The following is a 112,165-nucleotide window of genomic DNA, read 5'->3' as shown; positions in this document are numbered from 1 at the left end:
CAACCCCAGGCCCTTCGTCTGGACGAAGACCGCTGACGAGATCTTCGAACGCCTCACCGGATATCTGAACCGAATCAAAGACTCAGGACACTAGATCACCGGTGGCGCAGAGGACGGTGGGCGCGTATGTACGTTTTCACCGCCCCGTACCGATGCCCGCACCATTGCTGTGTCCGCCGGACCGCGGGTACGGGAAATCCCTGCACCGGTTGATCGGCTTGAGCAAGACTGCGTGGATGAGCTCCGGAGCCTCCCAGACGCCGCAGGTACGGGCCCTTCGCCATGTCGCGGCACTGGCCTCGGGCCCTCCGGTGGACCCGGCGTTGCGGGTGACGCTCAACTTCCACCCGGACCGTCTGCTGCGTGGCACGCCGATCCTGGACGCCCTGGCCATGGACGGCGTCTACCGCTCGCAGTTCGTCACCGGGACGAGCAACGGCGGACTGACCGCGTATCCCGGCGGTGACCGGTGGCGCTGGGAGAGCCGCATCTTCGACGGAGCGTACGACGAAGCGCCTGCTCATGAGCGGCCCGTCTACGGGGCGTTGAACTTCCGTCGTAGGGCGGTCGGCGGCGCGCCGCGGTTCGGCTCCGCCCATTTCCGGCTGACTGCCGAGACGCTGGCGCGGACCACGTTCTGCTACCCGGACAGCTTCCTCGAACCCTCGGACTTCGGTGTCGCGTCTCGGATGCGGCTCATCGAGCTCGCCCTGGCCGACTCGCAGGACGACCTCGATGACTACATCGAGGCACAGGTGCACGGGCCGGTCCGCCTGGACCGCGATGTGGAGGCACTGGCCCTGGACCCCCGCTATCAGGGCACGGCCGTCGAGGACACGGCCCTGCGCCTGCCCTGCCCGGTGGAATGGCACCCCGGGTTCGGGCTCACGGTCGAGGAGCTCCGTCTGCACCCCGGCTACCGCGGCCAGGAGTACGTCGACCTGGGCACGCAGATCGCTGTCGACGGCCGGCTCGATCCCCGCGTCCTCGGGGAAGCCGCACGTACCGGTCGCTTCGACCCTCAGGGGATCAAGAGAGTCTGGCACTATGTCGCTCGTTTCGGGGCACAGCAGTCCGCGGAGAGCGCGTTGGGCTGATGCCCTACGGTCCCGGTCTCTCAGTCGAGCGCGTGCGAGCGCTGATCGCGGCCGGGCGCATCGAAGTCCAGTCCGTTCTCGTCCAGGGCGGCGGGCGGGCCGGACGGTCAGGTGGCCTGTGGGCCGCCCGGGGTCACCAGGCCCGACTCGTAGGCCACGATCACGAGTTGGGCGCGGTCGCGGGCTGCGAGTTTGCCCATGATGCGGCTGACGTGGGTCTTGGCGGTGAGGGGGCTGAGGGCGAGGGTTTCGGCGATCTCGGTGTTGGTGAGGCCGCGGGCGACGAGGGTGAGGACCTGGCGTTCGCGGTCGGAGAGGCAGCCGGGGCCGGGGCCGCCGCGTGGTGGGGCCGCGGGGGCGGACAGGACGCGGGCGATGAGGCGGGCGGTGGGGCCCGGCGAGAGGAGGGCGTCGCCCGCGGCGACGGTTCTGATCGCGTCGAGCAGGTCGGCCGGGCGGATGTCCTTGACGAGGAAGCCGGAGGCGCCCGCGCGGAGGGCGTCCAGGATGTGGTCGTCGGTGTCGTACGTGGTGAGGACGAGGACCTTGACGCCCGCAAGGTCGTCGTCGGCGGCGATGAGGCGGGTGGCCTCGATGCCGTCGAGTTCGGGCATGCGGATGTCCATGACGACGACGTCGGCGCGGCAGGAGCTGGCCAGTTCGACGGCTTCGAGGCCCGTGCCGGCCTGGGCGACGACCTCCATGTCGCGGGCGGACTCGACGAGCATCGCGAAGGAGGCGCGGACGAGGGTCTGGTCGTCGGCGAGCAGCACACGGATCGGGCCGGTGCCGGTCATGCCAGGGCCCCCTCTCCGTCTGCGCCGAGCGGCAGCACGGCCACCACCTCGAACCCTCCTCCGTCGCGCGGGCCCGCGGACAGTGTGCCCCCGACGCTGCGGGCACGTTCGCGCATCCCAACGATCCCGTAGCCCGAACTGCCCTCGGCCGAGCGGCTGTTTCCGCCGTTGGTGACCGTGACCCGGAGTTCGCGGTCGCGGTCCGCCTCGACCAGAACGCGTATCGGGGCGTCGGTGCCCGCGTGCCGTACCGCGTTCGTCAGGGACTCCTGCACGATGCGGTACGCGGCCGCCGCCGACGCCGGCGGAATGCGTGTGCCGCCGGTCCGCATCGTGAGGTCCGCCTTCGCCGTGCGGACGAGATCGGGCAGCGCCGCCAGGCCAGGCAGCGGGCCGTCCGGGGTGCCGTCCGCGCGGAGAACCGCCAATGTGGTGCGCAGTTCGGCCCGCGCCTCCCGGCAGGTCTCCGAGATCTCGTCCAGTGCGGCGGCGACGGCCTCTCGGTCGAGGCGGTCCGGGTCGACGGTCAGGACGTGTGCGGCGACCGAGGTCCGCACCCCGATCAGGGTGATGCTGTGGGCGAGGAGGTCGTGCAGGTCCCGTGCGATCCGCAGCCGTTCCTCGGCGACGCGGCGGGCGGCCTCCTCCTCGCGTGTGTGCTCCGCGCGTTCGGCGCGGGCCACCACGGAGGCGATGTAGCGGCGGTAGATACGGACGTCGACACCGAAGACGATCACGGCGAGGATCCAGCCGGAGGTGCGCAGCGCCTCCAGGCCCTCGTGGGAGCTGACGCCGAACATGACGGTCAGGGTGGTGCCGATAACACCGGTGCCGATGAGGAATGTGTGCAGGGGCCGGGCGGTCGCGGCCACGGTGTAGAGGGCGAGCATCGCTCCCGGCACAGGTGCGGCGTGCGTGTAGTCGGCCGCGTGGTATGGCGCGACGCACAGCAGCACGGCGAACAGGACGGCGATCGGGTGGCGGCGGCGCCAGGCGAGGGCCGCATTGCTGCCGGCCAGCAGGGCCCAGCCGAGTGCGTCGGGGGTCCGTCCGTCGTGGACGACCAGCGCGAGAACGAGGGCGAGGACAGCGGTGGCCGCGGCGATGAGCGCGTCGTTGCGCCGCCGGTGCGGGACGGTCATGGCGTCGCGGCTGACGGCGGTGAGCACGCGCTCGCCCAGGCGGGGGCGCGCCCCTCCCTCGTTCTCAGGCTGTTTCACGCGTTCATCCTCCGGTACGGGGCCGGCCCCCGGTCGCGGTCCCTGCGCTGAGGCGTCCCGGCCACCACACCCGGCGGCCGAGCAGCAGGCTCGCGCTCGTCACCAGGTAGGTCCGTACGAGGAAGGTGTCCAACAGCACCCCCACCGCGACGACGATGCCCATCTCGACCATCATCACCAGCGGCAGGTTCATGAGGACCGAGAAGGTGGCCGCGAGCACGATACCCGCGGAGGCGATGACGCCGCCGGTCGTGCGCAGCGCCGTCAGCGCGGCGGCGGCCGGTTCGGCTCCGGTAAGGGCCTCCTCACGCATCCGGTGCATCAGGAAGATGCCGTAGTCGACGCCGAGTGCGACGAGGAAGACGAAGGAGAGCAGCGGCAGTCCGGGGTCGACGCCCGCGAAGCCGAAGAGCGGCTCGAAGACCAGCCCGCCGAGGCCCATGGCGGCGCCCCACACGGCGACGACGGCGACGATGAGGATCAGCGGGGCGACGAGGCTGCGCAGCAGGGCGACGAGGACGAGCAGGACCGCTGCGAGCACCAGGGGGATGACGACCATGCGGTCGCGGGCGTTGGTCTCCTCCAGGTCGAGCTGCTGGGCGCTCGCTCCGCCGACGTACGCGCCGTCGAGGCCCGCGCGCAGCGCCTTGATGGTGGCGGTCTCGCCCGCGGTCTCGGGCGCGTCCTCGGCGAAGACCGCGAGTTCGGTCCAGCCTCCCCCAGAGCCCTCCGGGCCTGGGGGGACCCCCATTCGCTGCGCTCCAGTGCGGCCGCGTTCGGCCGCTGCCACGCCGTCGGTGGCGCGGGCCTCGGCGAGGACCCGGTCGGCGGTGGCGGCCGGGGCGATGACGCTGATCGGCTGGGCGCTGCGGTCGGGGTAGGCGGCGGCCAGGGTCTGCATCGCGGAGACGGACTCGGGGCGTTCGGTGAAGCTGTCCTCGTTCTTAAGGGTGCCGGGCAGGTTGAACGCGCCGAGCGCGAGCGCGCCGAGCAGCACGGTGCCCGAGGCCAGGACCGCCACCGGGCGGCGGCCGGCGGAGCTGCCCATCGCGGCGAAGAGGCTGCGGCGCTGGACGGCCTCGCTGCCGTGGCGGGGGATCAGCGGCCAGAAGACCCGGCGGCCGAGGAGGACGAGGACGGCAGGCAGCAGCGTCAGCATGGCGGCCAGCGCGCACACCACGCCCACCGCGCCGACGGGGCCGAGGCCGCGTGCGCTGTTGAGGTCGGCGGCGAGCAGGCACAGCAGTCCCGCGGCGACGGTCCCCGACGAGGCGAGTACGGCGGGCCCGCAGCCGCGCAGGGCCGCGCGCATCGCGTCGTACGGCTGCGGGACGCGGCGCAGTTCCTCGCGGTAGCGCGCGACGAGCAGCAGGGCGTAGTCGGTGCCCGCGCCGAAGACGAGGACGGTCATGATGGCCGCGCCCTGGCTGGTGATGGTGATGTCGAGACCCTGGGCGAGGCCGTAGATCACGGCCCTGGTGGTGAGTGCGGCGACGCCGACGACGAGCAGGGGGACGAGCCACAGGAACGGGCTGCGGTAGGTGAGGATCAGCAGGATGGCGACGACGAGGACGGTCGCGATCATCAGGGTGCCGTCGATGGTCTCGAAGACGTCCTCCATGTCGGTCTGGAGGGCGCTGGGTCCGCCGACCTCGACCGTGAGTCCCGCGCTGCCGTCGCTGCTGCCGTCGCTGGAGACGGCTTCACGTACGTCCTCGACGAAGGCTGCCCGCGCCTTCTCGTCGTTTCCGGGTTCGGTCGAGGACACCGGGAACATGAGGGTGGTGCCGTCCTTCGACGGGATACCCCGGGGCTCGGCGGTGAGGTCGTGGGCCGCGGCGATCCGGGCGGCATGGCCGGCGGCCGTCGTCCGGTCGGCGTCGGTCAGTCCGCTGTCGCGGTGGTGGACGATGACGAGTTCGGTGGCCTCGCCACCCGGCAGCTCCTGCTGGACCTTGGCGACCTGGGTGGAGTCGGCGCCCGCGGGCAGGTAGTCCACGATGTTGTCGCGCTGTACGTCGCCGAGCTTGCCCGCGAAGGGCGCGGCGACGGCGAGGACCGCGATCCACAGGGCGAGCACCGCCCAGGGCAGGGCGGCGCGGCCCGGGCGCCGCGGCTTTCCCGGGCCGGGCGGGGCGGCCGGTGCGGCGTCGTACGAGGTGGTCGGGGCCCCCATCTCGGGCCTCCCTCCGGGTGGGTGTCTGGACCGATCCAGACTCCCGTCGGGGCAGGGCCGATACATCGGGCCGCAGGGCGAGTTCGGGGGTACTCCCGGGGGCGGTGGGCGGGGGTCGTTACTCCCCGGGGAGTAGGGGGAAGTCACCCCACCCCGCGCCTTCCCGGCTGTGTCGATGTTGCGGCTCCGCCGCGTGGGGGCTCCGCTCCCAGACCCCGTTTGCCGGGCGCTGCCCGCTGCACCCCCGGTCCTCACACGCACACCCGGACGGGCTGAAAATGGGGCGTCGAGCCCTACGGGCGCCCGGCGCAGCCGGCGCTGCGGCGGACGCGGCTCGGGGCGCCCCCCACCGGGGCCCGGGGGCTCCGCCCGTTACGGCGAGGGCGCGCTCGCCCCGTCACGGCGACGGCGTGCGGGCCGTCTCGAGGAGGCGGGCCGTGTCGTCCGCGCAGAGTTGGAGGGCGTTGCCGACGGTCGTCAGGACGTCGCGCTCGGCCAGGCTGTACGGCCCGTCCGCGAGGGCGATCCGGGCGCCCTGGAGCAGGATCGATTCGCGGCCGGCCGTGGCGAGATGCGGGGCGAGGGGCTCGAGGGCCTCGTGGAGTTCGATGGCGAGGGCGGCGCCGCACGGGCCCGTGTCGGTGACGAAGCGGCCGGTGTCGGCGGCGAGGGCCTCGATCATCGTGGTCAGCTGGTCCTCGGTGCAGTCGACGATCCCCGCGGCGCGGACCGTGGCGACCGCGGTCTCCCTGACCGTGCGCGACGAGGTGCCGCCGGCCGCGAGGACGGCGAGGGCAACGGTGTGGACGGCGTCGCGGAGCATCGCGGAGAAGCGGGCGGTCGTCGGGTGGTCGAGGACTTCCGTGCCGAAGTGGGCGTGGCAGGCGGCGCATTCGAGCACCGGGCCGGCGAAGCCGCGCGGGAGGACGGGGATGCCGAGGACGGTGAAGCGGCGGCGGCCGGTGCGGCGGCGGTAGTTGCGGTCTCCTCCGCATGCGGAGCAGAAGAACTCGCCGTCGCCGATGGTGGTCCAGGACGTGCGCATGCCGAAGACACGAATGAGACGAATGCCGTTGATGCTTAGTTTTCGGCCACGTTGTCCTCGGGCTGGCAGCACGTCGCACCTCCGTCATGCTCCGGCAACATTGCCGCATTGACGTGATGTTAGCCACATCGACGAGGTGGCGTCAGCACCCGGGCGTCAGATCGCCGGGACATGGCCGAACCCCGCCCCCATGGCTGGGGCGGGGTTCGGGAAGAGGTGACGGCGGGCGGTACTAGCGGGCCGCGCGGTTGACGGCCGAGACGACCGCCTTCAGCGACGCACGCGTGGTGTTCGCGTCGATGCCGATGCCCCACAGGACCTTTCCGTCGATGGCGCATTCGATGTAGGAGGCGGCCTGCGCGGAGGCACCCTCGCTCATCGTGTGCTCCTGGTAGTCCAGCAGGCGGGCGTCCACGTCGATCGCGGCCAGGGCGTCGAAGAACGCGGAGATCGGGCCGTTGCCGGAGCCGGTCAGGACGGTGTCGGCGCCGTCGACGACCGCCTCGACGGACAGGGTGTCGGTGCCGTCCTTGTCGGTGGTCGCCTGGCCGGTGCGCAGCTGGATCCGGCCCCACGGGTTGTCCGGGTTGGGCAGGTACTCGTCCTGGAAGACCGACCAGATCTCCTTCGGCGTGACCTCGCCGCCCTCGGCGTCGGTCTTGGCCTGAATGATGCGGGAGAACTCGATCTGCATGCGGCGCGGCAGGTCCAGCTTGTGGTCGTTCTTCAGGACGTACGCGATACCGCCCTTGCCGGACTGCGAGTTGACGCGGATGACGGCCTCGTAGGAGCGGCCGACGTCCTTCGGGTCGATCGGCAGGTACGGGACCGCCCACTCGATGTCGTCCACGGTCCTGCCCTGGGCGGCCGCGTCGGCCTCCATGGCGTCGAAGCCCTTCTTGATGGCGTCCTGGTGGGAGCCGGAGAAGGCGGTGTAGACGAGGTCGCCCGCGTAGGGGTGGCGCGGGTGGATCTCCATCTGGTTGCAGTACTCGCTCGTGCGACGGATCTCGTCGATCTGCGAGAAGTCGATCTGCGGGTCGACGCCCTGCGAGAACAGGTTCATGCCCAGGGTGACCAGGTCGACGTTGCCGGTCCGCTCGCCCTGCCCGAACAGGCAGCCCTCGATGCGGTCCGCGCCGGCCATGATGGCCAGCTCGGCGGCGGCGACCGCCGTGCCGCGGTCGTTGTGCGGGTGGACGGACAGGCACACGTACTCGCGGCGGGTCAGGTTCCGCGACATCCACTCGAAGCGGTCCGCGTGCGTGGAGGGCGTCGAACGCTCCACGGTGGCGGGCAGGTTCAGGATGATCTCGCGGCCGGGGCCGGGCTGCCACACGTCGCAGACGGCCTCGCAGACCTCCAGGGCGAAGTCCAGCTCGGTGTCGGTGAAGATCTCCGGGCTGTACTGGTAGCCGAAGACCGTCTCGTCGCCCAGCAGCTTCTCCGCGTACTCCATCACCAGGCGGGTGCCGTCGACGGCGATCTGCTTGATGTCGTCCTTGGAGCCGCGGAAGACGACCCGGCGGAAGACGGGGGCTGTCGCGTTGTAGAGGTGGACGGTGGCGCGCTTCGCGCCGACCAGGGACTCCACGGTGCGCTCGATCAGGTCCTCGCGGGCCTGGGTCAGGACGGAGATGGTCACGTCATCGGGGACTGCGCCCTCTTCGATGATCGACCGTACGAAGGCGAAGTCCGTCTCTCCGGAGGCCGGGAAGCCGACCTCGATCTCCTTGTAGCCCATGCGGACCAGCAGGTCGAACATCTCGCGCTTGCGGGCCGGTGACATGGGGTCGATCAGGGCCTGGTTGCCGTCGCGCAGGTCCGTGGACAGCCAGCGCGGCGCCTTGGTGATCCGCTGCTCGGGCCAGGTGCGGTCCGGGATCCGCACGGCCTCGTACTGGCCGTACTTGTGGGCCGGCATGCCGGAGGGCTTCTGGGTGTGCGTCGTGTTGGTGATCGGGGTGGGACGGCCGATCCACTGCGACTGGGACATTGCGTAGGGCTCCTCGGGGTCCTGCACGGGGGACGGCCGACTGTCGAAGCAGCACCAGACTCCGCGGGGAGGGGGTCGGCCTACGACTACAGGCCCTCGCCGCGGCAGCTAAGGAGAAGCAGCCCGAAACGCATGATGCGGACGAGCCTAGCTGAGCTTGGGCGTGAGCACCGGTCCTGTTTCAGTATGCGGGACGACCGATCAATAACGGGAAAGTAACGGCCAAATGTGACCTATCACCCTATTTCACTAATCATGGTCGCAGCTAGTGACACTGCCATGACCCAGTGCCACATTGCCAGACATGGATTCCCACACGCCACCGGTCCCGTCCCCCGTCTTCTGCGGCATCGTGCCCCCGCACCTCCTGGACAGGCTCGCCCGCTCCGCCGATCCGGCGATCTCCGCGGCCGCCCGCCGCACCCTGGTCGCGGACGCCGCACAGCGCACCAGCCGCCGTCTGACCACCGTCATCGGCGCCCCCGCCCCGGCCGAGGCCGCCGTGGACGGACCACAGCGGACCCTGTACGACGCCGAGCACGGAACGACGCTCCCCGGTACGAAGGTGCGCTCCGAGGGCGAGGAGCCGGGCCAGGACGCGACCGTCAACCGCGCGTACGCCGGCCTCGGCGCGACCTTCGAGCTGCTGCTCTCCTCGTACGGGCGGAACTCGATCGACGGCGAGGGCCTGCCGCTGATCGCGACCGTCCACTACGACGAGAACTACGGGAACGCCTTCTGGAACGGCGAGCAGATGGTGTTCGGCGACGGTGACGGCGAGATCTTCCTCGACTTCACCGTTCCGGTGGACGTCATCGCGCACGAGCTGGCCCACGGCCTCACGCAGTACACGGCGAACCTGACGTACTTCGGCCAGCCGGGCGCGCTCAACGAGTCCGTCTCGGACGTCTTCGGCTCGCTGGTCAAGCAGTACACCCTCGACCAGACTGCCGACCAGGCCGACTGGCTGATCGGCGCCGGGCTGCTCGCCCCGCGGGTGACGGGCGTGGCGCTGCGGTCGATGAAGGAGCCGGGCTCGGCGTACGACGACGACGTGCTCGGCAAGGACCCGCAGCCCGCGACGATGGACGACTACGTCCGTACGGGGCGGGACAACGGAGGCGTGCACATCAACTCCGGCATCCCCAACCACGCCTTCTACCAGCTGGCCACCCAGCTCGGCGGCAAGGCGTGGGAGCGGGCGGGGCAGATCTGGTACGACGTGATGGTCTCGGGGGCCCTGGAGGTCGACGCGTCCTTCACCGACTTCGCCAGGGCCACGGTCGCGGCGGCGGCCGCGCGGTACGGGGAGGGCGAGGAGCACGAGGCGGTACTCAAGGCCTGGTCGCAGGTCGGCGTACCGGCCAACTGACGCACCGGCGGAGGCGGATCCCCACGAGACGCGCTAGACAGGACCCATGCGTATTCAAGTGCGACGCACGGGCGGTTTCGCCGGGATCGAGCGGGTCGCCGAGGTGGACACCTCGGGGCGGCCCGACGCCGACGAGTGGCATGCCCTGGCCGAGGAAGCCGTACGCGACGGCCGGGGCACGCCACCGGTGGGGGTCCCCGACGGATTCCAGTACCAGCTCACCGTGGACGGGAAGACGGTCTACTGCGCGGATCCGAGGCTCACGGAGCCGCAGAGCAAGCTGATCTCACGGGTGCTGAAGGAAGGCGCCTGAGCCCGTTCCGCCGGTTCGCGTACCCGGCCTGGAACGGGTCCGACCTGATGCTCGACCACCGCCGTCCGGTGCGGCCCGGTCCCCGAGCGGACGGCCGGCGACCTCAGAAGCCCAGCTTGCGCAGCTGCTTCGGGTCCCGCTGCCAGTCCTTCGCCACCTTCACATGCAGGTCCAGGAAGACCGGCGTGCCCAGGAGCGCCTCGATGTGCTTGCGGGACTTGATGCCGACCTCCTTGAGGCGGCTGCCCTTCGGGCCGATGATGATGCCCTTCTGGCTGGGGCGCTCGATGTAGACGTTCGCGTGGATGTCCAGGAGCGGCTTGTCGGCGGGGCGGTCCTCGCGCGGCAGCATCTCCTCGACGACCACCGCGATCGAGTGCGGCAGTTCGTCCCGTACGCCCTCGAGCGCGGCCTCGCGGATCAGCTCCGCGACCATGACCTGCTCGGGCTCGTCGGTGAGGTCGCCTTCCGGGTAGAGCGGAGGGCTCTCCGGCATGAGCGGGACCAGCAGGTCGCCCAGCAGTGCGACCTGCTTGTCGCCGACGGCCGAGACGGGGACGATCTCCGCCCACTCGATGCCGAGCTCCTGGCCGAGCCGGTCGATGGCGATCAGCTGCTCCGCGAGCGTCTTGGAGTCGACCAGGTCGGTCTTGGTGACGATGGCGACCTTGGGGGTCTTCTTGATCCCGGCCAGTTCCTTGGCGATGAAACGATCCCCCGGGCCGACCTTCTCGTTGGCCGGCAGACAGAAGCCGATCACGTCGACCTCGGCCCAGGTGGTCCGTACGACATCGTTGAGCCGCTCGCCGAGCAGCGTGCGCGGCTTGTGCAGGCCGGGCGTGTCCACGAGCACGAGCTGCGCGTTCAGGTCGGGGCGGTGCACGATGCCGCGGACGGTGTGCCGGGTGGTCTGCGGCTTCTTGGAGGTGATCGCCACCTTCTGGCCGACCAGAGCGTTCGTGAGGGTGGACTTGCCCGCGTTGGGGCGGCCGACGAAACAGGCGAAGCCGGCGCGGTGCGGGGCCTCGGATCCAGGGGTGTGAACGCTCATGCGGGCCATTCTCCCCGATCCGCGGGGCCCTCACGTACCGCGCGCCCCTGCCGGGCCCGCGTACTCACGTGCCTGACCCCTCCCGGGCCCCGCGCGCTCACGTGTCGCGCGCCCTCCGGAGGCGTGTCCGCAGCCACAGCCCCGCGCCCGATGCCGCCGCCAGCAGCACGGCCGCGACCAGCCAGGGCAGGGCGAAGAAAGACACCGCCGCGGACTCGCGGACGTCCCGCGCGCTCGCGGTCAGCGTGACCTCGCCCCAGTCGAGCTGCGGCGCTCCCGCCCAGGTCTCGGTCAGCCGGATCTTCTGGCGCGGCAGCAGTTCGCTGGGGATCTTCGTCAGGTCGCGGGCCAGGAGTGTACGGCCGAAGAGGCCCTCGGCGCGGAGGGCGACCCTGGGGTTGAGGGTGACGTTGCCGCGATTGTGGAGCGTGTACGAGATGACCGCGCTGCTGTCGCCGGCGCCCGGGACCAGCGGCCGGTGCGGGGTGTACCGGACGTCCTCGACCGACAGCGCGGCCATCGTCGGGCCGTTCACCCGCAGATGGATCCGGGCGCCGACGGCCCGCTGGATGCCGACCGCGACCGCGTCCCCGGACCCCGCGGCGACGCGCTCGTCGAGGGCGACGACGGCACCGGGATGGTCACCGGGCTCGGCGGTCTCGGGCACGGTCAGGGCGTACGGGACGGTGACCGCGGAGCGCGCGGGGACGGTGACCCGGTCGCGTTCGGGTTTCGCCCAGGCGCCGACGCCGCGCTGGGGCTCGCTCCGGGTGCGTACGGCGAAGCCGCCGTCGCGCTCGGTGTTGTACGCGTCGGCGGCGTACAGCCGGAAGGTCAGCGGGGCCGCGGTCTTGTTGGTCACCGTGACCCGGTCGGTGAGCGTGGTGCCGGGAGCGGCGGCGAGGTAGAAGTACGGGCGGTGGTCGGGCCCGGAGGCGGCCGGTTCGACGGACCACTCGCCGTTGTCGGCGGCGTGGGCGCCCGGGGCGCCGTACAGGAGGGCGGTCAGGGCCAGGAGGAGTGCGGACAGCTTTCGCACGGGTGCGGAACCCCCGGGGTCGGGGCGGGCCGACCGGGTGCGCGCCCGGCCCGCCTGGTGGTCACGTGAGCGTCAGGGTGAGCACGGCGGAGTACGCGCCGGGGGCCGTGAACGCCGGGACGTCCAGCGACACCGTCGCGCCCGCGGTGAACTCGCCACCGGTGAACGCTCCATTGGGGGTGGACGCCAGGGTCGCGCCGGCGCTGCCGACGACGCCCGCGGAGCCAGCCGCGCAGGTGCTGGGGCTGCCCGCCTTGGTGGTGCAGGACGGGGTCCAGGAGAGCTTGCCCGCGTCGATCTTTCCGCCGGGTCCGGTGAAGTCGGTGACCCTGCCGGTCAGGGACCAGCCCGCGGGGCCGCCGCGGAAGTCCTTGACCGTCACCGCGTTCAGGTCTCCGGTGGCGGCGCCGCCCTGGCCGAAGTCGACGGACGTCAGCTGGACGGAGTCCCCGGCCTGGGTCATCGACAGGGTGCCCGCCTTGACCGAGGAGTTGAGCTGCTGGCCGAGCGGGGGCACGTCACCGACAAGGGAGTACGCGGCCGGGCCGGCGCCCTTCGCCGGATCCCAGCTGTCGCCCTCGAACGCGACGATGCCGACGGTCGCCGGATCGTTGATCTTCGGAAGGAAGGTGAAGGTGCCCGTGGCGGTCGCCTTGGAGGTGATCTTGTCGGCGGTCGGCGCGGTGCCATTCCAGCCGGCCACGGTGACATCGGCGTTCGGGGTGAACTCGGCGCCGGTGACGGTCACCCGCTCGCCGGGCTTCCCGGAGGCCGCGCTGAGCGTGATGGTGCGCTCGTTGACCGGGCCGCCGTCGTCCGTCGCGATGATCGTCCGGGAGACGGGGGCAGGCGGATTCGTCACCGTGCAGGGGGTGTCCAGCTCCATGATGTAGCTGGTGTGGATGTTGTAGTCGCCCGGCGAGAGGGTGATCGAGCCGGGTGCGGTGACCGTGAAGGTCCCGGTCATGGAGAACGGCGGGAACTCGCCCTTGCCCGGCACCGGCGGGTTCTTCTTGGGGCCGGTGACGGTGACGCTGCCGCTCTGGGCGCCGCCGAGGGCGACCTTGCCGCTGGGCGTCATGATGTCGGCGGGGAGCGCGAGGTCGACGGGGTTGCTGGCGGCGGGTTTCTTCACCGTGTAGGTGACGGTGACCGTGTCGCCGACCTTGGGTGCCGCGTTGTCGACGGTGATCTCGGCGGTCGTGGTGCCGTCGATCGGCGGGATGCCGGCGATGGGTGGCGGCACACAGTGCGTGGGGAAGTCCACCGCCACGGACGCCGTCGCCCGGGCGACGGCCGGCGCTGCCGACACCCCCGCCCCGGTGACCGCGAGCGCGGTCACCCCCAGAGCTGCCGCCCAGCGGCGTCTTCGGCCGGCAGATCTTCGGTTCGGTGGACCTGAGATGGCCATGGTCGCCCCTCCTGAGGGTGTGGGTGCAGCGGCTCCTGCGGTATTCCTGCACCTACGGGGGGCCATTGACGACCGGCGGGCGGAAGAAGTCAATGGAATCGAAATGTCCTGACTGATGGACCATCAGATACTGTCAACTTCGCCGCATCTGCGGGACGATCGGTACTCACCGGATGACAAAAGGCCGGTGGTGCGCTGCCGCCGATTGGTGCGGCGGCAGCGGCCGTTGTGCGTCCGGCCGGATCGGCCGGCGTCCGGGAGGATCGGTCGACGTCCAGCCGGATCAGTCGGCGTACGGGAGGGCGCGGACCGTCCGTGAGCGGGGTGCGCGCGCCGCACGGAGGCTGGACGGCCGAGGACGGTGCGGGACTGCGGCTCGCGCCCCGCACCCGGCCGACCGGCGCATCTGACGGTCCGTCGGATGAACTTCTGTTCATTGATACGCAGCGGAGCAGCGATTGCAAGGGAAAGTCCCCTGATTCTTCAGGGACTTGAGAGCAGTTGGCCACTGTCCGCTCAGTAAGCGGAAGCGGTCATGCGCGTCCCGGCCGACGGGCCCGGCCGACGGGCCCGGCCGGAACCGCGAACGTCACGGGGTCCCGGGCTCAGCTGCCGGCCGGGACCGTGAGCCGTACCGTTCCGTCCGGGCCCGCCAGCAGTACGGGGGTCTCGGGGCCGCCCAGGTCGCGCACCGCCGCGCGGTCCTCGTCCGCCGCGGTCTCGGCCTCGGTCACCACGGCCGCGGCCTCCAGGGACTTCGCACCGCTCGCCACCGCCATCGCGACCGCGGTCTGCAGCGCGCTGAGCTTCAGCGACTCCAGCACCACGGTCCCCGCGACGTACGTGCGCCCGGTCTCGTCCCGTACGGCCGCGCCCTCCGGCACGCCGTTGCGGGCGCGTGCGCTGCGGGCCAGCGTGATGATCTTGCGGTCCTCGGGGCCAAGCTCGGTGCTCTCAGTCATGCGCCGAGCATAAGCCGGGAATCCCGGTCAGCTCTGGGCGCCCTTGACGAACTTGTCGCCCGTCCGCTTGGCCAGGTCGGCGAAGTCCTTGTGGCCCGCGGCGTCGGCCGGGACGTAGGCCACCCGGGTCGCACCCGTGCCCTGCTGGGCGACGAAAACGTCGGACTCGAACTTCATGCTGACCGACGGGATCTCGATGTTCATCCGGAGGGCGGAGGACGACTCTCCGATCTGCGGATCCGTGAGCTTCTCGACCTTGATCTCGAGCTTCTCACCTTCCTGTTCGATGGTGAACGAGGTGCAGGTCTCCGCGGCGCTACCGATGGACTTCACCCAGTCCGCGGCACCAGCACCGGAGTAGGTGAGGACCTGCTGGCTGAGCAGCGTGCTGTCGCTCTCGAGCGAGAAGTCCGCGTTCGTGCCCATCGTGGCGCCGGGGACCTCGTCCGCCATGAGGTCGGCGATCGGCTGGCACTCGGGCTTGTCCGCCTTCGGGGCGTCCGTCGCGGGCGCCGTCGGCTTGTCGGTCTTCCACCCGGACGGCAGGTCCTTGACCTCCACGGTCGCGGCCTTCATCTGCGCGGCGGTCAGCGGCACGGCGCTCGCGGCGTCGTCCTTCTTCGTCGTGTCCTGCGCCGCCTTGTCCTGTCCGGCGGGCTTCTTCGCGGACGAGTCGTCCGACGAGCCGCCGCACGCCGTCGTGAGGAAGAGTGCCGAGACGGCAAGAGCGGCGGTGGCGCCGTGGCGCATGTAGGAACGCATGGGTCGTTCTCCCCTGGATCGTGGTGCTGTGCGTCCCGAGGAGGCCCCCCCTCCTCGATGATCGAGGCCGAGGATATACACCCCCGTCGGCGGGTACGCGGGCAGGTGTGCCCCCGCGACCTGCGATGCCCACGGTCCCGGCCGGGGACCTAAGGACGGTCCAGGCGGAGCCGCTCCGCCTTGGGGTGGCCCGCGACCACGAGGTCGTAGGAGTCCTCGATGAGTTCGCGGACCATACGGGCCGGGAGCTCGCCCACCGTCACCGTGTTCCAGTGGCGCTTGTTGAGGTGGTAGCCGGGGACGATCGCCGGATACTCGGCACGCAACCGGACCGCCTCGTCCGGGTCGCACTTGAGCCCCACCGTCAGCGGGGTGGCGTCCAGGTCGGTGATGGCGAACATCTTCCCGGCGACCTTGAAGACCGAGTGCTCGGGGCCGAAGGGGAAGTCCTCCACCGCCGCGTTCTGCTCCAGGCAGACGGCCTTCAGCTGCTGAGGGGTCATCCGGCTGCTCACGCGGGCTCCACCAGCACCGTGACGATCTTGTTCCGGCGGCCGGCCGGCGACTCGGCGGTCAGCCGCAGGGAGCGGCCGTCCGGCAGCTCCACCACCGCGCTCGCGCCCGCGATCGGGACGCGCCCGAGGGACTTGGCGAGGAGGCCGCCGACGGTCTCGACGTCCTCGTCGTCGAACTCGTCGAGGCCGAACAGCTCACCGAGGTCCCCGACGTCGAGCCGCGCGGTGACCCGGTAGCGCGCGTCGCCCAGCTCCTGCACGGGCGGCAGCTCCCGGTCGTACTCATCGGTGATCTCGCCGACGATCTCCTCGAGGATGTCCTCGATCGTCACGATCCCGGCCGTGCCGCCGTACTCGTCGATGACGACCGCGACATGGTTGCGCTCCTGCTGCATCTCGCGCAGCAGGTCCCCCGCGTTCTTGGTGTCCGGCACGAACGCCGCGGGCCGCATCGCCGTGGAGACCAGCTCGGCCTCCGCGTCCCGGTTGATGTGCGTCTTGCGGACGAGGTCCTTCAGATACACGATCCCGACGATGTCGTCCTCGTTCTCCCCGGTCACCGGGATCCGGGAGAAGCCGGAGCGCAGGGCGAGGGTGAGCGCCTGGCGGATGGTCTTGTAGCGCTCGATGCAGACCAGGTCCGTACGCGGCACCATGACCTCCCGCACGAGCGTGTCGCCGAGCTCGAAGACGGAATGCACCATACGGCGCTCCTCGTCCTCGATCAGCGACTCCTGCTCGGCGAGGTCGACCATCGCGCGCAGCTCGGCCTCGCTCGCGAACGGGCCCTTGCGGAAGCCCTTGCCGGGCGTCAGCGCGTTGCCGATGAGGATCAGCAGCTGCGGGACCGGGCCCATGACACGGGCCAGCGGGAGCAGGACGTAGGCCGCGGCCGTCGCCGTGTTCAGCGGGTGCTGGCGGCCGATGGTGCGCGGCGAGACCCCGACGGCGACGAAGGAGACGAGGACCATCACGCCGATGGCGACGGCCAGCGCCTCCCAGGTCTCGGAGAACTCCTGCAGACAGGCGTAGGTGACGAGGACCCCCGCCGCCATCTCGCAGGCGACCCGGACGAGCAGGGCCACATTGAGATAGCGGGTGGGATCGGACGCGACCTGGACGAGTCGATCGGCGCCGCGCCGCCCGGAACGCAGGGCCTCGGCGGCGCGGAAGCTGGAGACGCGGGCGATGCCCGCCTCGGCGCACGCCGCCAGCCAGGCGACGACGACGAGCAGGACCGCCCCGATGACCAGCTGGGCGCTCATGAAACGGTCGGCGCCGGGGACGGCCCGGTCAGGCCCTTCTCCGAGCGCCAGCCGTCGACGATCGCCGCCTGCAGCCCGAACATCTCCGCCCGCTCGTTCGGCTCCTCGTGGTCGTAGCCGAGGAGGTGCAGCACTCCGTGGACGGTGAGGAGCTGGAGCTCCTCGTCCATGGAGTGCTGGGTCGGCGCCTCCTCGCCCTGCTGACGGGCGACCTCGGGACAGAGCACGATGTCACCGAGGAGCCCCTGCGGGGGCTCCTCGTCGTCCTTGACCGGCGGGCGCAGCTCGTCCATCGGGAAGGACATGACGTCGGTCGGGCCTGGCAGGTCCATCCACTGGATGTGGAGCTGCTCCATGGCTTCGGCGTCCACGACGATCACCGAGAGCTCGGAGAGCGGGTGGATACGCATCCGCGCGAGCGCGTAGCGGGCGATGTCGAGGATCGCCTGCTCGTCGACCTCGGTTCCTGACTCGTTGTTGACGTCGATCGACATGGTGCTGACCGGTTCACTTCCCGTTGGTGCCGTTACGGCTGTCGTACTGCTCGTACGCGTCGACGATACGGCCGACGAGCTTGTGCCGGACGACATCCTGCGACGTCAGCATGGAGAAGTGCACATCCGGGACGCCGTCCAGGATCTCCCTGACCTGGCGCAGACCGCTCTTGGTGCTGCCGGGCAGGTCGACCTGGGTGATGTCACCGGTGACGACGATCTTCGAGTCGAAGCCGAGACGCGTCAGGAACATCTTCATCTGTTCCGGATTCGTGTTCTGCGCCTCGTCGAGGATGATGAACGCGTCGTTGAGCGTGCGGCCTCGCATGTACGCCAGCGGCGCGACCTCGATCGTGCCCGCGGCCATCAGGCGCGGGATGGAGTCGGGGTCGATCATGTCGTGCAGCGCGTCGTAGAGCGGCCGCAGATACGGGTCGATCTTCTCGTAGAGCGTGCCGGGCAGGAAGCCGAGCCGCTCGCCCGCCTCGACGGCCGGCCGGGTCAGGATGATCCGGTTGACCTGCTTGGACTGGAGCGCCTGGACCGCCTTGGCCATCGCCAGATAGGTCTTGCCCGTACCGGCGGGGCCGATGCCGAAGACGACCGTGTGCTTGTCGATCGCGTCGACGTAGCGCTTCTGGTTGAGGGTCTTCGGCCGGATGGTGCGGCCGCGGCTGGAGAGGATGTTCTGCGTGAGGACTTCGGCCGGGGTCTCGTCCGGTCCGTTGCCGTTCTCGCTCGCCCTGAGCATGGCGATCGAGCGTTCCACCGCGTCCTCCGTCATCGGCTGTCCGGTGCGGAGCACCAGCATCATCTCGTCGAAGAGGCGCTGGATCAGTGCGACTTCCGCCGCATCACCGACCGCGCTGACCTCGTTGCCCCGGACATGGATGTCGGCCGCCGGGAAGGCCTTCTCGATCACGCGCAGCAGGGAGTCACCCGAACCGAGAACGGTCACCATCGGATGCTTGGCGGGCACGGTGAACTGGGCTCGCGCCTGCCCCGGCGCTGGGGTCTGGGCTGTAGGTGTCTGAGTCATGGGCCGGCTCTGTGGCCTGCACATACCTCCCGTTGCAGGGTTCTCGCTGCTCGACAACCTCTGGGTACCAAGCGTACGACCCCGCGCTGACAGTCCCGAAACCTTTTTTCCAACCGTCCGCGCCCGCCCGCCCGCGAGCGGGGGGAACGGGGCTCCCCAGGGCCGGCCGGGGCGCGGGCGGAGTCAAGCGGAGCGGCGGAATCCGATCGTCGGGACCGCGCGCTGCAGCGGCCAGGGGCGGCACGACGCGGGCAGCAGCTCGCCGAGGAACCTGTACCGGGCGAGCGCCTGCGGGTCCTGGTCGGCGCACCCCTGCACCCGCTGCCACCAGGCCGCCACCTCCGACCAGCCGGGCGCGGACAGTGACCCGCCGAACTCCTGCACCGACAGTGCGGCCGTCAGCCCGGCGAAGGCGAGCCGGTCGGCGAGCGGCCAGCCGGCGAGCGTGCCCGTGACGAAACCGGCCATGAAGACGTCGCCCGCGCCGGTCGGGTCCAGTGCCTCGACCTCGATCGCGGGCACCTCCGCGGTCTCGCCGGTGCCCCCGTCCACGGCGTACGCGCCCTCCGCACCGAGCGTGACGACGGCGACCGGCACCCTCTCGGCCAGGGCGCGGGCGGCGGCGCGCGGGCAGTCGGTGCGGGTATAGCGCATCGCCTCCTCCGCATTGGGCAGGAACGCCTCGCACAGCTCCAGGCCGGGGAGGGCGGCGAGGTCCCAGCGGCCGGTCTCGTCCCAGCCGACGTCGGCGAAGATCCGGGCGCCGCGGGAGGCCGCGTCGGCGATCCAGCGCTCGCGGCGGCCGGGTACGAGGGAGGCGACGGCGGCCCGTGCGCGGGGCGGACCGGCGGGGACGGTGTTGCCGGGGTCCTCGGGGGGCGGGGCCTCGTGCCCGTGCGAGACCATCGTCCGCTCGCCCTCGTAGGCCATGGAGACCGTGACCGGGGAGTGCCAGCCGGGGATGGTGCGGGACAGCGAGAGGTCGATGCCCTCGCCCTGTTCGAGCGCGTCCCGGCAGTAGTCGCCGTAGTGGTCGTCTCCGAAGGCCGCGGCGAGGGAGGTGTGCAGGCCGAGGCGGGCGAGCGCGGTGGCCATGTTGGCGACGCCGCCGGGGCTGGACCCCATGCCGCGGGCCCAGGACTCGGTACCGCGGACGGGGGCGCTGTCGAGGCCGGTGAAGATGATGTCGAGGAAGACCGTGCCGGTGAGGAACACGTCGCACGCGGGGTCGTCGTCGCCGCGCACGTGGCCCAGCGGGTCGACGCGCTCGCCCGGCACGAGGGCACCGGGGGCCGGCAGGTGGGCACCGGGGACCAACGGGTGGGCACCGGGGGTGCGTTGCGGGTGTCCGTCGGGCGTGATCACGGTGGCTCCCGGAATGCGTGCAGAGCTGTGTGCGGAGCGGTACGGATCTGGTCAGTGTGCCTGATTCCCGGCCCTCGTCACGGGTTGCGGCGCAGGGAAATCGCAACCGCCTACCCCCGGGATTCCGGAGCAAACCGAATGTGTCCTGGCTCACACCATTCCAGCTTCTCGGGAACCGGGCGCACTTGATACAAATTGGCGCGCGTTCCCGTGCAACACCGGGCGCTCCCCCCTTTCTCGCCCTCTTCGTTCCCGGGAACGCCCATGCCTTCGCGCCTGCGCGCCGCGTGGCCCCTGGTCGCCGTCTTCACCGCCGGCTACCTCGCCTCCTACCTCCTGCCGACCGTCGTCGGCCGGCTCTCCGCCGGACTCGGTCTCACCTCCGCCGAAGCGGGCGTCGTGGGCTCCGTCCTCCTGTTCCATTCCGCTGTCGCCGGTTTCGTCCTGGCGTCGCGGGTCGAGCGGTACGGGCCGCGACGGCTGTCCAGGCTCGGTCTGTTGCTGGCACTCGGCGGGTACGGCTCCGCCGCGTTGACCTCGTACGTGCCGCTGGTGGTCGCGGGGGCGGCGGTCGGCGGGCTCGGCTCGGGCACGGCGACGGCGGTCGCGGCGGCCGGGATCGCGGCACAGCGCGATCCGCACCGGGCCTCCTCGCTGGGGCTGCTGGCGGTGTCGGCGACCGCGGGTGCGCTGTATCTGACGATCCCGCGGCTGGGTGGCGGGCATGTGCTGCCGTTCGCGGCGCTGGCCGTGGCCGCGGTGGCGGTGTGGCCCGCGACCGGGCGGCTGGAGGCGGCCGGGGACTCCGGCGCGGTCCGGGGCCCGGCCCGGGTCGTCCCGGTCCCGGTCAGGTCGCGTGTGCCGCTGCCCAGGCTGCGTTCGGGCGTTGTGCTGGCGGGCGCGATGTTCTGCTGGTCGATGGCGCAGAACGCGCTGTGGGGCGTCAGCGGGCGGATAGGCACCACCCAGGCGGGGCTGAGCGAGGTCACCGTCGGCGCGGTCTTCGCGGTGGGCCTGGGCGCGGGTCTCGCCGGCGTCATCGGCGCGGGCGCGCTGGGTCCGCGGCTCGGCCGGGCGGTGCCCATCGGAGCCGGCACGGCGCTGATCGGCGCCTGCATCGTGGTCAGTTCGTCGGCGCGGGGCTTCCTGGGCTTCGCGGTCGGCGAGGTGGCGTGGAACGTCTTCTACCCGGTGGTCCTGTCGTATCTGATCGGTCTCGCCGCCTCCCTGGACCCGCGCGGGCGGTGGGCGGTGCTGGTGGGCGCCGCGTCGTCGCTGGGGGTGGCGTGCGGACCGGTGACGGGGAGTGTCCTCTCGGTCCACGCGGGGTACGCGGGGATGGGCCTCGTGCTGTGCGCGCTGCTGCTGGCCGTGGCGGCGCCGATGACCGCGGTGGCCCTGCACACGTCGGGCCGGCCGCTGGTGCCCGTCGTGGTGCGCCGCCGCGGCGCCGTCCCGGCCGCGGCGGTCGCGTCGGTCGCGGAGATCCCGGTGCCGGTTTCCGGGCCGGCACCGGACCGTAGGTCGAAGGCGCTCGCGTCCTGACGCGCGGTTGCGAGCTGCGCGGGCCGGTGGGTGTCAGTCGGCGTCGAAGTCGTACGACTCGACCTCCGCGAGGTACCGCGCGCGGCGCTGCTCGTCGTGGTCGAGGAACGCCGCGCGGAAGGAGTTGCGGGCCAGTTCGCGCAGCTGGTCCTGGCTGAGGGACAGGGCCTCGCGGACCGCGTGGAACGTGTCGCCGACGTAGCCGCCGAAGTACGCGGGATCGTCGGAGTTGACCGTCACGAGCAGCCCGGCGTCCATCATCGCGCGCAGCGGGTGGTCCTCCAGGGTGTCCACGGCGCGGAGGCGGACGTTCGACAGCGGGCACACGGTGAGCGGGATCCGGTCGCGGACGAGGCGCGCGACGAGCTCGGGGTCCTCGACGGCGCGCAGGCCGTGGTCGATGCGCTCGACGCCGAGGACGTCCAGGGCCTCCACGATGTACGCGGGCGGGCCCTCCTCGCCGGCGTGGGCGACCTTGCGCAGGCCCAGGGACTCGGCCGCGGCGTACACCTCGCGGAACTTGGCGGGCGGGTGGCCCACCTCGGCCGAGTCGAGGCCGATTCCGCTGATGTGGTGGAGGTACGGCTTCGCGGCGTCGAGGGTGGACATCGCGGACTCGGCCGACTCGTCCCGCAGGAAGCACATGATCAGCTGCGTGGAGACGCCGTGCCGCTCCTCGCTGCGGTCCAGCGTGTGCGCGAGCCCCTCGATCACGCCGCCGATGGGGACGCCCCTGGCCGTGTGCGCCTGGGGGTCGAAGAAGATCTCGGCGTGCCGTACGCCCTGGGCGGCGGCCCTGGCGAGGTAGGCGTCGGCGAGTTCGGCGAAGTCCTCCGGGGTGCGCAGGACCGCCATCAGGCCGTAGTAGAGGTCGAGGAAGGACTGCAGATCGCTGAAGAGGTACGCCTCGCGGAGGTCCTCGGCGCCCGCGTAGGGCAGGTCGACGCCGTTGCGCTCGGCGAGGGTGAAGGCGAGTTCGGGTTCGAGGGTGCCCTCGATGTGGAGGTGCAGTTCGGCCTTGGGGAGGGTCAGCAGAGACATGGGTGCTCGCTCAGGGTTCGCGTTTGGGTACGGGGACCCGGACGAGGTCCCGGGCCACGGAGAGTTCGCCGTCGAAGCCCGCGGCCCGGGCCTGGCGCTCGAACTCCTCGGGTTCGCTGTAGCGCTGGGAGAAGTGCGTCAGGACGAGGTGCCGTACGCCCGCGTCGCGCGCCACCCGTGCCGCCTGGCCCGCGGTGAGGTGACCGTGGTCGGTGGCCAGCCGGTGGTCGTCGTCGAGGAAGGTCGACTCGATGACGAGCAGGTCGCAGCCCTCGGCCAGTTGGTACGCCCCGTCGCAGAGGCGTGTGTCCATGACGAAGGCGAAGCGCTGTCCGCGGCGGACTTCGCTGACGGCTTCGAGGCTGACGCCGCCGAGTTGCCCTTCGCGCTGGATGCGGCCCACGTCGGGGCCCTTGATGCCGTACGCGGCGAGCCGTTCGGGCAGCATGCGGCGGCCGTCGGGTTCGGTGAGCCGGTAGCCGAAGGACTCGACGGGGTGGGAGAGGCGGCGGGCCTCGAGGGTGTAGGCGGGGGTGGTGGCGAGTACGCCGTCGGCGGTGACCGGGGCCTCGGTCAACGCGACCGATTCGCGGTAGGCGGTGGCGTACCGGAGACGGTGGAAGAAGCGCTGTCCGCTCTTCGGGTAGTGCGCGGTGACCGGGTGCGGGACCTGGTCGAGGTTGATGCGCTGGATCACCCCGGCGAGACCGAGGGAGTGGTCGCCGTGGAAGTGGGTGACACAGATCCGGTTGATGTCGTGGGCGGCCACGCCCGCCCGCAGCATCTGCCGCTGGGTGCCCTCACCCGGGTCGAAGAGGATGCCTTCGCCGTCCCAGCGGAGCAGGTAGCCGTTGTGGTTGCGGTGCCGGGTGGGGACCTGGCTGGCGGTGCCGAGCACGACCAGTTCTCGTACGGACATGCGTGACTACCCGGGCGGCCAGTTGAAGCCGCGGCCGCCGAGGACGTGGAGGTGCGCGTGGAAGACGGTCTGGCCCGCGCCCGGACCGGTGTTGAAGACGACGCGGAAGCCGGTGCCGTCCACCTTGTCCTCGGCGGCGACCTCGGCCGCCTCGCGCAGTATGTCGGCGACGACCGTGGGCTCGGCCGCGGCGAGCGTGCCGGCGTCCGGGTAGTGCGCCTTCGGGATGACGAGCACATGGGTCGGTGCCTGCGGGTTGATGTCGCGGAAGGCGACGGTCGTCTCGGTCTCGCGGACGATGGTGGCCGGCACCTCCCCCGCGGCGATCTTGCAGAACAGGCAGTCGGCTTGCGGTTCTCCCGCCATGGTCCGGGCCCCTTCACGACTCATGACTCCGACGATCAATATATGCGCATGCTATCGCCGCGGGACGGGGCGGACCCGCACGGTCACTTGCCGGGCGTGCGGGTTTCCGTGACCGTCACCGTGACGGTGACCGTGGGGCGGGGCGTGCCGTTGCCGGGAGCGGGGGCAGGGGCGGGACCGGTGGTGGCTGTGGCGGTGCAGTCACCGAGGACATGCGCGCGGTAGACCGTGCGCGTGCCGGCCTTCGCGGTGAGGTCGCCGCGTACGCAGCGGCCGCCGAGCTCATGGGTGACGGTGCCGGTGATGGTGATCTTCCGGCCGTCGCCGGTCTCCCCCTGGCAGTCGACGGTGGCGGCGCTCCGGGGCGAAGGGGAGTTCGCGGCCGCGGAGTTGAGCGTGCTCGCGCAGCTGAGCCGGCGCACGTCGACGCCGGCGCGCTCCAGCTCCCGGGTGCCGGTGGCGTCGGTCGTGTAGGACACCGCCATGGTGCTCAGCCCGCCGGAGCCGGGCTCGCACGCCACGGCTCCGAGGGCCGTCGCGCCGGCGAGTCCGATCGCTGCCAGTACACGTGTGTACGCGCCCATACGCGGCAGCGTGCCACCGCGGCCGCGGTAGACCGCTTGCGGCCACAACGCGCCGCGTACGGTGGGGGCATGAGACGCGAGCGCACGCCCCGGCGGCTGGCGGTGGGCCAGGAGGTCCGGCTCTGGTCGGTCGGGCATCCGCACCCGGAATGCCGCGAGATCCTGACCGTGCGCCGCGCCGGCGCCCCGCACGCCCCAGCTGCGGTTCGTGTTCCGTGGCGGGGCGGGCCGTTTCGTGTCCGACGCGTACGGGCACTCCGGCCTGCTCGGCGACAGCCACGACCACACCCTCGACCTGCACGAGCCGGGTGTCGTGCGCCGGTTCCTCGACGAGGCCGCGGCGCGCGGGCTTCTGCCGACCGCGCACGGTGTCGAGGAGACCGACGGGTGGCCCCTGTTCGACGCGCTGGTGGGGTGGACCGCGGCCGTGTCAGGACCAGCGGCCGGTACGGCCCAGTAGCAGCGCGGCTGCCGCCGTACCGGCGGTGGAGGTGCGCAGGACGCTCGGGCCGAGGCGGTACGGCTTCGCACCCGCCTCCGCGAACGCGGCCAACTCCTCGGGGGACACGCCCCCTTCGGGTCCGACCACGAGCACGATGTCGCCGGTCGCGGGGAGCTCGGCGGTCGCCAGGGGCTCGGCGCCCTCCTCGTGGAGGACGGCCGCGAAGTCGGCTTCGGCGAGGAGCTGCCCGACCTGCTTGGTCGTCGCGGCGTCCGCGACCTCCGGGAAGCGCAGCCGGCGGGACTGCTTGCCCGCCTCCCGGGCGGTGGCGCGCCACTTGGCGAGGGACTTGGCGCCGCGGTCGCCCTTCCACTGGGTGATGCAGCGGGCGGCGGCCCAGGGCACGATCGCGTCGACGCCGGTCTCGGTCATGGTCTCGACGGCGAGTTCGCCGCGGTCGCCCTTGGGGAGTGCCTGGACGACGGTGATTCGGGGCGCGGGTGCGGGTTCCTCGCGCAGTTCGGTGACCGTGACCTCGAGGCGGTCCTTGCCCTCGACGGCGGTGACGGTGCCGTAGCCGCCGGTGCCGTGGCCGTCGGTCAGGACGATCTCCTCGCCGACGCGGAGGCGGCGTACGGAGACGGCGTGCCGGCCCTCGGGACCGTCGAGGACGACGGTCCCGGCGTGCACGTGGTCGACGAGGAAGACGGGGGCGGTCATGAGGCGTCCCGCAGGGCGAGGGCGGCGCTCGCGGCGTGCATCTCGGCGGCGAGGACCTCGACGAGGCGCCCGGCGGGCAGTTCGCGGGCCAGGCGGTGGCCCTGTCCGGCCCAGAGGGCCATGCCCTGCGGGTCGCCCGCCTTCGCTGCGGCCTTGCGCAGGCCGGAGGTGAGGTGGTGGACCTCGGGGTAGGCGGCGGGGGCGTACGGTCCGTGCTCGCTCATGAAGCGGTTGACGAGCCCGCGGGCGGGACGGCCCGAGAAGGCGCGGGTCAGCTCCGTCCTGGTGAACAGCGGATCGGTCATCGCCTGCTTGTGCAGCGCGTTCGCACCCGACTCGGGGCAGACGAGGAAGGCGGTGCCGAGCTGGGCGGCGTCGGCTCCCGCGGTGAGGGCGGCGGCGATCTGGCTGCCGCGCATGAGCCCGCCGGCGGCGATCACCGGGAGCTGCACGGACTCCCGGATCAGCGTGATCAGGGTGAGGAGCCCGATGCCGCTGCCGTCGGTTCCGGTGTCGTCACGGTGCGTGCCCTGGTGGCCGCCGGCCTCGATGCCCTGGACGCAGACGGCGTCGGCGCCCGCGTTCCGGGCGGCCTGGGCCTCGTCGGGCGTGGTGACGGTGACGACGGTGAGCGTGCCGGCGCGCTTGAGGGCGGCGATCGCGTCCCGGGCGGGGCAGCCGAAGGTGAACGAGACCACGGGTACGGGGTCGTCGCGCAGGATGGCCAGCTTGGCCTCGTAGCCGTCGTCCCGTCCGGCCTCGGGGTCGCCGAGCGGGGTGTCGTACCAGCGCGCCTCACCGGCGAGCTGATGCCGGTAGACGTCGACGGTGGCCGGGTCGGCGTAGTGCGGCTGCGGCATGAAGAGGTTGACCCCGAAGGGGCGCCCGGTGAGCCCGCGCAGCTGCTTGATCTCCTGGTACATCCCGTCCGCGGTCTTGTACCCCGCGGCGAGGAAGCCGAGCCCGCCGGCCTCGCTCACGGCGGCGGCGAGCTGCGGGCAGGAGGCGCCGCCAGCCATGGGGGCCTGCACGATCGGGTGACGACAGAGATCGGTCAGCGCGGAGGGCATGCCCGCATCGTGCCACGTCCCGCGTGCTCGGCCGAATCCCGGGGCCTGCGCGCCCCATGGTGCCCGGGCTCCACCGGGGCCGGCCCCACCCGCGTGAGCGCCCAAAGGTCCCTCGGGGCGAGCCCCCACCCATCGGCACCGGGCACCGGGTGTTGTGCCCACCCGTTCCGTGGGAGTTCGTCCTGGGGGACCCCCACGCGGAACCCATGCCCACAACGGTGGGGGTTACGGGAGGGCGGCACGGCCCGCGGCACGCATGCCCACAACGGCCGGGGCTACGGGAGGGCGGCACGCCCCACGGAACACGGGCGGGCAGACCGCGCGGAGGCAGTCGCGGCGCGAAGCGCGCGGGCGGCGTGGGGGCTGTCAGGCCTCCGCAGGGGGCCGAGGTTTGTCCCCACGCGGCGGAGCCGCAGACCGGCGCAGTCGGGAAGGGGCGGGGTGGGGGAAGAAATCCCCCGCCCGCCACGCCCCCGCAGGGGGAGCCCAGGTGAGGGGGTGTCCCCCTCACCTGCCGTTGAACGCGTCCTTGAGGCGGGAGAACAGACCCTGCTGCCCCGGCTGGAACTGCCCCATCGCCCGCTCCTCGCCCCGCAGCTTCGCCAGCTCCCGCAGCAGCCGCTCCTGCTCCGGGTCCAGCTTCGACGGCGTCTGCACCTCGACGTGGACGATGAGGTCACCACGGCCCCCGCCCCGCAGGTGCGTGATGCCGCGCCCGTGCAGCGGGATCGACTGCCCGGACTGGGTCCCGGGACGGATGTCGACCTCCTCCATGCCGTCCAGCGTCTCCAGCGGCACCTTCGTGCCGAGCGCGCCCGCGGTCATCGGAATGGTCACCGTGCAGTGCAGATCGTCGCCGCGCCGCTGGAACACCGCATGCGGCAGCTCGTGGATCTCGACGTACAGGTCGCCCGCAGGGCCGCCACCGGGCCCGACCTCGCCCTCGCCGGCGAGCTGGATACGGGTGCCGTTGTCGACGCCCGCGGGGATCTTCACGGTCAGCGTGCGGCGCGAACGCACCCGCCCGTCGCCCGCGCACTCCGGGCACGGCGTCGGGACGACGGTGCCGAAGCCCTGGCACTGGGGGCAGGGACGGGACGTCATGACCTGGCCGAGGAAGGACCGGGTCACCTGGGAGACCTCACCGCGGCCGCGGCACATGTCACACGTCTGCGCCGACGTCCCCGGCGCCGCGCCCTCGCCCGAGCAGGTCGTGCACACGACGGCCGTGTCGACCTGGATGTCCTTCGTCGTACCGAAGGCCGCCTCGTTGAGATCGATCTCCAGCCGGATCATCGCGTCCTGCCCGCGCCGCGTCCGCGACCTGGGCCCGCGCTGGGACGCCGTACCGAAGAAGGCGTCCATGATGTCCGAGAAGTTGCCGAAGCCGCCCGCACCGAAGCCTCCGGCGCCCGCACCCGCGCCGCCGGACGCGGAGAGCGGGTCGCCGCCGAGGTCGTAGACCTGCTTCTTCTGCGGGTCGGACAGCACCTCGTACGCGGCGTTGATCTCCTTGAAGCGCTCCTGCGTCTTCGGGTCCGGATTCACGTCCGGGTGAAGCTCCCGCGCCAGCCGCCGGAAAGCCTTCTTGATCTCGTCCTGCGATGCGTCGCGGCGCACGCCGAGTACGGCGTAATAGTCCGTGGCCACTACGACTCCGCCAGGATCTGTCCGACGTAACGTGCCACTGCGCGTACCGCTCCCATCGTTCCGGGGTAGTCCATGCGGGTCGGTCCGACCACGCCGAGTTTGGCGACTGCCTCGTCGCCCGAACCGTAGCCGACCGCGACGACGGACGTGGCGTTGAGGCCCTCATGGGCGTTCTCGTGCCCGATCCGTACGGTCATGCCGGAGTCCTTGGCCTCGCCGAGCAGCTTCAGCAGCACGACCTGCTCCTCCAGCGCCTCCAGCACGGGCCGGATCGTCAGGGGGAAGTCGTGGCCGAAGCGCGTCAGATTGGCGGTGCCGCCGATCATCAGCCGCTCCTCGGTCTCCTCGACGAGGGTCTCCAGGAGGGTGGCGAGCACGGCGGAGACGGTGCCCTGGTCGTCGAGTTCGAACGACTCGGGAAGGTCCTGCACCAGCTGCGGCACGTCGGCGAAGCGCCGGCCCACCACCCGGCTGTTCAGCCGGGCCCGCAGATCCGCCAGCGAGGTCTCGCCGAACGGCGCCGGGCAGTCCACGTGCCGCTGCTCGACCCGTCCCGTGTCCGTGATCAGCACGAGCATCAGGCGGGCCGGGGCGAGTGCCAGCAGCTCCACGTGACGCACGGTCGAGCGCGTGAGGGACGGGTACTGGACGACCGCGACCTGCCGGGTCAGCTGCGCGAGCAGCCGTACCGTACGGGCCACGACGTCGTCGAGGTCGACGGCTCCGTCGAGGAAGTTCTGGATCGCGCGCCGCTCGGGCGACGACAGGGGCTTGACGCCCGCCAGCTTGTCGACGAAGAGCCGGTAGCCCTTGTCCGTCGGGATCCGGCCCGCGCTGGTGTGGGGCTGGGCGATGTATCCCTCCTCCTCCAGCACGGCCATGTCGTTGCGCACGGTGGCCGGCGAGACGCCGAGCTTGTGCCGCTCCGTGAGGGCCTTGGAGCCGACCGGCTCCTCCGTGCCGACGTAGTCCTGGACGATGGCACGAAGGACCTCGAGCCTGCGTTCGCTGAGCATCGCGCGCACCTCCAGCGTGGATCATCGGCGGGTTCGTCGGTCTTGTCTGGTCGCTTGGCACTCGCTGTGTCGGAGTGCCAGCCTTCCCCGGGCCAGTGTACGGCCGGTGGGTACGCCCCGAGCAAGGGCGGCCAGGCAGTCTGTCGAGGGGACGCCGCTGGTCGCCCGGGATAGCGTCGCCGTATGGACGTCAGTTGGGAAGACTTCGGCTGGGAACGGCTCGCCGCCGGTGTCGGCCGCCGCCGCCTGCCGATCTGGGACGCGACGGCCGGAGTTGTGGTCGGGGACGACGCGGTCCTCCTGTTCGACACCGGCGCGACGCTCCGCGAGGGCGCCGAACTCCGCGCCCAGATCGAGACCCTCCTCGGCGGCCGTCGTGTGACCCATATCGCGCTCAGCCACCCGCACTTCGATCATGTCCTCGGCACGGCGGCGTTCTCGGCCGTGCGCGTGTACGGCGCGGTCGGCGTCGACGACCTGCTCGTCCGGGACCGGGACGTGCTCCGCGACGACGCCATCCGCCACGGGGTGGCGCCGGACGACGCGGCGCAGGCCACGGACGTGCTGGTCGCCCCGCAGCACGTCGTCTCCGGCGAGTGGACGCTCGACCTCGGCGGCCGGCAGGTCCTCCTCGCGAACGTCGGCCCCGGCCACTCGGGCCACGACCTCGCGCTGCTCGTGCCCGCCACGGCCACGGAACCGGAGATCGTCTTCTGCGGCGACCTGGTGGAGGAGTCCGGCGACCCCCAGGCGGGCCCCGACGCGATCCCCTCCCGCTGGCCCGCGGCCCTGGACCGGCTCCTCTCGCTGGGCGGGGAGGACGCGGTGTACGTGCCGGGCCACGGGGCGGTGGTGGACGCCGCATTCGTGCGCGCCCAACGGGACGAGCTGGCCCGGCGGTTCGCGGTGTCGTAGCGTCTGCCCAATGCGCAGCTACAGCCCCGATCTCACCCCGCCCTGGAAGAGGCGGCAGCCCGTTCCCGAGGTGCCGGCCGAGCCGGACCTGGTCGTCGAGGAGGTCACGACCGGCTTCTGCGGGGCGGTGATCCGCTGCGAGGCGGGGACGGTGACCCTGGAGGACCGCTTCGGCAAGCACCGGGTGTTCCCGCTGGAGCCGCGCGGCTTCCTGCTGGAGGGCAGGGTCGTCACACTGGTCCGGCCGTCCTCGGGCGCCCCTGTGCGTCCCACCCGCACGGCCTCCGGCTCGGTCGCCGTCCCCGGTGCGCGGGCCCGGGTCGCCCGCGCGGGCCGCATCTATGTGGAGGGCCGGCACGACGCGGAGCTGGTCGAGAAGGTGTGGGGCGACGACCTGCGCATCGAGGGCGTGGTCGTCGAGTACCTGGAGGGCATCGACGACCTCCCCGCGATCGTCGCGGACTTCTCCCCTTCGGCGGACGCCCGCCTGGGCGTCCTGGTGGACCACCTGGTCCCGGGCTCCAAGGAGTCCCGCATCGCCGCGTCCGTCACGGACCCGAACGTCCTGGTGGTCGGCCACCCGTACATCGACGTGTGGGAGGCCGTGAAGCCCTCGTCACTGGGAATCGCGGCCTGGCCGTCCGTCCCGCACGGCCAGGACTGGAAGACGGGCGTCTGCCACGCCCTGGGCTGGCCGCCCAACACGGGCGCGGCCTGGCAGCACATCCTGTCGCGCGTGACGACCTACAAGGACCTCGAGCCGGCCCTGCTGGGCAGGGTGGAAGAGCTGATCGACTTCGTCACGCAGTAACCCGTTGGGGGCAGTCGTTCCGCGCGGGGTCCCCCAGGACGAAGTCCTAGGGGGAGGAACGGGTGGGCACCACCCCCGGTACCGGATGCCGTACCTGTGGACCGGGGCCCACAGGCCCGGTCCAGCGGCGTGGACGGTCAGTCCACCAGGTCCCGGACCACCGCGTCGGCCAGAAGCCGCCCGCGCAGGGTGAGGACGGCGCGCCCGTCCTCGTACGGCCCGGGCTCCAGCAGCCCGTCCGCCAGCGCCCGCCTGGACGCCTCCAGGCCGGCCTCGCGCAGGAGCGACAACGGGCACCCCTCCCGCAGCCGCAGCTCCAGCAGCACCCGCTCCACGCGCCGGTCCTCGTCCGCCAGGACCTCCCGGCCGGCCCCGGGCGAGCGCCCCTCCCCCAGCGCCCCCGCATACGCGCCGGGGTGCTTCACGTTCCACCACCGCACCCCGCCCACATGGCTGTGGGCGCCCGGCCCGGCACCCCACCAGTCGGCGCCGCGCCAGTACAGCTCGTTGTGCAGACAGCGCCCCGCCTCGGTCGTGGCCCAGTTCGACACCTCGTACCACTCGAAGCCCGCCCCGGCCAGCACCTCGTCGGCGATCAGATACCGGTCCGCGTGCACGTCGTCGTCCGTCATCGGCACCTCGCCGCGGCGGATCCGCCGCGCCAGCTGCGTGCCCTCCTCCACGATCAGCGCATACGCGCTGACATGGTCGGGGCCCGCCCCGATCGCCGCGTCCAGGGACGCCCGCCAGTCGTCGTCGCTCTCTCCCGGCGTGCCGTAGATGAGGTCGAGGTTCACGTGCTCGAAGCCCGCCGCCCGCGCCTCCGCGACGCACGCCTCGGGCCGCCCCGGCGTGTGCGTACGGTCGAGGACCTTCAGTACGTGTTGCCGTGCGCTCTGCATCCCGAAGGACACCCGGTTGAAGCCCCCGGCCCGCAGCTCCGCCAGATACGCGGGGTCCACGGACTCCGGGTTCGCCTCCGTCGTGACCTCCGCGTCGTCCGCGAGGCCGAACTCCTCGCGCACCGCCCCGAGCATCCGTACGAGATCGGCGGCGGCGAGCAGCGTCGGCGTACCGCCGCCGACGAAGACCGTCCGCACGGGGCGCGGGTCGTCGCCGAGGACCTTGCGGGCGAGCCGGATCTCCTCGATCAGCGTGTCCGCGTAGTTGTCGCGAGACGCAAGCACGCCGCCGCTGCCGCGCAGCTCGGTCGCCGTGTAGGTGTTGAAGTCGCAGTAGCCGCAGCGCGTGGCGCAGTACGGAACGTGCAGGTAGAACCCGAGGGGCCGGTCGCCGGCACCCGTGAGGGCGTGCGCGGGCAGTGCCCCGTCCAGGGGCATGGGCTCACCATCAGGCAGTACGGAAGGCATACGCCCCATTGTCCGCCACGTGCGGAGTTCTCCGGACAGCCCGCGTTCGGCGGACGGCCCGAAGCGTTCGGCGGCAGGCGGCATTCGGTGGCCGGCGCCGGCCGAGGTCAGCGGGCCTGCAGCACCAGGAGCGCCAGATCGTCGCCCGGCGGGGCCTCCGCGAAGGTGTGCACGGCCTGCCTTATCCGGTCGGCGACACCCTGCGCCGTGAGCCCGACGCAGCCCGCAAGGGCCCGCGCCAGCCCGTCGCCGTCGTCGAACATCCGCTGCCCGGAGCGCCGCTCGGTGACCCCGTCGGTCACGCAGAGCAGCGTGTCGCCCGGCTCCAGGTCGAAGGTCTGGCTCTCGTACGCGGCGTCGTCGACGACGCCGAGGAGCAGCTGGGACGCGGCGGCCGGGCGGACCGTGCCGTCGGGCCGCAGCAGCAGGGGGAGCGGGTGGCCTGCGCAGGCGAGGGTGCAGCGGACGCCGGTGCCGTCGGGGAGCGGGGTGAGCTCCCCGTACAGGAGGGAGAGGAAGCGCGACTGCGGCCCCTCGTACGTGCCGTCGAGCGTCGTCGGATCGGGGCCCGCGACCATGAGCGCCGCCGCTTCGGCAGCCTCCATGGCGTCGTCGAGGAGCAGGCCGTTGAGGCGGTCGAGGACCTCCCCGACCTGGTAGCCCTCGCGGGCGAGCAGGCGCAGCCAGGGGCGGGCGAGGCCGGTGACGACGGCGGCCTCGGGGCCGCTGCCCTGGACGTCGCCGAGCATGAAGCACCAGCGGCCGCCGCTGCCCGCCGGGAAGATGTCGTAGAAGTCGCCGCCGGCGAGGCCCTCGTCGCTGGGCTCGTACACGAGGGAGCTGTCGACCCCGGGGATCTGCGCGACCTGGGCGGGCAGCAGGCCGCGCTGGAGCACCCGGCTGATGGTGGCCTGCCGGGTGTAGGCGCGGGCGGCGCCGATCGCGAGACCGACGCGGCGCGCGAAGTCCTCGATCAGCGCGGTCGCCTCGCCGAGTACCCCCGCGCCGGTGTCCGGCGTGCCTTCGCGGCCCAGCAGCATGGTGCCGACGGGCCGCGCGCCGGCGGTCAGGCGGAACGCGACGGCGCTCCGCTCCCCGGCCGCGGGGTCCCCGGCCGCAGCGGCTTCGGCCGCGGGGTTCCCGGCCGCTGGGTTCTCGGGCCAGGCGACGGGAACGGGCACGGCCGCACCGCGTGCGTCCTCCGTCAACCGCGGCGGGTCCTTGGCCAGCACCGCACGCAGGCTCTCGATCGCGGACTCGTCCGCGTGCCAGACCTTGGCCAGCCTGGGCACCGGCCCTGTCTCGCCGTCCAGCCACACCGCGCACCAGTCGGCGAGCCGCGGCACCAGCAGCTGCCCGGCCAGCGCCGCGACCATGTCCTCGTCGAGCTGCCCGGCGAGCAGGTCGGACGCCTCGGCGAGGAACGACAGCGCCCCGCGGCCCGTCCAGTCCCGGTCGTCCCGTGCGGCCCTGCGCGGCGCCGGTGCGAGGATCTCGGCGGCGCGCAGCCCGCGCTGGGCCGTCCCCGCCGCACCGCACCCGTCGAGCGCCAGCCGTGCCCACACCGCCTTGAGCCCCGGCCGGTAGGTGATCCCCCAGGACGCGGCGAGCGCGGCGACCAGCTGCAGCCCGCGCCCGTACTCCGGTTCGTCGGACACCGCCCCGGGATCCGGCGCGTCACTCCGTACGGCCCGCGCGGGATGGTGGTCGGACACCTCGACGACCAGCGACGCCGGATCGTCGTCGCTCGCCCCGTCCAGTCGTACGAGGACCTCCACGGTGGTTCCCGCGTGCACGACGGCGTTGGTCACGAGTTCGCTCACGACGAGCACGGCGTCGTCGGCCAGCCGGTCCGCTCCGCGCGTCGCCACCATCCCCAGGCGGGTCCAGTCGGCGAGTGCCACCCGCACGAACCGCCGCGCGGCGGACGCGGCCAGCGGATTGCCGGGCAGGCTGGTGCGCGCCGCGGCCCGTGCGTCGCCGCGCTGCGAGATGAGGTGCACCGACCGGTGAGTGGTCTCCTGCTGCATCGGAACGGACCCCACGCTGCGGCTCCTGTCCGGCTCTGGCGTCGCCCCACGGCGACTGACGACACGGACAGAGTGACAGACCGAGCCCGCCCGTAAGCGGCGAGTCATCGAACTCGGGGGACCCGAACACACCCGGACAGCGGCATTCCGCCACGAAAGGGGCGCACGGCGTGCCGGTGAGCGCGCAGGGAGCCGCGCCCCGGACGGGGCCGGCGCAGAGGCCACGCGCCGAACGGGGTCGACGCAGGGAGCCGCGCCCCGGAAAGAGGTCGGCGCAGAGGGCCATGCCCCCTGCGCCGACACGCCGTGCGCGGTGCTACGCCTCCCGCGCGCCCTCGTACATCGACTCGATCAGGTCCTTGTACTCGCGCTCGACGACCGGCCGCTTCAGCTTCAGGCTGGGCGTCAGTTCGCCGTGCTCGATGTCCAGGTCACGCGGCAGCAGGCGGAACTTCTTGATGGTCTGCCAGCGCTGCAGGCCCTCGTTGAGACGCTTCACGTAGCCCTCGATGAGCCGCTCCGTCTGCGGGGCGGCGACGACCTCGGCGTAGGACTTGCCGTCGAGACCGTTCTCCTTGGCCCAGCCGAGGATGGACGGCTCGTCGAGGGCGATGAGGGCGGTGCAGAAGTTCCGGTCCGCGCCGTGGACCAGGATGTTGGAGACGAACGGGCAGACCGCCTTGAACTGGCCCTCGACCTCGGCCGGGGCGATGTACTTGCCGCCGGAGGTCTTGATGAGGTCCTTCTTGCGGTCGGTGATCTTCAGATAGCCGTCGGCCGACAGCTCGCCGATGTCACCGGTGTGGAACCAGCCGTCGGACTCCAGGACTTCGGCGGTCTTCTCCGGCAGCCCGTGGTAGCCCTGCATGATGCCCGGGCCGCGCAGCAGGATCTCGCCGTCGTCAGCGATGCGCACCTCGCAGCCGGGCACCGGCTTGCCGACGGTGCCGGTGCGGTAGGCCTCGCCCGGGTTGACGAAGGACGCGGCGCTGGACTCGGTGAGGCCGTAGCCCTCCAGGATGTGGATCCCGGCGCCGGCGAAGAAGAAGCCGATCTCGGGCGAGAGCGCCGCGGAGCCGGAGACGGCGGCGCGCAGCCGGCCGCCGAAGGCCTCGCGGAGCTTGGAGTAGACGAGCGCGTCGGCGACCTTGTGCTTGGCGGTGAGGCCGAAGGAGGCCGACGCCGTGCCGGTGCGGCGGAAGTTGTCCTGCGACTCCTTGGCGTACTCGCGCGCGACCCCGGCCGCCCACTGGAAGATCTTGTACTTGGCGGCGCCGCCGGCCCGGGCCTTGGCGGCCACGCCGTTGTAGACCTTCTCGAAGATGCGCGGCACGGCCGCCATGTAGGTCGGCTGGACGACCGGCAGATTCTCGATGATCTTGTCAACGCGGCCGTCGACGGCGGTGACGTGCCCGACCTCGATCTGGCCGGAGGTCAGCACCTTGCCGAAGACGTGCGCGAGCGGCAGCCACAGGTACTGGACGTCGTCCTTGGTGACGAGGCCGGTCGAGGCGATGGCCTTGGCCATGTACGACCAGTTGTCGTGCGGCAGCCGGACGCCCTTGGGGCGGCCCGTGGTGCCCGAGGTGTAGATGAGCGTGGCGAGTTGCTCGGAGGTGATCGCCTCGACGCGTTCCTTGACCGCGCTCGGGTGCTTGGCGAGGTACTCGGCGCCGCGCGCCTCCAGGTCGGCGAGGGAGACCACCCAGCCCTCGGGGTCGCCCTCGGCCGGCTCGGCGGCGGGGTCGATCACGACGACGTGCTGGAGGTTCGGCAGCTCCGCGCGCTTCTCGCGGGCCTTGGCCAGCTGGGCCGCGTCCTCCGCGACGAGCACACGGCTCTCGGAGTCGGCGAGGATGTACGCCGACTCCTCGGCGTTGGTCTGGGGGTAGACGGTCGTCGTGGCCGCACCCGCGCAGAGGATGCCGAGGTCGGCGAGGATCCATTCCACCCGGGTGGAGGAGGCGAGCGCCACGCGCTCCTCGGACCGCACCCCCAGATCGATCAGCCCGGCCGCGATGGCGTACACCCGCTCGGCGGCCTCGCCCCAGCTCAGCGACTTCCAGTCGTCGGGGCCCTGACCGGCGGCGGACGGGACCGGGTAGCGGTACGCCTCCGCATCCGGAGTCGCCGCCACACGCTGGACGAAGAGGGTCGCCACGGAGGGCGGTCGGTTCTCGAGCTGGGTCTGTGTGTCGGTCACGACATCCTCCGGGCCTGCTGCGGCGTTGCTGCACGACTGGCTTTGACTGCACGACTGACTTTGAACTGCACGGCTGACTCTTGCTGCTCGACCGGTCACGGTTGTTTAACTCATGAGTAACCCTCGAGCGAGATCAGGGTAGAGCGCCGCGCAGCGCCGCGTAAGAGGCTGTGGGCTGCCGCTTGATAACGAACGGGCCCCCGCGCCGCAGCGCAGGGGCCCGTGGGCCGGATCAGGCAAATGGGGCACTTGGTGCTTCTGAGCCACCCGGCCGCCACCGCTTCGCCACTTCTGCGAAGCTTCTCCGCCGCCCCGCGTCCTTCTTTCGCCCTACTACTTCTTCGCCTTGCCGCCTGCGGAGTCGTCGCTGGAGAGCACCGCGATGAAGGCCTCCTGCGGAACCTCCACAGAACCGACCATCTTCATCCGCTTCTTGCCCTCCTTCTGCTTCTCGAGCAGCTTCCGCTTACGGGAGATGTCACCGCCGTAGCACTTGGCGAGCACGTCCTTGCGGATGGCGCGGATCGTCTCGCGGGCGATGACCCGGGAGCCGATGGCGGCCTGGATGGGCACCTCGAAGGCCTGGCGCGGGATGAGCTCCCTGAGCTTGGCGACGAGCCGTACGCCGTACGCGTACGCCGCGTCCTTGTGGGTGATCGCGGAGAACGCGTCGACCTTGTCGCCGTGCAGCAGGATGTCGACCTTCACCAGCTGGGCGCCCTGCTCGCCGGTGGGCTCGTAGTCGAGCGACGCGTAACCGCGGGTCTTGGACTTCAGCTGGTCGAAGAAGTCGAAGACGATCTCGGCGAGGGGGAGGGTGTAGCGGATCTCGACCCGGTCCTCGGACAGGTAGTCCATGCCGAGCAGCACGCCACGACGGTTCTGGCAGAGCTCCATGATCGAGCCGATGAACTCGCTCGGCGCGAGGATCGTGGCCCGCACGACCGGCTCGAAGACCTCGCTGATCTTGCCTTCGGGGAACTCGCTCGGGTTGGTGACGGTGTGCTCGCTGCCGTCCTCCATGACGACTCGGTAGACCACGTTGGGCGCGGTCGCGATCAGGTCGAGGCCGAACTCGCGCTCGAGCCGCTCACGGATCACATCGAGGTGGAGCAGGCCGAGGAAGCCGACGCGGAAACCGAAGCCGAGGGCCGCGGAGGTCTCCGGCTCGTAGACGAGCGCGGCGTCGTTGAGCTGCAGCTTGTCGAGGGCGTCGCGCAGCTCGGGGTAGTCCGAGCCGTCCAGCGGGTAGAGGCCGGAGAACACCATCGGCTTGGGGTCCTTGTAGCCGCCGAGTGCCTTGGTGGCGCCCTTGTGCAGGGTCGTGATGGTGTCACCGACCTTGGACTGGCGGACGTCCTTCACACCGGTGATGAGGTAGCCGACCTCGCCGACGCCGAGGCCGTCGGCCGGGAGCATCTCCGGCGAGTTGGTGCCGATCTCCAGCAGCTCGTGCGTGGCGCCCGTGGACATCATCCTGATGCGCTCGCGCTTGTTGAGCTGGCCGTCGATGACTCGTACGTACGTGACGACGCCACGGTAGGAGTCGTAGACGGAGTCGAAGATCATCGCGCGGGCCGGGGCGTCCTTGACACCGACCGGGGCGGGGACGTCCTTGACCACTCGGTCGAGCAGGACGTCGACGCCGATGCCGGTCTTGGCCGAGACCTTCAGCACGTCCGAGGGGTCGCAGCCGATGAGGTTCGCGAGCTCCTCGGAGAACTTCTCGGGCTGCGCGGCCGGCAGGTCGATCTTGTTGAGGACCGGGACGATGGTGAGGTCGTTCTCCATCGCGAGGTAGAGATTGGCGAGGGTCTGCGCCTCGATGCCCTGGGCCGCGTCCACCAGCAGGATCGTGCCCTCGCAGGCGGCGAGGGAGCGGGACACCTCGTACGTGAAGTCGACGTGTCCCGGAGTGTCGATCATGTTGAGGATGTGGGTCTTGCCCTGGCCCTCGCCCGTGGTGGGCGCCCAGGGCAGACGTACGGCCTGGGACTTGATCGTGATGCCGCGCTCACGCTCGATGTCCATACGGTCGAGGTACTGGGCGCGCATCTGCCGCTGCTCGACCACACCGGTCAGCTGGAGCATCCGGTCGGCAAGCGTGGACTTGCCGTGGTCGATGTGCGCGATGATGCAGAAGTTGCGGATCAGAGCCGGGTCGGTACGGCTCGGCTCGGGCACATGGGTAGGGGTCGCGGGCACGCAGGGTCCTGATTCTTGAGCGCCGGGCGCTCGTGTCTCGGGTCGATGTCGGACGATGTCGGATCGATACGCAGTCTCCATCGTCCCATGGCCGCGGCCCAGTGCTCGGTTTGGGCCGGTCCGACGGCGGCTGGTAGCCTGGGCAGCTGTGTCTCGTACGCCCTCTCGGCCGCGAGACACACCTCTGAAGATCATCGAACCTGAAAAGGCTCTTTCGTGGCGAACATCAAGTCCCAGATCAAGCGGAACAAGACGAACGAGAAGGCGCGCCTGCGCAACAAGGCCGTCAAGTCGTCGCTCAAGACCGCGATCCGCAAGGCCCGTGAGGCTGCCGCCGCGGGTGACGTCGAGAAGGCCACTGTGGCCGCTCGCGAGGCCTCCCGCAAGCTCGACAAGGCTGTCTCGAAGGGTGTCATCCACAAGAACGCCGCCGCCAACAAGAAGTCGGCGCTGGCTGCCAAGGTTGCCTCCCTCCAGGGCTGAGCTCCTGTTGTAAGCCCGGGGGGCGACCCCCGGACCCCCGGCAGAAACCCCACGGGGTGACACGCCGGACGACTTGATCGCCGGAAAGGACCAGGCGGGCCCTCTCATCCGCCCCCGACCGGCACCCCCGGACTCGCACGCGGCCTGCGTTCGCCACGCGGGTGCGAGTCCAACGTCTTACGTCGAAGGCCCCGGCCTCGTCCTTCCCCAGGACGAGCCCGGGGCCTTCGCCGTCGCGGGGGCCGGTCGGGGGCCGGGTGAGGGCGCGCGGTTGCGCGGGTGCGCGGCCGCGGGCCTCAGGCGGGGAAGCGTAAAGCGGGTGCGGGTACCTTCAGCCCGGGCGGCCGCGGCGCAAGGCCCCCGTGTGGGACCGGGCCTGCGTCGCGACGCGGTGCGGGTACCTCGGCACGGGTGGCCGCGGCGCGAAGCTGCCGCGTCGGGTAGGGGTATCGCCACCCCGATGGTCTGCGAGCGCGGGCTCGGGGGTGCGCAGGCCGGACCGGACCGGCCGAAACCGAGGCCCGGGACCTGGGCCGGGGACTGGGGCGTGGCCGAGCCTGGGGCGGGACCTCGGCCGGGGACTGGGGCGTGGCCGAGGCCGGGACCTGGGCCGGGGCGGGACCTCGGCCGGGGACTGGGACCGTGGCCGGAGCCGGGGGCGGGACCTCGGCCGGGGACTGGGACCGTGGCCGGAGCCGGGGGCGGGACCTCGGCCGGGGACTGGGACCGTGGCCGGAGCCGGGGGCGCAGCCCCCGTCACGTTCAGCGCCGCAGCCGCGCAGCCCTCGCCACCGTCACCACCGCTTTCTCCAGGGCGTACTCCGCATCATCCCCGCCCCCCTTGACCCCCGCGTCCGCCTCGGCCACCGCCCGCAGCGCCATCGCCACCCCGTCCGGCGTCCAGCCACGCATCTGCTGCCGCACCCGGTCGATCTTCCACGGCGGCATCCCCAGCTCGCGCGCGAGGTCGGCCGGCCGGCCGCCCCGCGCCGACGAGAGCTTGCCGATCGCCCGCACGCCCTGCGCCAGCGCGCTGGTGATCAGCACCGGGGCGACCCCGGTCGACAGGGACCACCGCAGCGCCTCCAGCGCCTCCGCGGCACGCCCCTCCACCGCCCGGTCGGCGACCGTGAAGCTCGACGCCTCGGCCCGCCCCGTGTAGTACCGCCCGACGACGGCCTCGTCGATCGTCCCCTCGACGTCCGCGACGAGCTGCGACACCGCGCTCGCCAGCTCCCGCAGATCGCTGCCGATGGAGTCCACCAGCGCCTGGCACGCCTCGGGCGTCGCGGACCGGCCCAGCGCGCGGAACTCGGACCGCACGAACGTCAGCCGCTCCGCCGGCTTCGTCGTCTTCGGGCACGCCACCTCACGCGCGCCGGCCTTGCGCGCCGCGTCCAGCAGGCCCTTGCCCTTCGCCCCGCCCGCGTGCAGCAGGACCAGGGTGATCTCCTCGACCGGCGCACCGAGATACGCCTTGACGTCCTTGATCGTGTCGGCGGACAGATCCTGCGCGTTCCGCACGACGACGACCTTGCGCTCCGCGAAGAGCGAGGGGCTCGTCAGCTCGGCGAGCGTGCCGGGCTGGAGCTGCTCCGGGGCGAGGTCGCGTACGTCCGTGTCGGGGTCGGCGGCCCTGGCGGCCGCGACCACCTGCCGCACGGCACGGTCCAGCAGCAGGTCCTCCTGGCCCACGGCGAGCGTGACGGGGGCGAGGGGATCGTCGTTCGTGTTCTTCCTGGTGGCCATCGCGGTCCAGCATCGCACGGGGCGCTGACACTCCGCGGTGCGCCGTACGGACCCCGGCAGCGCGGCTCCCTACGGCACCTCGCGCCAGCCGTCCCAGCCCGCGACGAACTCGTCCAGTTCGCCCGCGTCGAGGCGGCCCTCCGGGTCCTCGACGACGACCAGCCACTGGGCGTCCTCGGCGTCGTCCTCACCGGCCAGCGCGTCCCGGAACAGCTGGGGCTCCTCGGCCACGCCGAAACGCTCCCCCACGGCCTCCGCAGCCTCCTCCGCGGCGTCGCGATCGGGCAGCACCAGCACATGTCTCACTTCGTCCACCGTCATATTGTGCCGGTCATCGCACGCCCGGCCGACGCACCTCCGGGACCCGGTCCAGCACGAGGCCGAAGTGGTCCCGGTACGCGGCCAGCACCTCCGCGTCGTCCCCGAGCTGCCGCTCCTCCCGCTTCCCGTCCACCGTCGTCACCAGCTTCCTGCCGCTCAGTGTGATCCGGCCTTCCTCGGTGAGCCGGGAGCAGACGAGGGACTGGGTGAAGTGGGAGGCGGGCGAGGTCCGGTGGTACCAGGCACCCGCCTCGAAGTCCGCCAGCGCCCGCGGACGCCGGTCCATCCGGAACTGCGGCTTGCCGTCCCGCAGAACGTCGAGATCCCCGTCGGGCGCCTCGACGATCCGGAACGTCCCCGCCGGGTCGCTCTGCTCTCCCCGCTCCTCCAGCAGGAGGGGGTGGTGGCTGTGGTCGCCGAACCCCACATCGGCCAGCCAGGGGCCCGTTCCGTCCCCGGTCTCCACGCGCAGGGTGAGGTGGTCGTACGGGATGCCGAGCCGTCCGTCCTTCCCGAACACCCGGCCCTGGAGCAGGGTGACGCCGAAGCCCAGCCCACGCAGCAATGCCGCGAAGGCACCGTTGAGTTCGTAGCAGAAGCCGCCGCGGCGCGCTTCCACGACCTTGTCGAGGAGCGGCTTGTCCTCCAGAACCAGGTTCTCGCCCAGATGGATCGAGAGATTCTCGAACGGTACGGCGAGCAGGTGCCGCAGTTGGAGGTCGCGCAGCGCCTCGGCGTCCGCCCGCTCGGGGCGGGTGGCTCCGATGCGGCGGAGGTAGGCGTCGACGGTCTCCGGCGGCGGCAACTGCGGTGCGGCGTCCATGCATGCAGTCTCGCCGGACGTGCACCGATGCGCCATGCGCCACTGGTCCTAGGCCGTTCGGCGGATGGCCCTCCCCCCGCCGCCCGACGCACGCCCGCGCCGTTACATGGATGTCCGTTGCTTGAGTGTCCACAAAGATCGCTCCTCTGGTGATGACGGCGGGCCGGCAAGGGGACAAGCAGGTCGGCCTCCACTCCTGTGCGGTGGTCAGTCGCCGGAGGGGGCCGCACCCCGCGCGACGGCACGCAGTGCCTCGCCCGCTCCCGTCACCGCGATCGCCCCGTCCCGGTCCGTGCGAAGCACGGCCGCCCCCTGGGCCCGCAGCGCGCCGACGGTACGGGGCGACGGATGACCGTACGGGTTGTCACGGCCGCAGGAGATCAGAGCCAGCCGCGGCCGGGTGGCCGCCAGCAGGCCGGGGTGCTGAAAGGCCGAGCCGTGGTGGGCGACCTTGAGGACGTCCACCGGCGGCAATGCCGGGTAGGCCCGTATCAGTCCCTGCTGGGCAGGCGGTTCGACATCTCCCAGGAGGAGCAGCGAGGGACCGTCCACGGCCCGGACGAACAGCACGACGCTCGCGTCGTTCGGCCCTTCCGGCGGTGGCCCCGGCCCTGCCGTCGGCCACAGCACCCGCCAGTCCAGCCGCCCCACTCGGCGCCGCTCCCCCGGCGCCGCGCGGACGACCGGGACCCCGGCCGCCGCTGCCGTGCGGCGTACGAACGCCGCCTGGTCGTAAGGCTCTTCGAGCGTCGTCGTCTGTACCGCGCCCACAGCCCGGCCACGCAGCGCACCGGACAGTCCGGCCACGTGGTCGGCGTGAAAGTGCGTGAGCAGCAGGAGCGGGATGCGCGTGACGCCCAGCTCGCGCAGGCAACGGTCGGTGAGCAGCGGGTCAGGACCGGCGTCCACGACCACGGCTGTGCCCTCCCCTGCCGCGAGCACCATGGCATCGCCCTGCCCCACGTCGCACATCGCGAACGTCCAACCCGGCGGCGGCCATCCGACGACGACCCGGGTGAGCGGCGCGGGACGCACCACCGCCAGCAGAAACAGCAGGACACAGACGGCGGCCGGCCAGGGGCGGCGGGCCAGCGCCCGCGCGGCCAGGACCGCCGGCACGCTGACCGCGGCGAGCAGCAAGCCGCCGCGCCAGCCACCCGGCCAGTCCACCTGGGCGCCGGGCAGCGCCGCGCCGGCCCGGGCGACCCCGGCGATCCACTCGGCAGGCCAGCCCGCACACCGCGCCACCACCTCGGCGACCGGCATCGCCACCGGAGCCAGGGCGAGCGCAGCGAAGCCCAGGACCGTGGTGGGCGCGACCGCGAGCTCGGCGAACAGGTTGCAGGGGATCGCCACGAGACTGACCCGCGCCGCGAACACGGCCACCACTGGGGCGCACAACACCTGCGCCGAAGCGGCCGCGGCCAGCGCCTCCGCCGGCCGCCCCGGCATCCCGCGCCGGCGCAGTGCCTCGCTCCATCGCGGTGCGACGGTCAGCAGGGCGGTCGTGGCCAGCACGGACAGCAGAAAGCCATAGGTGCGGGCCAGCCCCGGGTCGTACAGCACGAGCAGCAGCACGGCCCCGGCCAGCGCCGGAAGCAGCGATCTGCGGCGGCCCGTCCCGACAGCGAGCAGGGTGATCAGCCCGCAGGCCGCTGCCCTCAGCACACTCGGGTCGGGTCTGCACAGCACCACGAAAGCGATCGTGAGCGCCCCGCCGAGCAGCGCCGTCGCCCGGAGCGAGATACCCAACCGGGGCGCCAGCCCGCCGCGTTCCGCCCGCAGGGCCGTGCCGGGAGGGCCGATGAGCAGAAACAGCACAACCGTGAGGTTGCTGCCCGAGACAGCCAGCAGATGAGTGAGGTCCGTCGCCTGGAAGGCGGCGTACAGCTCGGGCCCGATCCCGGAGGTGTCGCCGACGACCAGCCCCGGGAGCAGTGCGCGGGCATCCGGTTCGAGTCCGTCGGTCGCGCGACGGAGCCCGGCGCGCAGCTTCCCCGCCCTCCGCTGCATCGCCGACGGTGGTCCGACGACACGGGGCGGTCCGGCGCCCTGCACTCTGAGGACGGCGGCGAACCTGCCGTCCCCCTCCAGCGGTGGCTCCGACCGCGCGGTCAGGCGCAGCCGGGTCGAGGGCAACAGCCGTGACCATTCCCCGGCCGACGCACCCGGCCTCGCGATCACGAGGACCGGTGCCCGGGTGGCGACGGCGGACCCGTCGGGCCCGGTCACCCTCGTGACCTGCGCGTCCAGCGCGACCGCTGCTCCCGTCATGTGATCGCCCCGGACGCGCGGCCGGATCGTGCGCGGATCGCCCGTGACCGTCAACTCCCCGGTGATGCGGCTGTACTGGCGCGCTGCCTCCGGCACAGGGCCCCGGTACAGATCGGCTCCGCGCAGCCCGCCCGCCGCCGTCCCCGCGGCGGCGCACAGGAGCACGGCGGCCGCCGCGACGCGGTTGCCGGAGCCAGGCCGAGACCGCCCTCGAACAGCGCGCACCACCAGGGGCGCAAGGAGCAGCCCGGACGTGGCGAGGCACAGCACCACCACCGCCGCAGGCCAGGGTGGTCGAGCAGTCAGGGCGAAGGCGGCCGCGCCCCATGCCGCCAGTGCGGGCAGGACCAGACGGAGGTCGACCGGGCCCTCCTGCCTGGGGTCGGACGCGCCGAGGCGATGCCCGGCCGCGGTGTGAACCTCCGGGCGCGTCATGGCCGTACCAAGGGCTGGAGGTCCGCGAACCGGCGGTCGCCGATCCCGTTGACCTCGCGGAGCTCGTCCACGGAACGGAAACCGCCGTGCTCGGTGCGGTAGTCGACGATGTGCTGGGCGAGCACCGGGCCGACGCCCGGGAGGGTGTCGAGCTGCTCGACCGTCGCGGAGTTCAGGCTCACCGGCCCCGCGGCCGGTCCGGCCGGAGCACCGCCCGCTTGGCCGGCAGCGGGGACGCCGAGCGCCGGCGGGGCGCCGACCACCACCTGCTCGCCGTCCATGAGCACCCGTGCCCGGTTGAGCCCGGTGATGTCCGTCCCGGCCTTGACGCCGCCCGCCGCGCGCAGGGCGTCGGCGACCCGCGAACCGGCGGGCAGCCGGAGCACTCCTGGCCTCCGCACCTTGCCGCTCACATCGACGACGATCCGCGCCCCGGGGCCGGCCGTGGGCGGCTGTCCGGGCGAGGGCTCCGGCTCCGGCCCGACGGGCGCAGCCGGGGCAGGACGGTCCTCCCGGACCAGCTCCGGGGCACGCACCGGCTCCGGTCGGCCTGCCCAGAAGTGCTGCACGGCGAACCCCACGGCCACCACGAGGACGACCGCCAGCGCGGCCAGTGTCCTCGGCTCCAGCCCGCATCTGAGCTGGATCCACAGCGGCAGTCGCTCCCGCAGCGCGAGCCGTCCGCGCTCGCGCGCCGACAGCTCGGGCGCGGACGGAACCGGCTCCTCCCGCTCGGGCGCGGACGGAACCGGCTCCTCCCGCTCGGGCGCGGACGAGCCCGTCCCCTCCCGCTCGGACACGAGCGGGAGGGGACCCGACCGCGGCCCCATCGTCGTCGCACCAGGGCGTCCAGGCGCTCCCGGCGGCCCTCCGACAGGCGCGTCCACCAGCCCCGTGCCATCGGCGGGGGCGGCCACAGCGCCCGGCGTCCGAAACAGTGCGTCCGCACGTCGGCGCAGGGCCACAGCCGATCCCGACTGCGACGATCGCGAGCGACGCGGCGACCGCGGCGGCGGCAGGTCCGACGACGGCAGGTCCGACGACGGCAACGGCGACAGGTTCGACGGCGGGGTCGCTGACGGGGCCGACGAGGCGGATGCCGGGCGTCGTCGTCGCCCTGACCGCAGCAGCCGTCTGCTGCCACGGACACGGCCGTCCGAGGCCGGGGCACGGCCCGGGCCACTCGTCGCGGAGCGTGATCGGTAGGTCATGCCCCACGACGTTAGGCACATCCGCCCAGGCCCGCCGAGCAGCGTCAATTCCTGTGGATGGCCGACCCGTTGTGGACAACTCCGTCACCCACCGGAGCGAATCAGCGAGGTGAGACCACAGCCCCGAGGAGCCCAGGGCCCGTGTGGGCCCCGATCACGGCGCCGACCTCGCTTACGTGCAGTTCCGCGAGGTTGGGCACCCGTTCGCGGAGCCGCTCCGCCAGGGTGGACGCGCGCTCCGGCGCGGCGAGGTGGTGCACCGCGATGTCGACCCGGCCCGCTCCCGCGCATTCGGTGACGATCTCCTCGAGGCGGGCGATCGCCTTCGACGCCGTACGGACCTTCTCGAGCAGCTCGATCCGTCCACCGTCGAGCTGAAGCAGAGGCTTCACGGCGAGCGCCGAGCCGAGCAGCGCCTGGGCCGCGCCGATGCGGCCGCCGCGGCGCAGATAGTCGAGGGTGTCGACGTAGAAGTATGCGGACGTGCGTGCGGCCCGCTTCTCGGCGGCGGCCACCGCCTCGTCCAGCGTGCCGCCTGCGTCCGCCGCCTCCGCCGCGGCGAGCGCGCAGAAGCCGAGGGCCATCGCGACCATGCCGGTGTCCACGACCCGCACCGGCACGGGCGCCTCACGCGCAGCCAGCACAGCCGCGTCGTAGGTGCCGGAGAACTCGGAGGACAGATGCAGTGAAACGATTTCTGTCGCGCCGGCCTCGGCCGCCGCCCGGTAAGCCGCGGCGAACGTCTCGGTGCTCGGACGCGACGTGGTGACGGGACGCCGTTTCTGCAGCGCGAGCGCGAGCGAGCGGGCCGAGATCTCGGTGCCCTCCTCGAGGGCCTGATCGCCCAGCACGACGGTCAGCGGTACCGCCGTGATGCCATGGCGCTCCATTGCCTGTGGCGGCAAGTAGGCCGTGGAATCGGTGACGATCGCGACATGGCGGGACATGAGCGGGAGGTTACCCGCAGGGGGCGCCGCACGGCAGCCCGACCCCACGCTCCCGATCGGTTCCGCTCCGCGGATGCCTCCGCCTCGAGCAGGTCGGAACCGGCCTCCGAGCCCGGCTCACAGCCGTCCACTTACCCTCAGCTTGGCTCGGACACGCATTCCGTTTCTGCAACTCGCCGACGTATCTGCCGACTTTGCGCGGCGCGTAGCGGCCTCGCCGCCCGTGCCGTTGGGCTCCCCCGCCTCCCGGCGTCGTCGTGCTCCCCCGCGCCCCGCCGTCCCGCGGGTTCGTCAGTTCGTCGTCTCCGGGCGCGCCGTCTTCTGCCACGAGTACGTCGACGGCTGACGCGGATCGCGCGCCGTGATCGCCTGCGGACCCGGTGCGTCGGCCTCGGGCTCCGCCGCCCGCGCCTGCGCCGCGTCCGATGCCGGTGCCGGTGCCGTACCAGAAGCCGGTTCCGAGACCGGGTACACCGGCTCGGCCCCCGACGCGGGTCCCGCACCCGAGGCAGCGCCCCAGGCCTCCTCCGCCGCCCAGTCCGGTTCGGTCCGCGACCAGTGCCGCAGCGCGCCCGCCTCCACGTCGATCTGCGCGCTCAGCGCCGTCAGGTCGTCCTCTGCGAACGCCCGCGCCCGGTCCCTGGCCGCCCACCGCAGCGACTCCGCGGAGTGCGTGATCCGCTCCACCCGCTCGCGCAGCTCCGGCAGCCGCTCGACGACCCGGCTCCGGTCGGGTTCACGCTCCAGCCGCCTCAGCTCGTCGTCCAGGTCGCGCCCGTGCACGCTGAGCCGCTGGAAGAGGCCCACCGATTCCTTCAGCGACGCGTCCTCGGCCACACCCACGGTCAGCGCGTCCTGCGTGGCCTTCATCGACGTCCGCAGATGCAGCCGCAGCTGTGCCAGCTCACCGGCCACGCCGGCCTGCCCGAGGCTCTTCGCCCGCAGTGTCGTGTCCTCGACGGTGCGCCGGGCCTGGGTGATCGTCCGGTCCACACCGCGCTTGGCCGCACCGATCACCTTGACGCTCGCATACACCCCGAGCGCCACGAAGGCGACGAAGAGCAGCGCCAGGACGAGGATTACTTCCATGGGGGCGCCCTCCGGACTCGTGGGCCAGCAGCCCGTGCGGTGTCTTCCTCCACCGTAAACGCAATGGGCAGGCCGAGGGTTCCAGAGGAACCCCCAACCTGCCCGTAGGGGGTAACCCCCATGAGGCCGTTAAGCGGGGACGATGTTCACCAGCTTCGGCGCCCGCACGATCACCTTCCGGATCCCCGCGCCGCCCAGCGCGGCGGCGACCGACACGTCACCCAGTGCCAGCGCCTCCAGCTCCGCGTCCGTGATCGACGGGGAGACCTCCAGGCGCGCCTTGACCTTGCCCTTGATCTGCACGACGCACGTCACGGTCTCGTCCACGACGTACGCCGGGTCGGCGACCGGGAAGTCCTGGTGCACCACGGAGTCGGTGTGCCCCAGCCGGCGCCACAGCTCCTCGGCGATGTGCGGCGCCAGCGGTGCCACCAGCAGGACCAGCCGCTCCGCGACCGACCGGGCGACCGGGCCGCCCGTCTTCGTCAGGTGGTTGTTCAGCTCGGTGATCTTGGCGATGGCGGTGTTGAAGCGCATCGCCTCCATGTCCTGGCCGACACCGTCGATGGCCTTGTGCAGCGCGCGCAGCGTCGCCTCGTCCGGCTCGTCGTCCACGACGGTGACCTCGCCGGTCGTCTCGTCGACGACGTTCCGCCACAGGCGCTGCAGCAGCCGGTACTGGCCGACGACCGCGCGGGTGTCCCACGGCCGGGAGACGTCCAGGGGGCCCATGGCCATCTCGTACAACCGCAGCGTGTCGGCGCCGTACTCCGCGGCGATCTCGTCGGGAGTGACGGCGTTCTTCAGGGACTTGCCCATCTTGCCCAGCTCGCGCTTGACCGGCTCGCCGTCGAAGTAGAACTTGCCGTCCTGCTCCTCGGCCTCCGCGGCCGGCACCGGGAAGCCGCGGCCGTCCCGGTAGACGTAGGCCTGGATCATGCCCTGGTTGTACAGCTTGTGGAACGGCTCGGCGGACGAGACGTGCCCCAGGTCGAACAGCACCTTGGACCAGAAGCGGGCGTACAGCAGGTGCAGTACGGCGTGCTCGGCGCCGCCCACGTACAGGTCGACGCCGCCGTGCGGCCGGCCGTCGCGCGGGCCCATCCAGTACTGCTCGATCCCGGGGTCGACCAGCTTCGACTCGTTGTGCGGGTCCAGGTAGCGCAGCTCGTACCAGCACGAACCGGCCCAGTTCGGCATGGTGTTGGTCTCGCGGCGGTACGTCTTCACACCGTCACCCAGGTCCAGCTCGACGTTGACCCAGTCCTCGTTGCGGGACAGCGGGGTCTCGGGCTGGGTGTCGGCATCGTCGGGGTCGAACGTCCGCGGCGAGTAGTCGTCGACCTCCGGCAGCTCCAGCGGCAGCATCGACTCGGGCAGCGCGTGGGCGACACCGTCCTCGTCGTAGACGATCGGGAAGGGCTCGCCCCAGTAGCGCTGCCGGCTGAACAGCCAGTCACGCAGGCGGAAGTTGATGGTTCCCTCGCCGATGCCGCGCCCGGTCAGCCACTCGGTGATCTTCGCCTTGGCCTCGGTGACCCCCAGGCCGTCCAGCGAGATCTCGTCGTTCGAGGAGTTGATAGCCGGTCCCTGACCGGTGTAGGCCTCGCCCTCCCAGCCCTCCGGCGGCTGCACCGTACGGATGATGGGCAGGCCGAAGGCCTCGGCGAACTCCCAGTCGCGCTCGTCCTGGCCGGGGACGGCCATGATGGCCCCGGTGCCGTAGCCCATCAGGACGTAGTCGGCGACGAAGACCGGGATCCGGGCGCCGGTGACGGGGTTCAGCGCGTACGCGCCGGTGAAGACGCCCGTCTTGTCCTTGTGCTCGGTCTGCCGCTCGACATCGCTCTTGGTCTGCGCCTGCTTGCGGTACTCGGCGACGGCCTCGGCCGGGGTCGCGGCACCGCCCGTCCAGGCGTCCCTGACGTCCTGCGGGATCCCCTGGGGCCATTCGGCGGGCAGGATCGAGTCGATCAGGCCGTGCTCGGGCGCCAGAACCATGTAGGTGGCGCCGAACAGCGTGTCGGGGCGGGTGGTGAAGACCGTGATCCGCTCGTCGTCGTGGCCCTCGACCGTGAAGTTGACGCGCGCGCCCTCGCTGCGGCCGATCCAGTTGCGCTGCTGCAGCTTGATCGCCTCGGGCCAGTCCAGCGCGTCCAGGTCGTCCAGCAGCCGGTCGGCGTAGGCGGTGATGCGCATGTTCCACTGGCGCAGATTGGCCTTGAAGACGGGGAAGTTGCCACGCTCGGAGCGGCCGTCGGCGGTGACTTCCTCGTTCGCCAGGACGGTGCCCAGCCCGGGGCACCAGTTGACGGGAGCGTCGGAGGCGTAGGCCAGGCGGTACTCACCCAGCACATCGGCGCGCTCGACGGCGCTCAGCTCACTCCAGGGGCGCCCGGAGGGCGTCGCGCGCTCCCCGCTCTCGAACTGCGGCACCAGGTCGGCGATCGGACGGGCCTTCTTCGCCTCGTCGTCGTACCAGGAGTTGAAGATCTGCAGGAAGATCCACTGGGTCCACTTGTAGTAGTCCGGGTCGATCGTGGCGAACGACCGGCGCTTGTCGTGGCCCAGACCCAGCCGGCGCAGCTGGACCTTCATGTTCTCGATGTTGGCCTCGGTGGAGACCCGCGGGTGCGTGCCGGTCTGGACGGCGTACTGCTCGGCGGGCAGGCCGAAGGCGTCGAAGCCCAGGGTGTGCAGGACGTTGTGGCCGGTCATCCGCTGGTACCGGGCGTAGACATCGGTCGCGATGTAGCCCAGCGGGTGTCCGACGTGCAGGCCCGCGCCCGAGGGGTACGGGAACATGTCCATGATGAACTTCTTGGGGCGGGCGACGACGGCCGGGTCACCGGCCAGGTCACCGCTCGGGTTGGGCGCCTCGTACGTGCCGTCGGCGTCCCAGAAGTCCTGCCAGCGTGCCTCGATATCGGCGGCCATGGCCGCCGTGTAGCGGTGCGGTGCGGCCACCTCGGCAGAGGGGGCCCCACCCGAGCCGAAGGCTGCGGGGGAGGAATTCGTCTCGCTCATGATCCCTAAAGCTCCATCGATCGTCTCTGCCAGCGTTTCCGGAACGGGCTGTGCCCACAAACAAAAGGACCCCTCGCACAGGAGGGGACGCCGCGCCGATTCCGACCGGACGATTCACCGGTCGGGACTGATCAGCGCGGCCCGCTAAGCAGAAGGCGTACGGCACGCATGGCGTCAGGGTACCGCAGGGCCGGTACGGGCCGCATCGAGCGTCCATGCGCCGGAGACGAACGCAATACGGCCACGACGTGAACGCGATCCGACTCCGAGCGAACACGATCGGGCCCGTTCCCCCCTCCGGGTTACTCGGCGTATCGACCCTATCCGGGGCAACCCCGGAGTCAGTCGCCGGTCACCCTCACCACTAAACGAGCAAACCTCGTACTGCCCGGTATGGCTCGACCTAGCATGCGAACCACGGGACCGCTTTCCCGCACCATTCGGAGTCGCCCCCATGAACCCTCATCGCAAGATCCGTTCGTCGCCCGGTCCGAATCCAGGCCTGAGCAAGCAGGTGCAGGGCGGACTGAGTGCCGCCGCTCTCGTGCTCCTCCCCCTGCTCGCCATCGGCGGAAGTGACGGATTCCGCGCCGCGCTCGACTTCACCACCGGAGTTCTCTCCCTGGTATCACTCACGGCCTCGGTCGCCTGGGGTCTGATAGCCACCGACCGATTGCTGCTCTCCACCCGCCACCGGCTGCTCGCCCAGGGCATCCACCGGGCAACCGCGGTTGCCTCACTCGGTTTTCTCCTGTTGCACGGCACGGTCAAGGTCTCGCTCGGGCACGTCGAGCTGCTCGGCGCACTGATCCCGTTCGGCCTCGGTGTCACCGGTACGTCCGGCCTCATCGGTTTCGGTTCCCTCGCCGGACTGCTGATGGTGATCGCCGGCTCGACGGGCGCCGCGCGCAGCGCGCTCGCGGGCAACATCCGGACCGCCGCCCGCTGGCGGGCCCTGCACATGCTCGCGTACCCCGCATGGTGCTCGGCGCTGGTGCACGGCCTCTACACGGGTCGCCCCGCGGCCACCTGGGTGGTCGTCATGTACTGCCTCGCCCTGACCGGTGTCGCCACCGCCGTCGCCCTGCGGCTGCTGCCGCCCCAGACGCAGCGGCGCATCGCCGAGCGGCTCATCGCCCTGGTGGGGTCCGGCGGCCGCCCTGCCGAGGCCCCCGAGCAGGCGCTGCGCGACCTGTCGGTCGCTCCTCTGCCCGGCACCTCGGCCGACGCGTCGCAGCCCCAGTACGAGCGCGAGTTCCCGCGGCGGCGTCCGGCCGGCCCGGACGAACCACTGGGCAGGCCGATCGGTCAGCCGCTCGGGGCCCCCATGGGGCAGCCACTGGCCCCGCCGCGCGGAGAGCCCCGGCGCATCGCCGCTCCCGCCCCGCCCCTCTACGAGGCGGCACCGCCCCCGTCCGCCGAGCCTGCCGCGACCGCGGGCGCCTTCTCCGGAGCCGCCCCGGTCGCCGGCGGGCCGCTGTCCGGCGAAGGGCCCGGCACCGGGATCTCCGCCGCCTACCGCGCCGTCTCCCTGGCGGGTGAGACCGCTTCCCGTACGGCACGAGCAGCGGCCCGTACGCCAGGGGCGGCACCTGCGCCCTCGGGCGAGATCCCCCTCGCCGAGCGCATCCCCATGACCGAGGAGCTCCCCGTGGTGGACGAATCCGGTCCCCGCCCCGAGTTCTGGCCGACACCTTCCCCGCCGCCCCCCGGACAGGCGTTCCCCCCGCCGGCCGCGTCCACGCGATACGAGACGGGCGTCCCCTACGAGACCGGCCCCACGCCCCTGTACGCCGACCCGTACGACCCGGGGTCGGCGTCCGCGTACGGCAGCGGCGCCGCCACCGGCGGCTACGACGGCGTGACACCTACCTCCCCGCTTCCCCGCCCGCTCGACGACACCCAGCCGTCGCCCGGCCCCCTCTATCCGCCCCCGGCCGGGGAACCCTGGAACGCACCCGCAGGAGACCGACCGTGAACACCCCCCTCCCCGACGTCCCCGAAGTCCGCGTCGTCGGCCTCCCCCAGCTGACCCAGGGCTTCGATCTGGTCGAGCGCCTCGACCTCTCCATGCACCTGAAGGTGCACGGACCGCTCGAACCCGTGACCGGAGAGCTGCTCGCCCAGCTCGCCGAGGGCATATCCCTGCGGGGGCGCGGCGGCGCCGGCTTCCCCTTCGGCCAGAAACTGCGGGCCGTGGCCAAGGCGTCGATCCGGCGCGGGGTGCGGCCCGTCGTCGTGATCAACGGCAGTGAGGGCGAGCCGGCCTGCCGCAAGGACACCGTTCTGCTCAACCGGGCGCCGCATCTCATCCTCGACGGCGCCCTGCTGGCGGCCGAGGCGCTGGGCGCCCGCACGCTGATCGTGGCGGTGACCCGTAACTCCACGGAGATCTCCATGCGCGCGGCTCTCGCCGAACGGGGACTGTCGGACCGGCGCGGCCAGCAGCTGCGCGCGCGGGTGCAGCGCAACCCCGAGCGCATGGTCTCCGGGGAGGCATCAGCGGTCATCCGGGCCATCGGCGGCGGCCCCGCGCTGCCCCCGGGCCGCCGCGAGCGAGCATCGGACTCGGGCGTCGCCGGGGCGCCGACGCTCCTGTCGAACGCGGAGACGTTCGCGCAGCTGGCCATCGCCGCCCGTATCGGCGCGCGCCGGTACAGCCACACGGGCCTGGAGAACGAGCCGGGCACAGTGATGCTGACGGTCTCCGGTGCGGTCGCGCGCCCCATGGTCATCGAAGTGCCGACCGGTGTGCCGATGCGATACGTGCTCCAGCTCGCGGGCGCTCCGCCGGTCCCCCAGGGTGTGCTGACCGGTGGCTACCACGGCAACTGGATCGACGCCGCCGCCACGCACGATGCCGTGATCTCGCGGGAGTCGCTGGCCAACGTGGGCGGCTCGCTGGGCGCTGGTGCGATCCTGCCGATCGGCCCGGACACCTGCCCCCTCGGTGAGGCGCAGCGCGTGGCCAACTGGCTCGCGGCCGAGACGGCCGGCCAGTGCGGTCCCTGCAAGCTTGGTCTGCCGGCGGCTGCGGGCGGACTGTCCGACGTGATCAACGGCGGCGGACCGGCCGCCCTGGAGGCGCTGCGCGAGGTGACGCAGGCGGTGAAGGGGCGTGGCGCCTGCAAGCACCCCGACGGCTCGGCACGCTTCTTCGCCTCGACCCTGTCGGCGTTCACGGACGACCTCGCCGCGCACGTCCTGCACGGCGGCTGCGGCCGCGAGACGATCGGGGTGCTGCCGCTGCCCGTTCCCGGCTACCAGGACGCGGAGGAGTCCATCCCGAGCGGTGAGAAGCTCGCCGTGGACTGGACGCTCTGCCAGGGCCACGGGATCTGCGCGGAGATCGTCCCCGAGCTGATCCGCATGGGCGCCGACGGGTACCCCTCGGTGGCCGAGGCCTCGGTGCCGATGCACCTGCGCGGGCGTGCACAGCGTGCGGTGCGCCGCTGCCCGGCGCTCGCGCTCCGCATCGAGCAGGCGCCGTCCGAGCGCCCGGCGTTGCCGAGCAGCAACCGCAAGGCCCTTGGCAGCGGCCGGGGTTGACGGGAGACGCAGAAGAGGACCATCCGGATCGGATGGCCCTCTTCTTCTGCTCTTACCGAGCTGCTGTGGAGCTAAGGAGAATTGAACTCCTGACCTCTTGCATGCCATGCAAGCGCTCTACCAACTGAGCTATAGCCCCTTGCTGTGCGCCGCCCCGTTCCGGGTTCCCCCGCGGCGACAGAGAGAACATTACACGGTCACCCCGGTGGTCCACCAAATCGTTTCCGGTCCGCACACCCTTGACCGCACATGTCCGGTTAAACCCGGACAAGCGGGGTCAGGCCGTCGCAGGCAGGCTCAGGCCGTGGCGAACGAGTAGAACCGTTTCAGGGTGCAGTGCTCGTCGAGCAGCCGGCCGTAGATCGGCTCCCCTTCGAGCTCACGGTACGTCTCGATGGGGTCGCCTTTTATGATCAGCGCCCGCGCGCACTCCTCGCACCAGTACTGGTACTCGGGGTTGACGGGGTCCATGTCGCGGACGATCGGCGTGCCGCTGCCGCACCAGTCGCATTTCCGCCTGTGTGCACCCATCATTCAGCTCCAGCTGTGGCCGCAGGCCGTGCACACGTACGAGATACCTCCGTTGTCGCCGAGCACTTGGGCGACATGGGGCGAACCGCACGAGGGGCAGCTGAGGCGAGCTCTGGCCTCTGCAGCGGCGAGCAGGTCATCATCCTCCTCGAGGCTGCTACCGGGCATCGCCTCTCCCTCCCGTCCGGGCCGTCGTCCCCTCCGGCCGTCCCGATTCTGCCATGGCCCCGCAAGGGGGTCAGCGCTGTCGGCGGGACGAGACCGGGGTAACGCAAAATCCCGCCCCCTGCGGGGACGGGATCCTGATGTTGAAGCTTGTGGAGCTAAGGAGAATTGAACTCCTGACCTCTTGCATGCCATGCAAGCGCTCTACCAACTGAGCTATAGCCCCTTGTGTTCTTCGCGCTCCGCGCTGCGAACAAGAAGAACCTTAGCCTGTGACCAGCCGGAAAGTGAAATCCGGCCGGTCCCGGGCCTGCGCGCGACCTGCCGGCGGCCGCCCGCGGCCTGCCGGCAGTCCCGAACGGCGTCAGTCGTCGTCGCCGAGGACCGGCTCGGGGAGCGTGCCCGCGTTGTGCTCCAGCAGCCGCCAGCCGCGGGCACCTTCGCCCAGCACGGACCAGCAGCAGTTGGAGAGGCCACCCAGGCTCTCCCAGTGACGCGCCTCCAGGCCGAGCAGCCGGCCGATGGTGGTGCGGATCGTGCCGCCGTGGCTCACCACGACGAGCGTGCCGCCCGAGGGGAGCTTCTCGGTGTGCCCCAGCACGAAGGGCGCCGCGCGGTCGGCGACCTCGGTCTCCAGCTCGCCGCCGCCGCGACGCACGGGCTCACCGCGCTTCCAGGCCGCGTACTGCTCGCCGTACTGCCCGATGATCTCGTCGTGGGTCAGCCCCTGCCAGACGCCCGCATAGGTCTCCCGCAGGGCGGCATCGAAGGTGATGTCGTGTCCCGTGATCGCGGAGAGCTGGCGGGCCGTGGCGACCGCCCGCTTCAGGTCGGACGCGATGATCGCGTCCGGCTTCAGCGAGGCCAGCAGCCGCGCGGACCGACGGGCCTGACCGACGCCGGTCTCGGTCAGCTCGATGTCCGTGGAGCCCTGGAAGCGGCGCTCCAGATTCCATGCGGTCTGGCCGTGCCGCCACAGGACGATGCGGCGGCCCCTGCCGGGACCCGTGTCGGTGACGCTCAGCTCAGCTCACCGTCCGTCCCGCTGCCGTCCCCGACGAGCCGGGCGTGTTCCTCGGCCTTGCCGCGGGTCTTGACGGCGTCCTCGGGCAGCGGCAGCTCGGGGCAGTCCTTCCAGAGCCGCTCGAGGGCGTAGAACACACGCTCCTCGCTGTGCTGGACGTGCACGACGATGTCGACGTAGTCGAGCAGGATCCAGCGCGCGTCGCGGTCGCCCTCACGGCGCACCGGCTTGGCGCCGAGCTCCTTCAGGAGCTTCTCCTCGATCTCGTCGACGATCGACTTGACCTGGCGGTCGCTGGGGGCGGAGGCGAGCAGAAAGGCATCCGTGATCGACAGCACGTCGCTGACGTCGTACGCGATGATGTCGTGCGCGAGCTTGTCCGCTGCCGCCTGGGCGGCGACATTGATGAGCTCGATGGAACGGTCCGTGGCGGTCACATGCAGGCTTTCGTCGGCGGTCAAGACCCCTCCAGGGTCTCACGGACCGCCGACAGCCCACGCAGTGATTGTCCCGGCGCCCCTCGGAGCGCCGGGACACGTGTGCCGGCCGGCCCTGTGGTCAGCGCTTGACCTTGTAGTCCTGGCCGAGGATGACGGTGACGTCTGCGTTCGACGCCGCCTTGCCCTTCGCGACCGCGCTCTCGGGCAGCCCGAGGGTCTTGGCGACCTCCACGGCCTTCGCCTTCTGGGCCTCGTCACCGTAGGTGACCTTTGAGGAGGACGCGGTGTCCGCCTTGCCCGCGTCGACGAAGGCGTAGCCGCCGTTGACCAGGGCGATCCTGGCGGTTTCGGTGGCGTCGCCGTTCCCGGAGGCGTTCCGTACGCCGACCCGTACCGCCGCGCCCTGCTCAGGAGCGCTGACCTTGCCGCCCAGGATGTCCTTGACGACGCTGTCGCTCGCAGCCTGGCTGAGCGTGCCGTCCTGCTGGACGGGCAGCAGGGCGGTCTTGTAGTCGCCGCCCTTGGCGTACTCGGACAGCTTGGCGAGCGAGGCGCCCAGGTCCTTCTCGGGCAGCGAGGGGTCCAGGATCTGCGCCAGGGTCTCGATGGTCACCGTCGCGCCCTTCGGATCGCTCGAGACCTTCCGCAGTACCCCGTACATCACCTGGCCGAAGCGCTGCAGCTGCTCGGCCTCGGCCTCGCCGGAGGCACGGTAGGTGGCGTAGCCGACGGCCATCCGGCCGTTGAGTGTCTGGTTCTCGCCCTTCTTCACCAGCGGCGGCTCGCCCTTCTTTGCAGGAGGGACCTCGGTGTTGGTGTTGATGTCGATGCCGCCGACGAGTTCGACGAGGTTCTCCAGATAGGGGGTGTCGAGGCGCCAGGTGCCGGTGATCTTGGTCCCGAGCAGGGTGCCGATCGACTCGCGGGTGCCGGTGGACCCGTCCTCGTCGACGGACTTGCCGAGGGTCGTGGCGACGCCCTCGTCGTCGGCGACGGAGAGCGAGTTCGGGAGCAGGACCGTGGTGCCCTGCTTGGTGGTCTCGTTGTCGACGAGGAGGACGGTGGAGGTGCCGCCCTGTTTGGTGTTGTGCAGATGGACCACGATGACGTCTCGCTTCTGCGCCCCCGTGGCGGTGTTCTGCTTGGTGCCGGAGCTGGAGGTGCCGGGCAGTGCACCCGTGTACCAGAGGTAGCCGACGCCGCCCACGGCCGCGAGGGCCAGGACGACGACGAGGGCGACGACCCGGTTGCGGCCTCGGCGCCTGGCCTCCTCGCGGCGTTCGGACCGGCTCTCGGTGAACTTGAGCCAGTCGATGACGTCCTCGGAGTCCTCGTCCGGCTCCTCGATGAACGAGAACTGCTCGGTCCCGTACTCGCGCTGCTCGCGGTCCCTGGCCGCGCCGTCGCGGCCCGGGCCCTCCGGGGCGGGGCGACGCTGGCCCGGTACGGAAGCGGGGCCCTGCGGGCCCCGGGGGCCCGCCTGGGGCTGGGCCGGCTGCGGCGGGATGCTCCACTGCTGCGTGGTGTCGACGGCGGCCTGCCGGCCAGTGTCGTAGCTGTCGTAGCCGTAGCCCTGCTGGGGCTGCTGGTGCCTTGGGGGGCCCTGCTGCGCGTACGGGTCGTACCCCTGGGGCTGCTGCGGCTGGGCGTACGGGTCGTATCCGTAGCCCTGATCCTGACCGCCCTGGCCTTGGTTCTGGCCGTGCGGGTGCCCAGGCCGACGGCCTTGCTGCTGCTGTTGCTGATGCTGATGCTGCTGCCGCTGCTGCGGCGGGTACGGGCCGTAACCCTGAGGCTGCTGAGAGTGGTGGGGCTGCTGGTAGACGGGCCGCCCGTACTCGTCGTAGCCGATGATCTGTGGCTGCTGCGAGTAGTACGGGTCGTACGGGTTCTGCTGGTCGTTCACCGGTGCCCCTCTCCGTGGCTCAGTCGCCGCGGTACAACTGGCGCTTGTCGATGTAGCGCACCACACCGTCCGGCACCAGATACCAGACGGGGTCGCCCTGCGCGACCCTCGCCCGGCAGTCGGTGGACGAGATCGCCAGGGCCGGCACCTCCACCAGGGAGACACCGCCCTTGGGCAGCCCGTCGTCCGTCAGGTCGTGGCCGGGCCGGGTGACACCGATGAAGTGGGCGAGCGAGAAGAGCTCTTCGGCGTCCCGCCAGGTGAGGATCTGCGCGAGCGCGTCGGCTCCCGTGATGAAGAACAGATCCGAGTCGCGGTTGAGGGCCCGCAGGTCCCGCAGGGTGTCGATGGTGTACGTCGGGCCGCCGCGGTCGATGTCGATGCGGCTGACCGAGAACTGCGGGTTGGACGCCGTGGCGATGACCGTCATCAGATAGCGGTCCTCGGCCGGAGATACCGCCTTGTGGCTCTTCTGCCACGGCTGCCCGGTCGGTACGAACACCACCTCGTCGAGGTGGAACAGGGCGGCCACCTCACTGGCGGCCACCAGGTGTCCATGGTGGATCGGGTCGAATGTCCCGCCCATGACGCCGAGTCGGCGCTTGCCGCCCCTCGTAGGCAGTTCCTGCTGTCCCATGCCCATGCGTGCAGAGCCTACTGGCACGGCTGTCCGACCCGTATCAGCGGTCGCGGTTGAAGCGGGTGGTGATCCACAGCATCAGGAGCAGCGCGCCGAGGGCGCCGAAACCGGTGAGGTAGGGGCTGAGGCTTTCGTGGTTGCCGCCGTGCTCGCTGCTCTCGGCGAGAGAGACCAGGTTGGCGGCGGTGCTGGCGAGGCTCATCTTCTGCAGGACCTTATCGATCGGGAGTCGGAGCGGAGACTTCGCGCACATCGTATGCGGGAGGTGCGGGCACGCTCACGCCGACTCAGTCGTTGTCGCTTTCGCGAGCTTCGGTGGCGAGAGCGTGTGCGCGGCGCCGACGGAGTTATCCACAGGCCCCCACGGCGCGGCAACCCCAGCACCTACTCTGGGGTCTGTCAGGGGGACGGGTCAGAACGCGTAAGGATCAGGGGGCATCCGATGACCGACAGCAGTTCCGAGAACGTGCCGAGCAGGCAGCGCAAACGCTTCCCGGACATCTCCTCCCGGGCGTACGAGCATCCCGCGGACCGCTCCGCGCTGGTCGCCCTGCGCAAGCTCACGGGCTTCGACACCGTCTTCAAGGCGCTGAGCGGTCTGCTGCCCGAGCGCAGCCTGCGACTGCTCTTCCTGTCGGACTCCGTACGGGTGAGCGACGCCCAGTTCGCGCACCTCAACGCCATGCTGCGCGACGCCTGTTACATCCTGGACCTGGAGAAGGTCCCGCCGATGTACGTCATGCAGGACCCCAAGCCCAATGCGATGTGCATCGGGCTGGACGAGCCGATCATCGTCGTCACCACCGGGCTCGTGGAGCTGCTCGACGAGGAGGAGATGCGGGCGGTCGTCGGCCACGAGGTGGGGCACGCCCTGTCCGGCCACTCGGTCTACCGCACGATCCTGCTCTTCCTCACGAATCTGGCGCTCAAGGTCGCCTGGATCCCTCTCGGCAATGTCGCGATCATGGCGATCGTGACCGCCCTGCGCGAGTGGTTCCGCAAGTCGGAGCTCTCCGCGGACCGGGCCGGACTGCTGGTCGGCCAGGATCTTCAGGCGTCGATGCGCGGCCTGATGAAGATCGCCGGTGGCAACCATCTGCACGAGATGAACGTGGACGCGTTCCTTGAGCAGGCCGAGGAGTACGAGGCAGGGGGCGATCTGCGGGACTCCGTGCTGAAGATCCTCAATGTCCTGCCGCGCACGCATCCCTTCACCACGGTGCGCGCGGCCGAGCTGAAGAAGTGGGCCGCGAGCCGCGACTACCAGCGGATCATGGACGGCCACTACGCGCGCCGCACGGAGGACAAGGACACCTCGGTCACGGACTCCTTCCGCGAGTCGGCGTCGCACTACGCGGACTCGGTGCGGACCAGCAAGGATCCGCTGATGAAGCTGGTCGGGGACATAGCCGGCGGCGCCGGTGACCTGGGCGGCCGGCTGCGTGACAAGTTCACGGGCACGAGCGGCTCGGCCGGTGGTGCGGACCGCAACGGCGACAAGGGCGGCGGAGGTCAGGGCAAGGGCTGAGCGTCGGGGGCGAGGACGCCGCAGAGCGCCGCGGCGGTCCGGTCCGTCTCGTACGGGTCGGTGCCAGCCGGGCCATCGGCGGTGGCCCGCCGGCCGGCCAGCAGCGGCTGCAGGGAATCGGAGGGGTCGGCCGAGCAGGCCATCGGTCCGGCCTGCACGTAGCTGAAGAGCAGCTCGGCGCGGTGGGTGCGCAGATCGTCGCGGTCGAAGCGGAAGTGCAGCTCGCGGCGGACGGTGAACAGGGAGGCGTCATCCGCGTGCTGCTCGCCCGCGGAGGCGGTGGGGGGATCCGGTCCGGCCACGGCTCCCGCTGCGGCGGGACGGAGCGCGTAGGTGAAGGTGTGGTCCGAGATCACCTCGAGGGCGTTGGGGCCGGCGTCACGGACTTGCAGCGTGCCCTGGACCCGCACCTCGGGGTCGGCGAGGGCGACTTGTGCAGGGTCGAAGCGCACCAGCCAGCCGGTGGCCGCGTGCCGGCCGTCGTTCGCCGGGGCGGCGAGGGACTGGTCGAACTGCTGCAGCTGGTCCGGGTCGAGGAGCACCCGTACGGGCCGTGCCGCGGCGCCGCTGAGCACATCGGGGTCGAGCGAGGACTCCACGAGGTAGTCCTTGGCGATGGTCAGCGCCGTCATGACCTGGCTCTCCGAGAAGTTCTTGGTGCGCACGGCGGCCGGGAGGGTGATTCCGGCGGCTCCTGGACGGAACTGGACGGCGGGGCTGTCTGCGTACAGCTCGGCGGGCTCCCCGCCGGGCACGGTGCCCTGGGGTGCCAGGGGTACGACCGTGCTCCGCAAGGGGCCTGCGGGCTGGGCGGGCGGCGGCTGGTTGGGGTGGCGGACGCCCATGTAGATCGCGGTGCCGAAGGCGAGGGCGATCAGCAGGACCAGCAGGAAGGCCTGCTTCGACCCGGTTCCCGCGCTCCAGCCGGGGCGGGTGCGGACGGCCCTGGCGTGGTCGCCCATGCGCTCCTCGGCGGAGTACTCCTGGAGGCGGGCAGCGCGGACGAACGATTCGTCGAAGACGACGGACCGGTACTCGTCCTCACCTCCGCCGGGGAGCCCCTCGGGTGTCCCCTCAGGTGGGTCTCCACGCCCTGCCATACCTTCAGGTTAGGTCGGGAGAAGCCCACGTAAACGCGGTGCTGCGCGACAAGTTCTGACAAGGTCCTACGGACTCCGTCAGGGGGTGCGGGGCACGGCGGAGACGGGTGGTGCGGAGTACTCCGCGGAGGCGGAGGGGCTGGTCACACGGTCCGGAGCGGGTGTCCCGGAAGGGACGTCGACGCCCGTCGTGGCGGGTGGAGGAACGGTGTCCTGGCGGTTGGCCGACGCGCCACGGTAGACGGCGGTGAAGGCGAGGGCGACCATGCCGATGCCCATCACGAGGGCGAGCACCCAGGCGACCGGGCGATGCCAGCGGGCGGCGCCGCGGTAAGGGCGCAGGGAGCCGCCGTGCGGGTAGGGGTCCAGGTACCGCCCGGCGCGGTCCTCGGGGTCGTACTCGTCGTACGGGCGGTCGCTGCCGTACTCACCGCCCGGGCCGTAGCCGTCCTCGTAGAGCTCGTCGTCCGCGGGACCGGCTCCGGCACGGGCGCGGGCGGCTTCGGCCTCGGCGCGCGCCTGAGCGGCCGCCAGCAGCCGCTCGACGGCGGTCGGCTCATGGATCGCGGCGGCCCGTACGAAGTCCTCGTCGAACACCACGGAGGCGAAGTCCTTGTCGGCGCCTCCGCGGTCGTCGTCGGGCTCCCAGCCGTCCGGGAACGGCCTGCCCCCCACGTCGTCCGGCACGCCTTTCAGAGTAGACCTGGGCGTGGGTTTTGGGCAGGGAGTGCGGGCAACTGCCCGCACTCCTCGCTCACCGAGTGTGACCGTCGCCGGTGACGATGTACTTCGTCGAGGTCAGCTCCGGGAGGCCCATCGGGCCGCGGGCGTGCAGCTTCTGCGTGGAGATACCGATCTCGGCACCGAAACCGAACTGGCCCCCGTCGGTGAAACGGGTGGACGCATTGACGGCGACCGTCGTGGAGTCGACCAGTTGGGTGAAACGGCGGGCTGCGGCCTGGGAGGTGGTGACGATGGCCTCCGTGTGACCGGAGGACCAGAGGCGGATGTGCTCAACGGCCTTGTCGAGGGAGTCGACGACGGCGGCGGCGATGTCGTAGGAGAGGTACTCGGTCTCCCAGTCCTCGGTCGTGGCGGCCACGACGGTGACCTTGGAGCCCTCGGCGTGGGCCAGGGTCCGCTCGTCGGCGTGGACGGTGACGCCGGCCTCGGCGAGGGCGTCCAGGGCACGGGGCAGGAAGGCGGCGGCGATGTCCTGGTGGACGAGAAGGGTCTCGGCCGCGTTGCAGACGCTGGGCCGCTGGGCCTTGGAGTTGATCAGGATGTCGACGGCCATGTCGAGGTCGGCCTGGGCGTCGACGTAGACGTGGCAGTTGCCGGTGCCGGTCTCGATGACCGGGACGGTGGACTCCTCGACGACCGTGCGGATGAGGGAGGCGCCGCCGCGCGGGATGAGGACGTCGACGAGGCCGCGGGCGCGCATCAGTTCGCGCACCGAGTCGCGGCTCTCGCCGGGGACGAGTTGCACGGCGTCGGCGGGCAGCCCGGCTCCGCCGACCGCGTCGCGCAGGACCCTCACCAGGGCGGTGTTGGACGAGTAGGCGGAGGCGGAGCCACGGAGCAGAACGGCGTTCCCGGACTTCAGGCAGAGGGCGGCGGCGTCCACCGTGACGTTCGGTCGGGCCTCGTAGATGATGCCGACGACGCCGAGCGGGACGCGGACCTGGCGCAGGTCGATGCCGTTGGGGAGGGTCGAGCCTCGGACGACCTCGCCGACGGGGTCGGGCAGTGCGGCGACGTCACGCACGTCGGCGGCGATGTCCCGGACCCGCTGCGGGGTGAGGCTTAGCCTGTCGATGATCCCCTCGCTGGTGCCGGCCTCGCGGGCACGGGCGATGTCCTCGGCGTTGGCCTCGACGATCTCGGCCGTGCGGACCTCGAGGGCGTCGGCGATCGCCAGCAGGGCGTCGTCCTTCACCGAGCGCGGGAGTGGCGCGATCTCGGCGGCGGCCGCGCGGGCCCGGTAGGCGGCCTGGGCGACCGGGGAAAGATTGTCGTACGGCGAGAGCGAGGTCATGTCCGCAGGGTAATGCGCGGCCAGCGGGCATCCCGCGCGTATTCCGCACTGCGAGACGCGGTACGAACGGTGCGAGACGCGGCGCCGGACGCGAACGAGGCCCTGCGAGAAGGCACGGGCCCCGGTACGGGACCGGGACCCGTGCGCGCGAGGGCCGGCGAAACCGTCGGCGAAAGCCTCAGAAGGGGTGAACGCCGACGGGGGCCGCGGGCGGCGGGCCGTAGCCCTCCGCGATGCGCTGGTGGTACGTCTCGCGGTCGATGACCTCCAGCCCGACGATCTCCCACGGCGGCAGGTTGGCACTGGTGCGGTGCTCGCCCCACAGCCGCAGGGCCACCGCGGCGGCGTCGTGCAGGTCCCGGGCCTCTTCCCAGTAGCGGATCTCGGCGTGATCGTTGGCGTACCGGCTGGTCAGCAGGAACGGGTGGTCGTGCGCGAGCTGTTCGAGTCCGCGCCTGACCTCCTTCAGCGGGGCCTCAGCACCCGAGACGCAGAGGGTGATGTGCCAGAGCTTGGACACTGTGCGGTCCCTGGCGCAGGTCTCCGGGTGCAGGCTCGCCGCGCGCTCGCCCGCACCGTCGGCGCGGGTGTCGGTGCCGGCCGTGCCGGTCGTGCCGGTGGCACGGGCCGTGTCGTCGTCGCGCTCGTCGTCGAAGTCGTCGTCGAAGTCGGGCCCCGCCTCCACGCTGGTGAGGGCCCGCTGCTCCCCCACGGCCCTGCGGGTGCGGGACGTGCCCCCTGTCCCTCGGGGCGCCGCCCCCGGGCGCGCTCGTCTCACCGGCGGCCTCCTGTTGATGCGTTGTGGTGCTGAACCCCGCCTTGTCCCGTGACAAAGTCCCCCTGACAAAGTTGACCAGTCCCGGGCCGGTGGCGGGGCGGTTTTGGTAAAGGTCCCTGCCTGAAGGCAGGAGTTTCAGCCGTTTCAGGGGTCGGTCAGGGCTGCAGGACGACGAGATCGTCTCTGTGTACGACCTCGCGCTCGTAGGCGGGACCGAGCTCCTTGGCCAGTTCGCGGGTGGAGCGGCCGAGGAGTTGCGGGATCTCCTTCGCGTCGAAGTTGACGAGCCCGCGGGCGACGGCGCGGCCCTCGGAGTCGCGCAGTTCCACCGGGTCCCCGGCACTGAACTCGCCCTCGACCGCGGCGATTCCGGCGGGAAGCAGCGACTTCCGGCCCTGGACGACGGCGTGCACGGCCCCGTCGTCCAGGGTCAGCGAGCCCTGCGGGGTCGAGGCGTGCTGGAGCCACAGCAGCCGGTCGGCCGAGCGGCGGCCGGTCCGGCGGAAGTAGGTGCCCGTGTCGCGTCCGGCGAGGGCGTCGGCGGCCCTGCTGGCAGAGGTGAGGACGACGGGGACGCCCGCGGCCGCCGCGATCCGGGCGGCCTCGACCTTGGTGACCATGCCGCCGGTGCCGACGCCCGCCTTGCCCGCCGAGCCGATTTCCACGCCCGCCAGGTCCTGCGGCCCACGGACCTCCAGGATCCGGGAGGTTCCGGGCTTGCTCGGGTCGCCGTCGTAGAGGCCGTCCACGTCGGAGAGGAGGACGAGCAGATCGGCCCGTACGAGATGGGCGACGAGGGCGGCGAGCCGGTCGTTGTCGCCGAAGCGGATCTCGTCCGTGGCGACGGTGTCGTTCTCGTTGACGACCGGGACGGCGCCCATGGTGAGGAGCTGGTCGAGGGTGCGGTAGGCGTTGCGGTAGTGGGCGCGGCGGCTGGTGTCGTCGGTGGTGAGGAGCACCTGGCCGACGCGGACGCCGTAGCGGGCGAAGGAGGCGGTGTAGCGGGCGACGAGCAGGCCCTGCCCGACGCTGGCCGCTGCCTGCTGACGGGCCAGGTCCTTGGGCCTGCGGGCCAGGCCGAGCGGTGCGAGACCGGCGGCGATGGCGCCGCTGGAGACCAGCACTATCTCCTTCTCACCGCCGCTGCGGACCTTGGCGAGCACGTCGACGAGGGCGTCCACGCGGTCGGCGTCGAGGCCGCCCGCGGCCGTGGTGAGCGAGGACGAGCCGATCTTGACGACGACCCTGCGGGCTTCCGCCACGTACTGCCTTGCCACTGTCTGCCTTGCACCTGTCACAGGGGCGAATCTATGTCAGGCAGCGTCTTCGGTGCTCTCGCATTTCACCCGCTGGACAGCCCCGCGGACGCACCGCGGGCCGCCCGGCGGACGCGCCCGGGCCGTGCGGCGAACCACCCCGGCGGACGCACCGCCGGGCAGCCCGCCCCGGCTCACCCGCTGGACGGCCGGGACACCCGCAACAGGCCCGCCCGCAACCGGCCCAGGCCGTGTCCGGCGGCCACCCGCCTCAGACGCCGGGCCACGCGTCGCGCCACGCGCCGGGCGAGCGGGAGACGCGGCTCGATCCGCCGCCCGCCGATGCGCTCGGTCACGGTCACCTCGTACGCGGACAGGGGGATCCCGGCGTCCGGGTCGCCGAAGTGCGGATAAGCGAGATGGTCCCGGCCGCGGCGGCGCACCACCTCGGGCCGGCCGCCGTCGCGGACGAAGGCGAGGACGTCCCGCAGCAGATCCGGCCGGCCCAGGGCCGCGCAGGTGAGCCGCAGCCGCTCCTCCACCCGGAGCCGGCACGCCACGCCGGGAGTCCAGTAGGCGGCCATGAGCGGGGCGGCGAGCTCCGTCTTGTGACGGAGGTACTTCTCCGGCTGGCGCAGCACGATCGGGCCGAACTGCGGCAGCAGAGTGACCGTGAAGGGTCTGACCATCAGCTGGTCGCGGCGTACCCCCGGGGGCACGTGGGCGGCGATCAGCTTCATCAGTGCGGCGGCCGAGTCGAAGCGGGGCTCGTACCCGCCGGTCTTCGTCAGGTGTTTCCCGTCCTCGCGGCCGACCAGGTAATAGCACGTGTAGTCGGCGACGACGGAGACTCCCGCGCCCCGCAGATACGCCTCCATCGTGAACAGCGCGTCCTCGCCCGTGCGCAGGGACTCGTCGAACCTCATGCCGTGCCGTACGAGCAGCTCGCGCCGGAAGAGTTTCTGCGCGCTCAGCGTGAACTTGACGTTGGAGGTGTAGATGTCGGCCCGCTCCACGGTGCGGCCCCACATCGACTTGGCTGCGTTGCGGTTGACGCCGACGACCTTGCCGAGGACGACGTCCGTGCCTGCCCGGTCGCCCATCGCGACCAGGCGTTCCAGTGCTTCCTCGCCCAGGTGGTCGTCGGCGTCGAGGAAGAAGACGTAGCGGCCGCGGGCCATGGCCAGACCCCTGTTGCGCGGGCCGCTGGGGCCACCGGAGTTGGGCTGGCGCACCACCCGCATCGGCACCTTCGTCCGGGCCGCGAACTCCTCCAGGTACTCCCCTGTGCCGTCCGTCGAGCCGTCGTCGACGGCGACGATCTCGATCCTGGCGGGTCCCAGCGTCTGTGCCTCGACCGAGTCGAGGCACTTCACGAGATACGGCATCGCCTCGTAGGCGCCGATGATCACGCTGGCATCGGGACAGGCCCCGGCCCCGGCATCCGGAAGGGCCTCTGAAGTGGCTTCCGGAAAAGCCCCGGGAGCGGCCTCTGGAAGGGATCGGCTGTCGGACATCCGCACATGGTGCCCAGCGCATGTATCAGCGGTGTGACGGCACGCGCAACGGCCCGTAAGTCCGCCCCTGCCGGGGAGACTTACGGGCCGTTCGGCCGACCGGGCGGCCACCGGTGCGGTCAGCGGCCACGAACGTGGTTCAGCGGGCCACGGAACACACCGCTCAGCGGGCCGCCGTGGCCGTCGCTTCCGCGCCGTTGCCCTCGCTGTCGCCGCCTTCCACGGCGCCGTTGCCCTCGGCGCCGACGGTACCGGGTGCCTCGGAGTCCGACTCCCGGTCGAGCTCACCGATCGCCTGCGTCCCGATGCGCTGCGCCACACCGGCGTTGCGCGCCTCGGCCTTGGCCGTCAGCGCCCTTACCGCCGCGTTGAACTGCTCGATCGACGTGGGCTCGTCGGGCCCGAGCAGGTACTGCTTCAGTTCGCGGCGCGCCTCCGCCGGAGTGTCGGCGGCCGGGTCGGCCACGGCGGCGAGCAGCCGGTCGAGCTCCTCGGCACTGTTGGAGAGGATGACCGCTGCGCGTACGGCCGTGTTCTGCCGCTTGAACTCCTCCACGCCCAGCTCCGCCGAGTCCGTCACCGCGTACGGCTTGCCGCTCGCGATGAAGTCCGAGACGACGCTGGAGATGTCGGAGACCATGCCGTCGGACTCGTTGAAGCAGTCGTACAACTTGGGCTCGGAGCCCGTGACGACCCGGTGCTCCCACCAGCCGAAGGAGCGCCAGTACGCGCCGTTCCACTCGGCCCGGAGCGTCTTGATCTCGGCGAGCCGCTGGGGATCGGCGAGGGAGACCCGCGACTCCTCCGCCTCGTCGCCGCCCGCGCGCCCGGGCTTGGTCAGCTCGGCCAGCCGGGCCTCGACGCGAGCCAGTTCGGCGCGCGCGGCGGCCTGGCCGGACTGTGCGGCGGCGGCCTGCTCGGCCCAGCGCGGGTCGGTGGCGCGCTCGGCGGCGGCCTTCTGCACCATCGCCGTGATCCGCTCGTGGACGGCCAGGGCCTTCTTGTTGCGGATGCCGGTGAAGGGGTGCGGCTTGTAGATGACACGCACCGGCTGCTCGGCCTCGAGGAGCCGCCGGACGATGTTCTCGCCCGCGAGCAGCAGGGAGGTGTTGCCGGGGTTGTTGTCCCAGCCCTCCCAGGTGGGGGCGTACAGGATGGTCGGGATCGGGTTCTTGGGCGTCCCCGTCCAGGTCTTGATGGGAGCGAGCTGCGGGCGGCCCACCTCGACGATGTCGTCGTCACGGACGCCGACGTCGGCCAGCGCGTACCGGTCGCGCCCGGCCCGGCCCGCGGTCCACACCTCGTCGTACACCTTGGAGTAGGGGTTGACGCTGGCGAGCTTGTCGCTGTCGCCGTGGCCGATGAAGACGTGCTTCATGGTCGGGACGCGGAGCATGTGGATGTTCTTGCCGACGTTGGCCGGGTAGAGCGTGACACGGACCGTGTCGAGGTTCATCGCCATCAGGTGCTGGCCGCCGGGGACGCACAGGATCGGCACGGAGGTCTCGTTGAGCTTCGCGACGAGACTCCGCTCGCGCATGATGACGATCGGCCGGCCCTCGATCCCCTCCATCGACTCCAGCCACATGTTGACCTGGTACGCGGACTCGTCGGAGCCGGAGAAGTACAGGGCGACGGTGGGCTGGTACTCGCTCAGCCACTTCTGCACGGCCTTGAGCACCGCGGGCGCGGGCGGCACCCGGCGCTTGCGGCGCAGATACGGCACGAGGGCCGCTGTGTAGAGCAGGCCGAGGCCGATGGTGACGGCCGTGCCGACGTAGCCGACCAGGTAGTGCCCGGTCGCGGCCGCGATGATCACGCCTGCCACCGCCGGGATGTCGAGGTGCAGCATCTTCTCGCCGGAGCGGCGCAGCAGGGCGCGTGGCGGGGCGTCCGGGATGCGTACGGCGTTGAGGTCGACGTTACGGGTGACGACCGGCATCGTCCGGCGCAGCCTGATCAGGGTGGTCAGCGCACCGTGCGGGGCCTGCAGACCGTAGAAGAGCAGGAAGCAGGCGACCGCCGCGTAGAAGAGCGGCTGCTCGGCGAGGCCCTCGCGGGCGAGGAGCAGGATCAGCAGCAGCTGGCGGAGCAGGAAGCGGATCGGCAGACCGGCCCGGACCTTGTTGAGCCGGTTGACCAGGTAGCTGCCGCGCTGGTGCAGGAACCAGTCCGCGGCATAGGTCACGGCGGCGGCCGCCGCGAACATCCAGATGCTCGGGATCAGTGCGGCGATCATGACGCACGGGTAGCCCAGTCCCATCAGGACTGCCGCGGCCAGCTCGGACCGGCTGCCCACACGTGCCAGGCGAATGGCGGTCGAAATCACGTAGAACCTGCTCCAAAGGTGCCGGTTGATTCACGTTATGCGGGAAATGTGAAGGGGGAGCTTCACGAACTCGGGCCTCTGTATTCGCCGAGGCGACAACAGAGGCCCGAATTAGTTCATTAACGGAGGATTATTACACATCCCCCTGCCGGTCAAGAACGGACGCCAGCGCCTGCTCGAATCCGGAGGCCTCGCTCGCCTCGCGGGTCGGGTCCTGCTGGCGTACGTCGATGACATGGCCGGTGAGCTCGGAGAGCAGCACATCAAGCGAGGTACGGGCGACGGCCTCGGAGGAGAGCAGCGAACCGGCGGGCTCCTGGCCGAACGCCTTGGTGCGCATCGGCGTCGCGGTGCGCTCCGGATTGACGCAATTCACACGGATTCCGTCGGCCGCCCATTCGTCGGCAAGGGCCTGGGTGAGATTCACCATGGCCGCCTTGGTGGACGAGTAAAGGCTGTATTCGGCGCGGCCGCGGGTGTAGCTGGAAGAGGTGTAGAGAAGCAGCTGCCCCTTCGTCTCGGCCAGATACTTGTACGAAGCACGCGCAATCTGGACGGGCGCCAGGTAATTGACGTTCAGCGCTTCCTGGATCGTCGCGTTGTCGGTCTCGGCGAGCTTGCCGATGCGCAGCACGCCCGCGGTGTTGATGACGTAGTCGATACGGCCGCTCTCGCCGTACGCCTGCGACAGCGCGTCGTCCACGTGCTCCGGGTTCTCGACGTGGGTGCCCGTGGTGGAGCGGCCCAGGGCGTAGACCTTCGCGCCGTACCGCTCGGCGAGGGCGGCGATGTCCGCGCCGATGCCGTACGAGCCGCCGAAGACGACCAGGGTCTTGCCGGCGAGCAGCTCGCGGTAGGCGGCCTCGTCGGCCTGGCGCGGGGCGGCGGTGGAGGCGAGCTGGAAGAGCTTGTCGGCGATGAAGACGTCGACGGGCTGGGTGACCTTCATGTTGTACTCGTCACCCGCGACGACGTAGATCGGCACGTCGGGCAGGTACTTGAGCACGACGCTGCAGTCGTCGGTGGCCTGGAAGTTGGGGTCGCCCGCGGCGATCTCGTACGCCCTGCGGATCGTGGACAGCTTGAAGGCCTGCGGAGTCTGGCCGCGGCGCAGCCGGGAGCGGTCCGGGATCTCGGTGATGAACTCGCCGTCCTCGCCGTGGGTGCGGGTCACGATGATCGTGTCCGCGGAGGGGATGGCGACGTCGACGGCCTGGTAGCGCTCCAGGGCGGTGACACAGTCCGCGATCACTCGCTGTGACAGAAGCGGACGCACCGCGTCATGGAAGAGGACATTGGCGTCCTCGCCCTCCGCGAGGCCTTCGCTGAGGGCGGCGATGGCGCGCTCGGTCGTCTCGTTGCGAGTCGCTCCGCCCTCGATGACCCTGCTGACCTTGGTCAGTCCCGCCTTGGCGATGATCTTCTCGACGTCGGGCACAAAGCCCGGTGCCATCAGCACGATCACGTCGTCGATGGTCTCGGCCTGTTCGAAGATCGTCAGCGTGTGCTCGATGACGGCCTTGCCGGCGATCTTCAGCAGCTGCTTCGGGATCGCGAGTCCCACGCGCTGGCCGGTACCACCGGCGAGCACGACTGCTGTGGTGCGGGGCTTGGCTTCGTGCGGCACGGACACAGACGACCTCTACCTTGCGATGACTGGGGGACGGTGTGATGGTCGCACTCTCCGTGACCGTCCCGCAAGGTGGACATCGGACCCTCCACACCCTCTCGAAACCGTCTGTTCACCGGGTGGCCAGGGGTGTTGGCTAGTGCCCGCCGACCCGCCGGGGTGATTGACACCACAGATGTACGAGGCCGCCCCGGAAGGTCCGTCACGCCCGCGTCACTGGTCGGCGACGTCCAGTGCGAGGGCGTTCTGCTGGTCGTATACGAGTTTCGCCGAGACCAGGAGCTGGCGGCGGCCACGGACCCTGCGCAGGGCCCGCCGGAGCTGGACGAACGAGCGCGGCCGCTGCACCAGCACCGGCGGATACGTGAAGACCGTCCCCTTCACGACCACGTCGTCGACGACCCTGCCGATGCGGACCGGCTCCGCGTCCGTGGCGTACCGCAGCCACAGCTCCCAGCGCTCCTTGTCGGCGCGGCGGCGCTCGGCCACCGCTGGGACGGACAGGGTGCAGCGGAAGCCGTGCGCGCCGTCCCGGACGCCGGGGAACTCCAGCTCGGCGGGCTCCGAACTACGGCGGCGGAGCAGAAGGACGGGGTGGTCGCCGAGTGCTCCGCGCTCCCCAGGGCCGTAGAAGCGTCCGGACACGGTGATGCTCCGGCCCGCGACGGCGATGTCGCCGGCCTCGGCGTGGACGGGCCGCACCCAGGAGCGCAGGGCGAGCAGGTTCGCGGGCGTACGGATATAGGGGACGACGTGACGGATGCCGCTGCCGGGCGCGATGCGCCGGGACGCGTTCATCGATCCGCGCTGGTCGACCGCGCGGGCGAGGATGCCCACGCGCAGGCCCGAGGAGGGCTGGTCGGCGTGGCAGATCCAGCCACCGTCGGCAAAGTCCTCGTCCGCGGGGACGGTTGCCGTTCCGTCAGCCCGGAACGGGAAGACACGGTCCTCCGCCTTCCCGCCCGCATGCTCGCAGACCAGGCGCAGTCCGGGGTGGGTGACCGCCGCCGCGTCAGGGGCGACCAGGGTGACGGTGAGACTGCCGTCGGCTTCGGCGACGCAGTCCGCGACGGGCGTGAAGGCGGGGGCCTCGGCAGAGCCGGCGGGCCCGGCAGAGCCGGCGGGCCCGGCCGACGCGGACTCGGCCGGGACGGCAGGCCCGGCGGAGACGTCGCGACGGACCATGGCGTCTGCTTCGGACCCGGCACCAGCGGCCGTGTCGCCGCCCCCGGCCGCCGCGCCGTCCCCCGCCGCGCCGCCGTCGTCGGCCACCCCGCCGGTGCGGGTCGCCGCGCCCAGTTCGGCGAAGAGCTCCTCGTACCGCTTGGCCACCGGGCCCGGGTCGAAGCGTCGCGCGTGCTCTCGGGCGGCCGCCCCCATACGGCGGCGCAACTCCTCGTCGTCGATGAGCCGGAGAAGTGCCGCGGCGATGGCATCGATGTCACCCACGGGGACGAGCAGCCCGTCGACGCCGTCCTCGACGATCTCGCGGGGGCCGTAGTCGCAGTCGGTGCTCACCACGGGCAGCCCGCAGCGCATCGCCTCGACGAGTGTCATGCCGAAGGACTCATGGCGGGACGTGGACACGGCGATCGCGCCCTTGACCCACTCGGGCTCGATCGGCGAGCGCGGGCCCATGAGCTGAACGCTGTTGTAGAGGCCGAGTTGGTCGATGCGTCTGCGGAGCCGTTCCTTCTGGTTGCCCCAGCCGCAGATGCGCAGGGTCCACTCCGGCCGCACGGCGACGACCTTGCCGAACGCCTCGATCAGCACCTCGTACTGCTTCTCCGCCGCGAGCCGCCCGGCCGCGACGACCGTGGTCCCGCTGCCGTCGGAGGGGGCGACCACGGGCTCGGGCACGCTGTTCGGAATCGCCGGCACCCGGGTGCCGGGCAGCGGCATCCGCTCCCGCCACACCGCAGCGTCGCCCTCCGAGACGGTGACGTACGCGTCGACGGCGGCGAGATGCCCGCGCATCTCGGCGCGCAGCGCGGGCTTGTGGTGGTTGTGGGTCATGTGCTCCTGGCCGATGAGCACGGCGCGCTCCCGCGCGAACTGGGCGATGTACGCGACGAGTCCGGGCCGGGTACCGATGACGACGTCCGCGTCCGAGGCGGCGTAGTGGTCCCGCACCCGCTCGTCGGTCAGCCGGCTGTACTCCTTGAAGCGCGCCTCGTGAGCCGGAAAGTGCTCGGCCGGCCGCAGCGCGAGGGGGTGCTCCTGCTCGTTCGTCCCGGAGCCGGGGCGGGTGTCGACGAGCGGTACGACGGTGATGCGCGGGTCGATCGCGAAGAGCGGCTCGTCGCGGTGCCGGAACACGGAGACGATCTCCACCTCGTGCCGGCCGGCGAGCTCTTCCGCGAGGTTGAGCGTGGTGCGGATAGTGCCGCCGATGCCGTAGATGGTGTGGATGAGGAAGGAGACCTTCATCAACGCTCCGTTCAGTTGTGCTGGGGCACCTGCGCCCCACCCCCGCGTACAAGACGGTGATGGGGGGCGACAGGTTGTGCCACACACGGATCCGAACGGAGCGGATTCTTGCCCGCCCCGCTCCCCGGACGCGAGAGGGGCCCCCGAAGGGGCCCCTCTCGGCTGCTGGGGACGGACCCCACGTCCTAGAACGGGTCGAAGTCGTCGAACTCGCGCTGTGCCTCGTCCCGTTCGGCGTCGCGGTCCTTGCGGCGCTGGGCCGCGGGGCGCGGGGCCTCGAGGCGGTGGTCCTCGCCACGGCGGCCGAGCATCTCCGCGCCGGCCATCATCGTCGGCTCCCAGTCGAAGACGACCGCGTCGTCCTCGGGGCCGATGGCCACGCCGTCGCCCGCCCGGGCGCCCGCCTTCATCAGCTCGTCCTCGACGCCGAGGCGGTTGAGCCGGTCCGCGAGGTAGCCGACCGCCTCGTCGTTGTTGAAGTCCGTCTGGCGCACCCAGCGCTCCGGCTTCTCGCCGCGCACGCGGAAGAGGCCGTCCTCCTCCTGCGTGACCGTGAAGCCCGCGTCGTCGACCGCCTTCGGGCGGATGACGATCCGGGTCGCCTCCTCCTTCGGCTTGGCCGCGCGCGCCGCCGCCACGATCTCGGCCAGCGCGAAGGACAGCTCCTTCAGGCCCGTACGCGCGAGCGCCGACACCTCGAAGACGCGGTAGCCGCGCTCCTCCAGGTCGGGGCGGATCATGTCCGCGAGGTCCTTGCCGTCCGGGATGTCGATCTTGTTCAGAACGACGATACGAGGACGGTCGTCCAGCCCGCCGTACTGCTTCAGCTCCTCCTCGATGACGTCGAGGTCGGTCGCCGGGTCCCGCTCGGACTCCAGCGTCGCCGTGTCCAGGACGTGGACGAGCACCGAGCAGCGCTCGACGTGGCGCAGGAACTCCAGGCCGAGGCCCCTGCCCTGGCTGGCGCCCGGGATCAGGCCGGGGACGTCCGCGATCGTGTAGACGGTGGAGCCGGCGGTGACGACGCCCAGGTTCGGGACGAGCGTCGTGAAGGGGTAGTCCGCGATCTTCGGCTTGGCGGCGGACAGCACCGAGATCAGCGAGGACTTGCCCGCGCTCGGGTAGCCGACCAGTGCCACGTCCGCGACGGTCTTGAGCTCCAGCACGATGTCGCCCGCGCGCCCCGGCTCGCCGAGCAGCGCGAAGCCGGGCGCCTTGCGGCGGGCCGAGGCCAGCGCCGCGTTGCCGAGGCCGCCGCGGCCGCCGTCGGCGGCCACGTACGTCGTGCCCTGGCCGACCAGGTCGGCCAGCACATTGCCCTGCTTGTCCAGGACCACCGTGCCGTCCGGCACCGGAAGCACCAGGTCCTGGCCGTCCTTGCCGGAGCGGTTGCCTCCCTCGCCCGGCTTGCCGTTGGTGGCCTTGCGGTGCGGGGAGTGGTGGTAGTCGATCAGCGTCGTGACGGACTGGTCGACGGTGAGGATGACGTCACCGCCACGGCCGCCGTTGCCGCCGTCCGGCCCGCCGAGGGGCTTGAACTTCTCACGGTGTACGGAGGCGCAGCCGTGGCCTCCGTTACCCGCGGCGACATGCAGCTCGACGCGGTCCACGAAGGTGGTCATGGATGTGCCTCCAGATGAAATACGTACGGAAAGTCTTCTCGTGCAGTGTCTATGTGCACAACATGCGAAAGGCGGACCCACTTCCCGAACGGGAAGTGAGGTCCGCCCCTCGCGAAGAACCGATCAGGCGACCGGAACGATGTTCACGACCTTGCGGCCACGGTGGGTACCGAACTCCACCGCACCGGCCTGCAGCGCGAACAGCGTGTCGTCGCCGCCGCGGCCGACGCCCGAACCCGGGTGGAAGTGGGTGCCGCGCTGACGGACCAGGATCTCACCGGCGTTGACGACCTGACCGCCGAAGCGCTTCACGCCGAGCCGCTGAGCGTTGGAGTCGCGACCGTTCCGGGTGGACGATGCGCCCTTCTTGTGTGCCATCTCTCCTCAGTCCCTTACTTCGCAGCCGTGGGGATCGCCGTGACCTTGATCGCCGTGTACTGCTGGCGGTGGCCCTGACGACGGCGGTAGCCGGTCTTGTTCTTGTAGCGCAGGATGTCGATCTTGGCGCCCTTGTGGTGGTCCACGACCTCGGCCTGGACCTTGATGCCGGCCAGCACCCACGGGTCGCTGGTCACAGCGTCGCCGTCGACAACGAGCAGGGTCGAGAGCTCGACCGTGTCGCCAACCTTGGCAGTGGAAATCTTGTCAACCTCAACGATGTCGCCGACAGCAACCTTGTGCTGGCGACCACCGCTGCGCACGATGGCGTACACGCGGATCTCTCTCTCGCTCGGAACGGGAACCCCTGATGCCAGCCGTCCGAACGGGCCGGGGCCCGCGACTGTCCGCAATGGATGGACGGCCTCTCCCGACCCGAGGTCGGGAGGGAGGTGCTCAGAAGCTGGCGTGCATGGAAACACGCCGACGGTCAAGGTTACGGGCCATGCCCCAAGGGGTCAAACCGGCTCCCTACCAGCGGAACATCTGGTGGTCGAGTACCCGCGCCTGTTGAATGAGCACTCGTGTCCCTGCGCTCCCTGATCACCATGCCACGTCTGCTGCGCCACGGATCCGCCATCGGTGCCGATCTGCCCCCGGACGAGGCCGTGCTCCTCGACGAGCCGCCCGCCGCGCTGCGTGCCGCCGTCTCCGCGGCCACCGCCGGCGACCACGGGCCCGCCCGTGAGCTGCTCGCCGCGACCCGGCTCGGTGCCGAGTGGGAGCGCCGCAGCTCCTATGTGGGCGTGCTGGCCGAGTCCGCGCTGCACAACCCCGGCTGGCTGGAGGCCTGGCTCGACGAGTCCCCCGAGGACCCGGACGCCATGCTGGTCAAGGCCGATCTGTGCATCGACCGGGCATGGGCGGTACGGACCGGGGCGCGCGCCCGGCATGTGTCGCGCGACCAGTTCCAGGCGTTCTTCGCGCTGCTCGAGGACGCCGTCCCGGTGATCGGCGCCGCCGCGGAGCTCAACCCCGATGACCCCGTGCCGTGGCGGATCGCCCTCACCCACGCCCGCGGGATCCAGGCGCCGCGCGAGGTCTTCGACGCGTACTGGGAGGAGGCGACCGCGCGCGCCCCGCACCACTACGGCTGCCACGCCACCGCCCTGCAGTATCTGTGCGACAAGTGGTACGGCTCGCACGAGGAGATGTTCGCGTTCGCGGAACGGGCCGCCACCGAGGCCCTGCCGGGTTCCCTGCTGCACGCCCTGCCGCTCGACGCCGCCATCGAGTACGACGTCGTGGCCTCGGGCACCGAGGACGGCCCGATCGACCGGTCCCGGATCGACGCCGCGGTGGACCGGGCGCTGGAGCTGTCCTCGTTCTACGACCCGGGCGACCCGGAGGCGGCCGGGTTCCGCAACGATCTCGCGCTGATGCTGATCCTCGCCCGGCGGTTCGAGGAGGCGCTGGACGTCTTCCGGGCGATCGGGGTGCACGCGCGTTCGGGCCCCTGGGGGTATTTCGGCGACGCCCGCGAGGAGTTCCTGGAGTTCCGTACGGGCGTACGGATGCAGATAGCGAGCCGCGTCCCGTTCTTCTCCTCACCGCCCAAGGCCGTCACCGGAACCCCCACGGCTGTCCCCGCCGGTCCCCCCGTCCATCTGCTGGCCGTTGCCACGGCGCCGCCGGCGAAGGTCGCCGAGGCGGCCCTGCTCTGCGGGATCCCGCTGCGGATCGCCCCGGCCGGCGGAACGGCCAGCTATGTGGCGCTCGCGCCCGACGAGTCCCCCGGCCGGCGGGCGACGCTGATCGGCGGCGACCGGCTCACCGCGGCGGCCGACACCTTCACCACCGGCGAGAAGTGGCCCGCCCTCGTGCTGCGCCGGATCGGCGACCGCGCCGGGTTCACCCTCCTCCACAAGGGAAAGGGGGTCGTCACGCACGAATGGGACCCTGCCGCGCCCGTCGGCGACCACGCCACCGCCGCCGCGAAGGCCGCCGCCCTCGCCAGGGTCTTCGCGATCGAGGACCCCCGTCCCCTGACGGGTCTGCTGCGCTCCTCCGACGCCCCGTTCCGCCGCCAGGCGGATCTCGTCGCCGCCCTCGGCCTCCCGTCGCTCCCGGACGGCTTCGGCGACCGCCCCGACGTGCTGGCGGACGTCCCCGGCGCCCGGCTGCTGGAACGCCGCGGGCTCCTCGCGGGCATGCGGGACACGATGGTGGACGACCCGGACCGGCTGCTCACCTCCAAGCCCGGGACCGGCCCGGCGCCGCGCCCGAGGCGCTGGTGGCTCCTGCGCACCCTGGCCTTCGTCTTCTTCGGCGCGGCCGCGGCGTGGGCCTGGTGGTCCCCCGGCATCGGCGTTCTGCGCTCCGTCCTCGTCTCCTTGGTGACGCTCCACTTCGGCGCACAGCTCGCCTCGGCCCGTAAGGAGCGGCAGCGCCACTAGGGCCTGTCTTGTGGATCAGGCCGGATCCCTGGCCTCCGGGGCGGCGTATGCTCGCCGGGCGAAGCCAGACACCGGAAGGCAGAGAAGTGAACTACAGGGTCCAGCCCACCGCCCAGGTCGACGAGACTGCCGAGATCGGCGCCGGCAGCAGCGTGTGGGAGCTCGCCCAGATCCGCGAGGGCGCCCGCCTCGGTGAGGGCTGTGTGATCGGCCGTGGTGCGTACGTCGGCACGGACGTGCGCATGGGCGACAACTGCAAGCTCCAGAACTACGCCCTGGTCTATGAGCCGGCCGAGCTCGGGAACGGTGTCTTCATCGGTCCCGCGGTGGTCCTCACGAACGACCACAACCCGCGCTCGGTCGACCCCGAGGGCAAGCAGAAGCGCGGCGGCGACTGGGAGGCCGTCGGCGTGAAGATCGCCGACGGGGCCTCGATCGGCGCGCGCGCGGTGTGTGTGGCCCCGCTCGAGATCGGCCGGTGGGCCATGGTCGCGGCCGGCGCGGTCGTCACCAAGGACGTGCCGGACTTCGCGCTGGTCGTCGGCGTCCCGGCGCGGCAGATCGGCTGGGTCGGCCCGGCGGGCGTCCGTCTGACCGAGCGCGAGGGCGAGCCGGGGGTGTGGGAGTGCCCGCAGACCGGTGCGCTGTTCGACGAGAAGGACGGCGTCCTGACCGAGCGCGCCGGCTGAGCCGTCTGCGGACGGAAAAGGCGGAAGCGGCGGAAAGCATGTCGGCCCCGCGCCACCTGAGGGTGGTGCGGGGCCGACATGCGTTCCCGGGTACGTACCCGAAGGAGTCTCAGCCCTCGCCGAGCAGCAGCCGGTCGAACTCCATGCTCACGACCGACCAGTCCCAGGTCGTCAGCGACAGCTTCGCCGCCCCGGCCGTGGCCTCGCGCCAGCGCTCCTCGGAGCCCGTCCACTCGAGGATCCGCTCCGCCGCCTCCGTGGGCGTCGTGACGATCCAGTCGGCCGGGTACAGCGTCCGTGCGCCGTTCTCCTTGCCCGCGAAGAAGGGCCAGTCGCGGACCACTGGAAGCGCCCCGCTGACCGCGCCCTCGACCAGGGCGCAGTGGAAGCTCTCGCGGACCGAGCTGCTGAGGATGACGCCGACCCCGGTGAGCGCGCCGGGCACGTCCTCGGTGCGGCCGTACAGCTCGACCGCGCCCTCGGCCTCCAGCTCGTCGAGGTCCTCGCGCAGGAGGTCGTCGTAGCGGCGGGCGGCGGCGCTGGCCTTGCGGTCGAGACCGTCGCCGACGATGACCATGCGGTAGCGGCTGTCGTGCCTGCGCAGTTCCCGCAGGACGTCGAGGGCCCAGCGGGGGTCCTTGGCGACGGCGCTGACGCCCACGAGGCCGAGCGTGAAGCGGGCGTCCGTGCTGGTCTTCGGGCGCTGATAGCGCTCCAGGTCCATCGCGTTGGCGATGACGTGCAGCCGAGGGCCGCCGGGCTCGTGCAGGTCGGGGAGTATGTCCGCCGCCAGGTCGCGCAGGTGGTCGCCGACGAAGACCAGGTCGTCGATGCGGGAGCGGTCGACGAGGTGCGGCCAGAAGGTCCATGCCTCGTAGCTGTGCAGCCGTACGACGATCCGGGTCGTGCCCGGGTCGACGAGCGTGAACAGCGCGGCGGCGTTGGTGGCCCAGTCGACGAAGACGGTGTCGGCCCAGTCCAGGTGGGGCCGCAGCGCGTCCTCGACCTTGTTGCCGAAGCCGCGCTGGCCGCCGAGCAGGTACTCCATCATCCGCTGGCCGCCCTTGGCGAGCGGGCGCAGCTCCTCGTCCTCCTTGAGGTCGAGGAAGCGGATCTCCACGCCGGGATGGTCGGCGTACCGGTCCATGATCGGCTTGAGGAAGTTGGCGTTGGAGTACGTGGTGACCAGCAGCCGCAGCGGACGGTCGGCCGGCAGGCCGGTCGCTGCGGGCACCTCGCGGCCGCGCGGCGCCGAGAGCGCGGCGAAGGACTTGCTGGCGCGGAACGGCGCCATGTAGCCCGCGGTGTCGGAGCTGAGCGGCGACGACAGGTCGTCGAAGTGCAGGGCCCGGTGGAAGGCCAGCGTCAGCGCCGAGGACAGGGCGTGCGCGGCCTGCTTGGCGTCGTGGCCGGCGTAGTGCTGGTCGGCGAGGGCGAGGAGGGCCTTGATCGCCTGGGTGCGCGCCTTCGGGTCGTCGTGGCCGCGGGCGATGTCCTTGCGGGCGGCCTCGGCGAGCAGCTCCGCCCTGAGCGTCTTGTCGGCGACGCGGGCGGCGGCGGAGTTCAGCACCATCGAGGCGCCGGCCTTGCGGCCGCCCTTGGACATGCTGTGGCTGACCCGGTGCGCCAGTACGGCACGGGGGCCGTCGGGCACGCGGGGGGCGGACACGACGGCCCGCCAGGCCTTGGCGCCGACCGAGGTGCGCAGCACGCGCGGCGATGTCGCCTTCTGGTACACGCCGTTGGCGCCGCGGCGGGCCGTGCGCGAGACGCCCCGGGCGGCCGCGACGGGCGACGGGAGGCTGCGGTAGACGTTGCGGAGCGCGTAGTGCCCGGGACGCTCACGGCGGTCGGCGACCGCCTTGAGGGCGGGGGCGATGCCGAATACCGCGTCGGCGCGCCGGTTGCGCTGGGCGAGCCGCCAGACCGAGTAGACCGCGGGCTGGTCGAGCGCGACGAGGACGTCCGCCGTGCGGGCCCGGGAGCGCACCCAGCCGTCCCGCTGGATGAACTTCCACGTGCGGCTGAGCGCGGAGCCCTTCTGGGCGGCCTTGACGAACTTCTCGCCGTGCGCCTCGCCGGCCTCGGGCAGCGAGTGCAGGGCCGCGAGCTCGAGGCCGTCGGTGTCGATGTCCGCGAGGTCGAACAGTCCGGCGAGCCGGACGGTGGCGCCGGCCTCGCGGAACTTGTCCAGGGATGCCTTCAGGACCGCGGGCTGTGGCACGTTGCCCGCGATCAGGAGTACGTCGATCATGCGGGGAGGCCCTCCACGTCATTGGTCCGCAGGGAAGGGGACGCGTGTCCGGACGTCACCAGTTCCGTCAGCTTGCGGACTGCAGGGCCCATCTGGGCCGCTCGTGCGTACTGAGCGGCGTGCGCCTTCGCCGCGGCCCGCTCCTCGTCCGTCGCCTCGAACGCGATGCGCGCGGCGGTGGAGTAGAGGTCGGCGAGCTTCTCGGGGTCGAAGCCGCAGGCGCCGGTCCACAGGGGGTGTCCGGTCATCACGGTCGTGGCGTCGTGCTCGACCTTGTGCGCGGACATCACGGGCAGGCCGGTGGCCATGTACTCGTACACCTTGCCCGAGGTCATGTACTTGCCGCCCATGATCATCAGGAGGAGTACGTCCCAGGAGGCGAAGATCTCCGGCACCTCGGCCTTGGGGGCGGGGCCACCGAAGGAGACCGCGTCGCCGGCGGACTGCCGGATCAGCTCCATGTGGGCGTTGGCCTCGCGGTGCGCGCCGGAGCCGATCTGGCCGCGGATCTCCAGGCTGGAGCGGGCGACGAGCGGGTCCCGCTCCCGGGCGATGCGCCAGCCGTCGAGCACGGCCCTGAGGATCCTGGGGGGTGAGGTCACCACTCCGAGATGGCCGAAGACCAGGCCCTTCTCCGGGTCGGGCGCGCGGGTCGTGGCGGGCACGCTGGCCTCGTCGTACCCGTTGCGCACGACGTGGATCTTGTGGGCGAGGTCGGGGTAGCGCTCCCGGTACCAGTCGGCGATCGGGTCGTTGACCAGCCAGTGCGACACGGCGTGGGTGAGGACCTTGCGCTCCCACTTGCCGGACACCGAGTCGGGGTTGAAGGCCTCGCCGCCGTCGATGACGTCGACGGACCAGCCGTCGCGGAAGTCGATGGCGTACGGAACGCGTGCGGTCTCCCACAGCTTGAGCGCGGCGGCCATGTTCACGTACGGGACGCAGGTGGCGAGGACCAGGTCGGCCTTCTTCTCCCGGTGCAGTCGCTGGACGGCCTTCTCCAGGTCGTAGCGCCAGCCGCCGTAGATCGGCTCCGGGAAGGCCTTCATGCCCGATGCGCGGTACTCCTGAACCCACTTGCCGGGGTTCAGCGCACGGCCCTCGGAGAACCTCCGCAGGTCCGTCTCGAGGTCCTCGCGTACGAGCGGCAGCTCGACGACGCGGACGCGCGGGTCGACGCGCTCGGAGAGGGTGTGGTCGAGACCGAAGTCACGCTCCCAGGACTCCTGCTGGATGGTCACCACGGTGACGTCCCAGCCCTGGGCGATGAACTGGTTTGCCGTCTCGGTCATCCGGTAGGCACAGCTCTTCGCGGCCGGCGGGAAACCGATCGCCAGGTAGATCACATGCCTGCGGCCGCCGTCACTCGGACGGACCTCTGTGTGCTGGGTAGCAGGGGTGGGAGACACCCCAGAACGCTAGCATGGCGCGGCCTACGCCCCGCTGAGCTGCGGCGCTGGGTCGGGGCACGCCTGTGGGCGCCCTCCGGAAACCCGGGGACGCCCACGAATGTGACGTGTTTCTCAGCCGTCAGCCGCCGATGACGACGCGTCGGACGCCCTCCCAGCGGGCCGGGTCCGTGGTGCGGCGGCCGTCGACCAGGACGGTCACGTCCGGCAGGTCGGAGGCGGCCAGCTCGCGGTACTCGGCGTGGTCGGCCTGGAGGATCGCGGCGGTGACCTTCTCGCCCTGGTGCGGGGTGAGGCCGTGCGCGGCCAGCTCCTCGGCCGTGTACATCGGGTCCGAGACGAACGCCACAGCGCCGCGCGCCTTCAGCGACTCGACGACCCCGTAGACGCCGGAGAAGGCGGTCTCCTTGACGCCACCGCGGTAGGCGGCGCCGAGCACCAGCACGTTCACGTCCTTCAGGTCGCCGTAGGCGGCGGCCAGCAGGTCGACGGCGTACTCCGGCATGGCGGCGTTGGCCTCGCGGGCCGAGCGCACGACGGTCGCCTCCGGGTCGTTCCACAGGTACATCCGCGGGTAGATCGGGATGCAGTGGCCGCCGACGGCGATGCCGGGCTGGTGGATGTGGCTGTACGGCTGCGAGTTGCAGGCCTCGATGACCTTCTTGACGTCGATGTCGTTCTTGTCGGCGAAGCGCGCGAACTGGTTCGCCAGGCCGATGTTGACGTCGCGGTAGGTGGTCTCGGCGAGCTTGGCCAGCTCGGAGGCCTCGGCGGTGCCGAGGTCCCACACGCCGTTGGCCTGCGGCAGGTCGGCGCGCTCGTCGAAGTCGAGGACCTGCTCGTAGAACTCCACACCGTGCTTCGTGGAGGCCTCGTCGATGCCGCCGACGAGCTTCGGGTAGCGGCGCAGGTCGGCGAAGACGCGGCCGGTGAGGACGCGCTCCGGCGAGAAGACCAGGTGGAAGTCCTGGCCGGGGGTCAGGCCCGAGCCCTCCTGGAGCATCGGCGCCCAGCGGTTGCGGGTGGTGCCGACGGGCAGGGTGGTCTCGTACGAGACGAGGGTGCCGGGCTTGAGGCCCTTGGCGATCGCCTTCGTGGCGGAGTCCATCCAGCCGAAGTCCGGGGTGCCCTCGGCGTCCACGAACAGCGGGACGACGACCACGACGGCCTCGGACCGGGCCACCGCCGCAGCGGTGTCGGTGGTGGCGGACAGCAGGCCGGCGTCGACGGCCTGCTTCAGCTTGACGTCCAGGTCGTGCTCGCCGGGGAAGGGCTCGGTGCCGGCGTTGACCAGCTCGACGACCTTCTCGTTGACGTCCGCGCCGATGACCTTGTGGCCCTTGGCGGCGAACTGCACGGCGAGCGGAAGCCCGATCTTGCCGAGCGCGACTACACAGATATTCATCGGGTCAGTTTCCTCTTCACACGGGACATCAAGTGGCGCAGCCGGCCGCCCTCGCCGGACGAGGACTCCCAGAGCGGAGCCGTGGTGATCACCAGCCGTCCCTTGGCGTTCGCGTTGGCGGAGACACGGTACGGGACCTTCTCTCGCCAGCGCCGTGCCAGGGGCAGCGGCAGGCCCAGGGTCTTCACCGGGACCTCGTACATCGAGCCTGCCACGTCCAGATAGGCGCGGACGCCGAGCTTGGCCCGCACGGGCTCGACCGGGATCCGGGCGGTGAGCACCGTCCCCGTGCCGTCGGCGGTTGCGGTACGGCTCAACTCCCCTGCCGTGGCGGGGAGTTCGGTGCCGACGGGCAGCCGGCGGGCTCCCGGCTTGTCGGCGCTCTTCGGCATGGCCTTGCCGGCCAGCCGGATGACGGCGGAGTCCGTCTCACCGGCGACCGGGACGCGGACCGCGAGGGCCAGCGTCAGATCCTTGCCGGACTGCTCCCACTCGGCGGAGACCAGCCCGGTGCCGTCGGCGAGCTGCTTGGGCACGGACTCGCCGATGACCTCGAAGAGCCGGTCGGGCAGGCCCAGGGCAGGGTCACGGAAGCCGGGGTAGCGGAGATACGCACGGCCGTGCTCCAGCAGCATCGGGGGCGCCCCGTGGGCGGCCTCGTCGCTGATGGCGCGGACGAGCTCGGTGACGGCGCCGCGCTGGGCGAGCGCGATCCGTACCCGCCGCTTGACGTCCATCGAGTCGCGCAGCGGCTCGGTGAAGTACTCGTCGGCGAGGGCGGCGATCCCGGCGCAGACCTCGATCTGCGTCTGCCGGTCGAGGGCCGGGAAGTCGTCCTGGACCAGCTTGGCGAGCTCCCAGGTGAAGTGGCGCTTGAACACCGCGTCACGCTGCGGGCCCGCCTCTATGAGACCGGCCGTGAACTTCATGATCTCGGCGGTGCAGCGCAGCCGCGCCAGATGGTTGGCGCGGTACGTGATGTTGCTCGCGTCGCCGCGCTTCACCGCGTAGTAGTACGTGTAGTCCGCGAGGACCGAGATCTTCTTCGCCCGTACGCAGGCCTCGATGGTGAACGGCTGGTCGCTGCCGACCGGCAGGTCCTCGGGGAAGCGCAGCTTGTGCTGCTCCACGAGTTCGCGCCGGAACAGCTTGGTGTTGGCCAGCGTGAACGGCAGCGCCGAGTCGTACAGGCTGATGTCCGGGTCGCTCTTCTTGTAGAGCGCCTGGTGGACGTAGCGGCCGTTGGTGCCGACCATCTTGCCCACCACGACGTCGGAGCCGTGCTTGTCGGCGCAGGCCACCATCCGCTCCAGCGCCTCTCTGCCGAGGTAGTCGTCGGAGCCGATGAAGTACACGTAGCGCCCGGTGGCGAGCTCCAGTGCCCGGTTGCTGGGCGCGGCCGGGCCGCCGGAGTTGGCCTGGTGGAGCACCTTCACGGTGCCGGGGTAGCGCTCGGCGAAGCGGTCGAGCTCCCGGCCGCTGTCGTCGGTCGAGCCGTCGTCGACGGCCACGACCTCCAGCCTGTCCACGCCGATGCTCTGCCCCACCAGCGAGTTCAGGCACTCGGTGAGGTACGGCATCGTGTTGTAGACGGCCACGACGACGGTGACGTCAGGGGTTGCGGTCATCCCCAGCTCCCTGAAGAAGTCTCGTGTAGACGCCGTCGAGAACCTTGGCCTGGGCCTCCCAGGTCCAGCCTTCGAGCAGGCCTTCCTTCTCGTACGCCTTGGTGTACTTCTTCGGGTCGGCGAGCACGGCCTTGACCGCGCGCACGTAGTCGTCGGTGTCCTGTGCGGTGAACACCTCGCCCTGGCCGGTCTCGCGGGTGACCTCCGCCATCGTCCTCACGTCGCTCACCACGAGCGGCAGGCCCGCGTGCGAGTACTCGAAGAACTTGGTGATCAGCGCGATCTCGTGGTTCGGCCAGTGGTGGATCGGGATGATGCCGACGTCGGCGCCCGACAGGAACGGCACGACCTGCCAGTGCGGCACGTACGGCACGGCGTGGACGCGGTCGCCCACACCGAGTTCCTCGGCGCGCTTCAGCAGTCCGCGGACGTACGCCGCCTGGGGGTCGCCGCACACGAACACCGCGTGGGCGTCCGGGAGCTGCGGCAGGCCCTCGACCATGATGCCGAGGCCGCGCTGGGCGGCGGCCAGGCCGCTGTAGACGAGCAGCGGGACGTCGGGGCCGATACCGCACAGCTCGCGGATGTCCGGGACCGGCTCGTCGATGACCTTCTGGGTGGCCTCGGCGTCCGGTGCGTTGAGGACGACGGCCGGGCGCTCGGCCAGTCCGTGCGTCTTCTGCAGCAGGTCGGCGAGTCCGCCGGAGACGGTCATGACCGCGTCCGCGTACTTGGCGTGCTCGCGCTCGTACCCGACCATCGCGGGGAGCTTGCGCTGGTTCGCCCAGGAGCGGACGCCGGGCAGGAACTCGTGGGCGTCCCAGACCAGTTTGGTGTTCCGGCCGGCGGCGCGGGCGCGCAGCGTGGCGCGGGCGCCGACGCCGAGCATCCGGAAGTCGTTGGCGTGGATCAGGTCCGGCTTCAGCGCGTCGATCACGGGGCCGAAGTTCAGCTCGAAGTCCCATACGCCCGGGTCGAGCCGCCGCCAGGCCCGGTCGCCCATGGTGGTGAGCCAGAACCGGGTGGTGAGCTTGTCCAGCGGCGCGGAGCGGGTCCGCCTGATCTTCGCCAGCTTCTTGGTCTCGCGGCCGCGCAGCGACACCCACTTGGAGGTGACCTTGGACGCGGCCTTGGGGACGGTCAGCCAGTTCTTGGTGAACTGGGCGCCGAGCCCGGAGCTGCCCGTCGCCCGCAGCTCGTCGGTGCGGACCCGCAGATCCGCGCGCCAGGCCTTGACCTGCTGCACCCGGAAGGCGTGGGTCCGGTCCGAGGAGTACGCGAGCGGCCGCCGCAGCGGCGCGGCGCGCAGGTCCTTCGGCTTGACGGACAGCTTGGCGTTCATCCGGATCAGCCGGACCTCGGCGTCACCGAGCTTCCAGGTGTCCTCGCCCTTGCCCGAGTACTTGCCGAGCAGGATCACGTCCCAGCCGGCCGCGGCGGCGGACGCCGCGGCCTTCTGGACCCGGGAGTCACCGTGGACGCTGTTGTCGACGAGCATCACGATCCGGCCGCGCGTACCGCGGCCGGGCCATACGGTGTGGTCGGCGGTCATGAGCTCGCGCGGTCCCCGCTCTCGAGCTTCACCGTGAGGCCGGTGTTGGCGGAGTCGATGACGGCCGCGGCGACCTCGACGGTGCGCAGACCCTGGCGGAGCGTGCAGATGTCCTGCGACTTGCCGAGGACGGCGTCACGGAACAGCTCGTGCTCGACGAGGAGCGGCTCGCGCTTCGGGATCGCGTACCGGATCATGTCGCCCTCGGCGACACCGCGGAACGCGCGCAGCGCCTCCCACTCGGTGGTCACGGCCGCGTTCGAGTAGAACGTCAGGTCGGCGGTGAGGGTGTCGGCGATGAAGCAGCCGCGCTCACCGGTGACGGAGGTGAAGCGCTCCTTGAGCGGGCTCAGCCAGTTGACGAGGTGGCTGACCATCGTGCCGTCGCTGAGCTTGCCGACGGCGGAGACCATGTCCTCGTGCGGGCGGCCGGACTTGGAGACCGTGTGCGCCGCGATCGAGGTGTACTCGCGGCCGGTGACCCAGGCCGTGAGGTCGATGTCGTGGGTGGCGAGGTCCTTGACGACGCCGACATCGGCGATGCGGTGCGGGAAGGGGCCCTGGCGGCGGGTGACGACCTGGTAGACGTCGCCGAGCTCGCCGGCCTCCAGGCGGGACCGCAGGGACCGCAGCGCCGGGTTGCAGCGCTCGATGTGGCCGACACCGGCCACCAGGCCGCGCGACTCGAAGGCCTCGACGAGGCGGCGGGCGCCCTCGACGGTGTCCGCGACCGGCTTCTCGACGAGCGCGCCGACGCCGGCCTCGGCCAGCTTCAGGCCGACTTCCTCGTGCAGCCCGGTCGGGCAGGCGACGACGGCGTAGTCGATGCCGAGCGCGATCAGCTCCTCGACGGTCGACAGCACGGGGGCGCCCTGCGCCCAGCCGTTCTTGTCACCCATCGGGTCGACGACGGCGACCAGCTCGACGCCGTCGAGACCGGCCAGGACGCGGGCGTGGTGGCGTCCCATGGAACCGAGGCCGATCAGCCCGGTCCGCAGTGCAGCGGCAGTCACAGATTCTCTCCCAGCGCGTTCACGGCGGTGACGATGCGCTCAAGGTCGTTCTCGGACAGCGAGGGGTGGACGGGGAGCGAGACGACCTCGGCGGCCGCACGCTCGGTCTCGGGCAGGTCCCAGTTGCGGCCGGCCTTCTGGTCCGGCTCCCAGTACGGCTTCAGCCGGTGGATGGGGGTCGGGTAGTACACGGCGTTGCCGACGCCCGCCTCGGTGAGCTTCGCCATGACGGCGTCGCGGTCACCGCGGACACGGATCGTGTACTGGTGGTAGATGTGGCGCGCGCCCTCGGCGACGACCGGCGTGACCACGTTCGGCGTGGTGATGTTCGCGCTGAGGTACGCGGCGTTCGCGATGCGCTGCTCGGTCCAGCCGCCCAGCTTCGAGAGCTGGACGCGGCCGACGGCGGCGGCGACGTCCGTCATGCGCATGTTGGCGCCGACGATCTCGTTCGCGTACCGCTGCTCCATGCCCTGGTTGCGCAGCAGACGGAGGGTGCGGGCGATCTCGGCGTCGGCCGTGGAGATCATGCCGCCCTCGAGGCTGTGCATGTTCTTGGTCGGGTAGAAGCTGAACGTGCCGCCCGAGCCGAAGGCACCGACCGGGGTGCCGTTGAGCGCGGCCGCGTGCGCCTGGCAGGCGTCCTCGACGACGGCGAGCTTGTGCTTCTCGGCGATGGCCATGATCTTGTCCATCGCGGCCGGGTGGCCGTACAGGTGCACCGGCATGATCGCGGCGGTGCGCGGGGTGATGGCGGCCTCGACGGCGGCCGGGTCGAGGCAGTACGTGTCCGCCTCGATGTCGGCGAAGACGACGTCGGCGCCGACCAGGCGGACCGCGTTGGCCGAGGCGGCGAACGAGAACGACGGGACGATCACCTCGTCACCCGGACCGATACCCAAAGCCATCAGAAGGAGGTGCAGCGCGGAGGTACCGGAGTTGACGGCCACGCAGTGGCGGCCCTCCACGAGCTCCGAGAAGCCCTCCTCGAACGCGGCCACCTCGGGGCCCTGTACGACCCGGCCGCTGCGCAGTACGCGTACGGCGGCTTCGATCTCTTCTTCACCGATGACCGGGCGGGCAGCGGGGATGGGCTGCTCGTTGCTGCTCGGCATTGGACGTCCTCCTTGAACACCGCAAGAGCTCTATGTGGCAGAGGTCCGGGGTTTGCGGGGCGTCCTGTGGGCCGCGCGTACCCCTCCGGCGCGATGGCCGACGCCCTACCGAGGAATTGCTGGGACCGGTCTGTCCCTTTAACCGGGCCGGTCACCGACCGTAGTCTCCGGGCGGGGCCCCGACACGGCAGCGACCGCCGTCACATTATCAGGAATTTCCTAGTCAATTTCGTGGCCGTTAACGGGACCAGGCATCAATTGCGCTACAAACGCCGCGTCCCGCCCCTCGATCATGAGGGACGGGACGCGGACGTTCAGCCACCTGTCATCAGTTGTTCAGCTTTCGATGGACGCGGTCGCGGATGCCGTCACGGAGGGCAGCGCCTGCTGTTCCGCGGCGGCGGTCTTCTTGGTGGCCGCCTTGGTGGCCTTCTTGGCGGTCGTTTTCTTCGCCGCGGTCTTCTTGGCCGCCGTCTTCTTGGTGGCGGCCTTCTTCGCCGTGGCCTTCTTGGCGGTCTTGCGGGCCGCCTTCTTGGCCGGGGCCTCCGCGCCTTCCGCGGTCTCCGGCGCCTGCGGGGCCTCGGCGGCCGCCTCGGGCTCGGCCTGCGGCGTCGAGGCGACCACGACGACCGCGGCCTCCTCCGCACCGGACGGCGAACCGGCCGGGGCGGTGACCTTGCGGGTCGCCCGCCGGCGGGCGCGCGGCGGAGCGGCGACGGGCGCCTCGGCGGCCGGGGCCTCGGCAGCGGGTGCCTCGGGCTCGGGAGCCGGTTCCTCGGCAACGGCCGGAGCCTCGACGACCACCGGTGCCTCGGCCACGATCTCGACCGGGGCCTCGGTCCCCTTCGGCGAACCGGCCGGGGCCGTCGCCTTGCGGGTGGCACGGCGGCGGGTACGGCCCACGGGGGCCGGCTCCTCCTCGGTCGGCCGGACCGGCTCGGCGGCCGGGGCCTCGATGACGGGAGCCTCGGCGACGGGGGCCTCGAGGACCTCCTGCACCGGCTCGGCATTCTTCGGCGCGCCCGCCGGGGCGGTCGCCTTGCGGCTCGCCCGGCGGCGGCCACGGCCACGGGTCGCCGCGGCCTCGGCCTCGGCGGCGCTGCTGTACAGCTCCTCGTCCGGGGCGAAGGCGGGCTCGGGCAGCGCAACCGGCGCCGCGACCTCCGCCGCGACCTCGATCTCGGTCTCGATCTCCTCCTCTGCGGGCGGAGCCTCGCCACCCGGCGCCTCGAGGACGACCTCGTGCTCGTGGACGTGCTCGGCGCCGCCGCGGCCGCGCTTCTTCGCCCGCTTGCCGCCGCCCCCGCCACCGGCGGTTGCCGGCTGCTCCATGTGCACGATCACGCCACGGCCGTTGCAGTGGACGCAGGTCTCCGAGAACGACTCCAGCAGACCCTGGCCGACCCGCTTACGGGTCATCTGGACCAGGCCCAGCGACGTGACCTCGGCGACCTGGTGCTTCGTACGGTCCCGGCCCAGGCACTCCAGCAGGCGCCGCAGCACCAGGTCCCGGTTGGACTCCAGCACCATGTCGATGAAGTCGATGACGACGATGCCGCCCAGGTCGCGCAGCCGCAGCTGGCGCACGATCTCCTCGGCCGCCTCCAGGTTGTTCCTGGTGACGGTCTCCTCGAGGTTGCCGCCCTGGCCGGTGAACTTGCCGGTGTTGACGTCGACGACGACCATCGCCTCGGTCTTGTCGATCACCAGCGAGCCGCCGGACGGCAGCCAGACCTTGCGGTCCAGCGCCTTCATCAGCTGCTCGTCGATCCGGTGCGTGGCGAAGACGTCGACCTCGGAGGTCCAGCGGTTCAGCCGGTCCGTGAGGTCGGGCGCGACATGCGCGACGTAGCCGTGGATGGTGTCCCACGCCTCGTCACCGCTGACGATGACCTTGGTGAAGTCCTCGTTGAAGATGTCGCGGACGACGCGGACGGTCATGTCCGGCTCGCCGTACAGAAGGGTCGGAGCGTTGCCGTTCTTCGCCTTCTTCTGGATCTCCTCCCACTGCGCCTGCAGGCGCTCGACGTCGCGGCCCAGCTCGTCCTCGCTGGCGCCCTCCGCGGCCGTACGGACGATGACGCCCGCGTCCTCGGGGACGATCTTCTTGAGGATGGTCTTCAGCCGGGCGCGCTCGGTGTCGGGCAGCTTGCGGCTGATACCGGTCATCGAGCCCTCGGGCACGTACACCAGGTAGCGGCCGGGCAGGGAGACCTGGCTGGTGAGCCGGGCGCCCTTGTGACCGATCGGGTCCTTGGTGACCTGGACGAGGACGGACTGGCCGGACTTCAGCGCGGTCTCGATACGGCGCGGGCCGTTGGCGAGCCCGAGCGCCTCGAAGTTGACCTCACCCGCGTACAGGACGGCGTTGCGCCCCTTGCCGATGTCGACGAAGGCGGCCTCCATGGACGGCAGGACGTTCTGCACCTTGCCCAGGTAGACGTTGCCGACGTACGAGGTCGACTGCTCCTTGTTGACGTAGTGCTCGACGAGCACGTTGTCCTCGAGGACGCCGATCTGGGTACGGTCGCCGTTCTGCCGGACGACCATCACGCGCTCGACGGCCTCGCGGCGGGCCAGGAACTCCGCCTCGGTGATGATCGGCACCCGGCGGCGGCCCTGCTCGCGGCCCTCGCGGCGGCGCTGCTTCTTCGCCTCGAGACGGGTAGAGCCCTTGATGGACTGCACCTCGTCGGACGGCTCGGCCTTGGGGCGGGGCTCACGGACCTTGACGACCGTACGGACGCCCTCTTCCTCGCCCGCCTCTTCCTCGACGTCGGCGGGCTCACCGCTGCGACGGCGCCGGCGACGGCGGCGACGGCTGCTGCTGGTGCCGGGGGCGGACGGCGTGACGGCCTCGGACTCGGCCGCCTCTTCCTCGGCCTCCTCCTCCGCCTCTTCCTCGGCCTCTTCGGCCTCCTCGGCGACTTCGGGACCCTCCGACTCCACGGCCTCACCACGGCGACGGCGACGGCCACCACGGCGACGGCGGCGCGAGGGCCGGTCCTCGTACTCCTCGGCCTCCTCGCCCTCGCCCTCGCCCTCGGCCTCCGGCTCCTCGGCGGCCTCGGCCTCCGGCTCCTCCGCGACCTCGGTGACCTCGACGGGCTCGCCACGGCGGCGACGGCGGCGACGCGGGGTGGTCACGGCGGCCGGGGCGGGCTCGACGGCCTCTTCCTCTTCCTCCTCGACCGCCTCGGCGGCCTCGGCGGCGGCCGCGGCAGCGGCGGTCTCCGGGGTCTGGAACATCGGCTCGGTGAACACCGGGGCCTGGAACACGGCCACGGCCGGCCGGCCGGCCCGGCGCCCGCGCGCGGGCTCCTCGGCCTTCTCCGGCTCGGGGGCGGTGGTGAACTTCGGCGCGGTCGCGCGCCGCTGCGTGCGGCCGCGCGAAGCGGCCCGCTCGGCCGCCTCGACCTCGGCCTCTTCGGCGGTGATCTGTGCGACGGTGTCCGCCGGCAGTCCCTCGCCACCGGCCCCGGCCTCGTCCTCCTGCACGGGCGTGCCGACCCGTCGGGTGGCGCGGCGGCGCGTACGGCCCCGGGGGGCCTCCTCGGCCTCGGGCTCCTCGGCCTCCACGGCCTCGGGGGCGGCGGCTTCGGCCGCATCCGGCGCTCCGGCCGGGGCGGTCGCCCGACGGCGGGTGCGGCGGGCGGGCGCCTCGGCGGCGCCCTCGGTCTCCGCGGCGTTGTCGCTCACGGCACCTTCCTCAATGTCTTCGACGGCGCCGACGGCCGTGGCCGCCTCCACCGGGGCGGGCGAGCCCTCGGGCGCGGCCGTCCTGCGTGTGGCCCGACGGCGGGTACGCGGCTCGGGCGCCTCGGCGGCGGGCTCGGCGGCGGCAGGCGCCGCGGTGGGCTCGGCAACGATCTCGGCCGCAGCGGGCGCACCCGCGGGCGCGGTCGCCTTACGGGTCGCACGACGACGCGTACGCGGCTCGGGCGCCTCGTCGGCAGCGGCCTCGGCAGCAACCGGCTCGGCGGCGGGCGCCTCCACGGCAGTGGACTCGGCGGGGGTCTCGGCAGCCGCGGGCGTGCCGGCCGGGGCGGTCGCCTTGCGGGTCGCGCGACGACGCGTACGGGCCGGGGCCGGTGCGGCCTCCTCGGCAGTGGCTTCCTCACCGACGGCCTCGAGGGCCTCTTCGGCGGCCTCGCCGGCCGGGGCGGTGGTCGCGCCGACGGTCTCGGCGGCAGCGGGCGCGCCTGCGGCCGCGGTCGCCTTGCGCGTCGCACGACGACGCGTGCGCGGCGCGGGCGCCTCGTCGGCAACGGGCTCGGCAACAACCGGCTCGGCGGCGGGCGCCTCCGCGGACGGCGCCGGTATGGCCGCGGAGAGGGACGCCGTGACGTCCTTCACGGTCTCCACCGGAGCGGTCGTCGGCGGGCCCGCAGGGCGGGACGCGGCGCGGCGACGGCGGCGCGGAGGCAGCGTGTCGCTGGGGGTGGAGTTCTCGTTGTCCTGGGTGGTGTCGTCCCCGGTCACACCGGGGTCGTTCGGCTCGAGCATGCGGGCGGTTCTCCCGTCACGCTCCCGGGCGCCGCGCCTGGTTCCGGTCCGGCGGCACGTACCGCGTGATGAACGCGGAAGCCGCTGTCCGGGGCGCGGGCGCCGCACGGGAGCTGTATGTCTGGCTCGCCGGTTCCGTACGCGATGTACGCACGGCCTGGCGAAAGTCTCCTGGTCTGTGCGCTGCCCGACCCAGGTGGCTCCCGAGTACGAGGGCGGCGCTACGACGACTGCCCTTGCGCGGGACCGGCACCTTCCGGCGCCGTCGTCTGTGACCCCAGCGGAGCTAGGGGGAGGCGGGCCCGGCGGCCGTGGGTGGGGCGGCCGTGACTGCCTCGCGGTCGGGCGCGAGCGGGTCGGTCACCGTGCCGGACTCCTCGTCGAAGAGCCCCTGCGCCAGCCTGGTCACCGCTGCGGGGACCGGCGGCGCCAGGTCGGCCACAGCTCGGAGACCGGACAGGACGTCGTCGGGTCGCACGGCAGGTGTCACGTGCCGCACAACCAGCCGCAGTATCGCACAGGGCCCCTCTCCGGGCCTATCAGGCTGTGGAGAGTCCGCCTCCAGCCCGGCCACGGCACCCCGTGCGTCGAAGGTCCGCATGCCGTTCTTCGTCCGGCGCTGGACCTCCACCGTCTCGGCCGCGAGGAAGGTCCCGACGGCCTTCTCCGCGTCCTCGACCGTGACGCCGTCGAGCCGCAGCTCCCACACGGACGCGGTCAACCGGTCCGCCAGACCCGACGTACGGGCCTCGACCGCGTCCGTGATGTCGAGGCCGGCCGGCAGCGACTCGTCGAGAAGGACCCGCAGCCCCCCGGGGTCCCGGACCTCGGTGAGCGCGATCTCCAGATACTCGGCTTCGGAGCCCGTGCCGGTGGGCGCGGCGTTCGCGTACGACACCTTCGGGTGCGGAGTGAACCCCGCCGAGTACGCCATCGGCACCTCGGCACGGCGCAGCGCACGCTCGAAGGCGCGCTGGAAGTCGCGGTGGCTGGTGAACCGGAGGCGGCCGCGCTTGGTGTAGCGCAGTCGGATGCGCTGCACCGCAGGTGCGGGCGGCGGGCCTTCGGGCTGTCGCTTGCCCAGTGGTTCTTCTCCTCGGTGCGAGGCGGCGCTGTCGTGCGCCGCCCTGTCTGGTCTTCGGTGACCCCCAGGGGCCCGTCGCCCGGCTCAGCCCACTTCCGCAGGGAGATCTCGGGTCCGGGCACCGCGCCGGGGACGGTCGGTGTCTGTTGCTTACGTTCCAGGTTACGCGCCCGGGGCCGTGCCGGTTCCACGGGCCGGGGCGCGTGCCCCCCGCCGACGAGCGCCCGCCAGGCGTCGAGCCGGGCCTGCCGGATGGTCTCGCTGGCCGACCTCAGCGCCTCGCGGGCGGCGCGTCCGGCCTCGACGGCCGCCAGCTTGGCCGGGGCCCAGACCTGATCGCGTACGAAGTGGCCGACCGGCGTGCAGACGTTGCGGTAGAACCACGCCACGGGGTGCCCGAGCAGATTCCGGGCCAGCCACTTCAAGGCGCGGCCGACGGCCCGCGACACGAACCCGGCGACGCGCCAGGCGACCACGAGCGCGGCGCCGGTCTCCCGGCCGACGACCACGAGGGCGCGGCCGACCGGGGTGAGGATCCAGCGGCACACGAAGCGGGCGGGCGCGACGACCAGGACGCCCGCCAGCCATATGACGCCCGTCCACACGCCCCGGCCCGCCGGGGCGAGCACGCGCGCGTACAGCCAGGCCAGACCGTGGCCGAGCGGAGTGAGGATCCACCGGTACAGCGCGGTCCACGGCCAGACGAGGACCGCCCACACCAGCCACCCGATGCCATGACCGAGCGGCGTGAGCAACCGGACGTACACCCAGGCCAGGACACGGGCCAGTCCGCGACCGAGCGGAGCCAGGACGGCGCGGTACAGCCAGGCCAGCGGAACCGCGATGCCGTAGGTGGCGACCGGCACGGCCACGTACCGCCACACGGCCACCCAGGGCCAGTAGAAGACGGCCTTGACCAGCCACCACGCCCCGATGGCGACGACCTCGGCGAGCCACGCGATCGCGCGCCCGATCGGGGTCAGCACCGTCTCGTACAGCCACCCCAGCGCCCGGCCGATCGGCCTCAGCAGCACGCGCTCCAGCGCCCGCCCGCACACCACGAGCAGGTCCCACACCATGCGCAGGGGCACGACGACGACCAGCACCACGATCCGCACCGGGATCCTGATGGCCACCGTCAGACAGCCTTCGGGCTGCTCGGGCTGCTGCTGCCGCTTCTCCAGGTCCATGATCGGGGAGACGCGAAAGGCCCGGCCCTGGGTTTCCCCAGGGCCGGGCCGTCGCAGGAGTGTTACACCGCCCAGACCCGCGCCCTGCACGCCTATCTGCGCTGGCGCAACAGGAACGCCCGCCACCCAGACGTCCTGGCCGCCCAGCGCCGCCAGCGCGCCCGCATCCGCAGTGAGAACGGCATCCGCTGGGGCGGACGCCCCGTCCCTGAAGCCGCGTGACCTTCGGTTTTCAGGCCTCAACGATCAAGGCCCAGTGCATTGGGAATGCCCCGGATCCAGGCGGCCCGGCCCGGCTCTTCCGCGGCGATGCGCTCCAGGACCTCGATGAACCGCCGGCGCTCACCCGAATCCATCCTGCCGAGCTCATGGGCGATGTCTTCCAGGGTGCTCAACGCCGAATGCGATTCATGCCCCACCTCGACGAGATCCTCCAAGGTCGCCATCGCCGTCAGAAGGGCCCTGACCACTTCGTCTCCCTGAACCACAGCTTCGCCCTCTTCAACACGAGTGATCACGAGACGATGCTGCCACCCGCGCTGGTGTCCAGGACACCACCAGTGCCAAAGCCTCACGACCGCTCACGCCGTCCGGTCGAACGCCATCCGACACCGTGAACGTATGCGGTCAGGGCACTAGCCGAGATCCACCGATGAGTTCCGCAGGCTGCGCCGGTCTACCAGGACGTACGCCATCGAGCCACCGACTGGAGACCCACCATGACCAATCCCGCACACCCCGGCCGCATGCTGTTCGTGAACATCCCCGTAGCGGACCTCGAGCGCAGCAAGGCGTTCTTCGCTGAGCTCGGGTTCAGCTTCAACCCGAAGTTCACCGACGAGACCGCCGCCTGCATGCTGGTCGGCGAGCACGCCTTCGTCATGCTACTCAGCCGCGAGAAGTTCGCGGAGTTCGCGAAACTGCCGATGGCCGATCCCACCACGCACACGCTGGCGCTGTACTGCTTCAGCGTGGCATCCCGCGATGAGGTCGATACGGTCAGCGCCGCTGCGCTCGCGGCGGGTGGCTCCGAGGCGGATGGCGCCGAGGACTACGGCTTCATGTACTCACGCAGCTTCTTCGACCTCGACGGCCACGGCTGGCAGGTCATGTGGATGGACCCGGCGGCGGCGGAGCAGGGCCCCGAGGCGTTCGCAGCCTCCGTGCAGGACGCCGACGCCCTGGCCTGACCTACCACGTTCCACACGTGCGCCGTCGTCGTGCGGCCGACCGCGCCAGCCACGACGGTTCCGACCTCATGCACTGTGTGCCTGCCTCTTGGAGAAAGCTGAGGTTCGGCTCCGTCGAGGGCCTCACAGCGCCAGATTGACGGGCTCAAACGCCACCACGCCGAGAGCCCCTCCCAGAGGGAAGGGGCTCAAAGGCCACACAGCCTCGCATAAGCCTGGAACGAGCCCTCAGATCCACTCCACCTCGGAGACGATGTGCAGGGCACTGCCAGGACCCGGCAGCGACGTCCGAGAGGACGCCAGCGGCGCCGACGGGCGAGGGGGCGAAGCGACGACCGCAGCCAGCACCGCAGCCACCTCCTCCTCGCTCACCCCCGCCAGCGCCTCAATCACCCGATCGAGTGCCTCGCTCACGTCAGTGGGTGTGACCACTCGCGGCGGGCGTCGGACCTGCGTTCTTGACCGTCAGAGGCAGCAACTTCTTGCCGGTCGGGCCGATTTGTATGGTCGTATCCATCTGCGGACAGACACCGCAGTCGAAGCACGGCGTCCAGCGGCAGTCCTCGACCTCGGTCTCGTCGAGCGCGTCCTGCCAGTCCTCCCAGAGCCAGTCCTTGTCGAGACCGGAGTCCAGGTGGTCCCAGGGCAGGACCTCCTCGTACGTACGCTCACGGGTCGTGTACCAGTCGACGTCGACGCCGGACTCGGGCAGCGTCTTCTCCGCGCACTCCATCCACCGGTCGTACGAGAAGTGCTCACGCCAGCCGTCGAAGCGGCCCCCGTCCTCGTAGACGGCGCGGATGACGGCGCCGATGCGGCGGTCGCCGCGCGAGAGCAGGCCCTCGACGATGCCGGGCTTGCCGTCGTGGTAGCGGAAGCCGATGGAGCGGCCGTACTTCTTGTCACCGCGGATCTTGTCGCGGAGCTTCTCCAGGCGGGCGTCGGTCCCCTCGGCGGAGAGCTGCGGGGCCCACTGGAACGGCGTGTGCGGCTTGGGCACGAAGCCGCCGATCGACACCGTGCAGCGGATGTCGTTCGAGCCGGAGACCTCGCGGCCCTTCTGGATCACCTTGGTCGCCATGTCGGCGATCTGCAGGACGTCGTCGTCGGTCTCGGTCGGCAGACCGCACATGAAGTACAGCTTCACCTGGCGCCAGCCGTTGCCGTACGCGGTGGCGACGGTCCGGATCAGGTCCTCCTCCGAGACCATCTTGTTGATGACCTTGCGGATGCGCTCGGAGCCGCCCTCGGGGGCGAAGGTGAGACCGGAGCGGCGGCCGTTGCGGGTCAGCTCGTTCGCCAGGTCGATGTTGAACGCGTCGACGCGGGTGGACGGGAGGGACAGACCGATCTTGTCCTCCTCGTACCGGTCCGCGAGGCCCTTGGCGATGTCGCCGATCTCGCTGTGGTCCGCGGAGGACAGCGACAGCAGGCCGACCTCCTCGAAGCCGGTCGCCTTGAGGCCCTTCTCGACCATGTCGCCGATGCCGGTGATGCTGCGCTCGCGCACGGGGCGCGTGATCATGCCGGCCTGGCAGAAGCGGCAGCCGCGGGTGCAGCCGCGGAAGATCTCGACGGACATCCGCTCGTGGACGGTCTCGGCGAGCGGGACGAGCGGCTGCTTGGGGTAGGGCCACTCGTCGAGGTCCATGACGGTGTGCTTGGACACGCGCCACGGCACGCCCGACTTGTTCGGTACGACGCGGCCGATGCGGCCGTCGGGCAGGTACTCGACGTCGTAGAAGCCCGGGACGTACACGCCGCCGGTCTTCGCGAGACGGAACAGCAGCTCCTCGCGGCCGCCGGGGCGGTCCTCGGCCTTCCAGGCGCGGATGATCTCGGTGATCTCCAGGACGGCCTGCTCGCCGTCGCCGATGACCGCGCAGTCGATGAAGTCCGCGATCGGCTCGGGGTTGAAGGCGGCGTGGCCGCCCGCGAGGACGATCGGGTCGTCGACGGTGCGGTCCTTGGCCTCCAGCGGGATGCCTGCGAGGTCGAGGGCCGTGAGCATGTTCGTGTAGCCGAGCTCGGTGGAGAAGCTCAGGCCGAGGACGTCGAAGGCCTTGACGGGGCGGTGGCTGTCCACGGTGAACTGCGGGACGCCGTGCTCGCGCATCAGCGCTTCGAGGTCCGGCCACACGCTGTACGTGCGCTCGGCGAGGACGCCCTCGCGCTCGTTCAGTACCTCGTAGAGAATCATGACGCCCTGGTTGGGCAGTCCGACCTCGTACGCGTCCGGGTACATGAGCGCCCAGCGCACGTCGCAGCTCTCCCACGGCTTGACCGTGGAGTTCAGCTCACCACCGACGTACTGGATGGGCTTCTGCACATGCGGGAGCAGAGCTTCGAGCTGTGGGAAGACCGACTCGGCAGACATCAGGAAACCTTCGTGGGCTGGCAAAGGGCGATTCTCAAGCGTAACCCGATCGGGACGTGCTCCCCGCCCGCCCAGGAGGCGCCGGGGTCAGGCCGTCAGTGCCGCGCGCAGCTTGGGCCGGGACGCCTTGTCCCAGACGTCGGGGAGCTCGCGCTCCCGGTCGGCGGCCGACGCCTGCTCCTGGCCGAAGAGAAGTCCCCAGCTGAACGCCGATTCACCGGCCGCGTAGGCCTGGATCGCGAGGTCGCGGAGGGTGTCGCGGGCGACGACGCTGTCCTGGTGGTCGCCGAGGACGGTCTGGACGGCCTTCATGCGCTTGGCGAATTTCCTGGCCGGCTTGCCGAGGGCGGGGGTCGCGGCCTCCGCGGCGTAGCGGGCGCGCTTGGCGGCCTTGCGCGCGTCGTGCATGGCGAGGTCCCGGTCGTGGCCCGCGGGGAGGCCGAGTGCGTGCGCGACGCGGGCCGCGAGGCGGCCGTAGTCCTTGAGTACGGCCTTGGGCAGGGCGTCTTCGGGCTTCGCGGCGGCGGCCTCGAGGAGGGGCGGCTCGTCGAGGAGGGCGTCGAGGGCGTCCAGGAGGGCGAGGTACCGCTTGGTGTCGAGGACGGCGACCGAGCGGCGCCGCGCGTCGGACCGGTTCGCGGTGCCCCAGAACGTGAGCCTCCGCCGGACCGGCCCGAGCACCAGCGTATCCGGCAGCCCGTCGACGCGGTCGCGCAGCCGCTCGGCCAGGACTTCCTGGTCCCGGGCGGCCCCCAGCTCTCCCGCCAGCCATTTGAGCTCGTCGCCGAGCGGGTCGGTGACCTGCCGGTCGATGATCTTCCGGTACGTCTTGAAGGCGCTGCGCATGCGGCGCGTGGCGACCCGCATCTGGTGCACGGCGTCGGGCAGGTCCCGCCGCACGGCGGGGTCGAGCGCGACGACGGCGTCCCGCTGCTCCCGCAGATAGGCGAGGACGAACTCGCCGGCGTCCTTTGGTCCGAGCCGTGCCCCGCGGTCCCTGACGGTCTTCGCGGCCTCGGCGGCCTTCGGGGCCTTGGCGTCCTTGCCGGTCCGCTTCGTGGCGCGGGTGTCGACCGCCCCGGCGGGCGCGGACCCGGGCTCGGCCCCGGATTCGGCCCCGGCGGAGGCGGGTGCTGTCTCCTCCAGCGCCCGTGCCAGCTTGGACGCGGCCGACGAGGGCCGCACCCCCGCCTTGCCGAGGCGCTTGCCGACGGCGTCGAGCAGGGCCGGGTCACCGTCGTCGGCGAGCTCGACCTCGATCTCGGTCCAGGACGTCGTGCCGCCACCCTCCGTGAGGCGCTCGGCGAGCACGGAGTCGACGGACAGTTCGGCGAGGAGTTCGCCCTGCTCGTCGACCAGGTGGCTGACGTCCCGGGAGGAGAGCAGCCGGACGACGGGAACGAGTTCGGCATCGCGCGTGCGCGAGCGGACGAGGTCCGTGAGGGCGCGGGGCAGGGTGTCGTCGAGGGGGGCGCGGATCTCGTCGCGGATGCCCGCGGACACGGGGAACTTCAGGTGCCAGCCCTCGTCGCCGCCGCCCGTGCGCCGCCGCAGCGTGATCCCGTCCGCCGCGAGGCGCAGCTCGGGGGTGTCGTAGTAGGTGGCGTCCAGCTCCGTCACGCCTTGGTGGACGACGGCCGCCACCCCGGCCACGCCGGTCAGGTCCGGCAGCTCGGTCCCGGCGTCGGCTTCGTACTTGCGCTCGATTTCCCGCTTCGTGTCCGCCATGAACAAAATCTAGACGCCATGGCGCCTCCGCGTCAGTACGTACCGAGCCGTTGTCGGTCCGGGGCCGGTCGTTCCTAGGCCGTCATCGGCCGCTGGACGCGGATCGACTGCAGCAGCCCGACCGCCACCCACACGGCGAACATCGACGAGCCGCCGTACGACACGAAGGGCAGCGGAAGCCCGGCGACGGGCATGATGCCGAGCGTCATCCCGACGTTCTCGAAGGACTGGAAGGCGAACCAGGCGATGATCCCGGCCGCGACGATCGTGCCGTACAGCTCGGTCGTCTCGCGGGCGATCCGGCAGGCCCGCCACAGCACCACACCCAGCAGGAAGAGGATGAAGCCGGCTCCCACGAAGCCGAGTTCCTCGCCCGCCACGGTGAAGACGAAGTCGGTCTGCTGCTCCGGCACGAACTGGCCCGTCGTCTGCGAGCCCTTGAAGAGGCCGGTGCCGAGCAGCCCGCCGGAGCCGATCGCAATGCGCGCCTGGTTGGTGTTGTAGCCGACGCCCGCCGGGTCGAGCTCGGGGTTGGCGAAGGCGGCGAAGCGGTTGATCTGGTACTCGTCGAGGAGTCCGAGCGCGGTGACCAGGACGGCGCCGGCGACGCCCGTGCCGATGAGCCCGAGGACCCAGCGGTTGGAGGCGCCGGAGGCGAGCAGCACGCCGAGCACGATCACGACCATCACCATGACCGAGCCGAGGTCCGGCATCAGCATCACGATCGCCATGGGGACGGCCGCCAGGCCGAGGGACTTGGCGACCGTGCCGTGGTCGGGGTGGACCTGGTCGCCCGCGTCGACCTGGGCCGCCAGCAGCATCGCCATGCCCAGAATGATCGTGATCTTCACGAACTCGGACGGCTGGAGGGAGAATCCGCCGCCGACCACGATCCAGGCGTGCGCACCGTTGATCGTCGCGCCGAGCGGTGTGAGCACCAGCAGGACGAGCAGCACGGAGATCCCGTACAGGACCGGCACGGCTCCGCGCAGGGTGCGGTGGCCGAGCCAGATCGTGCCGGCCATCAGGGCGAAGCCGATGCCGGTGTTCAGCAGATGGCGGAACAGGAAGTAGTACGGGTCGCCCTGGTTGAGCTCGGTGCGGTTGCGCGTGGCCGACCAGACGAGCAGCGCGCCGATCAGCGACAGCGCGACGGCGGACAGCAGCATCGGCCAGTCGAGCCGGCGCAGCATCGAGTCACGGGCGGTGAGCCTGGCCCAGGGGCCGCGTTCGGGGGCGTACCGCGCGACCGAGAAGCCGTGGGTTCCGGCCATGGGTCAGTCCCTCCGCCCTGTCGCGGGCGGCGGGCCCGCGAGCGTCTTGGGCTCTTCCGGCTTCGGCTTCTGCGGGGCGTAGGGCCGGATCTGCGGGGCGTCGATCGTCCCGTCGGGGCTGATCTTCGGCAGGGCCTTCTGCGGCTGCGGCAGCAGGGCCTGCTTGAGATCCTGGTTGCCTTCCATGTCGAGCCCGTAGAGCGCGTTGTAGATGTTGCGCACGGCGGGGCCGGAGGCGCCCGAGCCCGTACCGCCCTGGGAGATCGTCATGACGATCGAGTAGTCCTTGGTGTACGTGGCGAACCACGAGGTCGTCTGCTTGCCGTGGACCTCTGCCGTGCCGGTCTTGGCGTGCATCGGGATCTTGTCCTGCGGCCAGCCGCCGAATCGCCAGGCGGCCGTACCTCGGGTGGCGACTCCCGCGAGGGCTTCGTCCATCAGCGCCCGCGTCTTGGCGTTCATCGGCAGCTTGCCGTGCGACTTGGGCTTGATCTCCCGCACGCTCCTGCCGTCGGCGCTGATGACCGCCTTGCCGACGGTGGGGTCGTAGAGGGTGCCGCCGTTGGAGATGGCGGCGTAGATCGTGGCCATCTGGATGGGGGTGACGAGCGTGTCGCCCTGGCCGATGGAGTAGTTGACGGAGTCACCGGCGCGCATGAGGTTGCCTTCGAGGCAGTTCTCGTACGAGAGCTGCTGGACGTAGGTGCCGCCCTTCTTCCCGGTCTTGCACCAGTAGTCCTTGTTCGCCTCCCAGAACTTCTGCTTCCAGCGGCGGTCGGGGACCCGGCCGGTCTCCTCGTTGGGCAGGTCGATCCCGGTCTCCGCGCCGAGGCCGAACTGGTGGGCGGTCTTGTAGAACCAGTCCGCCGGGTTCTTCTTCGGCTTGAGGCCGCCGTCCTTGATCCACTGCTGGTGGGCGAGACCGTAGTAGACGGTGTCGCAGGAGACCTCGAGGGCCTGGCCGAGGGTGATGCTGCCGTGGCCCTGGGACTCGAAGTTCTTGAAGACCTGGTTGCCGATGGAGTACGAGCTCGGGCAGGGGTAGCGGCCCTTGAAGTCGTAGCCGGCGTTGACCGCCGCGGTGGTCGGGACGACCTTGAAGATCGAGCCGGGTGCGGCCTGGCCCTGGATGGCCCGGTTCAGCAGCGGGAAGTTGGACTTCTTGCCGGTCAGCTTGGCGTAGTCCTTGGCGGAGATGCCGCCGACCCAGGCGTTGGGGTCGTAGGTGGGCAGCGAGGCCATCGCGACCACCCGGCCGGTCTTCGCCTCCATGACGACGACGGCGCCCGAGTCGGCCTTGTAGTTCCGGTTGGTGTTGTCGTCGAAGACCTTGCGGGCTTCCTTCATCGCGTTGTTGAGCTCCCACTCGGCGACCGCCTGGACGCGGGCGTCGATGGAGGTGACGACATTGGCGCCGGGCTCGGCCTTGTCCGCCTTGGCCTGGCCCATGACGCGGCCGAGGTTGTCGACCTCGTAGCGGGTGACACCGGCCTTGCCGCGCAGATCCTTGTCGTACGTACGCTCGAGTCCGGAGCGGCCGACCTGGTCGGAGCGGAGGAACGGCGAGTCGGTGTCCTTGGCCTTCTCGATCTCCTCGTCGGTGACGGGCGAGAGATAGCCGAGTACCTGCGAGGTGTTGGCCTTGCCGGGTGCCGGGTAGCGGCGGACGGCGGTGGGCTCGGCGGTGATGCCGGGGAAGTCCTCGGCGCGCTCGCGGATCTGGAGAGCCTGCTGGGTGGTGGCCTCGTCGGTGACCGGGATCGGCTGGTACGGGGAACCGTTCCAGCAGGGCTGCGGGGTCTTGGAGTCGCAGAGCCGGACCTTGTCCATGACGTCCTTCGGCTTCATGCCGAGGACCGCCGCGAGCCGGGTGAGGACGCCTTTGCCGTCGTCCTTCATCTTCAGCAGATCGGTGCGGGACGCGGAGACGACGAGACGGGTCTCGTTGTCGGCGAGCGGCACTCCGCGGGCGTCGAGGATCTCGCCGCGGACGGCGGGCTGGACGACCTGCTGGACGCCGTTTCCCGAGGCCTCCTTGGCGTACTCCTCGCCGTCGCGGATCTGGATGAACCAGAGGCGTCCGCCCAGGGTGGCGAGGAGGGAGAAGACGAGGATCTGGATGACGACGAGCCGGATCTGGACGCGAGGGGTCCGTCCGGTCTCGGGAATGTTGGTCACGCTGCCGATGCCCCCTCGATCACAGTCGCTTGATTCCCTTGATGCGGCCGGCGCGGGACGCTCGTGTCCTGGCCGCCTTCACGCGGAGTCCGCCGCTGCGCTGGCTGCCGATCCGCAGTCCGGTGCCGAAGGACGTCCATCCGTTGGACACGTCGGTGGCGCCGGACTGGTTCTCGGCGAGCGGGTCGTTCTCGGCGCGTCTCGCCAGCGCCATGATCAGCGGCACGGTGAACGGCGCGAGCAGCAGGTCGTACACGGCCGCGGTGAACAGCAGCGAGCCGAGGCCGACATGGCGGGCGGCCGTGTCGCCGACGAGGGCGCCGACGCCCGCGTACAGCAGGGTGGAGCCGACGGCGGCGGCGACGACCACGAGCATCGGTCCCGTGGCCGAGGTGAGCCGGCCGGTCTCCGGCTTGACGAGGCCCGCGAGATAGCCGATGACGCACAGCACGAGCGCGTAGCGTCCCGCGGCGTGGTCGGCGGGCGGGGCGAGGTCGGCGAGCAGGCCCGCACCGAAGCCGATGAGGGCGCCGCTGACGTGCCCGTACACGAGCGCGAGGGCGAGGACGACGAGCAGCAGCAGGTCGGGGACGGCCCCGGGGAGGTGGAGGCGGGAGAGGACGGAGACCTGGACGACGAGGGCGACCACGACCAGCGTGGTGGAGAGCAGCATCCGGTTGAAGCGCATGGTGTTCAGCTCCTCCTGCTACTCGTCGTTCTGGCCGGTGTCTGTGCCTGTGTCAGTGCCCGTATCGGGGCCGGTACTCGCTCCGGTGTCCCTGCGGGCGTCCGCCGCGGTGTCCGCGCCCGTGCGGGTGTCCGTGCCGTCGCCCTGACTCCCGTCCTCTTCCTGGCCGTTGGGCGACGGGGTCACCGTCACCGTGACCGTGGGCGTGGGGGTCGGCTTCGGCTTCGCCGGGAGGACCGTGTCGCGCGGGTCGCTGCGCGGCGCCTGGACGACGACTCCGACGATGTCGAGCTTGGAGAAGGAGGCGAACGGGCGGACGAAGATGGTCCGTGTGAGGTCGCCGCCGGACGGGTCGACGCGGACGACCTCGCCGACCGGTACCCCGGGCACGAACGGCTTGTCGGCCTGCGAGCCGAAGGTGACCAGCCGGTCGCCCTTCTTCACCTTGGCCTTGCCGTTGAGGAGCTGCACGGACAGCGGCCGGTCGCCCTGACCGGTCGCGAAGCCGAGCTCGTCGGTGCCTTCCATGCGCGTACCGACCGTGAAGTCCGGGTCGTTGGCGAGGAGTACGGTCGCGGTGTCCGGGCCGACGGTGGTGACTCGGCCGACGAGCCCGTCGCCGTTGAGCACGGTCATGTCGCGGAGGATGCCGTCCCGGGAGCCGACGTCGATGGTGACGGTCCAGGAGAAGCCCTGGGCGGCTCCTATGGCGATGACCTCGGCGGCCTTGATGCCGTACTGCCCGTTGGCCGCCTTCTTCAGCATGTCGTCGAGCTGACGGAGCCGGCTCTGGTTGCGGGCGTCGCTGCCGAGCCTCGCCTTGAGGGTGGCGTTCTCCCGTTCCAGCACGGCGATCCGGTTGTGGCGCTCCCCCGAGTCCCGGACCGCTCCGATGGCGTTGCCGATCGGGTCGACGGCCGCCGCCACGCCGTTCTCGACCGGTCCGAATACCGCGGCGGCGGCCTGCCGGGCGCCGTCCACCGGTGACTCCTGGCCGCCGCGGATGTCCACCGTGATCAGTGCGAACGCGATGGCGATCAGCAGGACCAGGAGCAGCCGGCTCTCTTTCGTGTCCCTCACGTGCGGCGGCCGTGCCTTCCTCATAGGAATGTGTGTGCTGCGTGCCGTTGTGCTCTGTGATGTTGCGGAGTGGCGCTGATGTTGTTGTGTGGCGGTGCTTTGTGCCGTTATACCAACGATCCGCCGTACGGGTCCGGCAGCGGCCGCACAGGGGGTCCCCCGGGCGGACGGACCAGGGGGAGGCTTCGGGTTGTGTCCGCTACCTGCGCGGCTGGGCGTCCAGCACCTGCTGGAGCGCCTCGAACTCCTCGACGCACTTGCCGGAGCCGAGCGCGACCGAGTCCAGGGGGTCCTCGGCGATGTGGATGGGCATACCGGTCTCGTGGCGCAGGCGCTCGTCGAGGCCGCGCAGCAGGGCGCCACCGCCGGTGAGGACGATGCCGCGGTCCATGACGTCGCCGGACAGCTCGGGCGGGCACTTGTCGAGCGTGGTCTTCACGGCGTCGACGATCGCGTTGACCGGCTCCTCGATGGCCTTGCGGACCTCGGCGGCGGAGATGACCACCGTCTTCGGCAGACCGGAGACCAGGTCGCGGCCGCGGATCTCGGTGTGCTCGTCCTTGTCCATCGCGTAGGCCGAGCCGATGGTGATCTTGATGTTTTCGGCGGTGCGCTCACCGAGAAGGAGGCTGTACTCCTTCTTGATGTGCTGGATGATCGCGTTGTCCAGCTCGTCGCCGGCCACCCGGATGGACTGTGCCGTGACGATTCCGCCGAGGGAGATCACGGCCACCTCGGTGGTGCCGCCGCCGATGTCCACCACCATGTTGCCGGTGGCCTCGTGGACCGGCAGACCCGCTCCGATGGCGGCGGCCATCGGCTCCTCGATGATGTGCACCTGGCGCGCGCCGGCCTGCGTCGAGGCCTCGATGACCGCCCGTCGCTCGACTCCGGTGATGCCGGAGGGCACACAGACGACGATGCGCGGGCGCGCCGCCCAGCGACGCTTGTGGATCTTGAGGATGAAGTAGCGGAGCATCCGCTCGGTGATCTCGAAGTCGGCGATCACGCCGTCCTTGAGCGGGCGCACCGCGACGATGTTCCCCGGCGTGCGGCCGATCATCTTCTTGGCCTCGGAGCCCACCGCGAGGATCCCGCCGGTGTTCGTGTTGATGGCGACGACGGACGGCTCGTTGAGGACGATCCCACGACCCCTGACGTACACCAGCGTGTTGGCGGTCCCGAGGTCGACAGCCATGTCACGGCCGATGAACGACATTGAGTTCCCCTTGTGTCCCATGAGGATGCGTCGGGCCTTCCCAAATCGAGCTTTGATGGCTTTTTAGGTAGGCGAGGAGGTGCTGCTCAGGCGCTGTGGCGTGAAGGCTTCCATCGTAGTGCCGCCTGCACGGACACCGCGCGCTGGCCCGCCTCAATAAGGGTGACGACGAGTCGGAGCGAAGCGTTCCCGGTATCGGGGTTCGTATGCCGAGGGGCGACCGAAATTCCTTCGGTCGCCCCAGGCCAGGAGCGCTGGACGGCTGACGCTCAATCAGGAAAGACCCGGGAAGAAAATCTTCAGTTCCCGGATGGCGGACTCCTCGGAGTCCGAGGCGTGAATGAGGTTCTCGCGGACGATCGTGCCGTAGTCGCCGCGGATGGAACCGGGGGCGGCCGCGATCGGGTCGGTCGGGCCCGTCAGGGTGCGGACGCCCTCGATGACGCGCTCGCCCTCGACGACGAGGGCGACGACCGGGCCGGACAGCATGAACTCGACGAGCGGCTCGTAGAACGGCCGGCCGACGTGCTCGGCGTAGTGCTGCTCCAGGGTCTCGCGGTCGAGCCGGCGCAGCTCCAGCGCGGTGATCTGCCAGCCCGCCTTGCGCTCGATACGGCCGATGATCTCGCCGATCAGGCCGCGGCGTACGGCGTCGGGCTTGAGCAGGACGAGCGTGCGCTGGCTCACGGTGCGGGCTCCTTCGAGTGCGGGTCTCGGGTGCGGGACTCGGCGGTCGAGTCCCGGGTCGAGTCCCAGGTGTCGGTTCCTGGGTCTCGGGTCTCGGGATGAGGGGGGCCGGACGCGCCGGCCCCTCAGAGGCTACAGGGCGCCCCCCGTGGACCGTTACGCAGCGTCAGGCCCTGCCGAGGCCTCGGCGGAGTGCTGCGCGGCCCATGCCGCCTTCGCCTCGTCCACCTTGCGTCCGTAGTGCACCGAGGCCCACCACAGGGCGGTGAACACCACGCCAAGGATGAACATCATCGGGACCACGAAGCCGCTCACGATCAGGCCGATCTGCAGGACCCAGCCGAGCTGGACCCCTCCGGGCCGGGTGATCATCCCGCACAGCAGCACCGACAGCAACATCGCGATGCCGCAGACCGTCCAGACCAGCGTCATGGACAGCCCGTCGGTCTTCATCGCCACCAGACCGGCGAAGCCGATCACGAAGAACTCGCCGATCAGCGTCGACGCACAGAGCGTACGCATGGGACTCAGCCCCTCCCCAGCAGCAGCCGGGCCTCGCCGACCGTGATCACGGAGCCGGTGACCAGGATGCCCGCTCCCGCGTACTCCGCCTCTTCCTCGGCGAGCGTGACCGCCGCCTCCAGCGCGTCGTCGAGGCGCGGCTCGACGACCACCCGCTCGTCGCCGAAGACCTCCACGGCCACCGCGGCCAGCTCGTCGGCGTTCATCGCGCGATGGCTGGAGTTCTGCGTGACGACGATCTCCGTGAAGACCGGCTCGAAGGCCTCGAGGACAGCCCTCACGTCCTTGTCGCTGCTGGTGCCCACGACACCGATGAGCCGCGAGAAGCCGAACGCCTCGGTGATGCCCTCGGCGGCCGCCCGCGCCCCCGCCGGGTTGTGCGCGGCGTCCAGGACGACGGTCGGGCTGCGGCGTACGACCTCGAGGCGGCCGGGCGAGACGACGGACGCGAACGCCGTGCGGACGGTGTCCACATCGAGCGTGCGCGCGTGCTGCGCGCCGATGCCGAAGAAGGCCTCGACCGCGGCGAGCGCCACCGCCGCGTTGTGCGCCTGGTGAGCGCCGTACAGCGGGAGGAAGATCTCGTCGTACTCCCCGCCGAGGCCGCGCAGGGTCAGCAGCTGCCCGCCGACCGCGACCTCACGGGACGCGACGCCGAACTCCATGCCCTCGCGGGCCACCGTCGCGTCGACCTCGACGGCCTTCTTCAGCATGACCTGCGCGGCCTCGACCGGCTGCTGCGCCAGGATCACGGTCGCGCCCTGCTTGATGACACCGGCCTTCTCGCCGGCGATCTCGCCCGGGGTCGTGCCCAGGCGGTCGGTGTGGTCCAGATCGATCGGGGTGACCACGGCGACCGACCCGTCGATGACATTGGTGGCGTCCCAGCTGCCGCCCATGCCGACCTCGACGACGGCCACATCGACCGGCGCGTCGGCGAACGCGGCGTACGCCATGCCGGTCAGCACCTCGAAGAAGGAGAGCCGGAACTCCTGGGCGGCGTCGACCATCTCGACGTACGGCTTGATGTCCTTGTACGTGGCGACGAAGCGCTCGGGGTCGATCGGCGCGCCGTCCAGGCTGATCCGCTCGGTGATCGACTGCACGTGGGGCGAGGTGTACCGCCCGGTGCGCAGCTCGAAGGCGCCGAGCAGGGCCTCGATCATGCGGGCCGTGGACGTCTTGCCGTTCGTGCCCGTGATGTGGATCGACGGGTACGCGCGCTGCGGCTCGCCCAGCACGTCCATCAGCGCCGAGATCCGGCTGACCGACGGCTCCAGCTTCGTCTCGCCCCAGCGGGTCGCGAGGTCCGCCTCGACCTCGCGCAGCGCCTTGTCCACCTCCGGGTCGGCGGGCCGCATGGGCACCTGGTCTGCCTGGGGCGGTCCGGCCTGGGTGCGCAGGGTGCGGCTGCCGGCCTCGATCACCGCCAGGTCGGGGTCACGGTCGGTCTCGCCATCGACGATCTCGTCGAACACGTCGGCCTCGTGGATGGCGTCGACGTCGTCGACGTCGTCGGTGTCATCGGCGTCGTCAAAGGGATCCGGCTGCTGCTGCTCACTCACGCTGCCAGTCTACGGAGGGCCACCGACACCACGGTCGAGGCCCGCCTGCAGAGGCCTGCCGATGCCCTGCCCCATGCCCTGCGGACGCCCTGGGGATGCCCTCACAGGCCCGACGGCAGGAGGGCCAGCACGTGGTACGCGCCGTCCCGCGGGCCCGCCGTGAGCACCCCGCCCATGCTCTCGACCCGCTCGCGCATCGAGAACGTGCCGGTCCCGCTCGATACGGGCTCCTCGCGCGCCGGGTCCTCGGCCGCCAGCGGATTGCCGACCTCGATCCGCAGCCGGGCGCCCTCCACGTCGATGTGCACGGTCACCGTCTCCCCCGGCGCGTGCTTGGCGGCGTTCGTCAGACACTCCTGCACCACCCGGTACACCGCGGTCTGCCGCAGCGCCGGGATCCGGCGGGCCCGGTCGGTGATCGTCAGCTCCACCGGGCTGCCCATCCGCTCCCCCTCCGCCGCGAGCGCGGGGAGACCCTCGAGGCCCGGGGTCGCGGTCCGCTCGTCGGCACGCCGCACGATGATCTCGTTCAGCATGTGATGGGCGCGGCGGGCCGTTTCGGCGAGCTCGTCGAAGTCGGCCCCGTGCGCCTCTCCCCGGGCCCGTACGGCCAGCACCTCGGCCCGTACGGCGAGCATGGTCAGCTCCCGGCCCACCAGGTCGTGCACATCGCGGGCGACCGAGGTGCGTTCCTTCTGCACGGCCTGGAGAGCCACGGTCTCCGCGCGCTGTGTCTCCAGCTCACGGATCAGGTCCTGCCGGTACGCGGCGATCCCGACGCCCGAGGCGAGGACTCCGATCGGCACCACCAGACTCAGGAACTCGCTCAGCGAATCGCCCCGATGGGCCGGCCAGCCTGGCGTGCTGAACAGCAGGTACGCCGTCAGGATGTAGCCCGCCGTGGCCACGGCGCCCGCGACACGGCCCCGGAAGCGGCCGAGCGAGTACAGCGCGAACTGGATGAGCGTCAGCTCGTGCAGCCAGCCGAGGAAGCCGAGTGCAACGAGGTACGGCACCCAGGGCGCCCGGCGCCGCAGCAGCAGCGTCGCCGCGCCCGCCGCCAGGACGACGGTCGCGCTCACCCGGCCCAGGGAGTTGTCCGCCTCGGCCAGGCCCGGCACGTCGAGGAGCATCAGCGCGAAGCAGCTGAGCGCGGTGACGGCGTCGACGGCACGCGGCGACACCGCCCAGCGGTCCGCGTACCGGCGCCCCGGGGGGAAAGGAGGGGGGGGGGGCCGGGCGGGGGGGGGGGGGGGGGTTGGGGGGGGGTGGGCCTCTGCCCCACTCGGGGGGAGGGGGGGGTATGGTCCCAGCGGAGAAAGGGAGCGGC

The 112,165-nt window shown here is 71.5% G+C and carries 89 protein-coding genes, 2 tRNA genes and 1 pseudogene; 15 read left to right on the top strand and 77 right to left on the bottom strand.

What is annotated here, in order from left to right:
- Nucleotides 1-236: 236 nt before the first annotated feature.
- Entirely contained in the window at nucleotides 237-1,097 is an 861-nt protein-coding gene (locus ACFV9O_RS13075) for a DUF3626 domain-containing protein (RefSeq protein ID WP_385416281.1), read from the top strand.
- 107 nt (nucleotides 1,098-1,204) lie between these two features.
- Here ACFV9O_RS13075 and ACFV9O_RS13070 read toward each other — a convergent pair whose 3' ends face one another.
- The 5 genes from ACFV9O_RS13070 to leuA all read right to left on the bottom strand — a co-directional run bounded on the left by ACFV9O_RS13070 (nucleotide 1,205) and on the right by leuA (nucleotide 8,331).
- Nucleotides 1,205-1,894 (bottom strand): response regulator, encoded by a 690-nt coding sequence (locus ACFV9O_RS13070; protein ID WP_385416277.1) that lies wholly within the window; start codon nucleotides 1,892-1,894, stop codon nucleotides 1,205-1,207.
- Nucleotides 1,891-3,114, bottom strand: a complete 1,224-nt coding sequence (locus ACFV9O_RS13065) for a sensor histidine kinase (protein ID WP_385416275.1) — start codon at nucleotides 3,112-3,114, stop codon at nucleotides 1,891-1,893. Before ACFV9O_RS13065 ends, ACFV9O_RS13070 begins: the two co-directional genes overlap by 4 nt.
- A gap of 4 nt (nucleotides 3,115-3,118) precedes the next feature.
- Nucleotides 3,119-5,290: an MMPL family transporter gene (locus ACFV9O_RS13060; RefSeq protein WP_385416272.1), complete on the bottom strand. Its 2,172-nt coding sequence runs from the start codon at nucleotides 5,288-5,290 to the stop codon at nucleotides 3,119-3,121.
- 397 nt (nucleotides 5,291-5,687) lie between these two features.
- The gene (locus ACFV9O_RS13055) at nucleotides 5,688-6,407 is read right to left on the bottom strand and encodes a TerB family tellurite resistance protein (protein ID WP_385416270.1); all 720 of its coding nucleotides are present in this window, start codon (nucleotides 6,405-6,407) and stop codon (nucleotides 5,688-5,690) included.
- Nucleotides 6,408-6,567: 160 nt separating this feature from the next.
- A complete protein-coding gene (gene leuA / locus ACFV9O_RS13050; RefSeq protein WP_385416267.1) occupies nucleotides 6,568-8,331 on the bottom strand; it encodes a 2-isopropylmalate synthase in 1,764 nt (587 codons plus the stop codon).
- A gap of 304 nt (nucleotides 8,332-8,635) precedes the next feature.
- Here leuA and ACFV9O_RS13045 point away from each other — a divergent pair, with 304 nt between their 5' ends.
- Complete coding sequence (locus ACFV9O_RS13045; protein WP_385416265.1) at nucleotides 8,636-9,703, top strand: M4 family metallopeptidase; 1,068 nt, start codon at nucleotides 8,636-8,638, stop codon at nucleotides 9,701-9,703.
- 46 nt (nucleotides 9,704-9,749) lie between these two features.
- Nucleotides 9,750-10,016, top strand: coding sequence for a protealysin inhibitor emfourin (locus tag ACFV9O_RS13040; RefSeq protein WP_385416263.1), 267 nt, complete (start codon nucleotides 9,750-9,752; stop codon nucleotides 10,014-10,016).
- Nucleotides 10,017-10,119: 103 nt separating this feature from the next.
- On the opposite strand, the gene era is transcribed toward ACFV9O_RS13040, so the two are convergent.
- The 10 genes from era to ACFV9O_RS12990 form a co-directional block, all read right to left on the bottom strand.
- On the bottom strand, nucleotides 10,120-11,067 hold the full coding sequence (era, locus tag ACFV9O_RS13035) for a GTPase Era (RefSeq protein WP_385416260.1): 948 nt from the start codon (nucleotides 11,065-11,067) through the stop codon (nucleotides 10,120-10,122).
- A 97-nt stretch (nucleotides 11,068-11,164) separates the two neighbouring features.
- Entirely contained in the window at nucleotides 11,165-12,106 is a 942-nt protein-coding gene (locus ACFV9O_RS13030; protein ID WP_385416258.1) for a WxL protein peptidoglycan domain-containing protein, read from the bottom strand.
- Nucleotides 12,107-12,167: 61 nt separating this feature from the next.
- Nucleotides 12,168-13,517, bottom strand: a complete 1,350-nt coding sequence (locus ACFV9O_RS13025; RefSeq protein ID WP_385416255.1) for a beta-xylosidase — start codon at nucleotides 13,515-13,517, stop codon at nucleotides 12,168-12,170.
- Between the two features lie 605 nt (nucleotides 13,518-14,122).
- Nucleotides 14,123-14,479, bottom strand: a complete 357-nt coding sequence (locus tag ACFV9O_RS13020) for a cytidine deaminase (RefSeq protein ID WP_385416253.1) — start codon at nucleotides 14,477-14,479, stop codon at nucleotides 14,123-14,125.
- A 27-nt stretch (nucleotides 14,480-14,506) separates the two neighbouring features.
- Nucleotides 14,507-15,241 carry a hypothetical protein gene (locus ACFV9O_RS13015; RefSeq protein WP_385416251.1) on the bottom strand — a complete coding sequence of 245 codons (735 nt, stop codon included), beginning with the start codon at nucleotides 15,239-15,241 and terminating at the stop codon, nucleotides 14,507-14,509.
- A 149-nt stretch (nucleotides 15,242-15,390) separates the two neighbouring features.
- Nucleotides 15,391-15,744 carry an MmcQ/YjbR family DNA-binding protein gene (locus ACFV9O_RS13010; RefSeq protein WP_385416315.1) on the bottom strand — a complete coding sequence of 118 codons (354 nt, stop codon included), beginning with the start codon at nucleotides 15,742-15,744 and terminating at the stop codon, nucleotides 15,391-15,393.
- Between the two features lie 8 nt (nucleotides 15,745-15,752).
- Nucleotides 15,753-17,021, bottom strand: a complete 1,269-nt coding sequence (locus ACFV9O_RS13005; protein ID WP_385416249.1) for a hemolysin family protein — start codon at nucleotides 17,019-17,021, stop codon at nucleotides 15,753-15,755.
- The gene (ybeY, locus tag ACFV9O_RS13000; protein ID WP_385416246.1) at nucleotides 17,018-17,515 is read right to left on the bottom strand and encodes an rRNA maturation RNase YbeY; all 498 of its coding nucleotides are present in this window, start codon (nucleotides 17,513-17,515) and stop codon (nucleotides 17,018-17,020) included. Before ybeY ends, ACFV9O_RS13005 begins: the two co-directional genes overlap by 4 nt.
- Nucleotides 17,516-17,528: 13 nt before the next feature.
- Nucleotides 17,529-18,554, bottom strand: coding sequence for a PhoH family protein (locus tag ACFV9O_RS12995; protein WP_385416243.1), 1,026 nt, complete (start codon nucleotides 18,552-18,554; stop codon nucleotides 17,529-17,531).
- A gap of 183 nt (nucleotides 18,555-18,737) precedes the next feature.
- Entirely contained in the window at nucleotides 18,738-19,832 is a 1,095-nt protein-coding gene (locus ACFV9O_RS12990) for a carbohydrate kinase family protein (RefSeq protein WP_385416313.1), read from the bottom strand.
- A gap of 351 nt (nucleotides 19,833-20,183) precedes the next feature.
- Between ACFV9O_RS12990 and ACFV9O_RS12985 the strand changes: the two genes are divergently transcribed.
- The gene (locus ACFV9O_RS12985) at nucleotides 20,184-21,464 is read left to right on the top strand and encodes an MFS transporter (protein ID WP_385416241.1); all 1,281 of its coding nucleotides are present in this window, start codon (nucleotides 20,184-20,186) and stop codon (nucleotides 21,462-21,464) included.
- A gap of 33 nt (nucleotides 21,465-21,497) precedes the next feature.
- On the opposite strand, the gene ACFV9O_RS12980 is transcribed toward ACFV9O_RS12985, so the two are convergent.
- From ACFV9O_RS12980 to ACFV9O_RS12965, 4 genes are all read right to left on the bottom strand, one after another.
- Entirely contained in the window at nucleotides 21,498-22,496 is a 999-nt protein-coding gene (locus ACFV9O_RS12980) for an adenosine deaminase (protein WP_385416310.1), read from the bottom strand.
- A 19-nt stretch (nucleotides 22,497-22,515) separates the two neighbouring features.
- Entirely contained in the window at nucleotides 22,516-23,424 is a 909-nt protein-coding gene (locus ACFV9O_RS12975) for a ribonuclease Z (protein ID WP_385416238.1), read from the bottom strand.
- Nucleotides 23,425-23,430: 6 nt separating this feature from the next.
- On the bottom strand, nucleotides 23,431-23,790 hold the full coding sequence (locus ACFV9O_RS12970; protein WP_385416308.1) for a histidine triad nucleotide-binding protein: 360 nt from the start codon (nucleotides 23,788-23,790) through the stop codon (nucleotides 23,431-23,433).
- Between the two features lie 83 nt (nucleotides 23,791-23,873).
- Nucleotides 23,874-24,374 carry a hypothetical protein gene (locus ACFV9O_RS12965; RefSeq protein WP_385416236.1) on the bottom strand — a complete coding sequence of 167 codons (501 nt, stop codon included), beginning with the start codon at nucleotides 24,372-24,374 and terminating at the stop codon, nucleotides 23,874-23,876.
- Between the two features lie 208 nt (nucleotides 24,375-24,582).
- Between ACFV9O_RS12965 and ACFV9O_RS12960 the strand changes: the two genes are divergently transcribed.
- Nucleotides 24,583-24,834 (top strand): hypothetical protein, encoded by a 252-nt coding sequence (locus tag ACFV9O_RS12960; RefSeq protein ID WP_385416233.1) that lies wholly within the window; start codon nucleotides 24,583-24,585, stop codon nucleotides 24,832-24,834.
- On the opposite strand, the gene ACFV9O_RS12955 is transcribed toward ACFV9O_RS12960, so the two are convergent.
- The 4 genes from ACFV9O_RS12955 to hrcA form a co-directional block, all read right to left on the bottom strand.
- Entirely contained in the window at nucleotides 24,805-25,536 is a 732-nt protein-coding gene (locus tag ACFV9O_RS12955) for a 16S rRNA (uracil(1498)-N(3))-methyltransferase (protein ID WP_385416231.1), read from the bottom strand. The genes ACFV9O_RS12960 and ACFV9O_RS12955 overlap by 30 nt on opposite strands.
- On the bottom strand, nucleotides 25,533-26,606 hold the full coding sequence (locus ACFV9O_RS12950; protein WP_385416229.1) for a nitronate monooxygenase: 1,074 nt from the start codon (nucleotides 26,604-26,606) through the stop codon (nucleotides 25,533-25,535). The genes ACFV9O_RS12955 and ACFV9O_RS12950 overlap by 4 nt, the downstream gene beginning before the upstream one ends.
- A 507-nt stretch (nucleotides 26,607-27,113) precedes the next feature.
- On the bottom strand, nucleotides 27,114-28,256 hold the full coding sequence (gene dnaJ / locus ACFV9O_RS12945) for a molecular chaperone DnaJ (protein ID WP_385416226.1): 1,143 nt from the start codon (nucleotides 28,254-28,256) through the stop codon (nucleotides 27,114-27,116).
- Nucleotides 28,256-29,272, bottom strand: coding sequence for a heat-inducible transcriptional repressor HrcA (hrcA, locus tag ACFV9O_RS12940; RefSeq protein WP_385416223.1), 1,017 nt, complete (start codon nucleotides 29,270-29,272; stop codon nucleotides 28,256-28,258). Before hrcA ends, dnaJ begins: the two co-directional genes overlap by 1 nt.
- A gap of 183 nt (nucleotides 29,273-29,455) precedes the next feature.
- On the opposite strand from hrcA, the gene ACFV9O_RS12935 reads away from it, so the two are divergent.
- Complete coding sequence (locus ACFV9O_RS12935; RefSeq protein ID WP_385416220.1) at nucleotides 29,456-30,187, top strand: MBL fold metallo-hydrolase; 732 nt, start codon at nucleotides 29,456-29,458, stop codon at nucleotides 30,185-30,187.
- A 10-nt stretch (nucleotides 30,188-30,197) separates the two neighbouring features.
- Nucleotides 30,198-30,998, top strand: a complete 801-nt coding sequence (locus tag ACFV9O_RS12930; RefSeq protein WP_385416218.1) for a DUF3097 domain-containing protein — start codon at nucleotides 30,198-30,200, stop codon at nucleotides 30,996-30,998.
- 137 nt (nucleotides 30,999-31,135) lie between these two features.
- On the opposite strand, the gene hemW is transcribed toward ACFV9O_RS12930, so the two are convergent.
- From hemW to lepA, 4 genes are all read right to left on the bottom strand, one after another.
- Nucleotides 31,136-32,368 carry a radical SAM family heme chaperone HemW gene (gene hemW, locus ACFV9O_RS12925; RefSeq protein ID WP_385416216.1) on the bottom strand — a complete coding sequence of 411 codons (1,233 nt, stop codon included), beginning with the start codon at nucleotides 32,366-32,368 and terminating at the stop codon, nucleotides 31,136-31,138.
- Nucleotides 32,369-32,475: 107 nt separating this feature from the next.
- Nucleotides 32,476-34,398: a SpoIIE family protein phosphatase gene (locus ACFV9O_RS12920; RefSeq protein ID WP_385416305.1), complete on the bottom strand. Its 1,923-nt coding sequence runs from the start codon at nucleotides 34,396-34,398 to the stop codon at nucleotides 32,476-32,478.
- A 316-nt stretch (nucleotides 34,399-34,714) separates the two neighbouring features.
- Nucleotides 34,715-36,601, bottom strand: coding sequence for an AMP-dependent synthetase/ligase (locus tag ACFV9O_RS12915; RefSeq protein WP_385416214.1), 1,887 nt, complete (start codon nucleotides 36,599-36,601; stop codon nucleotides 34,715-34,717).
- Nucleotides 36,602-36,934: 333 nt separating this feature from the next.
- The gene (gene lepA / locus ACFV9O_RS12910) at nucleotides 36,935-38,806 is read right to left on the bottom strand and encodes a translation elongation factor 4 (RefSeq protein ID WP_385416212.1); all 1,872 of its coding nucleotides are present in this window, start codon (nucleotides 38,804-38,806) and stop codon (nucleotides 36,935-36,937) included.
- Nucleotides 38,807-39,022: 216 nt separating this feature from the next.
- Between lepA and rpsT the strand changes: the two genes are divergently transcribed.
- On the top strand, nucleotides 39,023-39,289 hold the full coding sequence (gene rpsT / locus ACFV9O_RS12905; RefSeq protein ID WP_385416209.1) for a 30S ribosomal protein S20: 267 nt from the start codon (nucleotides 39,023-39,025) through the stop codon (nucleotides 39,287-39,289).
- Between the two features lie 762 nt (nucleotides 39,290-40,051).
- Here rpsT and holA read toward each other — a convergent pair.
- The 8 genes from holA to leuS form a co-directional block, all read right to left on the bottom strand.
- Nucleotides 40,052-41,038, bottom strand: a complete 987-nt coding sequence (holA, locus tag ACFV9O_RS12900) for a DNA polymerase III subunit delta (protein WP_385416207.1) — start codon at nucleotides 41,036-41,038, stop codon at nucleotides 40,052-40,054.
- A gap of 69 nt (nucleotides 41,039-41,107) precedes the next feature.
- Nucleotides 41,108-41,353 carry a hypothetical protein gene (locus ACFV9O_RS12895; RefSeq protein WP_385416205.1) on the bottom strand — a complete coding sequence of 82 codons (246 nt, stop codon included), beginning with the start codon at nucleotides 41,351-41,353 and terminating at the stop codon, nucleotides 41,108-41,110.
- A gap of 16 nt (nucleotides 41,354-41,369) precedes the next feature.
- Nucleotides 41,370-42,182: an arylamine N-acetyltransferase gene (locus ACFV9O_RS12890; RefSeq protein ID WP_385416202.1), complete on the bottom strand. Its 813-nt coding sequence runs from the start codon at nucleotides 42,180-42,182 to the stop codon at nucleotides 41,370-41,372.
- 207 nt (nucleotides 42,183-42,389) lie between these two features.
- Nucleotides 42,390-44,891: a ComEC/Rec2 family competence protein gene (locus tag ACFV9O_RS12885; RefSeq protein WP_385416199.1), complete on the bottom strand. Its 2,502-nt coding sequence runs from the start codon at nucleotides 44,889-44,891 to the stop codon at nucleotides 42,390-42,392.
- Nucleotides 44,888-45,691 carry a helix-hairpin-helix domain-containing protein gene (locus ACFV9O_RS12880; RefSeq protein ID WP_385416197.1) on the bottom strand — a complete coding sequence of 268 codons (804 nt, stop codon included), beginning with the start codon at nucleotides 45,689-45,691 and terminating at the stop codon, nucleotides 44,888-44,890. Before ACFV9O_RS12880 ends, ACFV9O_RS12885 begins: the two co-directional genes overlap by 4 nt.
- A 512-nt stretch (nucleotides 45,692-46,203) precedes the next feature.
- Nucleotides 46,204-47,049: a DegV family protein gene (locus ACFV9O_RS12875; protein WP_385416195.1), complete on the bottom strand. Its 846-nt coding sequence runs from the start codon at nucleotides 47,047-47,049 to the stop codon at nucleotides 46,204-46,206.
- Between the two features lie 291 nt (nucleotides 47,050-47,340).
- Complete coding sequence (locus ACFV9O_RS12870; RefSeq protein ID WP_385416194.1) at nucleotides 47,341-48,138, bottom strand: hypothetical protein; 798 nt, start codon at nucleotides 48,136-48,138, stop codon at nucleotides 47,341-47,343.
- Nucleotides 48,139-48,267: 129 nt separating this feature from the next.
- On the bottom strand, nucleotides 48,268-51,165 hold the full coding sequence (leuS, locus tag ACFV9O_RS12865) for a leucine--tRNA ligase (protein WP_385416191.1): 2,898 nt from the start codon (nucleotides 51,163-51,165) through the stop codon (nucleotides 48,268-48,270).
- Nucleotides 51,166-51,619: 454 nt separating this feature from the next.
- On the opposite strand from leuS, the gene ACFV9O_RS12860 reads away from it, so the two are divergent.
- Nucleotides 51,620-53,143 carry a hypothetical protein gene (locus ACFV9O_RS12860; protein WP_385416189.1) on the top strand — a complete coding sequence of 508 codons (1,524 nt, stop codon included), beginning with the start codon at nucleotides 51,620-51,622 and terminating at the stop codon, nucleotides 53,141-53,143.
- Nucleotides 53,140-54,714: an NADH-ubiquinone oxidoreductase-F iron-sulfur binding region domain-containing protein gene (locus ACFV9O_RS12855; protein ID WP_385416187.1), complete on the top strand. Its 1,575-nt coding sequence runs from the start codon at nucleotides 53,140-53,142 to the stop codon at nucleotides 54,712-54,714. The genes ACFV9O_RS12860 and ACFV9O_RS12855 overlap by 4 nt, the downstream gene beginning before the upstream one ends.
- A 66-nt stretch (nucleotides 54,715-54,780) precedes the next feature.
- Here the strand turns inward: ACFV9O_RS12855 and ACFV9O_RS12850 are convergent.
- The 8 genes from ACFV9O_RS12850 to ACFV9O_RS12815 form a co-directional block, all read right to left on the bottom strand.
- Nucleotides 54,781-54,853, bottom strand: a tRNA-Ala gene (locus ACFV9O_RS12850).
- Nucleotides 54,854-55,011: 158 nt separating this feature from the next.
- The gene (locus tag ACFV9O_RS12845) at nucleotides 55,012-55,245 is read right to left on the bottom strand and encodes a hypothetical protein (RefSeq protein WP_026277450.1); all 234 of its coding nucleotides are present in this window, start codon (nucleotides 55,243-55,245) and stop codon (nucleotides 55,012-55,014) included.
- 318 nt (nucleotides 55,246-55,563) lie between these two features.
- Nucleotides 55,564-55,636 (bottom strand) — tRNA-Ala (locus ACFV9O_RS12840).
- Nucleotides 55,637-55,774: 138 nt separating this feature from the next.
- Complete coding sequence (locus ACFV9O_RS12835; RefSeq protein ID WP_385416302.1) at nucleotides 55,775-56,434, bottom strand: histidine phosphatase family protein; 660 nt, start codon at nucleotides 56,432-56,434, stop codon at nucleotides 55,775-55,777.
- Nucleotides 56,431-56,871 (bottom strand): ribosome silencing factor, encoded by a 441-nt coding sequence (rsfS, locus tag ACFV9O_RS12830; protein WP_385416299.1) that lies wholly within the window; start codon nucleotides 56,869-56,871, stop codon nucleotides 56,431-56,433. Before rsfS ends, ACFV9O_RS12835 begins: the two co-directional genes overlap by 4 nt.
- A gap of 121 nt (nucleotides 56,872-56,992) precedes the next feature.
- Nucleotides 56,993-58,780, bottom strand: a complete 1,788-nt coding sequence (locus tag ACFV9O_RS12825) for a LytR C-terminal domain-containing protein (protein WP_385416185.1) — start codon at nucleotides 58,778-58,780, stop codon at nucleotides 56,993-56,995.
- A 19-nt stretch (nucleotides 58,781-58,799) separates the two neighbouring features.
- Complete coding sequence (gene nadD, locus ACFV9O_RS12820; protein WP_385416297.1) at nucleotides 58,800-59,417, bottom strand: nicotinate-nucleotide adenylyltransferase; 618 nt, start codon at nucleotides 59,415-59,417, stop codon at nucleotides 58,800-58,802.
- 43 nt (nucleotides 59,418-59,460) lie between these two features.
- Nucleotides 59,461-59,622 (bottom strand): hypothetical protein, encoded by a 162-nt coding sequence (locus ACFV9O_RS12815; protein ID WP_385416182.1) that lies wholly within the window; start codon nucleotides 59,620-59,622, stop codon nucleotides 59,461-59,463.
- Between the two features lie 240 nt (nucleotides 59,623-59,862).
- Here ACFV9O_RS12815 and ACFV9O_RS12810 point away from each other — a divergent pair, with 240 nt between their 5' ends.
- Complete coding sequence (locus tag ACFV9O_RS12810) at nucleotides 59,863-60,948, top strand: M48 family metallopeptidase (RefSeq protein ID WP_385416180.1); 1,086 nt, start codon at nucleotides 59,863-59,865, stop codon at nucleotides 60,946-60,948.
- Here ACFV9O_RS12810 and ACFV9O_RS12805 read toward each other — a convergent pair.
- The 12 genes from ACFV9O_RS12805 to rplU all read right to left on the bottom strand — a co-directional run bounded on the left by ACFV9O_RS12805 (nucleotide 60,933) and on the right by rplU (nucleotide 76,361).
- Complete coding sequence (locus ACFV9O_RS12805) at nucleotides 60,933-62,048, bottom strand: hypothetical protein (protein WP_385416177.1); 1,116 nt, start codon at nucleotides 62,046-62,048, stop codon at nucleotides 60,933-60,935. The genes ACFV9O_RS12810 and ACFV9O_RS12805 overlap by 16 nt on opposite strands.
- 78 nt (nucleotides 62,049-62,126) lie before the next feature.
- Nucleotides 62,127-62,735 carry a hypothetical protein gene (locus ACFV9O_RS12800; RefSeq protein WP_385416174.1) on the bottom strand — a complete coding sequence of 203 codons (609 nt, stop codon included), beginning with the start codon at nucleotides 62,733-62,735 and terminating at the stop codon, nucleotides 62,127-62,129.
- Nucleotides 62,736-62,802: 67 nt separating this feature from the next.
- Complete coding sequence (locus tag ACFV9O_RS12795; RefSeq protein WP_385416172.1) at nucleotides 62,803-64,086, bottom strand: glutamate-5-semialdehyde dehydrogenase; 1,284 nt, start codon at nucleotides 64,084-64,086, stop codon at nucleotides 62,803-62,805.
- A gap of 178 nt (nucleotides 64,087-64,264) precedes the next feature.
- Nucleotides 64,265-64,864: a hypothetical protein gene (locus tag ACFV9O_RS12790; protein WP_385416170.1), complete on the bottom strand. Its 600-nt coding sequence runs from the start codon at nucleotides 64,862-64,864 to the stop codon at nucleotides 64,265-64,267.
- Nucleotides 64,865-65,019: 155 nt separating this feature from the next.
- Nucleotides 65,020-66,141, bottom strand: coding sequence for a glutamate 5-kinase (gene proB / locus ACFV9O_RS12785; protein WP_385416169.1), 1,122 nt, complete (start codon nucleotides 66,139-66,141; stop codon nucleotides 65,020-65,022).
- A gap of 173 nt (nucleotides 66,142-66,314) precedes the next feature.
- Nucleotides 66,315-67,532, bottom strand: coding sequence for a glycosyltransferase family 2 protein (locus ACFV9O_RS12780; RefSeq protein ID WP_385416167.1), 1,218 nt, complete (start codon nucleotides 67,530-67,532; stop codon nucleotides 66,315-66,317).
- A 268-nt stretch (nucleotides 67,533-67,800) separates the two neighbouring features.
- Nucleotides 67,801-69,966: a hypothetical protein gene (locus ACFV9O_RS12775; protein ID WP_385416166.1), complete on the bottom strand. Its 2,166-nt coding sequence runs from the start codon at nucleotides 69,964-69,966 to the stop codon at nucleotides 67,801-67,803.
- Nucleotides 69,967-70,099: 133 nt separating this feature from the next.
- Nucleotides 70,100-71,599, bottom strand: coding sequence for an SDR family NAD(P)-dependent oxidoreductase (locus ACFV9O_RS12770; RefSeq protein ID WP_385416163.1), 1,500 nt, complete (start codon nucleotides 71,597-71,599; stop codon nucleotides 70,100-70,102).
- 210 nt (nucleotides 71,600-71,809) lie between these two features.
- Nucleotides 71,810-74,026: a glycosyltransferase family 4 protein gene (locus tag ACFV9O_RS12765; RefSeq protein WP_385416160.1), complete on the bottom strand. Its 2,217-nt coding sequence runs from the start codon at nucleotides 74,024-74,026 to the stop codon at nucleotides 71,810-71,812.
- A 185-nt stretch (nucleotides 74,027-74,211) separates the two neighbouring features.
- A complete protein-coding gene (obgE, locus tag ACFV9O_RS12760; RefSeq protein WP_385416158.1) occupies nucleotides 74,212-75,648 on the bottom strand; it encodes a GTPase ObgE in 1,437 nt (478 codons plus the stop codon).
- A 123-nt stretch (nucleotides 75,649-75,771) separates the two neighbouring features.
- A complete protein-coding gene (rpmA, locus tag ACFV9O_RS12755) occupies nucleotides 75,772-76,026 on the bottom strand; it encodes a 50S ribosomal protein L27 (protein ID WP_189937709.1) in 255 nt (84 codons plus the stop codon).
- Nucleotides 76,027-76,040: 14 nt separating this feature from the next.
- The gene (gene rplU / locus ACFV9O_RS12750; protein WP_017944922.1) at nucleotides 76,041-76,361 is read right to left on the bottom strand and encodes a 50S ribosomal protein L21; all 321 of its coding nucleotides are present in this window, start codon (nucleotides 76,359-76,361) and stop codon (nucleotides 76,041-76,043) included.
- A 249-nt stretch (nucleotides 76,362-76,610) separates the two neighbouring features.
- Here rplU and ACFV9O_RS12745 point away from each other — a divergent pair, with 249 nt between their 5' ends.
- Entirely contained in the window at nucleotides 76,611-78,482 is a 1,872-nt protein-coding gene (locus ACFV9O_RS12745; RefSeq protein WP_385416154.1) for a hypothetical protein, read from the top strand.
- Between the two features lie 86 nt (nucleotides 78,483-78,568).
- Nucleotides 78,569-79,171 carry an acyltransferase gene (locus tag ACFV9O_RS12740; RefSeq protein ID WP_385416151.1) on the top strand — a complete coding sequence of 201 codons (603 nt, stop codon included), beginning with the start codon at nucleotides 78,569-78,571 and terminating at the stop codon, nucleotides 79,169-79,171.
- 109 nt (nucleotides 79,172-79,280) lie between these two features.
- On the opposite strand, the gene ACFV9O_RS12735 is transcribed toward ACFV9O_RS12740, so the two are convergent.
- From ACFV9O_RS12735 to ACFV9O_RS12695, 9 genes are all read right to left on the bottom strand, one after another.
- Nucleotides 79,281-81,425, bottom strand: a complete 2,145-nt coding sequence (locus ACFV9O_RS12735; RefSeq protein ID WP_385416148.1) for a glycosyltransferase — start codon at nucleotides 81,423-81,425, stop codon at nucleotides 79,281-79,283.
- A complete protein-coding gene (locus ACFV9O_RS12730) occupies nucleotides 81,422-82,717 on the bottom strand; it encodes a glycosyltransferase (RefSeq protein WP_385416294.1) in 1,296 nt (431 codons plus the stop codon). Before ACFV9O_RS12730 ends, ACFV9O_RS12735 begins: the two co-directional genes overlap by 4 nt.
- A 238-nt stretch (nucleotides 82,718-82,955) precedes the next feature.
- The gene (locus ACFV9O_RS12725; protein ID WP_385416145.1) at nucleotides 82,956-84,239 is read right to left on the bottom strand and encodes a nucleotide sugar dehydrogenase; all 1,284 of its coding nucleotides are present in this window, start codon (nucleotides 84,237-84,239) and stop codon (nucleotides 82,956-82,958) included.
- Nucleotides 84,236-85,867, bottom strand: coding sequence for a glycosyltransferase family 2 protein (locus tag ACFV9O_RS12720; protein ID WP_385416143.1), 1,632 nt, complete (start codon nucleotides 85,865-85,867; stop codon nucleotides 84,236-84,238). The genes ACFV9O_RS12725 and ACFV9O_RS12720 overlap by 4 nt, the downstream gene beginning before the upstream one ends.
- Complete coding sequence (locus ACFV9O_RS12715) at nucleotides 85,851-87,419, bottom strand: glycosyltransferase family 4 protein (RefSeq protein WP_385416140.1); 1,569 nt, start codon at nucleotides 87,417-87,419, stop codon at nucleotides 85,851-85,853. The genes ACFV9O_RS12720 and ACFV9O_RS12715 overlap by 17 nt, the downstream gene beginning before the upstream one ends.
- A complete protein-coding gene (locus ACFV9O_RS12710) occupies nucleotides 87,416-88,432 on the bottom strand; it encodes a Gfo/Idh/MocA family protein (protein ID WP_385416138.1) in 1,017 nt (338 codons plus the stop codon). The genes ACFV9O_RS12715 and ACFV9O_RS12710 overlap by 4 nt, the downstream gene beginning before the upstream one ends.
- On the bottom strand, nucleotides 88,429-89,547 hold the full coding sequence (locus ACFV9O_RS12705; RefSeq protein ID WP_385416135.1) for a DegT/DnrJ/EryC1/StrS family aminotransferase: 1,119 nt from the start codon (nucleotides 89,545-89,547) through the stop codon (nucleotides 88,429-88,431). The genes ACFV9O_RS12710 and ACFV9O_RS12705 overlap by 4 nt, the downstream gene beginning before the upstream one ends.
- Before the next feature lie 336 nt (nucleotides 89,548-89,883).
- Nucleotides 89,884-94,053: a ribonuclease E/G gene (locus ACFV9O_RS12700; RefSeq protein ID WP_385416132.1), complete on the bottom strand. Its 4,170-nt coding sequence runs from the start codon at nucleotides 94,051-94,053 to the stop codon at nucleotides 89,884-89,886.
- A gap of 286 nt (nucleotides 94,054-94,339) precedes the next feature.
- Nucleotides 94,340-95,095: a TIGR03936 family radical SAM-associated protein gene (locus ACFV9O_RS12695; RefSeq protein ID WP_385416129.1), complete on the bottom strand. Its 756-nt coding sequence runs from the start codon at nucleotides 95,093-95,095 to the stop codon at nucleotides 94,340-94,342.
- A 1,298-nt stretch (nucleotides 95,096-96,393) separates the two neighbouring features.
- On the opposite strand from ACFV9O_RS12695, the pseudogene ACFV9O_RS12690 reads away from it, so the two are divergent.
- Nucleotides 96,394-96,549 (top strand): annotated as a pseudogene (locus tag ACFV9O_RS12690) (IS630 family transposase); the annotation flags it as partial.
- Nucleotides 96,550-96,566: 17 nt separating this feature from the next.
- On the opposite strand, the gene ACFV9O_RS12685 reads toward ACFV9O_RS12690, so the two are convergent.
- On the bottom strand, nucleotides 96,567-96,845 hold the full coding sequence (locus ACFV9O_RS12685; RefSeq protein WP_385416127.1) for a hypothetical protein: 279 nt from the start codon (nucleotides 96,843-96,845) through the stop codon (nucleotides 96,567-96,569).
- Nucleotides 96,846-97,046: 201 nt separating this feature from the next.
- Here ACFV9O_RS12685 and ACFV9O_RS12680 point away from each other — a divergent pair, with 201 nt between their 5' ends.
- Nucleotides 97,047-97,517, top strand: a complete 471-nt coding sequence (locus ACFV9O_RS12680; RefSeq protein ID WP_385416124.1) for a VOC family protein — start codon at nucleotides 97,047-97,049, stop codon at nucleotides 97,515-97,517.
- A 228-nt stretch (nucleotides 97,518-97,745) separates the two neighbouring features.
- Here ACFV9O_RS12680 and ACFV9O_RS12675 read toward each other — a convergent pair whose 3' ends face one another.
- The 12 genes from ACFV9O_RS12675 to ACFV9O_RS12620 form a co-directional block, all read right to left on the bottom strand.
- A complete protein-coding gene (locus tag ACFV9O_RS12675) occupies nucleotides 97,746-97,931 on the bottom strand; it encodes a hypothetical protein (protein WP_385416122.1) in 186 nt (61 codons plus the stop codon).
- Nucleotide 97,932: 1 nt separating this feature from the next.
- Nucleotides 97,933-99,894: a TIGR03960 family B12-binding radical SAM protein gene (locus tag ACFV9O_RS12670; protein WP_385416119.1), complete on the bottom strand. Its 1,962-nt coding sequence runs from the start codon at nucleotides 99,892-99,894 to the stop codon at nucleotides 97,933-97,935.
- Between the two features lie 87 nt (nucleotides 99,895-99,981).
- Nucleotides 99,982-101,622, bottom strand: a complete 1,641-nt coding sequence (locus tag ACFV9O_RS12665; RefSeq protein WP_385416116.1) for a CHAD domain-containing protein — start codon at nucleotides 101,620-101,622, stop codon at nucleotides 99,982-99,984.
- Between the two features lie 74 nt (nucleotides 101,623-101,696).
- Nucleotides 101,697-102,896 (bottom strand): rod shape-determining protein RodA, encoded by a 1,200-nt coding sequence (gene rodA / locus ACFV9O_RS12660; RefSeq protein WP_385416113.1) that lies wholly within the window; start codon nucleotides 102,894-102,896, stop codon nucleotides 101,697-101,699.
- A 3-nt stretch (nucleotides 102,897-102,899) separates the two neighbouring features.
- The gene (mrdA, locus tag ACFV9O_RS12655) at nucleotides 102,900-105,074 is read right to left on the bottom strand and encodes a penicillin-binding protein 2 (RefSeq protein WP_385416110.1); all 2,175 of its coding nucleotides are present in this window, start codon (nucleotides 105,072-105,074) and stop codon (nucleotides 102,900-102,902) included.
- 19 nt (nucleotides 105,075-105,093) lie between these two features.
- The gene (gene mreD, locus ACFV9O_RS12650) at nucleotides 105,094-105,762 is read right to left on the bottom strand and encodes a rod shape-determining protein MreD (protein WP_385416108.1); all 669 of its coding nucleotides are present in this window, start codon (nucleotides 105,760-105,762) and stop codon (nucleotides 105,094-105,096) included.
- A gap of 18 nt (nucleotides 105,763-105,780) precedes the next feature.
- On the bottom strand, nucleotides 105,781-106,842 hold the full coding sequence (mreC, locus tag ACFV9O_RS12645) for a rod shape-determining protein MreC (protein WP_385416106.1): 1,062 nt from the start codon (nucleotides 106,840-106,842) through the stop codon (nucleotides 105,781-105,783).
- A 199-nt stretch (nucleotides 106,843-107,041) separates the two neighbouring features.
- Entirely contained in the window at nucleotides 107,042-108,061 is a 1,020-nt protein-coding gene (locus tag ACFV9O_RS12640) for a rod shape-determining protein (RefSeq protein ID WP_385416103.1), read from the bottom strand.
- A 273-nt stretch (nucleotides 108,062-108,334) separates the two neighbouring features.
- Nucleotides 108,335-108,748 carry a nucleoside-diphosphate kinase gene (gene ndk, locus ACFV9O_RS12635; RefSeq protein ID WP_385416100.1) on the bottom strand — a complete coding sequence of 138 codons (414 nt, stop codon included), beginning with the start codon at nucleotides 108,746-108,748 and terminating at the stop codon, nucleotides 108,335-108,337.
- A gap of 156 nt (nucleotides 108,749-108,904) precedes the next feature.
- A complete protein-coding gene (locus tag ACFV9O_RS12630; RefSeq protein ID WP_385416098.1) occupies nucleotides 108,905-109,270 on the bottom strand; it encodes a DUF4233 domain-containing protein in 366 nt (121 codons plus the stop codon).
- A 5-nt stretch (nucleotides 109,271-109,275) separates the two neighbouring features.
- Nucleotides 109,276-110,763, bottom strand: coding sequence for a bifunctional folylpolyglutamate synthase/dihydrofolate synthase (locus tag ACFV9O_RS12625; protein ID WP_385416291.1), 1,488 nt, complete (start codon nucleotides 110,761-110,763; stop codon nucleotides 109,276-109,278).
- Between the two features lie 173 nt (nucleotides 110,764-110,936).
- Nucleotides 110,937-112,019 (bottom strand): sensor histidine kinase, encoded by a 1,083-nt coding sequence (locus ACFV9O_RS12620; protein WP_385416095.1) that lies wholly within the window; start codon nucleotides 112,017-112,019, stop codon nucleotides 110,937-110,939.
- Between the last annotated feature and the right edge of the window lie 146 nt (nucleotides 112,020-112,165).

Origin of the sequence: Streptomyces sp. NPDC059909 (assembly GCF_042730885.1) — a bacterium.
GTDB lineage: Bacteria > Actinomycetota > Actinomycetes > Streptomycetales > Streptomycetaceae > Streptomyces.
The sequence above is the reverse complement of the archived record's forward strand: the minus strand, read 5'-3'. Positions and strand labels throughout refer to the sequence as shown.

What these genes read in the sequence shown, in the direction of transcription:
- ACFV9O_RS12870 (WP_385416194.1), bottom strand. Translation starts at nt 48,138, where the DNA reads ATGGAAGTAATCCTCGTCCTGGCGCTGCTCTTCGTCGCCTTCGTGGCG.
- ACFV9O_RS12730 (WP_385416294.1), bottom strand. Translation starts at nt 82,717, where the DNA reads ATGACCGAGACGGCAAACCAGTTCATCGCCCAGGGCTGGGACGTCACC.
- rpmA (WP_189937709.1), bottom strand. Translation starts at nt 76,026, where the DNA reads ATGGCACACAAGAAGGGCGCATCGTCCACCCGGAACGGTCGCGACTCC.
- ACFV9O_RS12920 (WP_385416305.1), bottom strand. Translation starts at nt 34,398, where the DNA reads ATGCAGCAGGAGACCACTCACCGGTCGGTGCACCTCATCTCGCAGCGC.
- ACFV9O_RS12680 (WP_385416124.1), top strand. Translation starts at nt 97,047, where the DNA reads ATGACCAATCCCGCACACCCCGGCCGCATGCTGTTCGTGAACATCCCC.
- ACFV9O_RS13025 (WP_385416255.1), bottom strand. Translation starts at nt 13,517, where the DNA reads ATGGCCATCTCAGGTCCACCGAACCGAAGATCTGCCGGCCGAAGACGC.
- ACFV9O_RS12765 (WP_385416160.1), bottom strand. Translation starts at nt 74,026, where the DNA reads ATGAAGGTCTCCTTCCTCATCCACACCATCTACGGCATCGGCGGCACT.
- leuS (WP_385416191.1), bottom strand. Translation starts at nt 51,165, where the DNA reads ATGAGCGAGACGAATTCCTCCCCCGCAGCCTTCGGCTCGGGTGGGGCC.
- ACFV9O_RS12985 (WP_385416241.1), top strand. Translation starts at nt 20,184, where the DNA reads ATGCCTTCGCGCCTGCGCGCCGCGTGGCCCCTGGTCGCCGTCTTCACC.
- ACFV9O_RS12930 (WP_385416218.1), top strand. Translation starts at nt 30,198, where the DNA reads ATGCGCAGCTACAGCCCCGATCTCACCCCGCCCTGGAAGAGGCGGCAG.
- ACFV9O_RS12630 (WP_385416098.1), bottom strand. Translation starts at nt 109,270, where the DNA reads ATGCGTACGCTCTGTGCGTCGACGCTGATCGGCGAGTTCTTCGTGATC.
- ACFV9O_RS12860 (WP_385416189.1), top strand. Translation starts at nt 51,620, where the DNA reads ATGAACCCTCATCGCAAGATCCGTTCGTCGCCCGGTCCGAATCCAGGC.
- ACFV9O_RS12810 (WP_385416180.1), top strand. Translation starts at nt 59,863, where the DNA reads ATGACCGACAGCAGTTCCGAGAACGTGCCGAGCAGGCAGCGCAAACGC.
- ACFV9O_RS12970 (WP_385416308.1), bottom strand. Translation starts at nt 23,790, where the DNA reads ATGGCGGGAGAACCGCAAGCCGACTGCCTGTTCTGCAAGATCGCCGCG.
- nadD (WP_385416297.1), bottom strand. Translation starts at nt 59,417, where the DNA reads ATGGGACAGCAGGAACTGCCTACGAGGGGCGGCAAGCGCCGACTCGGC.
- era (WP_385416260.1), bottom strand. Translation starts at nt 11,067, where the DNA reads ATGAGCGTTCACACCCCTGGATCCGAGGCCCCGCACCGCGCCGGCTTC.
- ACFV9O_RS12700 (WP_385416132.1), bottom strand. Translation starts at nt 94,053, where the DNA reads ATGCTCGAGCCGAACGACCCCGGTGTGACCGGGGACGACACCACCCAG.
- ACFV9O_RS12845 (WP_026277450.1), bottom strand. Translation starts at nt 55,245, where the DNA reads ATGGGTGCACACAGGCGGAAATGCGACTGGTGCGGCAGCGGCACGCCG.
- ACFV9O_RS13015 (WP_385416251.1), bottom strand. Translation starts at nt 15,241, where the DNA reads ATGCGTTCCTACATGCGCCACGGCGCCACCGCCGCTCTTGCCGTCTCG.
- ACFV9O_RS12885 (WP_385416199.1), bottom strand. Translation starts at nt 44,891, where the DNA reads ATGACGCGCCCGGAGGTTCACACCGCGGCCGGGCATCGCCTCGGCGCG.
- ACFV9O_RS12950 (WP_385416229.1), bottom strand. Translation starts at nt 26,606, where the DNA reads ATGCCCTCCGCGCTGACCGATCTCTGTCGTCACCCGATCGTGCAGGCC.
- ACFV9O_RS12975 (WP_385416238.1), bottom strand. Translation starts at nt 23,424, where the DNA reads ATGTCCGTACGAGAACTGGTCGTGCTCGGCACCGCCAGCCAGGTCCCC.
- leuA (WP_385416267.1), bottom strand. Translation starts at nt 8,331, where the DNA reads ATGTCCCAGTCGCAGTGGATCGGCCGTCCCACCCCGATCACCAACACG.
- ACFV9O_RS12805 (WP_385416177.1), bottom strand. Translation starts at nt 62,048, where the DNA reads ATGGCAGGGCGTGGAGACCCACCTGAGGGGACACCCGAGGGGCTCCCC.
- ACFV9O_RS12720 (WP_385416143.1), bottom strand. Translation starts at nt 85,867, where the DNA reads ATGACCGCAACCCCTGACGTCACCGTCGTCGTGGCCGTCTACAACACG.
- mreD (WP_385416108.1), bottom strand. Translation starts at nt 105,762, where the DNA reads ATGCGCTTCAACCGGATGCTGCTCTCCACCACGCTGGTCGTGGTCGCC.
- ACFV9O_RS12735 (WP_385416148.1), bottom strand. Translation starts at nt 81,425, where the DNA reads ATGATCGACGTACTCCTGATCGCGGGCAACGTGCCACAGCCCGCGGTC.
- ACFV9O_RS13005 (WP_385416249.1), bottom strand. Translation starts at nt 17,021, where the DNA reads ATGAGCGCCCAGCTGGTCATCGGGGCGGTCCTGCTCGTCGTCGTCGCC.
- ACFV9O_RS13040 (WP_385416263.1), top strand. Translation starts at nt 9,750, where the DNA reads ATGCGTATTCAAGTGCGACGCACGGGCGGTTTCGCCGGGATCGAGCGG.
- ACFV9O_RS12965 (WP_385416236.1), bottom strand. Translation starts at nt 24,374, where the DNA reads ATGGGCGCGTACACACGTGTACTGGCAGCGATCGGACTCGCCGGCGCG.
- ACFV9O_RS12890 (WP_385416202.1), bottom strand. Translation starts at nt 42,182, where the DNA reads ATGGACGCCGCACCGCAGTTGCCGCCGCCGGAGACCGTCGACGCCTAC.
- hemW (WP_385416216.1), bottom strand. Translation starts at nt 32,368, where the DNA reads ATGCCTTCCGTACTGCCTGATGGTGAGCCCATGCCCCTGGACGGGGCA.
- ACFV9O_RS12995 (WP_385416243.1), bottom strand. Translation starts at nt 18,554, where the DNA reads ATGACTCAGACACCTACAGCCCAGACCCCAGCGCCGGGGCAGGCGCGA.
- ACFV9O_RS13045 (WP_385416265.1), top strand. Translation starts at nt 8,636, where the DNA reads ATGGATTCCCACACGCCACCGGTCCCGTCCCCCGTCTTCTGCGGCATC.
- ACFV9O_RS12705 (WP_385416135.1), bottom strand. Translation starts at nt 89,547, where the DNA reads ATGCCGAGCAGCAACGAGCAGCCCATCCCCGCTGCCCGCCCGGTCATC.
- holA (WP_385416207.1), bottom strand. Translation starts at nt 41,038, where the DNA reads ATGGCCACCAGGAAGAACACGAACGACGATCCCCTCGCCCCCGTCACG.
- ACFV9O_RS13010 (WP_385416315.1), bottom strand. Translation starts at nt 15,744, where the DNA reads ATGACCCCTCAGCAGCTGAAGGCCGTCTGCCTGGAGCAGAACGCGGCG.
- ACFV9O_RS13060 (WP_385416272.1), bottom strand. Translation starts at nt 5,290, where the DNA reads ATGGGGGCCCCGACCACCTCGTACGACGCCGCACCGGCCGCCCCGCCC.
- ACFV9O_RS12815 (WP_385416182.1), bottom strand. Translation starts at nt 59,622, where the DNA reads ATGAGCCTCGCCAGCACCGCCGCCAACCTGGTCTCTCTCGCCGAGAGC.
- ACFV9O_RS12795 (WP_385416172.1), bottom strand. Translation starts at nt 64,086, where the DNA reads ATGACCTCGCTCTCGCCGTACGACAATCTTTCCCCGGTCGCCCAGGCC.
- ACFV9O_RS12665 (WP_385416116.1), bottom strand. Translation starts at nt 101,622, where the DNA reads ATGGCGGACACGAAGCGGGAAATCGAGCGCAAGTACGAAGCCGACGCC.
- ACFV9O_RS12725 (WP_385416145.1), bottom strand. Translation starts at nt 84,239, where the DNA reads ATGAATATCTGTGTAGTCGCGCTCGGCAAGATCGGGCTTCCGCTCGCC.
- ACFV9O_RS12955 (WP_385416231.1), bottom strand. Translation starts at nt 25,536, where the DNA reads ATGACCGCCCCCGTCTTCCTCGTCGACCACGTGCACGCCGGGACCGTC.
- rodA (WP_385416113.1), bottom strand. Translation starts at nt 102,896, where the DNA reads ATGGCCGGAACCCACGGCTTCTCGGTCGCGCGGTACGCCCCCGAACGC.
- ybeY (WP_385416246.1), bottom strand. Translation starts at nt 17,515, where the DNA reads ATGTCGATCGACGTCAACAACGAGTCAGGAACCGAGGTCGACGAGCAG.
- ACFV9O_RS12640 (WP_385416103.1), bottom strand. Translation starts at nt 108,061, where the DNA reads ATGTCGTTCATCGGCCGTGACATGGCTGTCGACCTCGGGACCGCCAAC.
- ACFV9O_RS13020 (WP_385416253.1), bottom strand. Translation starts at nt 14,479, where the DNA reads ATGACTGAGAGCACCGAGCTTGGCCCCGAGGACCGCAAGATCATCACG.
- ACFV9O_RS12715 (WP_385416140.1), bottom strand. Translation starts at nt 87,419, where the DNA reads ATGACCGCCGACCACACCGTATGGCCCGGCCGCGGTACGCGCGGCCGG.
- ACFV9O_RS12875 (WP_385416195.1), bottom strand. Translation starts at nt 47,049, where the DNA reads ATGTCCCGCCATGTCGCGATCGTCACCGATTCCACGGCCTACTTGCCG.
- hrcA (WP_385416223.1), bottom strand. Translation starts at nt 29,272, where the DNA reads ATGCTCAGCGAACGCAGGCTCGAGGTCCTTCGTGCCATCGTCCAGGAC.
- obgE (WP_385416158.1), bottom strand. Translation starts at nt 75,648, where the DNA reads ATGACCACCTTCGTGGACCGCGTCGAGCTGCATGTCGCCGCGGGTAAC.
- ACFV9O_RS13075 (WP_385416281.1), top strand. Translation starts at nt 237, where the DNA reads ATGAGCTCCGGAGCCTCCCAGACGCCGCAGGTACGGGCCCTTCGCCAT.
- ACFV9O_RS12935 (WP_385416220.1), top strand. Translation starts at nt 29,456, where the DNA reads ATGGACGTCAGTTGGGAAGACTTCGGCTGGGAACGGCTCGCCGCCGGT.
- ACFV9O_RS13070 (WP_385416277.1), bottom strand. Translation starts at nt 1,894, where the DNA reads ATGACCGGCACCGGCCCGATCCGTGTGCTGCTCGCCGACGACCAGACC.
- ACFV9O_RS12670 (WP_385416119.1), bottom strand. Translation starts at nt 99,894, where the DNA reads ATGTCTGCCGAGTCGGTCTTCCCACAGCTCGAAGCTCTGCTCCCGCAT.